A 115343-nucleotide genomic window follows, 5' to 3' on the forward strand; every position below is an offset into this window, starting at 1 on the left:
GCAGGGGCAGGAAATGTTGGTGGAGGAAATCCCGCTACCAGGTAACCCGGGGCAATTTTAGCCGCAGCGAACCGATTTAATCCGGCCTGCTACGCTGATACTCCTTCATTCGCCTTATTACGCAGGCGTTCGTGGCGAATGCAACCCTTCAACCTTGCCCGAGCTAATGGCAGCCAGGGCGATCAACCTAATTATACACCGGTACTTTCCCAAACTATCGGGCATCCGGCAGCCTCGCATTAGGACAGCTGCCATTACGCGTGGTCGGCCATCAGCCTCGGAACCGATTCCACCGATCAGGCAGGAAGCCCCACCGCCACCCCGGACGCCAAACGCGGTTCCAGCCAGGCGAAAAGCGCATCCACGGAATGTACCACGGCATCGGGTTGCAGGGCGGAGAGTGCGGCGCCATCGGCCGTGGCCGACCAGGCGGCGGCAACCACCGGTATGCCCAGCTTCCGTGCGGCCGTCACGTCGCCGGGAGCATCGCCGACGTACACCGCTTCCGCGGGCTGGAGGTTCCACTCGGATAGGATGTGCCGGAGCGCTTCCGCTTTCCGGGGACCACGGGGAGATCCGGTTTCCATCACTTCGAAGAATGCTTCCAATCCGAATTGCCGCAGGGATAGCCGGGTACTTTCCACTCCTTTTCCGGTCACCAGCCCCAAGCGTACACCCCGGTAACGGAGGTAATGCAGTAGGGTGACCATCCCGTCGAACGGCACCGGGTACCGGTCGTGGAGTCGCTCGTAGTGCGCCAGATAGTCCGCCAGACCTTGCTCGTAGCGGTCGGGAGCCAATGCCTGGATCGTCCCCTCCTCGGAGGGACCGAAGGTCGCCATGATCTCCCGATCGGTGAGGGATCGCCCCGCGGACGGCTCCACGGCGAGGCGGAAGGCTTCGATACACAGCGGCAGGGTGTTGGCCAGCGTGCCATCCAGGTCGAATAGCACGGCCGTAAGGGCGGGGGAGGGGGTATTCGCTTGCGCGGGCCGGTCACCGTAGTTGGTCAGCTTCAGGGTCAGTAGCGACAACGCCAGGATCAGCGTCAGTCCATTCGCCACCACCACCGGTACGTCGCCGATCCACAGCCCGTACAGCAACCACAGGAAGACGCCGCTACAGAACAGGACCAGCATCGGCAGTGACAAATCCCGGGTAGATTTCGATCGCCAACTGTGCAACACCTGCGGTACGTACGCCGAGGTGGTAAGGGTAGCGGCAGCTAAGCCGAGCAGGAATGGCGACATGGAAGCGGGGCTACGGGGCTAATAATTTGCAAAATTATGCATAATATTGCAAATTATTGCAAATAACCCTCGGCTTGGCGCTATTTTTATCGCCACGCTCGACCATCACCCCCGCAAATGCTTAAGGAAGCACGGTTCCGCTACATCCTGGAGGTTTTGCATCGGGAAGGGCAAGTACGATTAAAGGCGTTGAGCGAGGAACTTCGGGTCTCGACGGATACGGTACGGCGCGACCTGACGACTTTGGCAGAAAGGGGGTCGCTTACCCCGGTGCGGGGCGGTGCGTTGCCGGTGTCAGGCGTACCCTCGGCCTACCGCGCCCGGGAGCAGCAGGCTACGGCAGCCAAGGAGCAAATTGCCCGCAAAGCCCTTACCCTGATCGAAGACGGACAGCTCATCATGCTCGACGGCGGCACCACGGCCGCTTGCCTCGCGCGGCTGCTTTACGATCGGCGGGGACTTACCGTGGTCACCAACAGCTTTCCGATCGTCACGACCCTGATGGATCACCCCGACGTTGACGTACGCTTCGCCGGCGGTAAGCTGCACCGGAATTACCGCATCGCGGTGGGGCCGGAAACCATCGATTTTTTGCGGCAGTTTCGCGCCACTTGGTCCTTTCTGGGCACCTTTGGGTTGCACCCGGGGGCGGGTTTGACCGTAGCCGACGATCGGGAGGCGGCCGTCAAGCGCGCCATGATCCAATCCGCCGATCGGGTAGCGGCCATGGTGACGAACGACAAACTGGGAAAGGCGGAACCCAACGTCGTCTGCGGTTTAGCGGATCTGGATACGCTCATCACATCGGATGATATCCTGGCGGACGACTTGCGTTCGTACCGTCAACCCCGGCTGCGCATGCTATAGGGCGCCGGAGCGCGGGAGAAAAGCCCGACGCGCCGGTTACCACGCCGGAGTCGATGGCGCCAATGCCATCTTCCAACCGAGGTTTCTTCCCCACCGACCGCAGTGCCCCGGGGTAACGAGCCGTGGCTGCCTGAAATAGCAAGGGCCCCACCCGTTGATTGGTTGGAGCCCCGCTAGTAGTTACACTTGAGTTATGTAGCCAAAAATGTGTTGTTCAAAAGTATCTAGTGTCTGAATCTAAAAACGGGCGATGCTCCCTCAACTTGTGACTTAACGTTGTTTTTACACTAAGTTTTTTTGACATCTCCTTTTTCGCGTGTTGCTAGCCGGGTAGCGGCTGTTGGAAGGGAACGAGAAGTAAGATAGGGTTAGGTGTTGGAACTTGTACCGGTGAGGCCTGAATTATTTTCGTCCGCGTACGATGATAGAATTGCTCCGTACGTGTCGGTGCCTGCTTCGTCATCGGCGGAGGGCGTGGCTTGCCGCTGCCCTATCCACCCCAGCCTTCGGGCAGCCCCCAGTCCTTCGATTTCGGCTTGGGAATTCTGCGGCGTGCCGGGTCGTCGTCTCCGGACAGCGGGGTGGGAAGAAATGCAATCAGGTCGTCCGTTAGCACGTCGAGCAGTACGAGCCGCCGTTCGGTCACCTTTACGATATCGTATACCAGGTAGAAATCCTGGCCGTCTCGGTAGCGGGGGTGGATCCTGGACTTGCCGAGAAAGTAATCGACGGAAAGGGTAAGCTGGCGGCCGGCAGCGTCCAACCGGTAGCGGCCCATGAGGTAGCGCCCCGCTTCGGTACCGGGGCCGTAGTCGAGTTGGAAGGTGGCGTCCGGAGTAAGCAGCAGCCGACGCTCCCCCCCTTCCTCCTGCCAGTGATACGCCTGCAGCAGCGTATCCGGCTGGGCCCGGAGGCCGAACAGGGGCAAAAGAAGCAAAAGGAGGGAGGCGTACATAGGGCAATGGGTCGGAAGGAAGACAGGTCCGAATCCCGTTAAGTTAGCCGGGCAACTGATCTTAACGGAATCTTTAGGGAAACGGCGGTCGGTCCGTCGCGTTCGCGGCACCCGCGCCCCGGCGCCAAAAAAGAATCGCGTCATCTAACCGGGGATCCGAGTAAAAACCAAATTTTATTCCGATGAAGCCCGCCTTTTCTTACGATTACGGTTCAAAGTAAGGTAGGCTGTCGTTTCAGCAACAGAAAATTCGACAGTACAAGTACTGTGTAGGCTGCTCGACGTGTTATTAGGCCGTACCTTTGCGACTTATTCCACCCAACGACCAACCCTATGGGCAACGAAGCTTACGACAAACTCTGGAAACTCATCGGCCTGCGGTATAAGAGCCACCCCTGGCACGGTATCGATATCGGTAGCCGCGCCCCCGACGTGGTCAGCGCCTTCATCGAGGTGATCCCCTCCGATACCGTCAAGTACGAGGTGGATAAGAAGTCCGGCTACCTCATCATCGACCGGCCGCAGAAGTTTTCCAACATCGTTCCCGCCATGTACGGCTTCATTCCCCAGACCTACTGTAAGGAACAGGTGGCGCAGTACTGTATGGAGCAGACTTGCCGCACTGATATCAAGGGCGACGACGACCCGCTCGATATCTGCGTACTCACCGAGCGGGAAGTGACCCACGGTAACATCATCGTCAAGGCCAAACCCATCGGCGGTTTCCGGATGCTCGATGGCGGCGAGGCCGATGACAAGATCATCGCCGTACTGGATAACGACGAAGTTTACGGGAGCTGGCAGGACATCAGCGACATCCCCGAACCGATCCTGAACCGCCTGCGCCACTACTTCCTTACCTACAAGCAGCTACCCGGGACGGCCCCCAAGTGCGAGATCACCCACACTTACAACCGCGAGGAGGCCCAGGAGGTGGTGCGCCGCAGCCAGGAGGACTACGCCGTGGCCTACGGCAACCTCGAGGAAGTGATGAGTGCCACCCTGATGGAAGCCCTGAACTTCGGACAGCGGCAGCGGGGAATCCTGGACAGCCTCTAGGTTCGGCTCCAACGTTTGGCGGGGCCACTGCGTCTGGCGGGGTACGATAACCGCTTTTCCTATGCGCCGCTTACCATCCACTTTACCGCTCCTGATCGCGCTAACCGGCTGTAGCCAGCTGGCCGACGACGAGCTCCAGTTCCGCCCTGAGTGCGGACAGCCCATACAGATCGTGGACGCCCTCGTCGAGTTACAAACCGACGATTATACCCTGCTGGAACTGACCGTCGAGGATCGCTGCCTCACGGTACGCATTGCCGCCACCGGCTGCAGCGGTGACCAATTTGGAATGGATTTGCTCACCCGCGGGCAAATAGCGGAGAGCACCCCCACGCAAACGTCGGCCCGCCTGATCTTTGACGATAACGTTACCAGCGGAGACGTTACCTGCCAGGCGGAATTCGAAAGGCAGTTTTCCTTCGACCTCCTGCCATACCTGAACGACGGTGCCCTGCCGACCCGTTTTTCCCTGATCGGCCTGGATACTACGCTCTCGATCGAGTAAGCTTTTACCGGGCACGATGTGTCGCGGGCCGTTCGTTTAGGAGCGGTACACCTACCGCTACTACCGCACTTGCCCCACTCGTTGCGCTTCATTCTCCTGCTCTGCTGGTCGCTGCTCCCGTTGTTGGGTTCGGTGCGAGCCCAAGATCTGTACTTCCCGCCCGTGGTCGGCAATGAATGGGAGCAACTCGATCCGGGGACACTCGACTACGATCCCGAGCGGATCGAGGCGCTGTACGGTTTTTTGGATCGGACCAATACCAAGGCCTTCGTACTGCTGTACAAAGGCCGGATCGTGCTCGATCATTACATGAACGGTTTCGGAGCCGATAGTCTACACTACTGGGCCAGCGCCGGCAAAACCCTCCTTTCCGCCGCCGTGGGCATTGCCGCGGAGGAAGGCCACCTCGAACTGGATGCCGCCAGTAGTACGTATCTCGGTACGGGTTGGACGCAGTGTTCCCCGGGGGCGGAAGCCGACATTACCGTCCTGGATCACCTCCGCATGACGACCGGGCTGGACGACACCGGCGATTTCTTCTGCACCGACGCCGCATGCCTTACCTGCCTGGCCGAACCGGGTACGCGGTGGGCGTACTACAACGCGCCATTTACCAAGCTGCACGATGTACTGGCCGCCGCCACCGGCCAGACGCCGACCCAATTTATTCGACAGCGATTCCGGGCGACAACGGGAATCGCGGGTGGGTACGTATCGCTCGGCCCCTACAACGAAGTATTTCTCAGCACCCCCCGGGTAATGGCCCGCTTCGGCCTGCTGCTGCTCAACCGGGGCGCATGGGCGGGCGAGCAAATTATCCCCGCTGCCTACCACGCCCGGATGACGACCCCGTCCCAGTCGATCAATGCGTCCTATGGCCTGCTGACCTGGCTGAACGGCCAGTCGACCCACATGCTCAACGGTTCGCGGGAAGTGTACACGGGACCGCTACTGCCCGCCGCTCCCGCCGATACCTATTTCGCAGCCGGGAAAAACGGGCAGTTCATCAACGTGGCGCCCAGTCAACAACTGGTGTGGGTACGGGTAGGAGGGAGCCCGACGGAGGCGGAGGATTACGTAGCCACCGTCTACAACGACGAGATATGGGGCTACGTCAATCGGTTGCGTAAGTCGACATCCACGGCCCTTGGACTGCAGCGGCAAGCTCCCCGACTAGCGGTCGCACCCAATCCGGCCGTCCATGAAGTGCGGCTTACGGCCGAGGAGCCCCCCTCGAGCGTGGTCATCTACGATGCTACAGGCCGGCGGGTAAGCTTCCTGGAACCGAAGCTTGCTACGGTATCCGTCAGCGTCCGTGAGCTGCCGGCGGGCCCCTACCGCCTGGTTTGCTTCTGGGCGGACGGACGGCGTGCGGACCGGACGCTCTCCGTCGTGCACTAGCTCCTTTCTTTTCCAGGCGGCGCAGGTAAAAATTTACTTTGGGTGGCCAGTGCGCACTCTCGAAAGGATGGGGTGTTTCTTATCTCAATTAAGCAGTATGCCATGGTCAAAACGCTAAGCATCACCCTCTTTGCCCTCACCCTCTTCCGCAGCGCGGGCTGTAGTGACGACGCGCGGGAAACCGTGCGGACCACCGATTGCGGACCGGTTATACAGGTGCGCGACCCCATGCCGAGGCTCACCTCCGATGCGTACACGGTCGTGGGCGCCTCCGCCGATGGGCTTTGCCTATCCGTCACCATTTCCGCTACCGGTTGTAGCAGCGAGCCCTGGCGGGTGGCCCTGCACACGGACGGCGCGGTGGCCGAAAGCTCGCCCACCCAGACAACCGCATTGCTCGTTTTCGACGACGGGGTGGGGGAGAACGAAATGACCTGCCAGGCCATCATCGAGGAAACCTACCAGTTCGACCTCGGTCCTTACCTGGCAGACGCGCTGCCTACGACCTTTTCCCTGACGGGGACGGAAACCACCGTGGAAATCAAGCCAGAGTAAAGTGTTAAGACGACGGTAGGCGGGCAACGGCAGCGTTAAGTGCACGACACCTACTTGCCCGATATGACCCACCGCTTACTCTTTCTTGCGGCCTTCCTGGCCACCAATTTGCTTACCGCCCAGAACACCAAGGGCCTGTTCGTCAATTTCAACGGCAGCGCCTCCGGGGTGAAGTACGAGGAAACCGGCTTTGCCGACGCCGTGCTCGGTTATGGCTTTGATTTCCGCCTGGGAATGGGCGTAAGTCCCGCCTCCACCTTCTTCTTAGGTACTTCCCGCACCCAGGTCACCGCCAAACCGGAGTCGCTTTTCGAGGAGGAATACGCCATCCGGGAGTACGAACTTGGCACGCGCTTTTATTTCGGTCGCGGCGGAGCGCGGGTGCAGGCATTCACGGAAATAGCCGGCCAATTCGTCAAAACCGAACCCTTCGCGGGCGCCGAAGCGCGGGGAGCCGGCGTTGCCCTGGCACCAGGACTGCTATTCTTCCTCAGCGAGCGGGCGGCGATCGACGTGCGGCTACGCGCCAGTGGCACCTACGTGTACGATGTGCGGGACACCGAGCTGGACCTTCGCATTCCCGAGGATAGCTACACCTACACCACGGCCCGACTGAACGTCGGCCTCACCTTTTACCCCTCCGTTCGGCGGGCCCGGTACCCCTTTGAGCGGGGTGGCGGACACCTGTAAGGTTCAGAGCGAGTCTTTACCCCCCCCTCCGCAACCCGGCCGTAGATCGCCAACGTGGCTCGGACGCCACAACGCCGTTGACCATTCGCGGCGACACCGCCAACCCCCGGGAAAAGTACCTATGACGGAAATTCTCCGTCTCCGCGGCGATTAGTCGATGCCGACAATCGGCTCCCTGGCACGAATGCGCGTTGCGTACGGCTCGGACCCTTATTCATGCCACCAATTTGAATGGGATAATCCACCGAAGTGCGGCCAAACCTCCTCCCTGGCGATCGGTTATTCCGCAAAAGGGCTGACATGAAACTCAATAAAGCAGCGGAGCATATGGCCGCCGACCTGATCGATAAGCGGCAGTACGTCAAGGACAGCGACTGGAGCGAGGCACAGCCCTCGGCGGACGAGGAGAACGACTTTCTTGATCGTCACGGCTGGGACGACTACGCGGACTGGCACCTGGGCATTCACGATGAGGAGAGCGAAGAAACCAAGGGGCGCTTCGGATTCCCCTTCGGAGACTTTCGGCGGGTGCACCACTCGGGGCTCATTGCCATCAAGCAACGCGCCGCCCAGCAGCATTACGACGGTATCGAACAGGCCGCCGATCGACTGCTTCAACGCTTTGAGGACACGAGGCAATAAGATAAACAATGTGATTATCCTTCCCGTTGGTCAGGGTAAAAGAAGATTATGCCAGACGGGAAAGTGTTGCTGTATTTACTTATCGCTACGATCATCTTTAGTGGTTGCCAGCATGAATCGGCGGTTGACGTCTCCGGTCAGGAGGTGGAATTTCGTAAAGCTTTCCCGGAGCTGATCCAATTACCCGACGGCTTTCAGCCGGAGGGTATCGTAGCGGGTACCGGCAACGAATTCTACGTGGGTTCGTTAGCCGACGGATCGATTTACCGAGGCGATTTCCGCAACGGCGCCGGGGAAGTGATCTTTACGCCCGCCGGCGGCGGTGTGGCGGTGGGGCTTGCCTTCGATCCGGCTACGAAATACCTCTACGTTGCCGGCGGCGGAACCGGTGGCGCCTACGTGCTGGACACCCGCTCCGTGGAGGTGGTCGCTACCTACGATTTTGGGGGTAGCTTCGTCAACGACGTCGCCATCACCAAGGAAGCGGCTTACTTCACCGAATCTTTCGCCCCCAATCTGTACGTAGCTGCGCTCGACCGGCGCGGGGAGCCCACCGGCGGTTCGGAATCACTCACCCTCTCCGGAGAATTTGACTTCCAGCCGGGTGGATTCAATGCCAACGGTATCGAAGCCACGCCCGACGGCAAAGAACTCATCATCGTCAACAGCAGCCTGGGGGCCCTGTACCGGGTCGAGCCCGAGACAGCGGTCTCCCGAAGGATCGACCTGGGTGGGGAAACGGTCGTGAATGGCGACGGTATCTTGTTAGTCGGACAGACACTCTACGTCGTCCAAAACTCCTTTAACCAAATCGCCGAAGTCGACCTGAGCGCTGACCTGCGGAGCGGGACGATCACGGGAATTATCACCAACGAGGCCTTCCGCGTACCCACCACCGTTGCCCGGAAAGGAGGCACCCTCTACGCGGTAAACGCCCGGTTCGGGGTCCCGGCCGGGCCCGACGTAGCCTACGAAGTGGTGGCGGTAAAACGGTAGAATCGTAGAAAAGGCCGGACAACCTGCGGCCAGCTTACGTGTTTATGGTTAAAGTATTGCACTAATCGGCAGTTCGCAGTGTTCCTTTGCATTAGCGGCCCCGCCTAGCTTATACCAATCTTGATGAATATGCACCTTAGTCCCGCGGAGCGCGAGGAATTTTTGTACCTGAACAACCGACTGTCGACCTTCGCCGGACTCGAACCCGAACGGTTGGAAGACGCCTACTCCGACCCCGAGCTGATTGAGCGATTCGTGCGGGATGCCGGAGACGACCTCACCGAACACCAGAAACAGGCCGTAAGGAACTTCGTGGGGTACAAAAAGGGGCGGTTTTATCTGGTAAAGCAATACAAAAAGTACGCCGTTCTCCTCCAGCAGAATCGCCTTTACGGCGTGGTGGGCGTGGACCAGGCCCCGGCCGAAATGGTCAAGGATACGCTTCCGGTGTATATGGAAGCGGCTCTGATCCCCTTTAACGACACGATCGTGATGACCTCCTCCGCCGTATGCGAAAATGGCAGCGTCTCCCGCTCGGACATCGAATACGAATTTAAACAGATCAAAGACGTGCGCGGCATAACCGAAACCCTCGACCCCCAGACCCTGGAAGAGCAGACCTCCCCGGCCGCCCAGGCCGCCGAACAGGAAATGCGGCAGTACCTGCGAACCGCCGCCACCCGCGATAAGCATGCGCCGGACATCAAGAAGATTCTGGATGCCTACCCGGAATTGCACGACGTTTACATGCAAATGTATTCCAAGATTAGCGCCCGGACCATTAAGAAGGACCTGAAAGCCTGTGGCGTCCGCGAACGGCACTTCGCCGTGTACAACAATTCCGTGGTCGCCGTAGCCCCCACCCGCGGAGAATTGCTGGAGCAGCTCAGCGACCTGAGCTTCGACGGCATGATGGGGCAGTGCGCGCTGTTCCGGCTGTAAAACAAAGGCCAACCTTGGGTGATTTCCTCGTCGGGCTAGTCCAATTGCGGGCGATAAGTCTGCACGGCCGGCACTAACGTGCTACGGTAGCGCGTTTGGTAAACGTGAGCGACCTTTTATGGGCCGCTGCTCCTAATTGCCCACGAATACCGTGCAATTCCTCCATCGGACGCTCCTTTTCGGGCTCACCTTGTTTACGACTTCCCTGTCGTCCCAGCATGCCTTACCGCTGGATATCAGCTCCCGCCAAGCGGGCTGTGAACTGCCGATCGTACGCAGTGACGTGACTTACCAACGGCCCTACACGTTTCGCAAGCTGAGCCGACCGAAAGCGCTTCAGTATACGGTCGATTACCGGGAGGATGGCCACCGGATGTACGGCGATACCTGCCATGCCTGGCCCGCGGAAGCGAAAGCCGCCTTTGAATACGCGGTGTCGATTTGGTCCGACGTGCTACAGAATGACCAAAGCATCGATATTCAGGCCTGCTATTCTCCGGATATGCCTACGGGCACCCTGGGCTCGGCCAATCCACAGCTATTTTATGTAGGTCCTTTCCTCGACGACATTGTTTTGCTTCCCCAGGCGCTGGCGGAAAACTTGTACGGGAGGGAGTTTTCGGACGAAGACTTTCCCGATATCCAGGTAATTGTCAATAAGAACTACGATTTCTACTACGGTACCGACGCCAATCCCCCGGCTTCAAAGGTTGACTTCGTCACCCTGGCGGTCCACGAGTTGGGTCACGGCCTGGGATTCGCAGGGAGTGCTAGGGTAGATGATGGCGACCAAACAAACGGCATTGAATGCGAAGGAGTCGCCGGAACCGGATGCGTCGGGTTTTACGATTATCTGGGGAATCTGCCGCCCCGCTATTACGCAACGGCCTTCGATCTCTTCGTCGACCGGGTCAGTGACGGAGCCCCGCTGTTTGGCCTGGCTAATCCCGGTCCCGAAATCTACAATACCCTGCTGGGGGGTAGTGGTGGGCTGTTCTTCGACGAAAGCAATCACGACGACTTTTACGGCGGAACGGAAAATTATCAACTGTATACCCCCTCCACCTGGCGGCAGGGCACCTCCTACAGTCACTTCAGCGATCGCTCGCAGGCGCTCTATTATGCCCTGACCCTCGGGTCGGCGGTACACGACGTAGGGAAAGCCCGTGAGGTGATGTATAACATCGGTTGGCCGAAAGCGATGGCCAGTTTTGCGGCAGCCTTGCCCGTGGACCTTATTGCCTTCGATGCATCGACGGATGGGGCAGTGGTTACCCTGCACTGGCAAAGCGCTACGGAACGCGACAACGATTACTTCGAAGTACAGGTGAGCCACGGAACGGGGGAGTTCCGGCCCCTTGGGCGAGTTCCCGGAGCCGCAACTACCAAAGTCCGCCAGGAATATCGCTTCACGGACGAAACGCCCGTGACCGGGGTCAACCACTACCGCCTGCGCCAGGTCGACTACGGCGGCCGGGAAACCTTCAGCTACGTCGTCAGCGTCCGGGTGGAAGTGGAGACGGTCGAAATCGGTCATCCTTTTCCCAACCCCAACGGTGGCGGGGAGCTTTTTCTCGATTATCGGAGCAGGGAATCGGGCTGGGTTTCTGCCCGGACACTCACCGCGACGGGACGCCAGTTTGGGAGTTTCCGCAGCGTGATCCGACCGGGAGACAATCGGCTCGCTTTCGATCTGAGCGGTTATCCTGCCGGGCTGTATACGCTGCTGCTGGAGGATGAAACGGGGAGTGTTGCCCGGCGATTCGTGGTTCGGTGAGGGAAGCATTTTGTGCGGTTTATTGATGACCGATCGACTGCCTTACCCCGAATAGATAGGCGGTAATATTTGATTTGGTGGAGTATTGGGGTTGAGAATACGCTAGGACGGTGTTATCATTACACACTCAATCACGCGACGATTGTGATTTTTGTAGTCAATCCTAGTAGTATGAAACCGCAGAAAATCCGGGGCGTCCTGTCCCTCCTGGTCCTTTTCCTAGCGACGAGCGTATGGGCCCAACAACTCGTAACGGGTACCGTGACCGGTGATGACGGCGAGCCGCTGATCGGGGTCAGTGTCCGCATCGAGGGCACCGGAACGGGAACGGTGACCGACGTGGACGGGACCTACAGCCTGACCACCCAGGAGGGGAATACCCTCATTTACAGTTATACCGGTTACGGCACGGTAAGCCGGGAGGTGGGTACCCAGACGATCATCGATGTGGAACTGGTGGCCGGTGCCCAACTCGACGAGGTCGTGGTCACCGCCCTCGGCATCAGTCGCGAGCGGAAGGCCCTCGGCTATGCCGTCGAAGAAATCGAAAGCGAACAGATCGAACGCACCCAGCAGAACAACCTGGTGAATAGCCTGCAGGGGCAGGTGGCCGGCGTGCAGGTAACCAGCGCCGGCGGTGGCCCGGGTCAGGGCGCCCGGATCATCATTCGCGGTATCAACTCCCTCGACCCCTCGGCCAATAATGAACCGCTCTTCGTGATCGACGGCATCCCCGTAAGTAACGAAACGCTGACGGCCGGTGGCGGCGCAGAACGTAACGTATCGAACCGCATCGCCGATATCAACCCCCAGGACGTGGAAAGCATGACCGTACTGAAGGGGGGACCCGCCACCGCCCTATACGGGCTGCGCGCGGCCAACGGAGCCATCATCATCACCACCAAGCGCGGACAGGCGGGCAAACTCAGCGTCGACTTCTCTACCACTTACGGCACCGAGGAGGTCAACAAGTTCCCGGAAACCCAACGTGTATACACCCAGGGTTACGAGGGCGTCTATGACCCGGACAGCTTCTGGCCCAGCTGGGGACCCACCGTGGAAGAAGCACGGCAGTACGCGGAGGAAAACGGACTCCCCCGGCCCAACGATCTGTTCAACAATTACGAAAATGCTTTCCAGCAGGGCAATCAGTGGCGCCATACGCTGAGCGTTTCCGGGGGCGACGAGAAGGCAACCTTCCGCACCTCCATCAGCCGGCTGGAACACGAAGGCGTGCTCCCCTTTAGCGACTACGAGAATACGAGCTTTCGCATCAACGCCAACTACGTGGCCAGCGAAAAATTTAACTTTGGTGGCGGCGTGAACTATATCCGCAGCGGCGGTAACCGCGTCAACGCCGATCGCTTCAGCACCCGCCTCACCTACTGGGCACCCCAGTACGACGTCAACGATTACATCAACGAGGACGGCTCCATGATCGGCTACCAGGCCGGACGTACGGCTGGCAACAATCCGATCTACGGGGAGGCAACGAATAAATTCATCGACGACGTAGACCGCTACATCGGAAACCTCAACTTCAGCTACGCTCCGTTTCCCTCCCTCACCTTTAACTACACCATCGGCCTGGATCAGTACAGCGACTTCCGGCAAAACTACGGGCGGGGATCCGTCTACCCCGGGGCCCCCAACTTCGAGGATAACCTCTCCAACGGCAACGGCTTCGTGGTGGAAACCCGGATGCGCAGCCGGGACGTGACCTCCAATATCAACGGCATATTTACCAGCACGGTCCTCCCCGATATCAATATGCGGTTCCTGGCCGGCTTCGATGTCTTCGATTCCAGCTACGACCGGGTGACTACCACGGGGTACGACCTGGATATTTACGACCTGTTCAGCCTGAACAACGCGGCCGATATTCAGACGGAAAGTAACCTGCGCAACCGCCGGCTGCTGGGGCTGTACGGCGACCTGTCCTTTGACTACCGGAATGCCGTCTACCTCACCGTTACCGGCCGCAACGACTGGTCGAGTACGCTGCCCGCAGCGAATCGCTCTTTCTTTTATCCCTCCGTCAGCCTGGGACTCATCATGGACGAACTGATCGAACTCCCGTCGGCGATAAGTTTTTTCAAAATTCGGACCAGCTACGCCGGCATCGGAAAGGATACCGACCCGTACCGGACCAGTATCGTGTACGCCAATCCTACGGGCTTCCCGATCGAGGGCGTTACGGGTTGGTCGCGGGGTAGCCAAAAGGGCGCCAACGACCTGAAACCGGAGCGGACCAATACCTTCGAAATTGGTACTAATCTGCGTTTCCTGCAAAACCGGTTGTCGCTGGACTTCACCTATTACGACGCCAAAAGCGTCGACCAGATCATCCCGGTGCCTACGTCACTCACCACTGGCTTTAGCTCCTTCGTGCTCAACGCCGGTTCAATGCGAAATCGCGGTGTGGAACTTATGCTGAAGGGGAGCCCGGTAGCTACCGAAAATTTCCTCTGGGACGTTACGCTCAACTACACCCGTAACCGGAACGAGGTGCTGGAGATCTACGAAGGTATCGAGGATATCTTCATCGGCGACCACTTCGGTTACGCCGGTGCTTCGGCCACCATCCGCCTCATCGAGGGGCAACCCTACGGTAATATCTACGGGAGAAGCTACGCCCGCTACGGGGCCAACGACGACGACCTGTTCATCGACTACAGCCAGCCCATGCTGATCGGCGCCGACGGATTCCCGGTCATCGAAACTACTCAGAAGATCCTCGGTAACACCCAGCCCGACTGGTTCGGAGCCATCATCAACAATTTTACTTACAAAGGGCTGACGTTCTCCTTCCAGATCGATACCCGCCAGGGCGTCCAGAAGTACAACCAGCAAGGTAACTTCTTCTCCGCCTTTGGTATCGCCCCCTACACCCTCAACCGGGAAGAAACCATTGTTTTCGAGGGCGTCACTGCGGACGGGGAACCAAATACCCAGGCCGTTTACCTCGGTCAGGGCACCGGACCCGATGGTAGAGCCTACGGAGCCGGCTATTACCGCAATACCTACCGTGGCTCCACCGAAAACTTCGTCGAAGACGCCGACTGGATCCGCCTGCGGAACGTGAGCATCAGCTACCAGCTGCCCGCTACGCTGCTCGAAAACCTCTTCATCGACAACGTGAGCCTGCGCGTCACCGGCAACAACCTGTGGTTGGATACTCCCTACAGCGGTTTCGATCCGGAAGGGAATCGGGGCAACGGCAACACGGACACGGGATTCGGTGGCTTTACCTATCCCGGCGTACGTACCGTATTCTTCACGCTGAACGTAGGATTCTAAAAGCCCACAACCATGAATAGCCTTCTTTCTACCTTCCTGACCGTGTTCGCGCTCTTACTCTTCAGTGGTTGCGGGGCGGATTACCTCGATATTAACGAAAACCCGAACGTGGCCACCCGCCCGCCACTGGATGGGTTGTTAGCTAACGCCTCCCTCGGAACGGCGAATAACCACCAGTCCATTAGTAACGGGCACTCGAGCTATTTCGTGCAGTACCTGGCCAGCCCCAATCAGGGAAGTTCCACCGATATCTACGACGAGGTCACCAACGGCGGTGCGTGGAATGGCATCTACGGCGACATGACCGATCTCTACGATCTCATCCGCTTCGGGGAAGAAGACGGCCTCCTGCGCCACGTCGCCATCGCTAAAATCCTTATGGCGGTAAATCTGGGGCTCATCGTCGATAACTGGGGAAGCGCGCCGTACTCCAACGCCTTCACGGGTGAGGAGCTACGGCCTACCTACGACACGGCCGAAGAACTCTATGCCTCCATCTTCACCCTCCTGGAAGAGGCGATCGCCCTGATGCCGGCCGCGGCGGATACGCCCGAAATCGGTGCCGGAAGCGATTTTGTCTACAATGGTAACCTGGATCTGTGGACGAAGGCCGCCTATTCCCTGCGGGCGCGCTACCTCAATCACCTGAGTGAAACCGGTGCGTATGACCCCACCGCGGTCCTCAGCGCTGCGGAAAACGGTTTCGATAGCTACGAAGAGGACGCCGCCGTCACCCGTTTTGCGATCCGGAACCCCTGGGCGCAGGTCGCCATCAGCAACGCCGGTCTCGTGCTCGGTGGCTGGCTATCCGAACAGTTCATCGATGCGGTCAACGGCACGACATACGCCACGGTCGATCCGCGCCTGCCGCTGCTCACCAACGAAAATGAAGACGGCGAATACGTCGGTACCCCCAACGGCGAAGGGCGCGCCGGTACGGGAACCGCCACCTCCGAGTCCTATCTCGTCACCGAAGGCTACTTCTCCTCCGAAAACGCCCCCCTCGACATCATCACCTACGCCGAACTCAAATTCATCGAGGCCGAAGCCGCTTTGGCCGCTAGCGACCAGAACCGGGCTAATACCGCTTTCCGGGAGGGGGTTACCGCCAGCATGCTAGAAATTGGTGTCGATTCGTCCGCCGCCGTAGCCTACCTCAACGAAGCGTACGACACCGACGCCGTAACCCTCGACGACCTCTTCCGCGAAAAGTACGTCGCCCTGTTCCTTAGCCCGGAAACCTGGGTCGATGCCCGGCGCTACGATTACGCCTACGAAGATTTCGAGCTCCCCACCGGTGCCGCCCTGAATTCCTTTCCGCTCCGGGTCATTTATCCGGATACCGAGACGAACCGCAACGCCGAGAACGTGCCGGACGTGACGATGCTCACGCCCCTGTTCTGGGATACGGAGTAACCACCGTACCGGTCCGTAAACATCCCCCCGCTTTCCGGTTTAAGCCGGAAAGCAATTTCATGAACGTTACTCTCGCACAAGCCGAAACCATTCTAGCCGCCGCCAAAAAGAAGGCCGCGGAGATCAACACTAAAATGGACATCTGCGTAGTGGATTCCGGCAGCAACCTCGTCGCCTTCGCCCGCATGGACGGCGCCTGGATCGGCTCGGTCGATATCGCCATCAAGAAAGCCCGCACCGCCGCCTGGTTCATGATGGACACCAAATCCCTCAGCCCCCTCGTACAGCCCGGCGAAAGCCTCTACCAGATCGAGCTGAGCAACGGTGGACTCATCACCTTTCCCGGTGGCGTGGTGCTGAAGCACGGCGACGAGGTGATCGGCGCCATCGGCGTTTCCGGCAGCACGGTCGAGGACGACCACGTGGTTGCCACCGCCGGCGCTCAGGCCCTGAAGTAGGCTTACTGCCATCCCCCCCCGAGGGCCTCGTAGAGATTGACCACCGACTGTAGGCGGGTATTTCGCGCGTTGACTAGGTCCAGACTGGTATTCAGGGTGTTTTCCCGTGCCCGGAGAACTTCCAGGTAGTTCGCGTAGCCGTTGACCAGTAGTTCTTCCGAATACTCCGTTGCCAGGTCGTAAGCCGCGAGCTCCTGCTCCTTAACCTCGATTTTCTCACAGGCGGCCGCGTAGGTGTAGAGGGCATCCGACACTTCCCGCGCGGCCGTCAGTACGGTTGACCGAAAGTCCAGCGTCGCCTGCTCCCGCTGCAGTTCCGACACCGCATACTGCGTACGGATACGCCTGCCGTCAATCAAGGGGCGGACGGCTCCCCCGACCAGGGTGGCAAAGAACGAACTCGGATCCAGGAACTTGCCGAGCGTAAGACTCTGCAGTCCTACCGTTGCCGAGAGCGTAAGCGAGGGATAGAAATCGGCCCGGGCTACGTTCACCAGTTCGAAGGCGTTGATCAACCCGTACTCCGCCGCGATGACGTCCGGCCGGTTCGCGAGCAACTGAGCCGGCACCCCCGTGGTCAGTTTGGAGGTCGTTCGCTGCTCCGCCAGAGTAGATCGGGGAAAATCCCGCAGATCACTGCCGAGTAACAACGACAGCGCGTTTTCCAGCAGATGAATGTTGTTATTGATATCGATCAGGATGGCACGGGCCGTGAAGATCTGCGCCTCGGTTTGCTTGACACCTACCTCCGTGACGTTCCCCGCCTCCTTGAGGGCCCGGGTCGTTTCGAGGCTGTTCTGGCGGTTCACGATGGTCTGCTCCGTGATCCGCCGCTGTTCGTCCAGCGACAGCAAATCGAAATACGTCGAGGCGATGTTGGCAATCAGCCGGCTCTTCACCGCGGTGTGGGCCGCCACGGATTGTAGGTAAAGCGCCCGCTGGGCCCGCTGGGTGCTGCTGATCCGGTCCCAGACGTCGGCTTCCCAGGCGACCGTTCCGCTCAGCTGGTACTGGTTCAGGGTGCTGAATTGAGCGCCGAACTGGCTGTTTTTCGATAGCTCGGACCGGCTGTACTGCAGGGTGCCGTCCACCGTAGGCCGGTTCAGCAACCGCGCCTGCTGCAGGTAGGTCTCGGTAATGCGAATTTGCTGGATAGCGATCCGGATGTCGATGTTATTCTCGAGCCCTTCCTCGATGTAATCCTGAAGGTAAGGATCGGTGAAAAGTTCCTTCCAGGAAACGAGGGCCAGGGAGGCACTGTCCTGGCTCAGGCTGTCCGAGCGGAAGTAGCGGGCGGTCACGATCTCCTCCTCGGGGCGCACGTATTCCCGCGCCGAGTAGCAGGATGCCAGGAACAGGGGAATACTCAACAGGAGCAGGTAGGTCGGATTGCGGGAATTGGTCATGGTCCTACTGGTCTTGAGGATGTACAATAGCGGGCGCCGGCGGCGCAGGTGCGGGGGCCGGTACGGGCGGAGTGGGCGGACCGCTGATTTTTTCCTGGATCCACTGGAAGAAAACGAATAGCACCGGGATGAAGAATACCCCGAGAATAGTGCCCACCAGCAGTCCTCCGACGGCGCCCGTACCGATGGATCGGTTACCGGCCGCCCCGACGCCGCTGGCCAGTACGAGCGGCATCAGGCCCAGGATGAAGGCGAAGGACGTCATCAGGATGGGGCGCAACCGCGACTCCGCCCCCTGGATGGCGGCGTCGATGATCGACTCCCCGTGGCGGCGGCGCTGCAGGGCGAATTCCACGATCAGGATCGCGTTCTTAGCCAGCAAACCGAGCAGCATGATGAGCGCGATCTGGAAGTAAATGTTGTTCTCCAGTCCCATCAGCTGGGTGGTACCGTAGGCCCCCAACACGCCGAGCGGGAGGGACAAGAGCACCGAGAAGGGAATCAGGTAGCTCTCGTACTGTGCGGCCAGCAGGAAGTAGACAAAGACGATCGACAGCAGGAAGATCACCGTGGTCTGACTACCGGCGTTGACTTCCTCCCGGGTCAGGCCGGAAAAGTCGGTGGAATAGTCGGCGGGCAGGGTAGCGGCCACCTCCTGTACGGCGGCGATCACGTCGCCGGAACTGTAGCCGGGGTTCGGAGCGGCCGTCACCTTGGCGGCATTGAACAGGTTGAAGCGGGAAACGAACTGGGGGCCGTACGCCCGCTCCAGACTTACGAACTGGGTGATGGGAGCCATTTCCCCGTTGCCCGTACGGACGAACATGTTACCCAGGTCGGATACCTCGGCCCGGTCTTCCGGCAGCGACTGGATGTACACCCGGTACTGCTTGCCGAAGCGGGAGAAATCCGCCGCGAACAGGCTGCCGATGTATCCCTGCAGGGTGGAGAAGATGCTGCTGATCGGTACCCCCATTTCCTTGGCCAGTGGTGCGTTGAGCTTGAGCTCGTACTGGGGGTAGGACGTATTGAAGGACGACTGGGCGTACAGAATCTCCGGCCGCTCCGTGAGGCGGGCCATGAAGTCCTGGTTCACCGCGTCCAGCTCGCTGAAGCTGCCGCCGGAACGATCCAGCAAATTCACCTCCGCCCCCGCCGCGGCGCCGAAGCCGGGTACGCTGGGCGGCGCGAAGAACACGATACTCGCCTCGGGGATGGTAGCCGCCGCGGCGAACATGCGGGCGGTGATGCTTTCCATGGACAGGGAATCCGCTTCCCGCTCGTCCCAGTCCGCTAGCCGGATGAAGCCGAGACCGAAGTTGCTGCCCGCCCCGCCCAAAAAGCTTCGCCCTTCGACGATGGAGGCCAGCTCCACCCCCGGAATTCGGCCCAGCTTGTCGGCCAGTTCCATATTCACCGCGTGGGTCCGGTCGATCGAAGACCCGGCGGGTAGCTCGATGTTCGCGAATACGATGCCGCGGTCCTCGTCCGGTACGAATCCGGTCCTGACCTGGCCGGACGTCCACCAGATACCCGCCACGGCGAGCAACAGGATAAGCACGGTCAACCACCCGTGGCGGTACAGGAAACCGACGGATCGGCCGTAGCGCCGGACCGTGGCGTCGAAGCCCCGGTTGAAAGCACGGAAGAAGCGGTTCCGCCCCTGTCCCTCCTCGTGGCCCTTGAGAAATAGGGCGCATAAGGCCGGGCTCAGCGTCAGGGCGTTCACCGCCGAAATGATGATGGCGACGATCAGCGTGACCCCGAATTGCTGGTAAAAGACGCCCGTCGGCCCCTGCACGAAGGTGACCGGGATGAACACCGCCGCCATGACCAGCGTGATCGAGATGATCGCCCCGGAGATTTCGTGCATGGCGTCCAGCGTCGCCCGCTTCGGATCGTTTTCCCCCTCGTCGATTTTGGCGTGGACGGCCTCGACCACCACGATGGCGTCGTCGACCACGATACCGATTGCCAGCACGAGGGCGAACAGGGTGAGGAGGTTAATGGAGTAGCCGAAGAGGTTCAGGAAGAAGAAAGTGCCGATGATCGACACCGGTACCGCGATGGCCGGGATCAGCGTGGAGCGGAAGTCCTGCAGGAAGATGAACACCACGATGAAAACCAGGATGAAGGCCTCGATCAGGGTGTGGACCACTTTCTCGATGGAGGCGTTCAGGAAGTTATTCGTGTTGTAGGGAATGTTGACCTCGATACCTTCCGGGAAGTTCGGCGTGAGCTCCGCCAGCCGCGCTTCGATTTCGGTGATGATGTCGCGGGCGTTGGACCCCTTGATCTGGTAGACGCCCATGTTCACGGCCGGATTGCCGCTCACGCTGGACGTACCCACGTAGGATTGGGCACCGAGCTCGATCTCGGCCACGTCGCCGAGCCGCAGGTATTCCCCTTCGCCCAGCGCCTTGATGATGATATCGCGGTACTCCTCCTCGGTCTTAAAGCGGCCGCTGTACTTGATGGTGTAGCTGAAGGCTTCGCCATTGTTGTCACCCAGGGCCCCCGCGGCGGCCTCCAGGCTCTGTTCCTGCAGGGCGGCGGTGACGTCGCTCGGGATGAGGTTGTAGGCCGCCAGCTTATCGGGTTGTAACCAGATGCGCATGGCGTAGTCCCGCGATCCGAAAACGTTGACGTCCCCCACGCCGTCGATCCGCTGGATCTCGGGAATGACGTTAATCTTGAGGTAGTTGTTAAGGAAGATGTCGTCGTAATCCGGGTTCCGACTCAGGAAGGAGATGAACATCAGCGCACTGGATTGCTGCTTCGTTACCGTGACGCCGGTCTGGACAACCGCCTGGGGCAGCAGGGGATTGGCCCGAGAGACCCGGTTCTGCACGTTGACGGCGGCGATGTCCTGGTCCACATTCTGGTCGAAAAAGACGGTGATCGAGGCCGTTCCGCTATTGGTGGCGGTGGAGGTGAGGTAGGTCATGCCCTCCACCCCGTTGATCTGCTCTTCCAGGGGGATGATGACGCTTTCCAGAATGGTTTCGGCGCTGGCTCCGGGGTAGCTGGCACTGACCGTGATGGTCGGCGGAGCGATGTCGGGATACTGGGTGATCGGCAACTGGCTGAGCCCCAGTAATCCGAGGATCACGATAATGATGGAGATCACCGTCGACAGTACCGGACGGTTGATGAAGGTTTCTAACATGGCTGGGGGTTGAAAGTCCGCCTAGCGGAAAACGGTAGGTAAAGGCTGGGCGATCGTATCAAAAGCTACCGGAACGGGCTGAATGCGGGCGCCTCCCCGCAGTTTGTTGACGCCGGTGGCAACGATCCGGTCGCCGGCGCTCAGGCCCGAGGCCACCACGTAGAGGTTGTCTACCTGCGTCAAAATTTCCAGGGGCGCGGCCAGGGTGGTGCTGTCGGGTTGGACGCGTAATACGTAGGTCGTACCCTGCTGGTCGAAGGTGGCCGTCTGGGGGACCACTATGGCGTCCGTATAGGTTTGGGGAATGCGGATGGTACCGCTGTTGCCGTCGTTGAGCAGTCGGGCGGGGTTGTCGAAGACGGCGCGCACCTGGATGGTGCCGGTCTGTGCATTCACGCGGGAGATGACGGCTTCCACGCGGCCCTCCTGCTCGTACAGGGTGCCGTTGCTGAGTTCCAGTTGCACCTTCGGTAGGTCCTTGATCTTTTCCTCGATCGTTTCTCCCTCGGCGGCCTGCATGAAATCGAGGTATTGCCGCTCCGTAACGGAGAAGTAGGCGTATACCCGGCTGATGTCGGAAACGGTGGTCAGGGGCTCCGTACCGCTGGGGCTTACCAGGGCGCCGGTGCGCAGGCCGATGCGGCCCAGGAAGCCGTCGATCGGGCTGGTGATGCGGCCGTAGTTAATATTGGCGGCTACGCCGTCCAACCCGCTCTGGGCCTGCTGAAGGCGGGCCCGGGCGGTTTCGAGTTGTACCTCGCTGATGATGTTCTTCGCTACCAGTGGCTCCAACTTACTCACCTCCACCTGGGCGGCGTTGACGTTGGCTTTGGCGGCGGCTTCCTCCTGGTTTAGGGCCTGGGTTTCCAGCCGGAAGAGCAACTGGCCCTTGCGGACGTGGTCGCCTTCGTCAACGAGCACGTCGGTGATGTAACCGGGAATCTTGGCACGTACCTCGCTGGTGACGACGCCGGTAATGCGGGCGGGATAGCTGTTGTAAGCGACTACGGTCCGCGTCGGGACGGTGGTCACCGAAACCCGGGCCGCTTCGGTCGCGCCGGCCGCCTGCGGTTCCGAGCCCTCGGCGCAGGAACCGATCGAGAGACCCAGCCAAACAAGGATGGAGAACAGAAATACAGTTTTCATAGGCTATGGAGTACGCCCGTTCGGAAGAAAGCGAAAACCGACAGGCGATGGGGGGTATGGGGCACACGGCAGAAGCCGTTCGAAATGGCAATGAGCGCTAACAAGAAGCACCCCCGATAGTTGGGGAGAAGATCGGTGAAATCACTTTTTTCCCAATCTTAGTTCCTTTTTTACACTATCCTATTAGCGATTCGGTCGTCGGTAGGTACGCCGGACTTAGATAGGGGGGGAGATTACGACTGGGCGACGTAAGTTGTACCATGCTTCGAACGACGATCTATTTTCTCCTTGGCATTAGCCTGTGCACCTGCGCTCCGGCGCAACGAAACGCCCAGGCCGAAGTTGCACTCTACGACTACGACGTAGAGGAACGGCTCCGGGAACTGGACATCGATCCGCCCGCCCCCTCCGCACCGATCGCTAATTACGTAAACGCCGTACGCGCCGGCAACCTGCTTTTCCTGGCGGGGAAGGGGCCGCAAACGGAGGCCGGTTACGTGACCGGAAAAGTGGGGGCGGACCTGAGCGTCGAGGAAGGCTACGCCGCCGCACGGCTCGTCGGCATCACCCAGCTCGGCGTCCTGCGGCAGGAATTGGGCGACCTGAACCGGGTCGTACGGATCGTCAAGGTGACCGGCATGGTGAACGCCACCGGCGATTTCACCCAGCACCCGGAAGTGATCAATGGCTTCAGCGACCTGATGGTGGAAGTCTTCGGCGAGCGGGGGAAACACGCCCGTGCGGCCGTTGGGATGGGCTCCTTGCCCCGGAATATGGCCTGCGAGATCGAGTTGGTAGTGGAAGTCCGCTAGCTGAAATCCCAGCGCCTGCGGTGAGATGGCTGTCGTTGTACTTCCCGGTTGTTCTTCTGGATTACAGCCGACGGGTATCCTTTGGCACTCGGAGGGTCGGGCGGTGCATAAGACAGCGTCAACCGCCGTTGCACGCTAAAAACGGCTACTCGGTAACGATGAGTATGCGGGCCGGCAGGATCTGGCGGGCGGAGTGGACGCGGACCAGGTAACTACCGGCGGCTAACCGATTGGGAAAGTCGATCCGGGCGGGGCCGGCTTCCGGATGGATCGTTTGGCGGAATAGCAGTTGCCTTCCCGTAGCATCGATTATTTCCACATTGAATCCCTGGCCGGCATATGCACCGGGCAACGCCAGGTGGAGGCTGCTGCCCGCGTTCGGATTGGGGTAAATGTCCACCGTGGCGGAGGTTGCCGAAAGCTGTACCGTAACCACGTCCGAATACCGAAAACGGCCGTCGGTATCTTCCATCAGCAAGCGGTAGTATGATTTGGCTTCGGGCGACCGGGAGTCACGGAAGGTATAGTGCAGTTCACGGTCCACTGAGTTACCGGCCGCTGCTACCGTCCCAATGGGGGTGAACGAGCGTCCATCGGGCGATCGCTCCACGGTGAACTGCCTGGTTTGCCGTTCGTTGGCGGTTCGCCAATTCAGCCGGACGAAGGCGCCTTCCGGCCGGGCCGAGAAATCCAGGAGGTCCAGGGGAGCAACGGCGCTCGATGCGCTGGCTACGATGGCCCCGTCACCGCCGCCGCCGCGGTACTGCGCTGACAGCAGGAAAGAAGCACAAAGGCCGGCCATAAGGAAAGGAACCCGTAAAAATGGGAAAAGACGGGGAATACGTTGCATGGGAGGGTTGCTTTAGGCTATAAGGTTACAGGCCACGGACGCCGCGCCACTGTAGCCAGTAGTACCGGGAGGCATTGTTCGAGGTGACGACTTTGGAGTAGGAGCGATCGGATATGCGCATGAGGCCCTGGGCGTTGTCACTACGTCCGCCCCGGATGCCGACCCCGTCAACGTCCGTCGGCCAGGTTGGTACGTTAGCAAAACCATCCGCGCTGAGGCTACCGTCGCCGTGGGTATTCGTGAAGGCGCGGCCGGTGTCGTCCACGATGGTGACGACCCCTTCCCACTGGTTGCCGGAAAGTTCCATGTTGCCGTAGTAGCCCGCACCGGCCGACACGCGGTCGGAAGCGGAAATCTCGGACACACTGCCGGCGTACACCCCGCAGCGGAGCGGACCCTTTTCTGCCCGGTCGGAGGGGTTGGTATCCAGGTACGTTGCATTGCCGTTAACCCCGAGCTTGGTTAGTGTATAAGCGGCCACCTTCTCATTTGGCAAACCGAAGTTCAGGATGGCGTAGCGCGCGTTCGCTACGTTGGGATTGCCCCAGGCGAATTCATCCCCCATCGGATAGAGGGGCCCGCGGGCGGCCTTTTCGAACTCCAGTTCCGTAAGCGGCCGCAGGCCCGACCAGTCGAAGTAGGCCATCATATCCAGCATGGAGGTGTAACCGGCCGCGGTTTCGGGCAGGGTCGTGTAGGCGTCGGCGCCTGAGGCCGGATCGTACACCACGCCGTTGTGGAAGTGTTCGGTGTCCGAATCCTTGCCATCAGCGGCAGTCACGTCGTGAAGCAGGCGATGGGCCGGCGAGAGCGTATTAAAGAAGTCGACCCACTGCTGCTGGGAGGTTTCGTACTTCATCAGGTAGAAGGCATCGTAGCCGTTGGGGTAGTCCGCCGGTATCGGGCCGCCGAAATCCGCCCCGCGATTCCCCACATCCGTGTACCATAACCGGTTGCCTTTGCTGCTCACGATGATTTCACCCGCGTTCCTGACGTGGTAGGGTTTGCCGTTGTTGGCTTGGTAGAATTCATCTACCTCGCTGCCGTTTGTCAGGCCGGTGCCCAGGTAAAAGGCGCCGGCGGGAACGTAGGTCATTTCGATGGCAAATACCCTGATCTCTATGTCCGTACTCCACGCGATGGCATCTACGCCAAGGTCCCACCCCAGTTCGATTCCGGGATAGTCGGCCGGTCCGGTCATCTCCCCGGAGGCGTACACCATGACACCTACGTCGTCGAATACGTCCACGCTGGCACCGCTGGGGATAGCCGTCGCGGCGGAGAAACGAACGTGCCGCCACTCGCCTCCTCCCACCCGGTATTTGGCGAAAACCCAGGCCGCATCGTAGTTGCCGGGAGCGGTAGTGACCCGCCAGGAATTTTCCCACCGGAGGTCGAATTTTACCGTAGCGAACCCGGGATCGCCGAGATTGTCATAGACGGCCAGGTTATCCACGAAGATGTTGTTGGCGGAAAGCGTAATGGTGTACCACCAAAGGACGAAGAGGCAAAACGGGCGTTTCATGAATGCGTGGGTTTTGGCGTTTGGCATGACGTAGGCTACCCGAACGAGGTACGTTCGAGGGCCGGGAGCAGCAGTAAAGGAGATCATTACGGATAGTCAAGTGCGTCAAATGACACCCTTGAGTTACCAAAAGCGCTGAAAGTCAGACACACTAGGCGTGCCGCAGGATCAGGTAGATTAAAAAATCAATAATGCGTTCCTAGAACCGCATCGGCGGAGTAAATATTATTACCCCCTGCATATTTGGAAATTAATAATCTATTACTGACCCGTTAGTTGCCGTACTTCGCTGTTTTCCACCGGCACGCCGAGCGATTCCAGGAGGCTACGGTAGCGCAAGGCCGCCGCATCCGCCAGTTCGGGGGAGGCAAAGTCCTCGCCCGTAGTAATGACGGAGGCTTCCGGGTCACCCCGTTCCAGGCAGGCGGCGGGTAGGACGTCGTGACCGCGCAGGCCGGCGGCCAGCAATTGGGTGAGCCGGACCTGCACCTCATCGGGAGTAAACTCACCGTCCACGACCACGAAGGTGGGCCGGTTCGGGTGAACCGGGGGGCAAATGTCAAGTGCGGCGGGCGCGGGAGCAACGGGGTCACGGTCCGAAACACGATCGAAGTCGGCAGTCTCTCCGTCGATATCGACCCCTTCCGGCGTGGAGGCGGCGGGAGGGGGTGCCGGCTCGGTCGTTTTACCAGGCTCCCCTTCGTAGACGAGCAGGATGAGGCCGGCGGTGATGACCAGCAACACCAGGAAGTAGAGCAATCGCCGCCGGTTCTGCCGGCGTTCGGGTGGGGTAGGACCGTAATTGGGATGATGATCGATGGTGGCCAGTATTTCGGACCTGCGGCCGTAGCGGCTCAGGTAATCATTAAAGGTATGGCGGGGCCGCGGTATTTCCGGAAAGGTGAGCCGGCCCCGGTCGTCAACCAGGATCAGTCCTACGCCGTTTTTCCGGCATTGTTTGCGCAACACGGTAAGGCTGCCGGCATCCGGAAACGTCTGCTTTCCCATCGCGAGCCAGCTTTCGTTGGCCGGATATTGGGCTAACTGACGGATAGCGGGTACGGCGCGCAGCAGTCGGACGCTTACCCGCCCGATCGCCCAAAACAGCAGAGCCCCGGCTCCGGCAAAGAGCGCCAACAGGTAGGGGCCGTCCAGCTGACGCCGGTAGCCCGCGTAGGCGATACCTGCCGCCAGCGTTACCGTTACCAGCAGCCGGAGCAACCGGCCCGCGCCGCCACCCTGCGGTTTACGCAGTCGCAGCTGCCGTATCGTCGACCGGCTCTTGGCTTCCACGACCACTACGTACGGGCGTTTAGGCGCGCGCATGAAGGCCAACAGCACATCGGCCCGCTTCAGGTTGGTGTAGGCTTCGGTGCTGACGTAAGCGGTGCGACGGCGGTAATATTCCTTGTTCAACTTCTCAGCCACGGACTGCTGAATGAAGCGTTCCGTTAACGGCTTCCCCATGCACGAAATTAAATAAATTGTGGGTTATTTATAATTAACGATAAAATTTGTGTTATAATTGTAGCCGGATGGTAGGCGCTGCAACACGTAGCGCATGCTGATTAAAACTTTTGCAAGTGCGGTCCAGGGAGTGGATGCACAGTCGATTATCGTGGAGGTGAACGCCGGAGGCCCCGTACCGGAAAACAAGCCCTGGTACAACGTGATCGGCTTGCCCGACAACGCGATACGGGAGGGTAGTTACCGGGTGGAAACGGCCCTGCGTAACAGTGGCTACCGAAATCTTCGGCTGCGTACCGTGATCAACCTCGCCCCGGCGGACGTACGCAAAGAAGGAGCGGCTTACGACCTGCCCATCGCGGTGGCCTACCTGCGGGCTACTTCCCAGATCACCACCGCCAATGTTACCGACTACCTGATGATGGGGGAGCTCTCGCTGGGCGGTCAGGTACGGCCCATCAAGGGTGCCCTGCCCATCGCCATCAAGGCCCGCCAGCTCGGCTACAAAGGCATGCTGCTGCCCCAGGAAAATGCCCGGGAGGCGGCTATCGTCGACGGTATCGAGGTCTACGGCGTGACCACCTTGCGGGAAGCGGCGGAATTCATTTCCGGTCAGCAGCCACTGGAGCCAACCCAGGTAGATACCCGGGCGGAGTTTTTCCGCGATCGGATGTCCTTCGACGTCGACTTCAGCGACGTTCGCGGCCAGGAGAATATCAAGCGGGCCCTCACCATTGCCGCCGCCGGGGGGCACAACGTCATCCTGGTCGGTCCGCCCGGCGCGGGGAAGACCATGTTGGCCCGCCGGTTGCCGACCATCCTGCCGCCCATCAGTTTGCGGGAAGCACTCGAAACCACGAAAATCCATTCGGTTGCCGGGATCCTCCCGAAGCAGGCCGCGTTGATCACCAACCGGCCGTTTCGGGCCCCGCACCATACCATTAGCGACGTAGCACTGGTGGGTGGAGGGAGCTTTCCCTGCCCGGGCGAAATTAGCTTGTCGCACAATGGCGTGCTGTTCCTCGACGAATTACCCGAATTCAAACGAAGCGCGCTGGAAGTCATGCGGCAGCCCATGGAGGAACGGCGCATCGTCATCAGCCGGGCCCGGATCACGGTTGAATTTCCCTCCAGTTTCATGCTGATTGCCAGTATGAATCCCTGCCCCTGTGGGTACTTCAACCACCCCGACAAGGAATGCAACTGCGGCCCCGGCGTAGTCAAACGGTACCTGAACCGCATCAGTGGGCCGCTGCTGGACCGGATCGACCTACACGTGGAGGTGACCCCCGTCCCCCTCAAGGAGCTGACCTCCAGGCCGACCCGTCCAACGGAAAAGAGCGAAGCCATCGCTCGGCGCGTACAGGCCGCCCGGAGTATTCAGGAGCAGCGGTTCGCCGACCACCGGGGCGTGTACTGCAACGCCCAGATGCCGAGCCGGTTGGTACGGGAACACTGTCGGCCCGGAACCGCGGGCGGCAAACTGCTACAGACGGCCATGGAAAAATTACAACTCAGCGCGAGGGCCTACGATCGCATTCTGAAGGTGGCCCGTACCGTGGCCGATCTGGAGGGGGAGGCGGACATTAGTCCGGCCCACCTGGCCGAGGCCATTAATTTCCGTAGCCTGGATCGCGGCTCGTGGGGGGAATAGTCGTAACCGGGCGTACCGCTACCGGCTTTCCCGCATCCGGACGATCTTCACCTCGACGCGCTGGTTGCGCTCGTTGCATTCCGGCGTATCCTCGATACACACCGGTCGGTTGCGGCCGTAACCGCGGGGGGTCATGCGTGTGCCCCCCACGTTCAGGTCGCTCAGGTACTCGATCACCGTGACCGCCCGGGCCTCGCTGATGCGTTCGGCGAAGACGGGGCCGGCCCGGTAGCTGGCGTGCCCGCCGATTTCAACGACAACATCGGCGTTGGCCCGCAGGAAATTGGCGATCTCGGCGAGGGCTTCCTCGCTTTCCCGTTCCAGCTCGGCGCTGTTGGCCTTGAACTTGATGTCTTCGATGGCGAAAACCTGGCCCACGCGAAGCTGACCTTCGGTTTGACCGAGCTTCACGGTGGGGCCGGCCGGTTTTGACGGTGCCGCGGAAGGCCGACTAGAAGGCTTTCGGGCGGCGCGCGTCAGTGATGGTTCGGTGGTTTTCTCCGGTTGCGTTCCCGTGATTATCTCGGGGGTAGGGGCTTCGTCGGTAAGGTCGCAGGCTACGGGGGTAAGGGGCTGAATGTTATCGACCAGTACGTTTCCATTGTAGGGAAACAGAATGGGCGTATTGTAGTATGCTTCCAGCACGATGTGGGTATAATCCTCCTCGGGCTCCAGTTTAAAGGTGTACTCCTGCCAGTCGACGTTATCGATGAGGGGGCTCTTACCGATAATGGCGCCCAGGTCGCAGTTGCCGAATCCGCCCCGGATCTGCAATTTGGCGGGTGTATCGTAGTTCACCTGGGCATCCGTGAGCCGGCTCTGCGACCGGTACACGTCGGATTTGGCCAGGTGAACCCGCAATTCGTAGCACTGGCCGGCCACCATGGGGTTGCTCATCTGCTGGCTTACCCTTTCGTAGGTATCGTTGTCGCGGACGACCATGCCGAGGTAGGTATTCTGGTGGAAGGCGGTTTTGAAAACGTCGAATTCGCGGTGGGGCTCCGGCTGCACGTCCACGGCGGATTCTCCCGGAAAACCGCAATCCGTCCAGCCGCGGGGAGGCTCGCTTACGCGGGGAATGTCTTCGAAGGAAGGATTGGTCAGATATATCGCCACGTCATCCTGCGCGGAAAGTGTCGTACAGAGCAGCAATAACAGGGGCAATAAGGAATAGTGCATCGCGTGTCGATTGTGTCGACCGGGTGAACATCCGGCAACCCGGCCCGGCTTATTCATAGTACCCTACTAACGCCCGAGGCGGCAAATTGGTGCAAAGAGAATGTTACCGTCGGTCCTTGACCAGTAAGGGGCAGAAAGGACGAAAATATGCGAAAATTCGACTATTCCCTGGACTACGCGAACCTCGATCTGCGCAAGCGGCCCGACCTCTACGCAATTGGTCGCGGCGAACAGGGTGTACTGCTCGTCGAACCCTATAAGTCGGAAATCCTCCCCCACTGGCGCTTCAAGGATCCCGCCACTGCCCGGGAATCGTCCGACAAGATTTTCACCCGCTTTATCGACTACCTGGCCGCCAATGACTTCGTGGGCGCGGACATGGCCCGCAAATTTCTCCAGATGGGTTACACCCGCTCGCGACGCTACGCCAACTACCCCGGCGGGAAGAAATATCGCGGCCCCGTACCGGAAGACAAAAAGGGACAGAGCGGCGCCCACGGGAGAGCGCAGCACGAGCGCGGCCCCGAGGATCCCGTTAAAGCCGAATCCGCCCGCATCTTCAAAGCCAAATGGGAAGAGGCCAAAGCGCACCCCGATTATCAAGCACAAAAGCAGGCCTTTGTCGAACGATACGGATAGCCAGCAGGTGACGACCGCCGTCCCCAACTGACCCCAGGCCAGTCCGCTTACAGTACCTATCTCCCTCATTTAGGCGATACCCGCTCGCGGCACAACACGAACCTTCCGGCAGAATAAGGGCCAGATCCCCTCGTGCCGCAAATCCGGTAGATGCCAACTCCGAAATGCAGACCGCGGAACACCACAGCCAAAACCCCAAGTCATTCCAAGGCAGCCCGCTGGACATAATTGCGGACCCGGCTTCCTCCCCCTCCTGCGGTAGCTGGGGGAGGGGCCCAAGCTACTTAGCCCGGGGCCCAAAAACGGATAATTAGAAATGTCCAGCAAACTGACGCGAAGACCTAAAACCGCCAGCACCTCCAAGGCTAAACGGAAGTAGGCTAACACTCCTCACGACGACCGCTGGCCGAGCAGGCCTTTACCCAACACAGGAGCGAATTAATGGGGGGCTTTGTAGCTGGTTTTCGGCATGTCAAGACGGCCAACCTATACGTTGCCATCTATCATGGGTTGTCTAAGTCCAAGGCTGTTGAAAGGCGATCCTTGCCGACGAGACCAACGACCGACTACCCGGCGAAGCCGACTAAAAGACTAAAAGACTAACGAACTAAAAGACTAACCAACCCCTCCAACATCCGCTCACACCCCTCCAACTGCTCAACCGCGACGAACTCATTCGCCCGGTGTGCCTGCGCGATATCCCCCGGACCACAAAGGACGCTAGCGAAGCCCGCGTTAGAAAACTGCCCGGCCTCGGCGGCGTAGGCGACCGTACCGGTTCGATCGTTGCCACTGATGCGTTTGACGAGATCTACGATGCCGGCCGATTCAGCGGTATCCAGCGGAGGCACGGGCGGGTGGAGCGGAAGGTGCTCGATCCGGAAATCCGGGAAGATCTTGCGGCAAATGCGTTCCCGCTCGTGGCAATAGGTTTCGAAATCGGTGAAAATGTCGGCCGCGTCGTCGAGTGGAATATTGCGGTAGTCCCAGTCGAAGCGACATTCGTTGGCGATGATGTTGAAGGCCGATCCTCCGGCGATCTTACCCACGTGAATGCTGGTATGGTTCGGATGGAACCGGTCGTCCACGTGGCCGGCGGCGATCAGCGATTCCATCTTTTCTTCCAGCCATAGGATCAACCGGGCGGCCTCGTGTACGGCGTCCACCTCCTCCCGGATACGGCTGCTGTGGCCCTGGCTGCCGTGAACTACGGTAGTGTACACCATGATCCCCTTCTGGCCCACCATCGGCTGCAACATGGTCGGCTCGCCGATGATGGCCCCCGCCGGCGTTTCTTCGTAGTGGTCGCGGATGGCTTCGGCTACGATGTCCCCCGCCCGGCATCCGATCTCTTCGTCGTAGCTGAAGGCGAAGTAGACGGGGCACTTGAGTTCGGCGCGTTGGAACATCGGTACGGCGGCCAGGCAGCAAGCCAGGAACCCCTTCATATCGCAACTGCCGCGGGCGTAGTACTTATCGCCTTTTCGGACCAGCTCGTAAGGGCCCGTCTCCCACGGCTGGCCCTCGGTGGGCACCACGTCCATGTGGCCGCTGAGGATGATGCCGCCGTCGGCCGCGGGGCCGATCCGGCAGTGGAGGGCGGCCTTATCGCCCGTTTCGTTTGGCACGAGCTGGTACGCCACCCCGTGGGAGGTGAGGTAGGCTTCGATCCAGTGCAGAATAGAAAGGTTGCTTTGCCCACCCAGCACGGGAAAGGAGACTAGGTGAGACAGGATTTCGGGGGCGGTCATCGTGCAAAGGTACAAGCCACGGGCAGGAACCTTATGGAAGACCAGTAGTTACAGCATAACACCACAATTGCGCTGGGCAGTCCGGCCCCGGGCCCCGTGACTTTTTCCCGAATCCGCGTCTCAATCCGGCAAACCGACATCAGACACTATGCACGCTATACGCTTATTCATCCCCCTTTTTCTTTGCGCCGTAACGCTCCCCGTTTCCCTCACCGGGCAGGTGAGCTCGCAGGACATGACCATGAGCCAGGGCACCGAGCCGGCCCTGGTTTTGCGCTTGCCGACGACCGACGAAGACGACGTCGAGGACCTCTGGGAGGACTGGCTCAAGGACACCTACGACGTTAAGACCCGCAGTACCCGTAACGTGCGTACCGGGGAGCTCTCCTCGCTCAACTTCACCATTCCCGGGATCAACGAGGGCAAAAAACTCGATATGTACAGCATTGTCCGGGAAGCGGGAGAAGGCAGCCAGCTCTACGTCTGGATCGCCACCCCGAAAGGGTACGTAGGGCCCGATCTGGATCCCACCGACTACGTGGCCGCCGAGAAAATGCTCACGGATTTCGCGGACGTAGTCAGCCGCGACGCCATGCAAGAGGACGTCGACACCGAAGAGGACCTTCTCTCCGACCTCGAAGATGATCTTGAAGACCTGCAGCGCGACAAGCGCAAGGCCGAGGATGACATCGAAGACGCCCGGGAACGTATCGCCAAGCTCGAGGCCGAGATCGCCGAGAACGTCGTCGCCCAGGAGGAAAAGCAGCGCCAGATCCAGGAGCAGATCGAAACTCTGGAACGGGCTAAACTGCGCTTGCGCAAGAATTAGCCGACGCTCCCCGCGGGTATCTTGTGGTCTTCATAAGCCACCTGTATGCGTCCCTTCTACTATTTACTTTGCCTCTTTCTGCCGCTCGTTAGCCCGGCCCAGTCCGACCCAGGTGCCCTTCACTTCGACGCCGACCGGCTGGCACGGGTAGATAGCTTTCTCCAGGACCTGGTGGACCGCGGCATCGTGCCGAACGCCCAGGCCTACGTCGCCCACCGCGGCGAAGTCGTACTCCGCTCCACTATCGGGCTGGCCGACCTGGACACCCGCCGCCCGGCCCGTCCGGATGACATCTACCGCATCGCCAGCCAGACCAAGGCGCTGGTGACCGTTGGCCTCATGAAGCTCTACGAACGGGGGAAGTTCCTGCTGGAGGATCCCATCGCCCGCTATATTCCCGCCTTCGCCGACGTGCGGGTGATCGACGGCCGCGACAGCGCCACGGGGGAGTGGCGGACCGTCCCCGCCGAGCGGCCCATCACCATTCGCCACCTGCTGACCCACACCAGCGGCCTGGGGTACGAGCTGCCCGGCGACCTCGACCAACACTATCCGGTACCCCTCTTTGCCAGTCTCGAGGAGGAAACGACCGAGGAAGTGGTCGACCGGATCGCCCGCCGGCCCCTCCTCGCCCAGCCCGGCACCGAGTTCGTGTACGGACTGAGCACCGACGTGATCGGCCGGCTGGTGGAAATCCTCTCCGGACAAGCGCTGGACGACTATATGCAACAGGAAGTCTTCGGGCCCCTGGGTATGCAGGACAGCTACTTCTACCTGCCGCAGGCGAAGGCCGATCGCCTGGTCAGTCTGTATTCGAAGCCGGAGGGCGCCGGAGCGCTGGAGCCACACGCCAACGATACCTTCCGCCTTTTCCCCGTTGCCGGAGCCCAAACTTACTTCTCCGCCGGTGCCGGTAGCGTGGGCACCATCGATGACTACGCCCGCTTCTGCCAGATGTTGCTCAACGGCGGACAACTGCACGGCGTCCGTATCCTCAGCCCGACGACGGTGGCCTTCATGACCCGCAACCACATTGGCGATCTGGAGGTCTGGGACCGCCGCGACAAATTCGGACTCGGGTTTATGATCATCACCGACCAAAGCCATTACGGTGACCTGGCTAGTCCCGGCGCCTACAAATGGGGCGGCATGTACTGCTCCGAATACACCATCGACCCGGCCCGTGACCTGATCATGCTGGTCTACTTCAACGTCCATCCCATTCCGCAGTACGCGGAGGTGTTGCGTAAATTTCGCATCCTGGTGTACCAGGCGATGGTAGACTGAGCGGGGTAGGGTAGACCTTGTTGGGAACACTTTTCCCGCCGGGCCGGTTAGCCAAAGAAACGCCCCTTATGGCACGCCCCCTAAGTAAAGCACCCCACATCAGCGGGCGCGAACCGGAGAATGCCGAGGGTATCTCCCAGTCCGCCGCCCCCCCGGTAACCACCTTTGCACCCGCGCCCCGCTCGCCCGGAAAACCCGCCCGCCTCTGGAAGCCGAAGCACGTTTACGTTACGGCGGACGCCTACCGGGAGGAGCACGGCCGCCGCATCGTCGAACGCCTGGACGCCCTCGGGATCGGCTACGAAGTGATGAAGGCCAACCGCCTACCGAAGCTCGGCGGAAGTACGACGGCCGAAACCTACCGCAAAGCCAAGAATACCCTCGCCATTGTCAATGCCCCGCCTAGTGCGCTGCGGCTTACCCCGATTCCACCCTCGGCCGACTGGCAATTTCACCTGGCGAAGGGCTGCCCCGCTCACTGCCAGTACTGCTACCTGGCCGGTAGCCTGCCGGGCGCGCCAGTCACCCGGGCCTACGCCAACCTGGACGCCATCCTGGAAAACAACGCCAGCTTCATCGATCCCAACCGGACGTTGACCACCTTCGAGGCCAGTTGCTACACCGATCCCCTGGGCATCGAGCACCTGACCGGGTCGATCAGCCGGGCCATCGAGTGGTTCGGGGGGCAGCCCGAAGCGCGGCTACGCTGGGTGACGAAGTACGATGCCGTGGATCCGCTGCTCGATCTGGAGCATAACGGGCAAACGCGTTGCCGCATCAGCCTCAACGCCGAGTGGGTCACCCGCCGCATCGAGGCCGGTACCGCCGATCTGGAAGCCCGCCTGCACGCGATGCGGCGCCTCGCGAGAGCGGGGTATCGGGTAGGGGCCGTGCTGGCACCCCTCATGCCCTTCGAAAACTGGCGGGAAGGGTACGCCGACATGCTGCAGCGGCTGCGGGAGGCCCTGGACTTCGAGGTAGACCTCACCTTCGAACTGATCACCCATCGCTTTACCCCCGGCTCGAAGGACATCCTGCTGGAATGGTACCCCAAGACCCCGCTGGACTTCGACGAGGCGCGTCGCAGCAAAAAGCGGAACAAGTTCAGGAGCCACAAATTCGTATACCCCAAAGAGCAGATGACGGAGCTTAAGGAGTGGTTCGGAAAGGAAATCGAGGCCAGGTTTCCGGAAGCGGAAGTGCTTTATTTTACCTAGCGGACGTGGAGCTACCTGGTTCTATAGTCTTTTAGTTCGATCTCTTCGTCGTCCAGTAGGCGCACCAAATCGTGGGTAGTGACGATTCCAATTGCTTCCCCCGACTTGCCCATCACCGGCAAGGCATGAAAGCGGTTCATCCGAAACAGATTAGCGGCGGTCCGCACGGTATCGTCCGGCTCCAGTTTGACGAGCTTGCTGGACATTAGGTCGGCCACGGTGGTAGCGGTGGACGACTTGTCGAGCAAGCGCAGGTAATCCGAGGTGCTCAGCAGACCGACCAGCCGGCCCCCCTCCACCACCAGCAAGTGGTGAATCTGGTGCTGGCCGAAGAGGGCGCTCGCTTCTCCCAGCGGGGTGGTGGGCGCGACGGTGATCAGGTCGGTTGCCATAAGGCGACGAACGGGAAGTAGGGGATTCATAGACGGTGCGTTTATCCCGAAGGTAACGGATTACCGGAAGCGACTATTCTTCATTCACACAGGGTAGCGGCCGCGTTCTCGCTCACCTCCAGCCCCGCCCACGCGGCGAGCCCCCGGTAGACCTCCCGGCCGTCGCGTAACAGGCTTACTTCCAGTTCCGCCCGCAGGCTTTCGTTGATCTTGCCGGTCATGGCGCCGCCGATAGGACTGGCCAGGTTACCCCCCGGAGCGGGGTGGCCCACTATGGTCAGGTGGTGCCGGCGATCGGAGAATTCGAGGGTGACCTTCCGGGCCCCTTCCGTTAGGGTGACCTTCTCCCGGGCCTTCGTCCAGGTCGTGAAGGTGTGCAGCTCCCCCTCGAGGAGGAAGGTGCACAGAAAACCGCGGAAGCTCGAGCCCAGCCAGGGGATACTGGCTACGCTGAACATCAGGCTGGCCGGCGCAGCGGTACCGGACAGGTGATTGCTCTGGCCCCATATCCAGGCATCGGGGAACCCGCTTCCCCAGTCTTTTTCGGTATATCCCACGCCGGTGGTCAAATCTACTGACCGGCCGTCGTGCCGGATGGTGCCGGTTAGCCGGTGGTGCAGGCTCACCAGTCCGTGGTAGCACTGCATGCCGGGCACGAAACCATACCAGCCCATCACACCGGGGGCGAGGGTGCGGGCCGGCCAGGGATGCAGATCGGTGAGGGTAAGGTCGAGCTGGAGATCGGGCAAGTCGATGCAGAGCCGGTCGGTGGCAAAATGGTGCGGCCCCACCTGCACGCTAAAGCGATCGGCCGCGGGGCGGAAATCGTGCACCGTGTAGGTGTGGTAAGCCGTAGTGGCCCGCGTGCCGTCAAGTACCTGCAGGAAGCTGTGCCCCCGCCCCTCCGCATCGTAGCTGATACCGGGAATGAAGGCGAAGGCGAATTCCTCCGCCGGGATGACCACCTTGAAGTACCAGCCTTCGAAAAAGGCACGCCGGCGCCCCCACCCCTGAAAACGGGCGGGGTCGAGGCTAGCCCTTCGGCGGAGCAGGAAGTGGTGCATGAGGGGAGTACTTCAGTGTCGCCGCCGCATTAGCGGCTTCGGGCAATGGTCGACAGGGCGCACAAGTTAAGCCCGCGCGGAACGGAATGGTTTACTACAGGTAACGGACGGGGCAGGACGAACCCGACGCCTTAACGTTGCTACCCGACCAAGGTAGGATCAAAACGGGAAATGAGCAGTGGAGGAATGCGAGTCGATCACCGGCTCTACCCAGCTAGCTACCGCCTCCGTAGCAACCGATACCTGCGTTGGCTTGGCCGACGACAACGTCTGGTACAAATTCAAATTCACGGGAGGATTCAACTCCGTTACCGTACGCCAAACCGGTGGCACCGGCAACGGGATCGTCGTGCAGGAAATCGGCGGCCCGGTCGGGGCCAATACCTGTAACGAACAGCTCACCTCGGATAATCCGGAAATCGAGCTGTTTTTTGGGGTGGGGGAAGACAGTACCTGGCTGCGCATCTTTACCCCGGGGAAGGGAACCTACGCCGAATTTACCATCTGCGCGACCGAGCTCGATCGCCGGATCGCGGAGGGGGAGGGATATACCGAGGCTACCCCAGTTGTCTTCGACGGTTCGGGCGCTGCCGGGGAGTTCGTCGACGTAAGCGTTGCCTCGGGAATCGTAGCCAGCATCGAGAACACCCAGGCCCTGGGGGCGGTCACCGTGAGTTTTTACGACTACGACGGTCCTGCCCGGGAGGTGGACGAAACGGGAGCCGTATACCTTAACCGCAACATCACCATCGTACCCGAAAACCAACCGGAAGATTCGGTGGCCGTTCGCCTCCACCTCACCGAGGAAGACATCCGCAGCGTACTCGACACCGGCGTCATTTCCGCGGCCAATACACTGGCAATCACTAAAATGGCCTCCTCGGCGTGTTCCGGCACCTTCCCCGGTGGCGGCGAACCGGTGGCGTTTCGGGGGGTAGGCGCATACGGAGCCGGCGGGTACCTCGAGATTGCCGTGCCGTCCTTCAGTGAGTTTTTCATCCATCCCGCCGGTCAGGCCCTGAGCACTTCCGTGACGGACAATCGGTACACCACGGCCCCGTGGACGGTAGCGCCGGATCCGGTGGGTAACCGGGTGGTCCTTACCGCTCCCCCCGAATTACACGGTAAGACCGTGTGGGCGGAAGTGTTTACGGCGGATGGCCGCAAAGTGATGAACACCACTCTGGCCCCGGGCCCACTGCGGCCGCTGGACAGTTCTGCCTGGCCGTCGGGTACGTACACCGTGGTCCTTACCTCCGCCGGTACCCGTACTTCGGTGCGCATCGTTAAGTAGGGCGGCGGAGCGCGGGAGCCGGGATCCTTTCACAGATTCTTAACAGGAATCCGATGTGTAGTCCGGTTAACACCGGCATCAATGGGGTGTTATGCCAACCAAGCTTTACTCTATGCGCCACCTAATCATCGTTTTTATCGCTTTTTTTGCGGGTACCCTTATGGCCCAGAATTTTCCGGATGCCTACGCCACAATCGATTCGCTGAGCCAGCCCGGCCAGTACCGCAGTGCCCTCACCGCGGCCGAAGCGGGCTTCACCGAAGCGCGGGATGCGGGCCAGCAGGATCATATGGCCCGGCTGCTGGCCTACCGGGCCGGGTTCGTACGGCAACTCGAGGAAGACGGGGTACAAGCCGCCGTCGACCTGCTACGCCAGGCTACCCGGGCATACCCCGACCTGGAAACCTATACCGCCCTGGCCCATCTGCTGCTTGGCGAATACTACCACCGCTACGCCGAGGAGAACGGTTACCGGCTCAGCGAGCTGACCACCGTTGGTGAAGCGCCGGTACCGGACAGCCTGCCGCTGGCCGATTACGGTATGGACGAACTGCGCTTCCTCAGCCAGCGAAATATCTATCGAGCCCTCGAGCTCACCCACGACAACCGCACCCCGCTGGAAGAAATCCCTGGCCTGATCGAAGGTGGAGAAGGGCGTACGGCCGAGCTCCCCACCCTCTACGACCTGATTATCGACCGGGCCATGAACGTGCTCGGCAGTTCGTTGGGCTCCCTTACGGACGACCGGCCCGTAAATCCGGAATCCCTACTCGTACCGGCCGAAGCCTTCGCGTCCATCGACCTGACCCTTAACTACGACCTGCGCAAGGGCACCCCCCGCAAGCTGCTGGTCTACCAACAGTGGATCGCCTATCATTTAGATGCCGGCGGACCGGCCCTCCTCCACGCCGATCTGCAGCGGATGGAATTCGTACGCCAACTCGGCGTCGCCGACACTACCTATCTCACCGCCCTCGAACGGATGTACGATAGCTACACCGGCGTGGCCACCCGCGACCGCATCCTGGTCGAAATGGCCCGGGTGCTCAACGGCGATAACGAGGCCCTCGGCGAGCGGCCCCGGGTGCGTGCGCTGGCGTTGCTGGACCGGGTAGGGGAGGACGATCCCGTCGCCCGCGCCGCCGCCGCCCAGCTACGGGCAAACATCACCCAACGTAGCCTCGACGCCGAAACCCACGCCTTTTACCCACTTCGCCAACACCTGCTGGTCGGGCTCGGCTACCGCAACCTGGAGCGGGTCTATTACCGCGTCTACGCCATCGATGCGGCGGACGGCCAACAGCCCAGCTACCGCACCGACCGGATGCGGGAGGAACTGGCTTCGTTACAGGTCGTGGCCCGTGGGAGTCAGCGGCTGTCCGCAAACGACGACTACAGCGCCCACCGCACCGAGCTGGACCTGGACCCCCTGCCGGCGGGCGCCTACCGGCTGGTGGTGGCCAGTGAAGAAGACCTCGCGGCCGAGAACGTCACCTTCAGCGCGGTCGATTTCCAGGTGACGGATATCGCCGCCATGAAGATCAACGGGGAGGACGGCGACTTCATGCAGGTGACCAACCGGACGACCGGCGCGGCCCTGACCGACGTGGAAGTCACCCTCCGCCGTGAGAACCGCCGGGGCAATTATCAGGCGGCCGGTACGCGGCGGACCGACCGGAACGGCACCTTCGAGTTGCCCGGTGGCGACCGTTACGTCAATTACCAACTGATCCTTACCCGACCGGGAACGAAGGACCGCCTCGTAACGAACCAGTATGCCTACAGCCGCAACGAAGGCGAAGGGCGGAGTACCGACTACACCACGCTGCTCACCGACCGCCCGATCTACCGCCCGGGCCAGACGGTGCACCTCTACGGCTTGCGCTACCGCCAGGATCCCGATGGCATGCCCGCGATCCTCCCCAACGATCGGGTGACGGTGACCCTTCGCGACGCCAACTACCAGGTCGTCAGCAGCCAGGAAGCGACTGCCGATGCCTTCGGGCGCTTCAGCCTGGATTTCGAGCTGCCGGAAGGTGGCCTTACCGGGGAGTTCACCTTACAGACCGACAACGGCAGCGCGGGCTTCCGGGTCGAGGAATACAAACGCCCCCGCTTCGAAGTCACCCTCGACGGTCCCGATAGCGCCCCCGCCGGTGAGGAGGTGACGGTAACGGGCACCGCCCTTACCTACGCCGGTCCGCCGGTGAGCGAGTCTCAGGTCAGCTACCGCGTCTACCTGGAGGAAGTACGCTGGTTTTATTCCTACTTCCGCGGCAACGGTGGGGGCAACGAGCGCGAATTGCTCACCAGCGGCACCACCCAAACCGCCGAAGACGGCACCTTTTCGGTTCCCTTTACCCTGCCGGAAAATCTCCGAGCCCCCGGTTACGGCCGTTACCGCTTCGTTGTCGAGGCTGACGTGACCGACCCCACCGGGGAGACCCACGAAGCCACGACCTCCATCGCCCTGCGCGGGGAGCGGCCGGCGGTGGCGGTCACCCCCGAGCGGGAAACCGTAGACCGGGGCGACAGCCTGACGCTGAACCTGGTAAGCGATGGCGAGGAAGCCGTGGAGATCAACGTACGCGTGGTGCCCGTCACCAAACCCAACGCCGCCCTCCTCGAACGGCCCTGGCAGATGCCCGACCGGCCCGTTATCAATCGAAGCGCCTTCGAACGCAACTTTCCCTACTTGGCATACGCTCCGGTCCCGGAGCTCACCGAATGGCCGGTTGCCGGAGATGCGGTCTTCGAGGAAAACGTCACGATTGTCGGGGAGCAGGAGCTCCTGCGCTTCGCCGCCACCTTTCCCGTCGGCCACTACCGCATCGAATGGAGCTACCCCGACGGCACCACCGGGCAACCGGCTACCTTCAGCGTGTACGACGCGGACGAAGCCAGCTTACCCGCCGGAATGCTGTACCAACTGGATCGGCTCGAGGACTCCGTGCGGGTAGGGGAAGAACTGACCTTCCGCCTTCTTTCCGCCGTGGAGCTACCGCTCGTACTGAGTCAGTGGCAGAGCCGCCGGGGTGTTACGTTTGGCCGCACTGCCTCCGATGGCAGTCTCCGCTTCACGTATACTCCCACCGAAGCGGACCGCGGCGGCCTGACTTTCGAGTTCGCCTTTGTCCGCTTCAATCGTTCCTTCACCGAGCGCCGGCAGCTCGAACTGCCCTGGGACGACAAGAAGCTGGAAGTCACCTATACTACTTTCCGCGACCGACTGCGCCCCGGCGAGCCCGAGCAGTGGACCATCGAACTCCGCAGCCCGGACGGGGAGCCCGCCGCCGCGGCCGCTTTGGCTACGATGTACGACGCCAGTCTGGACCAACTCTACAGCGGACAGGGCTGGGCCTTCTCGCCCTACCCCCAGTTCTACGGCGGACCGTCGCTGACGGAAGGAGGGAGTTTCGGCAGTGCCTACGGGCGGGCGTACGGTACGCCGGTCGACCCGGTGACCGACACCATTCCCGATCTCCCCGAACTGCAGTTGCCCTTCGGACGCGACCTGACGTTACAATTGCGGGGAAAAGTAATGGGGGTGGAAATGCGCTCGAATGCCGTGCAACGCTTTGAAGCAGAATCGCTGGACGAGGCGGCCGTATCCGGTATGGCTGCCCCGCAATCCGCCTCACCACCCCCACCCCCGACCGCCGAAGCGGAAGACGCGCAGGGAGGTGAGCCGGTAAACATCCGCACCAACCTCCAGGAAACCGCCTTCTGGCTCCCCGAACTGACCGCCGGGGAGGATGGTGCCCTCCGCATCAGCTTCACCAGCCCCGAGGCGCTCACCGCCTGGAAATTCCGCCTCTTCAGCCACGATAAGGCGCTGCGCTACGTCATCTCCGAGCGGGAAATCATTACCCAGAAGGAACTGATGGTGCTGCCCAACGTACCGCGCTTCCTGCGGGAGGGCGACCGCATCGAGCTCACCGCCCGCGTTTCCAACACCACGGATACGGCCATGGACGCCACCGTCGAACTGGAACTCTTTGACCCGCAAACGGGAAAGGTGATTCCGCTGAGCGAATTTTCGGGCGCCGGAGCGCAGGAAGAACGGCCAATACGTCAATCGGTGAAGCTCACCGCCCAGGGTTCCGCTACCGCCCGCTTTGCTCTCTACGTGCCGGAAGGAAAGGCCCTGGACGGTCCGGTCGGGTACCGCATCATCGCCCGCAGTGAGCGCTTCAGTGACGGCGAGGAGAACGTCATTCCCGTCCTGAGCGACCGGACGCTGATCACCGCCCGGGTACCCTTCTACCTGCGTCGCGGCGACAACAAGACCGTCGAGCTGCCCCTGCTGGCCGACTACGACAGCCAGACCCTCGAGCACGTCGGCTACACCTTCGAGGCGACCACCAATCCCGCCTGGCTGGCCCTGAAGGCATTGCCCTACCTGATGGAATATCCCTACGACTGCACCGAGCAGCTCGCCAACCGCTACTTCGCCAACCAGCTGGCGTACGTCACGGTATCGACCAAGCCCGTACTGGAAGAAGTCTTCCGGAAGTGGCAGGCCGACAGCAGCGCCCTACTCAGCGAGCTCGAGCAGAACCAGGACCTAAAGGCCGCCCTGATTACCGAGACCCCCTGGGTCCGGGAAGCCCAATCCGAAAGCGAACAGCGCGCCCGCATTGCCGATCTCTTCCAACTAAAGCGATTGGCCAAGGAGCAAAAGGAATCCCTCGCCAAGCTGGCCGCCCGCCAGGAATCCGATGGCTCCTATAGCTGGTTCCCGGGTGGTCCGTCCAATCCCTACATGACCCAGTACGTGCTGGAGACCTTCGGGCGAATGCGAGCACTAGGGGTCATCGGTGCCGAGCAGGAACCCACCGTAGACCGGATCGCCGAGGCCGCGATGGCGTACCTCGACGCACAAATGCAGGAAGCCTACGGGCGGCTTTTCGATCGAACCCAGGATTCCGTGCAGCTTCGCGAAAACTACCGCCCGAGCCCGCTGCAGCTGCACTATCTCTATGCCCGGGGCCAGTTTGCCTCAACCGGAGCATCGGATACCGAAGCACTCCGTTTCTTCCGCGACCGGGCCTTCGCTACCTGGACCGATTACGGATTGTACGAGCAAGCCCTGATCGCCCTCATCGCCGCGGCGGCGGACAGGGACCTGGGCACGGCGATCCTCACGAGCCTGCGCGAACGGGCGATCCGGTCCGACGAGTTCGGGATGTACTGGAAGTACGAGCGGGGTTTCCGCTGGAACAATCTGCCCATCGAGACCCATACCCGCATCCTGGAGGCGTTCCGTACCATCGATCCCCGCCCCGCGGAACTCGAAGATATGCGGCTCTGGCTGTTGACCAACAAGCGGACCAACGCCTGGCCGACGACCAAAGCGACCGCGGCGGCCGTCTACGCCCTGCTGAACGCCGAAGGTAGCTTCTCCGTCGATCAGCCTACCGTACCGTTGAAAGTCCGCTGGCCCGAAGCCTCCCGCGAATGGAGCAAGCGGGTGGCCGATCTGCAGGAAAAGCCGGAAGCAGCCACCGGAGCCTTTACCTTACGCTTGCCCGCTTCGGAAGTCAGCCGCGATCTGGCGCGCGTCCGCCTCAGCAATACCGGCAATGACTTGGTGTGGGGTGGCATCTACTGGCAGTACACCGAGGTGGCGGATCAGGTAACGGAAAGCAACAACGGCCCCCTGACCCTGCAACGGGAGTTATTTCTGCGTACCGGCGATCGCCTGGAACCCCTCACCGAAGCCGCTAGCCTGCAGCCGGGCGATCGCGTTACTGTACGCCTCACCGTCACGAGCGACCGGGACATGGACTTCGTTCACGTTAAGGACCGCCGCGCCGCCACCTTCGAGCCCGTGGAAGTACTTTCCAGCTATACCTACCAAAACGGACTGGGCTACTACTTCTCCCCGGGCGACCTGGCCACCAACTTCTTCATCAGCGACCTGCCGAAGGGCACCTTCACCCTCGAGTACGACCTCTTCACGACCTACGCCGGCAGTTTCAGCAATGGTCTGGGGCGGGTGGAGTGTATGTATGCGCCTGAGTTTGGAGGAAATTCGGCTGGAGGCCGGGTTGAAGTACGGTAGTTAAGTAGTCGCCGGCTTCGCTTCCGGGGTAGTACGTTAGTTCTTTAGTCTTTTAGTCTTTTAGTCTTATAGTCTTTTAGTCGGCTTCGCCGGTAAGTGCGGGCCGACTAAAAGACTAATGAACTAAAAGACTAAACCCTACAGCTTCAGCTTCTCAATCCGGTCAGCCAACGTCTCCCGGTAGCTTTTGCCCACGGGTAGGGTAGTAACCTTTCCCTTTTCCATAACCTCGACCATATTCCCCTGCAGGGCCTCGATGCGGTTGAGGTTGACGATATAGCTGCGGTGGATGCGCTGGAAGTCGCCGGTGGGGAGCTTGTCTTCGAGGCTCTTCATGGTTTGGAGGGTGATGACCCGGTCGTTGGGCAGGCGGATGATGACGTAGTCCTTGAGGCCTTCGATGTAGACGATCTCCTCGAGGTTGACGCGGACGAGCTTCTTGTCGGCCTTGACGAAAAAGTAGCCGGGGCCGCCATCCTGTACCGGTAGGGCCTTGGCTTTTTGCTTCAGCTCGGCTTGCTTGACGGCCCGGTTGCAGGCCTGGAGGAAGCGGTCGGTACTGATGGGTTTGACCAGGTAGTCCAGGGCGTTAAGCTCGAAGCCATCCAGGGCGTAGTTCGGGTAGGCGGTCGTGAAGATGGTGACCGGCGGGTCCGACAGGCTGCGCAGGAAATCCGTACCGGTCAGCTGCGGCATATTGATGTCGAGAAACATCAGGTCCACGTCTTCCTTTTTCAGGATTTCGTTCGCTTCGAAGGCGTTGTCGCACTTCGCGATGAGTTCGATTTCGGGGATCTTCTCCAGGTAGGTTTCCAGAATGTCTTGTGCTAGGGGTTCGTCGTCGACGATGATGGCGTTGATCATAGTTGTTGATTTGCTAGGGGATGGAATAAAATTAAGGATCTTCGGATCTAGGGTGGGCCGTCGGCCGGGGCAAGCAGGCTTCTATAGCTGTAAGTTCAGGTGGATGGCATAGGTGCTGGGGGATTCCCGGATCTCGAGCTGGTGGCAATTGGGATAGAGGAGTTCCAGCCTGCGCCGCACGTTGACCAGGCCGATGCCACCGCTGGGGCGGGCGGCGTCGGGGGGGCGGGGAAGGACATTGCCCTTGGTGTTTTCGAGGGCGAAGTGGATTGACTTGGGTTCAACGTGGAGGGTGGCGTGGACGAATCCGCCCTTGATGGCCGCGTTGATGCCGTGCTTGAAACTGTTTTCCAGGAAGGGAATTAGCAGCAGGGGCGCGATCTGTTGGTCGACCACGTTGCCCTTTACCTCCAGGGAGATGTCGATGCCTTCGCGCTGCCGCAGCCGTTCCAGATCGAGGTAGTTGCGTAAATAATTGATCTCCTTGCGCAGGGGTACCATCGGTTCGTTGCACTCGTAGAGCATGTACCGCATCATCTCGGAGAGCTTGATAACGATGTCGGGAGCCTTATCGGACTTTTTCAGGGTCAGGGCGTAAAGGCTGTTTAGGGTGTTGAACAGAAAGTGCGGATTGATCTGCGATTTCAGGAAGCGCAGTTCCGACTGCATGGTCTCGTTCTCGGCCTGCTGCATTTTGCGGTTTTCGGCGATCCAGTCGGTCATGATCTTACCGATCGAGCTGACGCCACCAATGAGGAAATTTCCGAAGAAGTAGGCGCCCATATTGTTGAGTAAGTCGATTTGAATCGTCTCCCGGTAGGAGAAGAGAAAGTATTTGATCACCAGTTCGAGGGGCGTGAAGAGCACCGACAAACCGATCAGCGCCGCCGTGTACACCAGGTATTTACCCGTCTTAAGGTAGGTGGGGAACAGGAAGAGCAGGTTCGTATACACCACGATGGCGAAGACCAGCACGGTGATGAGTTCGTTGACGATCGCCAGTCCCAACCCGATTTCTCCGGTTTGCATCTGCAGGATGACCAGGATCCAGAAGAAAACAAACCAACCGATCCCGTGGTAGAAAGGCCGGCGCACGAGCGTACTGCCCAGGCGGTCGGCAAAATGACTGATCTGGGCGCCTGCGGATTCTCGGGTGGCGGTCGACATGGGCCGTAAAATAAGGTGGAGGGAGGGGTTCGGGGAAGGAATTTCTACCAATCCGGCTTCCGCGGCGATGAAAGGGGCCTCCAACAATTACCGGGGGCTAACCGTTTTCCCGCCTATGGGAACGTACCTCATCGCAGCCGTAGCCGCGGCCATCATCTACCGGATCGGACGGGAAGTCATGGGCAGTTTCCGACACCCGGACGACGAGGAGCTCCTCGACTACTGGAACGGGGTGACGCGGGATGAGGATCGCGGCGCTTACCGACAGATCAGCGAACACCTCTCTAGCTGCGATAGCTGCCGCGACCGGCTGGACGAGCTGCGCAAACGTCCCGGGGGCCCGGGAGCGCATTCCCCGCTGATCACCCGGCGCTACTAAACATCGTAGGCCCGACGCACGGTTAGGGAAGTACCAACAGTAAAGCTATTTCCATGACCATCCAGCGCTTCCACGACGAGATCAACGACCAGTATTCCTACCTCATCATTGAGCAAAAGGAAGCTATCGTAGTAGATCCCAGCCGTAATGCCCAACGCTACTTAGCATACCTCAACGAACACCAACTCAAACTCGTGGGTATCGCCCTCACCCACCGCCCCGGCTCTTTCGCCAGCGGATGGGCGGAATTGCGCGAGAAAACCCGGGCTACGGTTATCGGAGCCAGTTCCTACCGCTTTCACGGGGAAGGGCATTACCTCCACGCCGGCCGCGCTACCATGTTCCCCTTCGGTGATGGCAGTCACCTGCAGACGCAGCCGACGCCGGGCTTTACGGCAGACAGTATCTGCCTGCTGGCCATGGATAGCGACGGGAAGGTGCAGGGCATCTTTACCGGCGGCGCGCTGCTTTACGACGGCGTGGGCTACCCCCTGCCGCGCCCCGAAGACAAAAACCCGCTCCACGGCCGAAAGACCTACGTAAAGGAGATGTACGAATCCTTGACGAAGCACATCAGCGGTTTTGCCCCGAAGGCTAACATCTATGCCGGTTTCGGAGAAGCGGCCCACTTCAGTAAAATGGCCGAGAGTCGGCACGCCCAGTTTAACCTCACGGAGGCGAAGGAGGAAAGTCCCGTCCTCAACCAGAAGGACGAAAATGCCTTCGAACGGTACGTGTTAGCGGATTATCCCTTCGTACCCGCCTACGTACAGGGCTGCCTGGAGAAGAACCCGAACGGCTACCAAAGCTGGGCCAAAGCGCTTTATCCCTTCCGGGAACTGTTGACGGAAGAACACCGGGGGGAAGCCCTCAAGTTGCCGGGAGATATGGCACCTGCGTCCCCGCAAAACCTATTACTCGACGGCGAGGAAGTGCTCGTTATCGATACGCGGCATGCCGCAGACTTTACCGCCGGTCACCAACCCGGGGCCTTGAATATCCAGGCCGACGGACCCTTTGCCTTAGCGCTCGGGTCGGTGGTTAAGCCGGGGGAGGTATTCCACGTGATCATCGACGAGGAGGAGAAAACCTTCGGCATCGCGGAAAGCATCGCCAAGATCGGCTACGACGAGCAACTGCAGGGAGCGAGTAAATGGTCGGACGCCCACGACACGGTGCTGCCTAAGCCACTGAACCTCGACGACTTCAAAGCCAACCACGTGGGGCATTACACCATCGTCGACGTACGCTCACCGGAAGCAGCCGAGAAGGACACCCGCTTCTACGGGGCGATTAATATTCCCTACTGGGAACTGCGGGGCCGCGCCGGACAGGTGCCCCGCGACCGACCGGTAGTCGTGCACTGCGGTGATGGATACGCCTCGGCGATCGGCGCCAGTATCCTGCGTCGGGAAATCGGCGACCGGGTGCCCGTTTACGATCTCGGTAAACGGATCAAGAAGTTCAAGGCAGGCAGATAAACGCAAAAACCGCCGGACGCAATGGCAGCGTCCGGCGGTTTTGATTTACGGTTTGCCCGAGGGGAGGCTAGACCTTTTCCGCGAGGGTGGGGTAGGTCAGATACCCCTCCGGCCCGGGGGTGTAAAAGGTTTCCTGGTTGGGGATATTCAGTTCGGCACCTTCCTGGAAACGCTCAACGAGATCGGGGTTAGCGATGAACGGCCGGCCGAAGGCTACGAGGTCGCCCTTATCGGCGGCAAGATCCTTCTCGGCTCGGTGGGCATCGTAGCCACCGGAAAGGATGAAGGTGTTCTTGAAGGTGTCGCGCAGCGTATGCTTGATGGATTCCGGCACGGGCGGGGTACCCATAGCCTCGTGGTCTACCATGTGCAGGTAGACGATGCCGATCTCGTTCAGGATCTCGGTGAGCCGGACGTAGGTTTCGTCGACGCTATCGAAAGGACCGATTTCGTTGAAGAAGCCGTAGGGGCTGACGCGCATACCCACCCGGTCGGCGCCGATGGCGGCCACCGTGGCTTCGGTCACGTCGCGGACGAAGCGCAGGCGGTTTTCCACCGATCCGCCGAACTGGTCGGTTCGGAGGTTGGTCTGGGGATTGATGAATTGTTCCAGCAGGTACCCGTTAGCGGCGTGAAGTTCTACGCCATCGAAGCCGGCGTCGATGGCCAGTTTAGCGGAGCTGGCGTATTCCTTGACCGCGAACGTAATATCGTCCAGGGTCATTTCCTGTGCCAGGGGAATCGGCTGCAGGCCCTTACCGTCTACGTACATCTGGGTATCCGTCATCTCCACCGCGCTGGGCGCGAGTACCCGTCCGCCTTCGGGCAGGTTATCGGGGTGACTCACCCGGCCGCAGTGCATCAACTGCATATAGATCTTGCCGCCGTTCGCGTGCACGGCATCCACGACTTTCTTCCAGCCTTCCATTTGCGCGGCGGAAAAATTACCGGGAATTCTTGGATAGCCCAGACCGTTGAAACTGGGAGAGGTACCCTCGGTAATAATCAGGCCCGCGCCCGCCCGGTTCCCGTAGTAGGTCACCATCATGTCGTTCGGCACGTTGCCTTCGGCACGGGAACGGGTCATGGGGGCCATAACGACGCGGTTTTTCAGGGTAATGTTGCCGAGTTGGTACTCGGATAGTAGATGGTCTAGCATAGCTTTCTTGGTTTGTACATGCAACGGCTGCATCGCCGTAAGGTTGCCTATACATGTATATACATTAATATGCCAGGGGGTAGAAACCGGCAAAAGTAACGTATTCGCAGGTTTAGCTTATATTTAAGCATTGCTCCGAGCCGCTGGGGCGGGTTTTCCACGCGTTGCCTAAAACCCAAACTATGTTACGCACCCTTTACCTACTGCTATCCATTCCGTTGCTCCTGTTACTGAGCAGTTCCCCGGCGGTGCCAGATGACAACCCCGCCACGCCCGTTATCACGGAAACCACCCTGCCCCCCTTCAGCCACGGGACGGCTTCCGGTGACAATATGATGCAGTTCCGGGGCTATACGGTCAGCCATGTGCTAAGCGAGCTCACTTCCTTACCGGTCGATTACCGGTTGGAGGAAGATCCGCGGATAGATTTCAACTACGCTTATCCCGACTTATCCACCGAAGAGGCTACCAAAGTGGCCATCCGGGCACTGGTGGAGTTCGTGGGTGGTCGCGTAGCGGGCATGTTCACGACTACCCCCGGCTACTTGCTGGAGGCTTCTCCCACCATTGGTAAACGGAGCGCGGAGGACCTGGGCCTTTCCGGTACCGGGAAGAAAGTGGAAAACAACCGCGTAGGGGCCTCGGAGCTTTCCCTGAGCGAGTTAGCCGCATTACTTAACGCATACCGCCCCGAAGGCTTTTACGCCGAGGATGATGCCTGTTGCGTAAGTGTCCTTTTTCCGGCCGACGCCTCGCTGGAAGCGCTGGAGCAGGGGCTACTGGAAACGGCTGGGGTGAGGTTGCGGGCGGGGAAACCGATGGTTACCGGTCTGCGGGTGACCCGCTAGCTAGCGGCGGGTTTCTACCTCCAACTCCCGGTATCCCGTTTGCGGATCTTCCGTACGAATGAACCGGTGGTCAAGGCTTTCGCCGATGACGATCTCCGCGGTGGTGTACACCACATTCCCCTCGAGCAGGTGGCCGCCGATCGTTTTCCCCTCCCCGTCGGATACGCTGAGGTGAAGATGGCTACCGTGCATACTCACCGTTCCGACCAGACTGACGATTTCGAAGTGGCCCGTACCGGTAGATCCGTCGGGCTGGTTCGCGAACCGGAGTTGCCAGTCCGTCAGGCTACCCACGCAGGTAACGATATAGCCCGCCTCGATCCGGTGGTCTTCGACGTACCGCTGGATCTCCTCCCGCAGATCTTCGCCGGGTGCCAAACGGAAGGCATGGATACGGGGAGCAGCGTGGGGCATAGGGCTAGATGATGGCTGGCAGCCAGTGACGAAGAGGAAGACTGCCAACGCCAGGAATTTTTGGATCATACGGTAATTTCCGCAGGGTAGGCGGGATTCAGCCCCAAGGTAAGACTACCACCGTTCGTTGACGTGGTAGGGGGGGGACTGCTCCCAGGAGATCGTCTTTCCGTGCCCCTACCCAGCATCGCCGGCCAAAGTAGGTCAGACCGTCCATCCACCCCGTAGGTAAACCGCAGGTTAAATTTCTGATGGTCGCTGGGGAATGAACTGGTCGGACGAGTAGTCGTCCGACGACTACTCGCGCGACCACTACCCGCCTAAAGCGCGATCGGCGCCCCCAATAACTCATCCGGAATCCCGAAGCCATCGACCAGCACCCCCGCCTCCGGACGCAACTCGGCACAGAGCACGTCCACCAACTTACGGATCGCCTTGCTCTTTTGTCCGCTGATGTAGTCGCTCTCCATATACCAGCCGGCGTGGTGCTCGATGGTGTGTACGGCGTAGAGGAGGATCGTCTTTTCGAGTAGGTCTACGGCCTCCGTCGAAGGCTTGTCATTGGAGGACACATCCGATGTGTTTCCGGATGCCGCCGGTCGGGCCCCGCGCAGATCGTCTATCCGTGCCAGGCTTTCGTCCAGCACCAGTTGCTCCACGTAAGCTTCGGCCGCGGCGATCATGTGGGTCTGGCAGAGCAGGCCGGCTTCGTAGGCGCTTTTCCCGTCCTTGATGTACGCCCGCAGCCGCTGGGCCAGGGTGCTCACCAGGCGGCGGGTACGAAAGTGGAAAGCGGACTGATAGAAGGACCGGCTCTCGAGGTGCTCGCGGTCCGTCTGCCGCACCACATAGGGGTTCTGCTCGGTGACGATGGTGCCCACCCGCCGGCCGATGAATTTCAGTACCGCAAAGTTGCCGTCCTCCTGGAACGACTTTTTGAACTCCGTCAGCAAGCTCTTGGCCAGTAGCTGCATGAGCACGGTGTTGTCTCCCTCGAAGGTGGTGAAGATGTCCGTATCCGCCTTCAGGTCGGCGATGCGGTTCTCCGCCAGGTAGCCCTTACCGCCCGTCGCTTCCCGGCACTCCTGAATGGCGGCGGTGGTGAACCAGGTGGCGTAGGATTTCAATCCCGCGGCCATCGCCTCGATTTCCCGCATCTCCGATTCGGTGCGGTTCACGAAACGGACCAGTAGGTGGTCCAGGCCGAAGTGAATGGCGTAAGCCTTGGCGACCAGCGGGATCAACCGTCGTTGCTGATTCGGATAGTCCATGATGATCGTTTCCGACCGCATCGACTCCGACGGGAATTGCCGGCGCCGCAAGCCGTACCGCACGGCAATAGCCAACGCCGATTTTGCCGCGCTTAGTCCCGCCCGTGGCACGAATACCCGCCCGCCGACCAACGTACCCAGCATGGTGAAGAAGCGGCGGCCCGGACTCTCGATCGGGCTCTCGTATTCACCGGCTTCGTTGATGCCCCCGTATTTGTTGAGCAGGTTGGCTACCGGCACCCGCACGTGATCGAACCAGAGGCGACCGTTATCCACTCCGTTCAGCCCCATTTTGTAGCCGTTGTCCTCCACCCGGATGCCGGGCAGTACCAATCCCTGTTCGTCGCGTATCGGTACGACAACGGCGTGGACGCCATGGCTCTTTCCGTCAACGATCAGTTGGCAGAAGACGGCCGCCATGCGGGCGTGCATCGCGTTACCGATGTATTCCTTGCCCGCCGCGACGCTCGGGGAGTGGACGATCAGCTCTTCGGTTTCCGAATCGTACACCGCCGTGGTTTCCAGTCCCCGTACGTTGCTCCCGTGACCGGTCTCCGTCATCGCGAAGCAGCCGGGCAGTTCCAGTTGGCCGGTAGCCTGCAAGTATTTATCGTGGTGGTATTTCGTGCCCAGGTTGTACACGGCACCCCCCCACAGCCCGAACTGTACACCGAACTTGATCACCAGGCTCAGGTCGTGGTAAGCGATGGTCTCGAAGGCCGCCGCGTAGTCCGACATGCTGTCCTGCCCGCCGTATTCCTCCGGGTAGGACAAAGCGCCGATGCCCTCCTGCGCCAGTTCTTTGCACCACCGCAGCACTTGTTCCCGGTAATCCTCCTTGATGCGCAGGGTAGGCCGCTCGAAGGAAGGCCGCAGTAAAATGGCTTTGGTGCGTTCGATCACGTCGGTATGCCCGTCTTCCAAAATTGCCTGCAGCACCTTGGGATCAATCCGTGACCCGGTAATGGCTTCCGCCAGTTTTTCCCGTTCGTCGTAGAGGGGGAAGAGCGACCGGTAGGTGTCTTCCTCGATCCCCCAGAGCATTTGCTCGATCCGGGTGAGGGCGGGCAGTTGCTCGCCCCAGAATTCCCGGCGCCCATCGGCGTCTTCTTCCGCGGCCAGACCAAGCCAGGCACCCAACTCGGCCAGACTGGCGGGGCGGTCAGTCGGTAAGGCTCCCGCCGCCTCCCGACCGCTGCTCAGCCACTGCTGGTACCGCTCCCGGGCGGGGGGGCGTGCCGGATCGCTCCATTCGAGCAGCAGAATCTTGTCCTCCCGCGATAGAAAAGGTAAACCCGCGGCCTCCTCACGGATCGATTCGATCTCGTGCACGCTCAAGTGGCGGTCCGACCAGGCTGCGTACAAAAACGGAACCATTGCCTGGATACCGGGGGAAAGGGAAGTGTTACTTTGGAGGTCTGCGCCCATGCCTGATCGATGTTTGGTTTTCAAACGCCGGTCGGCCTCGCGTGGTTGGTCCGGCTTGGTCGTTAACGGTACCGGACGCCACTTCGTCTCCAGAATTTTGGGCGCCGGGGCGCAGGATAGGGCATGGGCTCAGCCGTTGCGCAAGCTGTACGGGCGGTTTGGCCGAGTGATAGGAAATTAAGGCGAGTACGGGAACGAAAAGCAATAAGAGAATCATCATTTCACCGGTCAGTATTCCTCTCCAGGCGGGACTTGCGTAAATCATGTAGGGCAAAACTATCCCCACTGTAGCTAGTAGGAATAGCTCTAAATACCCCATGATTTCCGTCCCCCCGGTCAAATAATTGTCCGTAGGGTTGTCTGGGTTGAACACCACGTTGTACCGACGACTTTGCCCTAACTCCCGTAGAAAAAGCGAGGCATCAGACTCCGTTATATACCGCATCCCCGGTGCCAGCCGATTGCCGGTGTAGCGCGCTCCTCTGGCGTAGAAAACGTACGGCTGTTCGAGTTCGGCCCGGTAGTAATTTACATAACGGAAGGCATCGCGGTAGCCGGTGCACAGTCGGTCCGGCCCCTCCGCCAACGTGGCCGGTGCCTGCGGCCAGCCGAGGGTTCGCTGATGCCGGCTCTCCCGCCTGAAGATCCAAACGAGGTACAGCACACTCAGTACAAAAAGTAGCATCGACAAGCCGTCAAAGAGGATCACGGGAGCGGTTTTTCTTTTGCAGGAGTTTTTCCGGATCAGTCAGCCGCAGCGGCCGGTCCTCCAGGCGATTAAGCAATTTGTCTTCCGTAGTCGTATTCCCTTCATTGCGTACCCGATCCGTGGAGGTCACCGGAAGCAGCAATTTCCCGAGATCAAAGACCGGCTGGGCGAGAAAGTAGACGACCAATAAGAGCAGAACCACTACCACGGCGACCACGAACAGCACGACCAGCTTCTGCGTATCGGGGCCCTCAGTACCAAACCACAGCAAAACTCCCGGTAGCAGCAGGCCGTAAACCAAGAACAACCACAGTTTGCCGTATCCCAGGATCGGCTTCCCAATGGTCAGGTAATTCTCTTCCGGGCGGTCGGGATTGAAATACACCTCGTATTTCCGGCACTGGGACAACCCTTTCAGGAAGACTTTCGCCTCGTCGACATTGAGTAAGTCGAGCTTCGGAGCCAATCGCTTACCCGAATATTTTTCCCCCCGGGCGTAAAAGACATAGGACCTTTCGAGCTCCGCCTTGTAAAAGGTGGTTTCCCCAAGGTGGTTGGCTTCCGCGGTGCCAAGTCTGTCTTCGCCTTCCGGTAGCACCGCCACCGCCCGGGGCCAGGTAAGTACTCGTTGCCGGTTGGCTTCCTGCCGGGCGCGACGCACGAAGCGCACCGACGAAAGGACCAATATAAGGAGGGCGAGTCCGATCCAGATCATCTAGCGCCAGCGTTGTTCGCGCCGCGCCCCTTCGGAAGCGACCTTGCTGCTGGCCTGTAGCCGGGCCGTGAGCAGATGCAGTCTTCCGGCCGGCTCGCGGGTGTAGATGGCCTCGAATTCCTGTTCCACGACGCCGCTCAGCAACTCGGCGAGTCGATCGGCATCCTTCCGGTTCCCCAGGGCGGCGGGGACGCCGAGGTAATATTCCCCTCTGGTCCAGTCGTCCGGAAGCTTCATCCGGAGCAGGTAGCGTGGGTTGTCCACCGGTGACATCAATTCACCCAGCGCACCGGCGAAAAGCTGCCCGTCGTGATGCTCGGCTTCGGAAAGGAATACGATCTCCTCCCCGGCTTCCTCTTCGAGCCGTAAGCGGTCGGGAGTGGCCGAGTGGAAGTGGCTGCCCCGGTGCAGGCTCTCCGCCAGGGCGCGTCCGTAGGCAAAAAGCCGGGATCGGGTATCCGCGAGGAGGGTGTGCCGACGGGCCGCCTCGTTCCGCTTCAGTTCGGGGCGGAAAGCGGTCTGCGCAACCATCCAGCTGAAGTAAACACCAACAAACACCAGGGGAGGTTGCCAGCCAACGCTCACCAGCAACAGTAGAACAAATATCAGGGGATGTCCGAGGTGCGGACTTAGGTCCACCTCGTTGGCAAATACCGGGTTGCGGTCGCTCCGTTCCAGTCGGGGGCGGGCCGCTTCCCGCAGGCGCAGCAGCCTCGGCACGTAGTACAGGGCCCCCACTCCGCCAATCACCGCGGCTATCCAGGGTAGTAGCGGTAAGGCTACCATGCTGCCCGCAAGGGCGCCGACCAGGGCGACGAGGCACGCTACCTTCATCTGCAGCAGCACCATCCGGTAGCGCTCCTCGATGTGGCGATCGACGGACTCCCGGTAGTGCAGGGTAAGGGGGTCCTTCCTTTCGTAGTACCGCTCAGCGGGTGGGCGGATCGTTTCGACCAATTGGGTTCCCGCCCCGAGGGCTTCGCTCCAGCGCCGGGCCAGATCGTCCCGGTTCGTGGCCCGTTCCTCGGTGAGTTCCCGAAGTTCCAGCATAGACTCCGCATCGGTGGTACGGAAGGACGCCGCGGCCGGTAGGGCGGGTACGGCAGATGCGGCTGATCCGCCTCCGTTTTTAGAGAACTGTAGGTTGTAGCGCTCCAGGCCATTCTGTATTGCCGGCTTACCGACCAGCCGCGGCCCGGCGAATCCCCGGAACCGCCGGCGCATCCGGTCGACCTCCGGTCCGCCGCGGTCGACGTCGGGATGCACGACTACGGGGTGCCAGATGTTGGCCGTCTTATCGGGGTTGCCACGGACCGTACGGATAGCCCGCCCCCGCATTTGGTTGCTGAGCACGAAGCTGCCCACCCGGTTCGCCAGAATCAGGCTGTTCACGATGGGGGCGTCCCAGCCCTCACCGAGTAACGATTTGGTGCCCACGATCACGTGGATCCCCCCTTCGGCAAACAATTGGTTAATCCAGCCTACGATGTGCTTGTTGGCTACGGTGGCCGTGTCCAGTACCAGGTATTCGGAGTCGGGGAAGAGGGGCCGGGAGGTGATGACCGTTTCGAGGGGCAATTGCTCGTAGGCGATTTCCCGTAGCCGAATTAGTACCGGCTGGGGGATAATGACCAATGATCCCGACAATAGACAAAGGTTCCTGGCGTAGTAAGCACCTGCGCGCCGGCGCAACACTTCAAAAACGGGCACGGTGCCGACCTTGAGCAGGGGCCGGCGGTCGTATTCCGTGGTGGGCAGGTACTCGTCGTGGATATTGTCGGTCAGGATTACCAGGCGCAGTTTATCCAGCAACGCATCGCTTTCCAATTCCGTGATATGCACCAGGGCCTCCAGTTTCGCCTGCGGGCTTTCCAGCTCTTCCGCCGCCGCCCCGCTTGCCGGTGGTAGCGGTTCGTCGAGGCGGAGTTTGCCCCGATCCCAGGCGCCCATGGCCGATAGACCCCGTCGATAGGGTTGTAATAATGGTTTGGCGTGCTTGTCCCCGAAGTAGTCGTCGTGCCGCAGGGCCCGCTCCAGGAAAATCCGCAGCCAGTAGCCGTCCAGCACCGGAGCCAGGGTAGCTTCGCCGTGCAGCACCCCCAGGGCCGGCGCCGGCGGTTCGCTACCCTGAGCGCGCAGGACGCTAAGCAAGGAAGTGAAGTACTCGGGGTGCTCGAAAATTTCCGTGTAGTGCTCCTCCGGCTGTTGGAGCCAGGGGTGATCGCGGATGAGGTAGGCCAGTTCCGAACGGGTGTAGGCCATCTTCAGTAAATCCTCCTTGCGGCTCTGCCATTCGCGTAGCAAACGCCCGTCCCCGGGGGGCGGCAGGATGGGGTAGAGGTAATCCTGGTGCGGACAAAGGTCCCCGCTGGCCACCAGTTCGGGAATGCTGATCTCTTCGTCGATCTCCCCGCAGAAGCCGTAGTAGCGCCGCCATTCGATGCCGCTAACGTCGTAGGGTGGGGTAGCGGTCAGCGCCACCAGCTCGGGGTTGTAGCGTTCGGCGACCGCGTCCAATACCCGCCACCATTCCCTGCGTAGGTGGTGGCACTCGTCTACCACCAATGTCTCCATCCAGTCGAGCCCGTCAGTCCCGGTCTTTTCGTGGTAGGCCCACAGCGCCTGGTAAGTCACGACCGTGAGGGTAGCCGGCGCGTAGAGGTCGGTAGCAACATCCTCCGGGTCGCCACCAAAATCGGCCCGGAAGCGATCGATCCACTGTTCGCGAATCGTCAGGTTCGGGGCCAGCACGAGGGTGCGGCCGTTCAGGCGACGCATGATTTCCAGCCCCAGCACGGTCTTTCCGGCGCCGGGCGGTGCGACGATGTGAATTTTGCGGTCGTCCCGGTACTGGTCGAGCCGGTCGAGGATCCGCGCCTGGTAAACGCGCCAGGAATAGCGAAAGGAAAGGGCGCCTAGGGCCATGCGAGAAAGTACGGATATTGGCGAGGTAAGGGGTGCGTAGTTGCTCCGGCCATGTACTGGAGCTTACAGTTCGGCCGCAATTCGGTCGGCCAGATACCGTGCCTCCGCCTCGTCCAGGGCCAAGCCGAAGGAGAAGGTTTTCATGCCGTAGTCAAACCTGATGCGGCCCTCGCCAAAGCCAAAGGCCGCCATGTTACGATTTCCGCTAAAGAGGCTGGTATCTACCGCATGGTACCGTACGTTGGTGATTTGTCCGCGGTGTAATTCCTTGCGCATTCCAAATCCGAAAACGCCCCGAAAGTAAACCACCCGGGAACCCTCGATCCGGAAAGCTTCCTTGCCGAACCACAGCCAGGAAACTACGCTCAGGGCGAAAACGCCACCTGCCGTCCACAAAATCAGCCACACCGCCAAAAATAGATCCGGGATCTCTCCGCCTCCGAGCGACCCGATAACGCTGCCGCCGGCAGCTACGAAGCCGGCGGCCCAGCCCAGTAGCCAAACCGGCAGGAAAATCATCGCGAACCACTGTTTGCGGGAGGGAACCGTGATCGCTAATCCATTTGGGGTGCGCCTGATCGTGGCTGTACCGTTGTCGCTGCTTTCCATGGTGTTTTCTGGGTGTAGCACGATGGTCGTACCGTGCGGAATGGGTCAGGAATATGGCAATAACCGAATGAACGGGATTTTATTGAGCGCCTTAACGTCGGGCGGCCGCATTGTTACGGCCGGGCGCTCCCACAAGAAAATCCATTCAAGGCCCGCAAAAGCCCGGAAATTGATGAGCATTTCGTGCCCGGGAAAATCGGATTATGGTAGAATCATCCCCGCATTCTTCCTGATTTTTGGGAGATATAATCACGGGTTGAGGTAGGGTCCATAGTATCCAATAAAATTACTAACAAATAGCGGGCGGAACTGGCTGCCGGCCAGCACCACCGCGCCGGGTACGTACCCGAAAATAAGCTCGGCCTGGCCTATATTGCCTTCCTACACTCAGCTGCCGTTTGGCATTTCAAACACATTACCTTGGTACGTATTTTAATTACGGGCATGCTCGCCCTGCTAGTATGCCCCCTTACCGGCCAGCTGGCCAACACCAAAGCAGCCATCACCGAAATTCGCCGTAGTAAGATCATCCTCGGCCTGACCGGTGACGAACACATCGATCGTACCCTCCGGATCGCGGTCGATAGCTTCTGGCGGGTAGGACGGCTCACCGAGGAGATGCCCTACGAAGAAGCGCTGCAAGCCGCCAACGACGACGACCGGACGATGGTCCTCTACGTTGACAATATGAAGAGCGAGACCAGGCTCATGCAAAATCAGTTCGACAACGGGGGGGTGCCCACGATGAATTGGCTGCCCGGCCCCTCCAGCCAGAGCCTGATCCTCACCGTTAGTGACGGGAAGCGGCTGAAGCGCGATATGAAAGCCTTTCTGGCCCTGCCGACCGATGAAGACGGTCTCGTACCCGAAGCGGCCATCTATTTCGGCGTAGCGGCCCTCAACGACATGTGTATGACCGTAGCCCGCGCCCCGAAGTCCGGCGCCGCCCACCTGAAGGCGACCCTGGCCAAGCGGGGGCGCCGGCTGAAAGCCAAAACGCTCTACGTGCTCGACGAGCTGATCGACAAGAAGTTGACCCAGGACGTTTTCGCGGACATATACGGCTTCCAGGTAGAAGTAGTGGACTTCGAAACGTGGTCCGAAGTTGTTCTGAATCGCCAGGCGGGGGCTGCCTACGCCATTGTCAGCCCCGTGCCGATGGGCGGACGGCATGTCTACGCCCATTACCTGATGGATGCCGAGACGGGCCTGATCCTGGGCGTGGCCTACCCTAAGGTCGCCGTAGCACTGGGGCCCATCAACCTTTCTAAGAGCAATTCGGCGACCATCAACGAAAAGATGGCCGAACTCTACCACGAGGCCGCTGCCAGCCGCTAGTCCTTTCCCCAACCGTGGAGCGCCGGCAATGCGTTTTTCCACCCCGTAAGCGTCCGCTGAACACCGTTTCCGGACTTAGCGTATAATATATCCGCTACTTATTAGTTCTTTTGACATACTGTAGTGCGCACCCGGTCAAGAATTTAGGTGGCTGTAATACGGTGCCTAGCCCATAGCATAACACATTAACCTGCAAATCACTAACATGAAGTTAGGAAGAGCGTTGTGGTCGCTTGGGTCGCTACTGATTAACGTCACCATCATTATCCACCAAATCATGGCCCGCCGCATGCCCGCCGGTGACCCGGCCGGCCGATTTGATTACGTTATCAAGAATTGGGACATCTATGGTCTCAACTGGCGGGTCGAGTGGGTGCTTATGGCCATGATCGCCGCCGGTGCGATCTTTTTCGCCATCCGTACCCGTACGCTTAGTTGGGCGATAATCTCCGGCGGACAGGTCTTGTTACTCCTCACTTACCCGGTTTTGCTTGCCGGTTATCTGGGGGGATCACTACCCATGGCCACCCTGGTGAACCGGCTGGCAACCGAAATTTTCGTTTCCGGTAACATGCTGTTCCTGGCCGGACTGCTCCACCTCTACCTCACCGACGAACAGTTACCTCTCTGGGCCCGCTATCCCGCAGCGGCCCTGGCCCTCGTCGGTGTCCTGGCCTTCGTCGGGTGCAATTTCGGCCTGTTGACCCTGAGTGAGATCGTCGTCGCCGCCCCCGTGCTCCAATTACTTTACGTTGTCAACAGCTATTACGGGCTTATCGTCCCCCTCAGCCGGCAACGCAGCAGTCGAGACGCGCGGGTTTCCGTTAGCCGTACCGGGGCGCGCCCGCAGCGCGTTAGCAGCTGAGTACATTCCACCACTTGGCCAGTGCCGGCATACGGTGCGATCTTGCTTTCTCCGCCGTCACGGCGGACTAGCTGCTGGTACACCACGCGCGGCATTTTTGCGCCGGAGCGCAGGAGACAAGCCTCGCGAACCACTGGGTAGATACCGGGGGGGAAGAAAGCGTGTGCATGGTTGCCGGTGATGGCTTCTCTGGTCTCAGTGCAAGCTGATCACCCGGGCCATATACCATTCTCCGTCAACCTGCTGCCAGACCGTTACGAAGCGACTGGGTACCGATGGGGCCTCCGGTTCGGCGGCGTTCACGAAGCGATGGTAGCCGATCTGTACCGCCCCATATCCCGGGATGGGGTGCACCTCCACGGTTTCGGGCAGCAGGATGCGCGCTACTTTGCCGCAAATATTTTCTTCGATCGATCGCAGGATGCCGGCCTTGGAAGTGGCCAATCCGCCGCGGTCGTGATAAAACTCGATACTATCGGAGTAAATCCGGGACTGGGTCTCCATATCGCAGCTATTGTAGGCATCGAAGTACGTCCGGTCCATTTCCAGGATTTCCGCGTAGAGCGCCGTATCGACGGCTACGTAATCGGGGATCGGTTCCTGAGCCAGAAGGGAGGCGGAAACCAGGAATAGGAAGCACGGGAGGACGCCCCGCCAATCAGCCTGGTGCATGGGATGCAATTTTCAGCAGTATGTGACCGTAACTTATGGGGCAAGGTACCCATCGTCGGGGTAAGCCGGCAAACCTTTTACGGGCTACCGAATTCACCATACCATGCCGAAACTACGCTTTTACTATCCTTGGTTCGATCGCAGGGCGTTCCCCGTGCTCGCGGGGATTGTCGCCGGACTGTACCTCCTCGAAGAGGTACTCGTATTACGCGAGCAGCAGCAATCGAAAGTAAAGCGATCGGTGATCAATACCGCGGTGGCCGCTAGCGGTTTTGCCGTGGTTCGCGCCGCCCTCCTCCCGGCGATGGTCTGGGCCGGCACGCTAGCCGAGCGGAAACGCTTCGGACTGGTGCAGTGGCTGCCTCTGCCCGGCCCCGCTCGCTACGTACTCGCCTTTCTGCTGCTCGATTACACGAATTATCTCTGGCACGTATGTACCCACCGGGTACCCTTGCTTTTCCGGCTCCACCGCGTTCACCATTCCGACCTGGACATGGACGTCACCACCGGTTTCCGCTTTCATCTGGGTGAGCAAGTCTTTTCCATTCTTTTCCGCGGGGGCATGATCGCCCTGATCGGCGCGCCGCCGAAGCTGGTCCTGGAGTACGAAGCCGTGTTCGAGGGCTGTACCGCCTTTCACCACAGCAACCTGCGCCTGCCGGCCGGTTTGGAGGCGTTGCTGGCCCGGATGATGATTACGCCACGTGCCCACGGCATTCACCACAGCATCGTCGAGGAGGAGTTCAACAGCAATTTCGGCGTCGTTTTTCCTTTTTGGGACATGCTCCACGGCACCCGCCGTACCGACGTCGCCCAGGAAGCCGTGACTATCGGGATGCCAGCCTACCGGGACGCGGACGCCCTGACCGTCGGTCGACTGCACAAGATGCCCGTTGAGCCCATTCGACCGTGGGCGCTGCCCGACGGAACGGTGCCCCGTCGCAGCCCGAACGGTCAACTGGAGATGACGCGCAGCGGTCAGTCGCTGTCCGCCGGGGAATAATTGCTGGGTAGCATCCGGCTTACCTCACTCGCTCCCATGGCACCACCGAAGCCGATCGGACTGTTGCCGAGGGTGCCGTCCGCCCGGAACGTTGCTTCCGGCCCCCCGATTACCATCACCGAGGTCAGGTAGGCAGCCCGTTTCCTGCGGTCCGGTGGCAACGGAAGGCCCTTCCGGTCGTGAAAGTAGAGAATGGTGATTTGCCGGTTCTCGAGACCCTGAAAGGCCATCTCCCCGTCGGACCTGGCTTCCAGGTAGGAAAGCAGATCGATGGGGCGTGCCTTGCCGTCGATCATTTCGTAGGTAGCGAATCCATTGGCCCCGAGGTCATTAGCGTACAGAGACCGGAGAAAATGCTGGGAAGACGCATAAAATGCCCGTTGCCGGTTCCGGCGATGTTTCGGCCGAGCTTTTCCCTGCCTACCCTCGTAGGGCTCGAAGTAGTAGGTGCCGAGGCCGTAGGTGCTGCCCGCGGCGTAATTGACCACGAAGTGCTCGAGGTTTACCCGCACCCGGTAACCGAGCATGGGGACATCCGCCTCCAGCGTGCCGGTACTGCTGGCACGCAGATCTACGGCCCGATCGAAGGTCAGCGTTTTTCCGTCGATGGCCCACGCTACGTTGCGTAGGTCGTCCGGCAGGCCGTATTGTTTCACCAGCACGTCGGCGTTGCGGAGGGTGTCGGTTTCGTAGTGCCGGTCGAAGCGGAGCCGGTCGGTAAACTGAAGGCGGGCGCCCCGGCTCCATTCTTCCGTACCCAGAAACCGTTCCCGGAATTCAGCCACGTTCTTCGCGCGGTTGTTCCGATCGCCCACCTCCACGGCCGCGATCTCGTTGGCGGCCGGGGTGAGTAGCCAGTCTTCCGTTGGTCCGGCCGAAGTGGCCGTACGGCTGGCGGTACGGTAATTCAGGTGGGTAACGACTACGGTAGCGGGCAAGGTCACCGCGGAAAGGGGTAGGCGATAGCTCCCGTCGTCCGCGGTAGTGGTGCCCACGGTCGTGCCGTCGAAATAGACGGTCGCGAAGGGAACCGCCTCCCGGCTCAGGCTGTCCAGTACCCTGCCGAATAGGGTTTCCTGACCGGGAAGGGCAGCGGATAAGAGGGCGAGAATAGCGAGGGGGAACAAACGAACGATGGAGAACAAGCGGAAACGGTTTTGGTCAAGGCCGACGGGTAGGGCAAAATAAGACGGCTGGGAATTAGCCGGGCTGGTGGGTCATCCCCACGCCCAGCCCTCTGGCCACAGCCACAGCACCAGCGCCCCCGCCGCAATCGTCAGCCCGGTGGCTCCCAGAACATACTTGCTTAGGTTTCTGGACCCGAGGAAAACCGCCAGCCCCGCTTTGAACACCATGTTGGACAGGGCCGCCAGCAGGATGAGGCTCCAACCGCGTTCGGCGGTCAGCCCGCCATCCTTGATGGTGTTGCTGAGACTCAGGGTGATGGCATCCACGTCGGTGAGTCCGCTAATCAGGGATACCACGAAAAGGCCACGCTGACCGAAATAGTCCTCCACCGCGGCAACCGCGAAGATGATAATGGCATACAGCGCACCGAAGATGAGCGCTGCCTTTAGCTGGGCCGGATTTTCGGGGTCCGGAAGCTCCTCCGTTTCCTCGTCGTCGTTGATCCAGTACAGGCCACAGCACAGTAGCGCCATGAAAACCACCATGGCGGCAATGGGCGGGGCGATCACGCCGAGCCGTTCGGGAATAACCACCCCGACCTCAATCAGTACCCGGACGAAAGAAATGGTCGAAGCGATGAATATGACCAGCGCGGCCAACCGCCCCGCCCGCTCGGTCCCCGCCGTCCGCTTGGCGTAAGTGACCGTAGTTGCCGTGCTGGAAATGAGGCCGCCGAGAATGCCGCCGGCAATGGTGCCGATGCTTTTTCCGGCCCACTTGTAGACGAAGTAGGCCACTACGCTCAGCCCCACGATCAGCACGACCATGGTCCAGATCTCGCGGGGGTTCAGGGTTTCGTAGGGGCCGTAGTCCTGGTCGGGCAATAGTGGCAGGATGATGAAGGCGATGGCGGCAAACTGCATGATCGCCCGTACGTCTTCCCGCGTCATGTTACCCGTCACCCGGTGCAGGGTTCGCTTCAGGGAAAGCAGAATCGCCACGCTGGCACCGGTAGTGACGGCTACGGCGGTGGGCCCGATGGGGATGAAGGCACCTACCAGAAACATGAGGAGGATAGCGATTTCCGTGGTCTGGCCGATCCCCACGTCATCGGCCTCCTCCGCACGTAGGGTGTCGGCCCGGATGAAGTTAGCCGCCGCGATCAGGATGGTTACCGCGATCGCTCCGGCCGCGATCAGCCACCGGGAGTCCGTTGCCTCGGCGAGCAGGGCGCAGAAGGTGCCGCTCAGCGTGATCAGCCCGAAGGTGCGGATGCCGGCTATTTCGGAATTGGCCCGCTCACGCTGCAGGCCGACCAACAGCCCCAGCCCGAGACTGGTAGCCAGGTGTACAAAGGGGGTATAATCCATAGGGTAACCACTGGAAAAGCAGGGACAACCCATCTGTTCACTGGAAATGGATAAGTCGATGCACGTGGCCGGCCATCCGCCGCATCGTCACCGGGGCACCAAGGGGCAAGCTTTTCCCGGCCCCGCCTAAACTACTGGGGCCCGGGCGCCTTCTACCTAAAAACACCCCGCCATCGCCAACCGACTTCAGCACGAAACCAGCCCGTACCTACTCCAGCACGCCCACAACCCCGTGGATTGGTATCCGTGGGGGGAGGAGGCCCTGTCCCGGGCCCGCCGGGAAGACAAGCCCATACTGGTCAGTATCGGCTATTCCACCTGCCACTGGTGCCACGTGATGGAACGGGAAAGCTTCGAAGACGAGGTCACCGCGCGGCTGATGAACGAACACTTCGTTTGCATCAAGGTGGACCGGGAAGAAAGACCGGACGTCGACCAAGTGTACATGGATGCCTGCCAGGCCATCACCGGCGGGGGCGGGTGGCCGCTAAATGCCTTTTTGCTACCGGACGCCCGGCCGTTTTACGCCGGCACCTACTATCCGCCGGAGCAGAAATACAACCGGCCGTCCTGGACCGAACTCCTGACATACCTCAGCCGGACCTTCCGGGAGGAGCGCGACCAGGTGGAGGACCAGGCGGAGCAATTAGTGGATAACCTGAAAGCGGGTGGAGACCGGCTGCTCGGGATTGCTGTCGAGCCGGAAGACACCCTGATGGAGCAGGTTCGCGCCAGCTACGATGCCGCCCGCGGCGGGTTCGGGGGCGCACCCAAGTTCCCGCAGAGCCAGGCGCTGGAACTCCTGCTCGCCAACGGAATCATCACCGGCAACAACCACGATATCTACAGTGCCGGCCATGCGATGCGGGCCATGCTCGGGGGCGGCATCTACGACCAGATCGGCGGTGGCTTCAGCCGCTACACCGTAGATGCCAATTGGCGGGTACCTCACTTCGAAAAAATGCTCTACGACAACGCCCTGCTGCTACGGCTGCTGGCGAAGCTGCATCTGGTCACCCCCGACCCCCGCTACCTGCAGGCCATGGAGGAGACCACGGATTGGTTACGCCAGGAAATGGCACTCCCCGATGGCGGATACCGCGCGGCGCTGGATGCCGACAGCGAAGGGGTGGAGGGAAAGTACTACGTGTGGGACTATAAGGAACTCGAAGCGCTGTTCCCGTCGGAAACCGTCGAGCTGGTGGCCGATTTCTATGGCCTGACCGAAGCCGGAAACTGGGAGGAGGAGCATACCAATATTCCTTACCGCCCCGGCCCGCTGCCGGCGGTCACCGGCCTGCCGACCGACGTGGCGGTGGCCAAGATCGCCGAAGCCCGCCGCACGATGGCAGAAGTGCGCCGGCAACGCATCCCCCCCGGCGCAGATGATAAGCTGATCCTCCAGTGGAACGCCTTGTTGGTTTCCGGCTGGGCTTGGTGCTACCGGGCCACCGGCGAGCAAACTTACCTCCAGCTGGCGACGGACCTTTATACCAGCCTGAACGAGCAGCTTCGCCACGACGGGACCTGGTACCGCAACCGGACCGACGGGACGTTCGGCGCGCCGGCCTTTCTCGACGACCATGCCGCCATGGCCGCCGCGGCCCTCGACCTGAGTGAGGCGAGCTTCGACCTCGATTACGCGTTGCGGGATGCGCGCCATCACGTCGATACGGTACTGGAGCGGTTTTCGGACGCCGAGGAGGTCATGTTCTACCTGCGCCGGCCCGAAGGCAGCGAACTCCCGGTGGCCACGAAAGACTTTTACGACAACGCGCTGCCGAGCGGCAACTCCCAAATGGCTAACAATTTGTATCGCCTGGGAAGACTGACGGGGCACGCCGCCTACCATGACCGGGCGGAACGCATGATCGCAGCGATCCGTGGCGCGGTCCAGCGCTATCCTACCAGTTTCGCCGGATGGGCCATGACGCTGCTGCTCATGCAACAAGCGGAGCGGGAGCTGGCGATCACGGGCGTCGGGGCGGTGGCAGCGGCCCGCGAATTCTTGTCGGACTACCGACCCGACCTCATGATCGTGGCGGCGGAAAAAGATCGAGAAGACGTACCAGTGTTACAAAACCGCTACCTTTCGAAATTACGCTACTTCGTTTGTGAAAACCGGACCTGTAGGTTACCGGTTGATACGGCTGAGGCAGCCCGTAAACTGCTGAACTAAACGTCAATGACCCGCCAATTTTACCTACTTCTCTTGCTGTTGCTGGTCGGTGGGGCCGCAAGTGCGCAGCAATTGGGCCACTACAGCCTGTACTGGCTCGACCCCGTACAGTTCAATCCCGCCTACGCCGGCCTCGATAACAGCCTCAGCATAACCGGCACGTTCCGGGCCCAGTGGACCGGACTGGACGGGCAGCCCACCAGCCAGCGCCTGAGCGCTCACCTGCCCGTTTACTTCCTGAGCAGTGGCTTCGGGGTCGAGGCCGAACGCGACGAGCTCGGTGCGCGCAGCCTCAATCGCTTCGGGGCTACCTGGAGTTATCAACTGGTGACCTCTTCCGCCGTCTGGTCCGTCGGGGTCTCCGGACGCTACTACCAGATGAGCCTGGACGGATCGGCATTGCGCACTCCGGACGGCGACTACACCGAGCCCAATTTCGTCGCCCACAACGACGTATTGCTGCCCAGCGGCAACGAAGGTGCGGGCACGATGACCTTCGCGGCCGGCCTGTATTACCAGTCGGAAAGATTGGAGGGCGGCCTCTCGGTCCGTAATCTCACCGAAAGCGTGATCGAATTCCCGGGGCTGGATTACCGGTTGGGGCGCCAGTACCACGCCTATCTGCGGGCCCGCTTCGATTTTCTGCGGGCCTGGGAACTCAGTCCGCTCATCGGGGCCATGAGCGATGGCATTCAGCATCAGGTCACTACGGGGCTGATCGCCCGGTACGACGAAAATATTTTTGGCGGTATAGCTTACCGGGGCTACAATAATCAGACCACCGATGCCATTTTACTGATGGCCGGCCTGAATCTCAGCGACAAGGTATCGTTGGCTTATGCCTACGATCTCACGCTCTCTGAATTACGCACCGTTCAGGACGGTAGCCACGAGTTAACTTTGAAGTACAATCTCCGGCAACGGATCGGCGCCGGTGTGCCGCCGCCGATTATCTTTAACCCACGTACCAAACAATGATGATCTATGTCGGCTCCCCGCAGATTCAGTGCCATAAACTGTTAAATTGGCTTGCGGTTCCGCACTTGTGATACTAACTATGTTTTACCCTACGTTCCCCCCTTATACACCCCGCCCCTTGAAAACGAGGAAAATTCCGGTTTTGCGCATGAAAAATCAATTAAACACTTTTCTAGCCGTCCTGCTTCTGGGCTTGACGCTGTCCAGTTGCGGCGGTAGTCGGGAAACCGGCGAACTCGTCGGTACCCTTGACCGGCCTACCTGGAAGGGCGTGCAGCCCTACGGTATGGTCTACGTTCCCTCCGGATTCGTCCACGTCGGCAATAGCGACCAGGACATCACCGGAACCTTTATCCAACGACCGAAAGCCGTTACGATCAACGGTTTCTACATGGACGATACGGAGATCTCCAACAACGAGTATCGCCAGTTCATGGATTGGGTTCGGGATTCCATCGCCCACGTCATTCTCGGTGACGTAGACGAGAACGGCAACATCGACTGGGAGCTGCCGATCGACTACGGCGACGAAACCCTCTCGGAACTCTACCTCGAAGAGTATTTCGCCGGCAAGAAGCAGGTGAACACCAACCTCTACGAGTACACCTACAGCGAAGTCGACTGGACGGAAGCCGCCCAGGCCCGCCCCCGCGGCATCGACGGTCAGGGAATTACCGACTACGTTACCGAAAAGACCGTCAACGTCTATCCCGATACGCTGGTGTGGGTCCGTGATTTCGCCTACGCCTACAACGAGCCGATGGCCCGCGTCTACTTCAGCCACCCCGCTTACGACAATTATCCGGTTGTCGGCATCGACTGGCACATGGCCCGCGCCTTCAGCCACTGGCGTACCACCCTCTGGAATACCTACAACGAAGACGCCCTCATCGAGAGCTTCCGCCTCCCTACGGAGTACGAGTTCGAATACGCCGCCCGCGGTGGCAAGGAACACGCCCCATACCCCTGGGGTGGCCCCTACGTCCGCAACAGTAAAGGCTGTTTGCTGGCCAACTTCAAGCCCGGTCGCGGTAATTACGCCGACGATGGCGGTTCCTACACCGTGCCCGTCGACGCCTACTACCCCAACGACTACGGCCTTTACAACATGGCCGGCAACGTAGCCGAGTGGACCATCACCGCCTTCCAGGAAAACGGTACCAGCTTCATCCACGACTTCAACCCCGATATCCGCTACAACGCCAAGGACGACGACCCCGTCTCCTACAAGCGGAAGGTTATCCGCGGCGGCAGCTGGAAAGACATCAGCTTCTACCTGCAGAACGGTACCCGGACCTTCGAATACCAGGATACCACTAAGTCTTACGTCGGCTTCCGCAACGTGATGTCCTTCACGGGTCGCTCGATCAACGACTTCTAGATAATTTCAAGCGCTTAACTTTAACGGCCGCTCCGGATTTCCGGGGCGGCCGTTCCGTTTTCCATGGACCCTACCTCCTTAGCCAACCTGATCAAGCAGACCGCCTACGACCTGGGCTTCGGCTTCGTGGGCATCGCCCGCGCCGAACGGATGGAGCCCGAGGAGCGACGGCTCGAAGCCTGGCTCGATGCCGGCCACCATGGCCAGATGCATTGGATGGAAAATCACTTCGATAAGCGGGTAGATCCGACCAAACTGGTACCCGGAGCTAAGTCGGTGGTTTCCCTGCTCTACAATTATTTCCCCGCCGACGATACCCCCAGCAGGGAGGCTCCGAAGGTAGCCCGGTATGCCTACGGCGAGGATTACCACAAGGTCGTACGCGGCAAGCTTCGGGAGCTTACCGGACGCTTGGAGGAGGCTATCGGTTCCCCGATCGACGGGCGGGTGTTCGTAGACAGTGCCCCCGTACTGGAAAGGGATTGGGCGGCGCGCGCGGGTGCAGGGTGGATCGGTAAAAACACCCTCCTCCTCAACCCCAAGGCAGGATCCTACTTCTTTCTGGCGGAAATCATCAGCGATCTCCAACCGGCTACCGATTCCGCGATACGCGATCATTGCGGCACCTGTACCCGGTGTATCGATGCCTGCCCGACGGATGCAATCAGTCCGCAAGGGTACCTCGTCGACGGCAGCAAATGCATCAGCTACCTCACCATCGAGCTGAAGGAAGCCATTCCCGAAGAATTCCGGGGCCGGATGGAAGGCTGGGCGTTCGGTTGCGATATTTGCCAGGAGGTTTGCCCCTGGAATCGATTCAGCACCCCACACCGGGAACCGGCCTTCGAACCCCACGCTGATTTACCCGGCATGGGGCCGCGGGAGTGGACGGAAATGACGGAGGACGTATTCCGGCGGGTTTTTCAGAAATCAGCGGTCAAGCGGACCAAATTCACCGGCCTTCGCAGAAATATCGATTTTTTGGATAAGGGCGGATCGGACTAACGGATCGTGGATTCCTCGTCCCGCGGCTCCGGTTGGAGGCTGGTAGTTGCTTCGGGAGCCGCGACGGTTTCCCGCTTTTCCGGCCGCAACGCGAAGGGGAGCATGATAAACATACCGGCCATGATGGCCATATCCGCCACGTTAAAGATGCCGGTCTGCAGTCCGAAGGCCTTCAGGTGAAGCATATCCACTACGTGACCGTACAGCAAGCGATCCACGATATTGCTGAGTCCGCCACCCACGATCAGCGACAGGGCGATGACTTGCCAGGCGTTCAGCAGCTTTTCGCGGAAGATGTAGTACAGGAGGGCGATCAGCAGCAGGGCGGGAAACAGATTGAGCAAGACCGGCCGCCAGAAGTCATTCAGTCCCGATCCGATACTGAGAAATGCTCCGGTATTATGGACGTGGGTCAGGCGGAGGATGCCGTCCAGGTAAAACTGATCGGGTTCGCCCTGCAGGTGCTGGGTGGCGAGATATTTGGTCCATTGGTCGAGACCTACGGTGATCAATACCACTACCAGTACGGAAAGGAGCCGGGATTTAAATGTTTTCATCGGGACAAAGTTAGGGCATACACGACTGGCGATTATTTAACGCCCAAAACCTCCGCCAGCTTGCGCTCCAGTTCAGGGCCGCGGAGGTTGCGGGCCAGAATGTTGCCTTTCCGGTCGAGAAGCACCGTTTGGGGAATGCTGGTCACCCCGTAAAGCTGGCCGTATGCGCTCCGCCAACCCATGAGATCGGAAACGTGGAGCCACTCAAGCTCGTCATCGGCGATGGCTTGTTCCCACCGGGCCCGGTTGTCGTCCAGGCTTACCCCGAGAATTTCGAAGCCCGCTCCTTTGAACTTGTTGTACATCCGCACGACGTTCGGATTCTCCCGGCGGCACGGGCCGCACCAACTCGCCCAGAAATCGAGCAGCACGACCTGGCCGCGCAGGCTTTCCAGACTGAGGGAATCGCCACTTGGCGTCAAGGCCGTAAAGTCCGGAGCCTCGGCACCGATGATGTAGGTACGCAACACGTCGGTTTGCTGCTTCATGGATGCTACGGCCGCGGGGTACAGATCGGCGAACTCCGCGGCAATGCTGTCGGCCAGGGGTTGGGTAGCCGGGTGCCGTTCGGGAAGCATGGCGGCCAAGGCTCCGCTCCGGGCGAGGAAACGCGCGCGACTGCCGACGGGCCATTTTCCGGTTTTTTCCAGTAGCAACGGGGCGAGTTGGTCGGTCGGTATTACCCGAAGGATCTGGTTGCCGAAGGTGCGGTAGGCTTCGTAGGTCCAGGCCAGGTCGTTAAAACCGGGGTCGGAGTAGTCTACGAATTGAAAGTAGGTCTCCAGGTAGTGCTCCAATTGGGTAGGAAATTGGTCGAGATCCGCCGAATAGTGGCTGAGGTAGGTATTGAGACTGGCGATTCGGCCGAGAATGGGGAATTGGTTTTTTAGTTCGTTTACCAACAGTTCTTTTTCCCGGTCCATTTCCGCCATGGCGATCCGGCCTTCTTCCCGCACCCGTTCGTCCTGAATGACCTCGATATCCTGCTGGAGGGTCTGGTAGCGCTCGTCGAATTCCTCGAAGCGTTTTTTTAGCCGATCGTAGGCCTCATTGACGGGACTATCGCTTACCGATGCATTTCGGAAGTCTCCGCAGTTGCCGGTGATCCGAGCGGGTTGCTCACCACCAATAATCAGGGGGCGTAGGTCTTTCGGCTCCGTGCCCAAGTACCGAAAGACCGGTTCCTTTAGCTCCAGCGAGGCGGTGTACACGCCATCGGCCGCCCGATCAAGTTGGTGGACCGGCACAAATCCGAACCCCGTAAAGGCGTATAGCTGAGGCGGGGTTGCGCAACCGCTAACCTCGGCGGTCAGGGTAGGGGACTGTTGGGCAGTTAAGCCAAAGGACAAAAACGTCAGGAGAAATAGGAACCGCTTCATCCGGCAAATTTACGGGATATATCCACGGTAGCCTTCTGGTGATCGACCCGTTTCCGACGCGTAGCCAGCAAAGTGCCCGGATTGGGCGGGGATTCGTCCGGAGAATGTGTGCTTCCGCCGAAAAAGGTGTCCGGCCGCGCCATCCTACCCAACCGGGTCAGGGGCTGGGCCGTTTACCCCGTATGGCAACTTACCGCTCTCCCTTCGACCGTTCACCGATCGCTACCATCATTGGTATCGTCATTTCCGTGGCGGTGCTGTACGTTATGTTCTCGATCGTAGGTTGGGTCATTTCCTTGCTTTACCGCTATAGCTGGCTGATCTTGATCGCTGCGCTCGTTATCGATTACCGGGTCGTGCTGGATTACCTGAAGGGCCTCAAGCGGCTATTCGACCGAAGCCCCGTGTACGGTTTACTGGGCGCCGCCGCTACCGTAGCCTTCTACCCCCTGGTCTTCCTGTATTTTCTCGGCATCGCCCTCTTCAAAAAGAAGGTTAAAGAAGCCAAGCAGGAAGCGGACGTCCGTCGTAACGGCCAGTGGGTGGATTACGAGGAGGTGTCCGAAGAGCCGATGGATATCGATACCGAATATCGGGAATTGCCCCCACCGCCATCGCCCCAGCCCCGTCGCCGGGAAGAGGGAGACTACGACCAGTACTTTAAGTAAGGTTGGCTTGGTTTTGTTACCTGCCGCTCCTGATCGCCGCCGCGTATACCGTCTGGCAGATCGGGAACTTTCAACGCTGGGCGACGGGGCTGTCGATTTCCCCTGACGCCTTTGCCCGTTGCCCCTCCATTGCGGTCCTCGTCCCGTTCCGGAACGAAAAAGACCACCTTCCCGCCTTGGTCGAAAGCCTGTACGCCCAGCAGTATCCCGGCTACTTCGAGATCCTGCTGATCGATGACCACTCCACGGACGGGGGCGCGGCGACGGTGGCACCCCCCGGTGTACAGCTGCGTACGCTACGGCTCGCCGATTACCCCGAATACATAAACCGGGCTGCGTACAAGAAGTCGGCCCTGACCCTCGGGATCGACCAAGTCGATTGCGAGGTGATCGTTACTACGGATGCGGACTGTCAGTGGTCTCCAATGGGACTCACTTACCTGGGAGAAGCCTTCGCCCGTGGCGCGGATGTGGTGTTGGGACCCGTGCTAGTAGATCCGGTCACCGACTACAGCTCGGCCTTTCAGGCGCTTGACGTGCTGGGGTACCAGCTGCTAACCGGCGCGATGGTGCAGGCCGGGGTGCCGGGTTTGGCTAACGGGGCCAACTTTGCTTTTCGAAAACGGGCCTTTACCTCGGTGAGTGGCTATCGGGGGGTCGATCATCTCCCCTCCGGCGACGATGTCTTGCTGCTGCATAAGTTCGTGGCGGCCAAAAACCTCTCGATCCGCTACGTCGGACGAAAGGAAGCAGCGGTGACGACCCTGCCGGTGGAAGGCTGGCGGAGCGTCTGGTATCAACGCCTTCGATGGGCGGGTAAAGCCGGCAACTACGCCAGCCCCGCCCTGACCTTTGCGCAGGGACTTGCTTTCGTGACTTCCGCGTCCATTGTCGGCTGCCTTCTTCTCGGATTGGTAGATTGGCGGTTCGCGGGGGTCGGGTTGGGTGCGTGGACCCTCAAATCTGTAGTTGATGGGGTGCTACTAGGTGCCATCTGCCGGCACTACGGGCAAGCGGCGCTGATGCGGTGGTACGGATTCGTTCAGTTAATCCATCCGTTTTACTTGGTGGCCGTCGGTACGGCCGCGCTGCTGGGGGTAAAAGTGTCGTGGAAGGGGCGACGGTAGACGCGGTCAGAACCTAGCGGCCGGAGCGACCGCTTGACTGGTGAACAGTCCCTGGGCGTATTTAAACGCAGCCGTGACTCCGATCATCGCGGCGTTGTCCGTGCAATATTCAATCTTTGGGACGAAGGTTTCCCAGTCTCGTTTGCGCCCCTCCTGCGCCAGGCGCCCCCTTAGTTCACTGTTGGCGGATACGCCTCCCGCAAGCGCGACGCGGTGCAACCCCGTCTGTTCGGCGGCGGCTACCAGTTTGCGGATCAGGGTAGCCACAATGGCTTCCTGGACGGAGGCGCAGATATCGTTGAGGTTGTTTTTGACGTAGTCGGGCTCGGCTTCGACCCGTTTCTGGAGGGTATATAAAATACTCGTTTTCAGACCGCTGAAACTAAAATCCAGTCCGCCCGGATCCGGTTGAGCGAAATCGATGGTTGGCTTTCCCGCCCGGGCGAGCCGGTCCAGTTCGGGGCCGGCGGGGTAGGGGAGCCCGATCAGCTTGCCGGATTTGTCGAAGGCTTCGCCGGCTGCATCGTCGATGGTCCGCCCGATAATCTCCTGCTCTAGGGCGGAGTGAACCACTACGAGCTGGGTGTGTCCGCCGGAAACCGTCAGGCAAAGGAAGGGGAAGTCGGGTTTGGGGGCTTCGGCGAAGTGGGCCAGGACGTGGGCTTGCATGTGATCCACCTCGATGAGGGGGATGTCGAGGGCCAGGGCCAGGGCCTTGGCAAAACTGACCCCCACCATGAGGGAGCCGATGAGGCCCGGCCCGCGGGTGAAGGCGACGGCATCCAGTTCCGAGGCTGTCCGTTCCGCCCGGCGGAGTGCCACGGAGACGGTGGGCAGGATATTCCGCTGGTGCGCGCGACTGGCGTGTTCCGGAACCACGCCTCCGTACTCGACGTGGATGGCCTGGGTGGCGGTGACGTTGCTCCGTACCCGGCCGTCTTCCACTACGGCGGCGGAAGTGTCGTCGCAACTCGATTCGATGGCTAGGATGAGGGGCATGGGGGAAGATTCGGGTGTTAAATAACGCACGAATCGTTCGTCCGTTGCACCAAGCTGCCGGTGCATTGCATCTACCGGCTACAGATTTTTGCTCCGGCGGGTCAACGCCTTGGAGGAAATGTTTTATACTTGCATAAATTAACTGCTCACGATGCGCAAATTATTCAGTCTGGCCTTTTTGGTACTAGCCTTCTTTTTGGGATGGCTGCTGTACCGTAGTATTGAAGAACCGATCACCTTCGCCGACGAGCGAGCGGTGCGGCAGGATGCCGTTGCGGAACAGCTGATGGTTATCCGTACGACCCAGGAAATGTACCGTGACATTACCGGCATGTTCGCCCCTACCTTCGATACCCTGAAGCAGGTACTCCGGGAGGGTGAGTTTCTGGAGGTCCGGATCCTGGGCGACCCCGACGACGCTGATTTTGACCCCGCGACGGCTTACGATACCATTTACCGGCCGGCGATCGATAGCATCAATCGACTGGGTATCGACCTCGACCGCCTGGAGTACGTTCCCTTCACCGAAGACGTGAAGTTTGATATCGCCGCCGATACGATCGACTACCAGTCTACCAAGGTGCCGGTCGTCCAGGTCGGTATCCCCTACAAGGAATTCATGGGGCGGTTCGCCGATGCCCGGTTCCAGCGGTACGACCAACGCTACAATCCCAACGCCCCCATTAAATTCGGCGATCTCAGCAAGCCCAGCTTGGCCGGGAATTGGGAGTAAGTAACTATAATATTACTTCCGCCGCTTTCCAGCGGGAGCGCGCGCAGGATTACGAACTGTCCATCCTTACGGGGATGGACAGTTTTGCGTATACCCTTCGGGATCGTACGGAAAATCGGCTTCTTGCCTACCGGTCGTATTCCTTCGGGCGCGATGAGCGGGCGGATTGGTCCGCCGCTATCGTCCGGCTGGTGGAGGAAGACCCGCGATTGAATGGGCTGCATCACGGAAAAACCTTACTAGCGTGGGACACTCCCGTGCTCACCCTCGTGCCGGAAGCGCTATACTCCCCCGGTAACCCCAGTGCCTATCTGGAACAGTTGACCGTTATCGGACTGGAAGACGAGGTGCGCCACGAGCACTTCCACGAGTTGGGCGCCGAGCTTATCTACGCCGCCCGGCGCGATCACATCCTCGCCGCGGAGCGGGAGTTGCATTCGCTGCGCACCCAACACGTTGCCGGCGGGCTATTAACGGCCTGGTCGCTTCGCTCCCGCAGACTCGCTCACCAATCCGTGTCCTGTTCGGTAAGGGAAAATCGCTTGTTTATTGCCGGACACGATAGCGGGGCACTGATCTTCTACAACACGTTCCGGTACGATACCAGCCATGATGCCGTCTACTACCTGTTGCTGGCCTACCAGCAGTGCGGGCTGACGCCGGACCGGGTGCCGCTCTACCTGAGCGGGGAAGTCACGCTGAATAACGAACTCTATAACCAGTTTTACCGCTACGTAGAGGATATTCGGTTTAGCACCTATCCCACACCGCCGGCGACGCCTCCCGAGCTGGCCGGGATACCTTCCCACCTGTATTTTGACTTGCTCTGTCTCGGTTGATCAGGGCCCTTTAGCTTCGTTGTTATGCGCATCATTTCCGGAAAATTCAAGGGGCGCCGCTTTACCCCGCCCGCCGACAACTGGCCCACGCGGCCTACGACGGATTACGCCAAGGAAGGCCTGTTTAATCTCCTGAACAACCGACTGTATTTTGAAGACCAGCGGGTGTTGGACCTCTTCGGAGGAACGGGGAGCCACGACTACGAGTGGATCAGCCGGGGCTGTTGTGACGTGACGTACGTAGACAAGCACGCGCCGGCGGTGGCTTTCGTTAAGCGTACGGTTGCGACGCTGGAGGTGGAGGAATGCATCCAGGTTTTCCGGATGGACGTATTCAAGTTTATCGAGCGACCCGCACCCCAACCCTACACCTACATCTTTGCGGGCCCGCCTTATCCCCTACCTAACATCCCCGAGCTGCCGGATCTGGTGTTTGGAGCCGGATTGCTGGCCGAAGGGGGGCTGTTTGTGTTGGAACACAACCCGCACCATGATTTTACCGCTGACGAACGCTGCACCGAAGTACGCAAGTACGGCAAAACGATTTTTAGTTTTTTTCAAACGTAGACCGCCGGTGGCCGTCGGTTGGCGGACGGCGGGGCACGAATAATTCGGCGCTCCGATAATTTGCACTCCGCGGTGGCGGTTTAAGGGAAAATGGACACTATGTATCGCTTACTTCTTGTTTGCTTACTCCTTTCGGCGGGGCTTGCGGCGCAAACGCTGGAGCGGAGCTACGGACTGGAACTGACGCCGAACTACGCCAGTAGCCGAATCACCCGTGGAAACAACATCACCTTCTCCGAACTCGAAATGCTGGATAGCCTGGAAAGTGGGGCGTACGGATACGGTGCCGGGCTGGTCTTCGAAAACCGGGTGGATCGCATCGGGTACACCACGGGGCTGCGGTATACCCGTACCGGTTTGGAACGCCTGCAGCGGCCCCTCGAAGGGGGGAACCGAACGTACAGCGAAACGGTTGCGGCGCACTATCTCGCCGTTCCCTTTGACGTCAATTTCTATCAGGACGTGACCGATGCCGACCGGGTGCTGTTCACCCTGGGTGCGGGTTTGCAATACCACTTGGGTACCCGGACGCGTCGGACGATTTACGAAGGAGACCGGGAGGTCGAGAACGTGGATCTCGATAACAGTGCGACCGACTACCGTCCGTTCGTGGTTTCCTTTTCTACCGCGGTCGGGTACGACCGGAAGCTGAGCACTGACTACGCCCTTCGCTTCCAGCCGTATTTTCAGTTTTTCCTGAATGGGAATCTGCGGGAGACCAATGACCTGCGCGCTAACCGCAACTACTACCAGGTCGGACTTCGGTTGGTAGTGCGCAGATTGTTTATCTAGCAGGCGAACGCGGCATGGACAACCGCTGTTTGGGAGGCACTACCCTTACCTCATCTCAGCCTCCCTTTATATGGCCTTTTTCGGACACGTTATTAAAGCCCTGATCCAAACCAAGCATACGCTGCTTCCCCACGAACCGACGGATCCGGAGGCGGCCCAGGAAGATCAATTGCGCCATCTCCTGGAAACGGCGAAAGACACCGCGTTCGGTAAGTACTACAACTTTGCCCGTATCCTGGAAGCGGAAGACATCCGGACAGCGTACCGGGAGGAAGTACCCCTGTTCGACTACGATGAGATGAACGAGGAGTGGTGGAGAAAGCAGCGCCACGACCCGGATATTACCTGGCCGGGCCGTCCGCGGTTTTTTGCCCTGAGCAGTGGTACGACCGGAAAGAAGAGCAAGCGGATACCGGTTACGGACGAGATGCTGGAGTGTACCCAACAAGTAGGTCGCGCCCAGGCGGAATGTCTGGCAAACTTCGATTTCGACGCCGATCTCTTTGAAAAGGATATTCTGATGCTTTCTAGCTCCGCTCAATTGCGGGAACGCGATGGCTGGCAGGAAGGCGAGATCAGCGGCATTAACGTCAGTAACATGCCGGAATTCATGGAAGGCTTTTACAAGCCCGGCCTGGAAATCGCGCAGATCGACAACTGGGACGAGCGGGTGCAGCGCATTGCCGAGGAGGCCCCCAAATGGGACGTCGGCGCCCTGGCCGGCATCCCCTCCTGGATGGTGATGATGCTCCGTAAGGTCATTGAACACAATAAGCTGAAAAACATCCACGAGATATGGCCCAATCTGGCCATCTACACCACCGGTGGCGTTGCCTTCGAACCCTACCGACAAACCTTCGAATCCTTGCTGGCGCATCCGATTACGATCATGGATACGTACCTGGCCAGTGAGGGCTTCTTTGCCTTCAACGCCCGGCCGGACACCATGGCCATGGAACTGGCCCTGGACCACGGGATGTATTTCGAGTTCGTTCCCCACGATGAGCGGGGTTTTGACGAAACGGGTACGATTCTCAAGAAACCGATGGTCATTGACTACCGGGATGTCGAGGAAGGCGTCGATTACGCCCTGATCGTTTCGACGCCCGCGGGTGCCTGGCGGTACATGATCGGCGATACCGTTAAGTTTACCGACCTGGAACGGATGGAGATGGTGATCTCCGGGCGCACGAAGTACTTTCTGAACGTGGTGGGCAGCCAGCTCTCGGAGGAGAAACTAAATACCGCCATCGCGGATCTAAACGAGAAAACCGGGGCGACGGTAAAGGAATTTACCGTCGGTGCCCTGAAGCGGGAAGAAGACGGCGAATACGTCCACCAGTGGGTATTGGGGTTAGAGAACGGAGAGCTGGATGCGGAGGAAGCCAAGTCCGTCCTCGACTCCCACCTCCAGGAAGCCAACAAGAACTACAAAGTAGCCCGCCAGAAAGCCCTCAAGGACCTACGCGTCCGGGTAGAGCCTGCCGACCGGCTATACGCCTTCCTGGAACAAACCAAGAAAAAGGGCGGTCAGATCAAGTTTCCCAAGGTCATGCCGGAGGAGAAACTGCAGGAGCTGCTCAGCTTTCTCAATAACTCGTAAACTTCCCGGGTAACTGGTGGCGGGTCGTCGGACCAAGGTTCGTCCGACCATTACTCGTCCGACGAAAACTCGTCGGACGAGTAATGGTCCGACCTACACGAAGCCAAGGATCAGGTAAAGCGCCGCGGCAATCCCCCCCGCCAATCCGGCGTAGGGAAGTTGGGTTTTGACGTGGTCGATATGGTCGGTAGCACTGGCCAGGCTGGAAAGGATGGTGGTGTCGGAGATCGGGGAACAGTGGTCGCCAAAGACCCCGCCGCCGAGTACCGCCGCGATCGCCATGAGGACGTTGGCATCCATCTCCCGCGCCATGGGTACCGCAATCGGGATCATGATGGCAAAGGTACCCCAGCTCGTACCCGTGCTGAAGGCGATGAAGCAAGTAACCACGAAAACCAGGAAGGGGACCAAACCGGGCGATAACCACCCGCGGGCCAGCTCGGAAACGTAGATGCCGGTTTCCAATTGCTTGCACAGCGCGCCGATAGCGAAAGCCAGTAACATCAATAGGGCGAGCGGAATGAGTCCGGCGATGCCCTTCAGCACCAGGTCGACACTTTCGCGGATACCAAAAATGCCCTGGGCTTTGTAAATGGCAATCGATACCAGGATGGAAATCGAGACCGCGGTGAGGACGGCCGTCGATCCGCTTCCGCTGCCGATCGACTGGAACAGCATGGCACCCGCGCCGGCGTCGCCCCCCAACAGCTCCCGTGCGTCGGCCCATCCCGTATAGGCCAGCATGAAGGGCATGCACACGACCATGACCACGATGGGTACGATCATGTTGATGGCTTTCGGCTGCACGCCTTCTTTCGCCTCCACGCTGGTGAGTGACTCGTCCACCACCGGCGTGGCCCCTTCGTTTAAGACCTTCCCTTCCCGCGCCCGCCGCTCGGCCTTTTTCATGGGGCCCCACTCGATGCCCGTGAGTACCACCACCGGTACCAGGAAGAGCGCCGCGAAGGCATAGAAGTTATATCCCAACGCCCGCAGCATGGTTCCGAAGGGATTGGCGAAACCCTCGGTAGCCAGTAGCGTCATGATGAAGGCTCCCCAACCATTGAAGGGAATGAGGATAGAACTGGGGGCGGAAGAGGAATCCGCGATGTAGGCCAGCTTCTCCCGACTGAGCCCCAGCTTGTCGAAAATCGGCCGGTACAGCGTGCCTACGGTCAGTACGCTAATGCTGGATTCGACGAATACGACGGTGCCGGTCGCCCATGCCAGTAGCTGGACGACGGTGCGGCTGGAACCGTCCTTTCTGCGCTCGTACTTAACCAGGCGGCGATCGATGGCCTCGATAAATCCGTTAACCCCGCCGCTCCGCTGCATGAATACGATGAGTGCCCCCACCAGCGCGCAGAACATAATGGTGCGGGTATTGCCGGCGTCGGCGAATACATCCACCAGTCCCTGGAGGGTATCGAGAAAGCCGATCCACACATTGCCACCGGAAAGGATCACGTATCCCAGGAAAATGCCGACGAAGAGGGAAATGAACACCTGCCGGGTGGCAATGGCCAGGACGATGGCGATGACGGGAGGGAGAAGGGTAAGGAAGCCGAGCTGTTCTGCCATGTTACAAACCTAAACATTCAGCGGGCAATCCACGCTTAGCATATAACAAAACGAAAATTATGGCTACCACGATCAAGACCGTCGACCAAAACCTTATCAAAGCCTTCGCTAACGCCCGGAATGGCTTACCCGCCATGATCGATCAGAACATGGACGGCTACAACAGCCAGCCGCTGCGCATCCACTTTGACGATGTCGACAACGACGACGATTTCGATATCAACCCCGTAAGTTGGGAAGTCTTCTTTACCGAAATGCGTAACCGGGAGCTCGCTTTCGCCTACGAAGAGGACGGAGACGATCCCTATTTCTACGAACTCGTACCCGCCAACGCCTAACCAATGGACATCGTATTGATTGGCGGGGGAAGCGGATTCATCGGTATGCACCTATCGCGCCGGCTACGGCGCGATGGCTACGAGGTCCGCCACCTCAGCAGAACGGTGAACCCGAAGGCGACCTTCGCTACCTACCACTGGGACGTCGAAGCCCAAACCATCGACGATCGGGCACTGGATGGCGTGGACTACGTCATCAACCTCGCCGGTGCCGGTATCGCCGATGCGCGTTGGACGGAAGAACGGAAAGCCCTGATCATCAAAAGTCGGGTCGAAAGCACGCGGCTGCTGGCCCGCCGTTTTGCCGAGGGCAACCGGCGCCCCAAGTTGTATCTGTCTGCCAGCGCCGTCGGCTACTACGGCGACCGGGGCGCGGAGTGGCTGACCGAAACGGCGGAACCCGGTTCGGGCTTTCTCAGCAAATCCTGCGTGTTGTGGGAAGAGGCCGTGGCGGAGATCGACCGACTCGGCATTCCCACCTTCGTCAACCGCACTGGTATCGTGCTACACCCGGAAGAAGGGGCGCTGGAAAAAATGCTGTTGCCGCTCAAGGTATGGACCTCAACCTACTTCGGGAACGGAGAACAGTACTACAGCTGGATCCACGTCGAGGACCTGGTAGGCATCTACGCCTACGCCCTCGAGCACCAACTTACCGGCGTGTATAACGGATGCGCACCTAACCCCGTCCGAAGCAAGCAACTCGCGCAGTCGCTGGGCCCCGCCCTCGGCAAAAAGGCGGTAGTCTTGCCCGCACCCGAGCCGGCCTTGCGGGCGGCCATGGGAGAAATGAGCCATACGGTGCTGGATAGCGCCCGTTGCTCGGCGGAGAAGATCGAGCAAGCGGGCTACCGATTCGCTTACCCCGAGTTGAGTCAGGCCCTCGAACAGTTGCTGGGGTGATCCTTACGTACGATGGGACCTTTGCCGGACTACTCTCCGCCATCTTCGAAAGCTACCGGCTAAAGGCGGATGTCGTGGATATCATCCCCGAAGACCGGTACCAAGAGCAGCTTTTCTCTTCGGCCTCCTACGTGCCGACCAATACGGCGCATGCATCGCGCGTGTTGAAAGGACTCCAAAAACATAGTGGCAACCAGAAGATCGGCGACTTCCTCCGGCGAACGTACCTGACCGAGCAGCCCGAGGTGGAACGGCTGATTTTATATTTCGTCCACCGACAGATGGAGGTACGCGCCCTTGACATTAGCAAGGATGCGGGCGACGACCGGGTACGGCAACTCCTGCGTTTGTCGCAGCAGATGGGGCGGGAAATCCACCGGATGCACGCCTTCGTGCGATTTCAGCAGACGCCGGACGGGATGTACGTCGGCCTCATCAACCCCGATTTCAATTGCCTGCCCCTCATCGGCGATCACTTCGCCGCCCGCTACCCGGCCATGGAGTGGCTCATTTACGATACCCGGCGGCATTATGGCCTGCACTGGAATCAGGAGGACAAAAAAGCGGCCTTTATCACGTTGGATTCCGGCCAGGACGGGCGGTTGCGCCGGCTGTCCGAGGAAATGCTCGACACCCGCGAGACGGACTACCAGGAGCTTTGGCAGACGTACTTCCGTGCGGTGGACATCCCGGAGCGGAAAAACCTGAAGCTGCACCTGCAGCATGTACCCAAACGCTACTGGAAGTACCTGACGGAAAAAATCTAGGGTGCCGAAGGGGTAAGGTCCCTGATCATATAGCGGTCACAAGCCGAGTGGCCGGTGTGGCCGAGGGGTGCATCCAGGGGGGTGAAACCGTACTTGGCGTATAGTTTTGCGGCCGTCGTCATGCCGGCCACCGTCTCCAGGTACATCTTGGAGAAACCGTCCCGGCCGGCTTCGGCCAGGCAATGCTCCAGGAGCTGCTTACCACCCCCGTGACCCCGTACGTCGGGTAGTAAATACATCTTTCGCAACTCACAGACCTCCGGTCCGGAAGCATGGAGTGGCGCATATCCACCCGCGCCGACGATCTGTTGGTGGCTATCGACTAGCACGAAAAATGCCGAACGGGCTTCGGTGTAGGCCGAGAACATATCCGCTAGTTCGGGATCGTTGATGGAGTACCCGTCTCCGGTACAGTGGAATTCCGTCATCACCGTTTTGATGAGTCGGGCAACGGCGGCATTATCCTCCGGTTGGATCGGGCGCAAGTGGAGCATCAGTAACGTTCGTCGAGTTGGTAAATGGCGGGTAGCTGTCGACCGAATCCGTCGTAATCGAGGCCATAACCTACTACGAATTTAGTGGGAATGGAAAAGCCGATCAAGTCGACCGGTACGTCCACCCGCTGGGCCTCGGGTTTGTGCAGTAGGGTGACCAGGAGAATGCTGCGAGCGCCCATCTCCCGGAGGACCGGCAGGAAAGCCTGCATGGTGAGTCCGCTATCGACAATATCCTCGATGAGTACCACGTCCCGGTCGCGGATCAGCTCCGGTTCCGGGGCGAGCAACAATTGCACCTGCCCGGCCGACTCGGTGCCGCTGTAGCTGCTGGTGCGCACGAACGACACCTCCCCGGCTAAACCGCTGGCACGCACCAGGTCGGCGGCAAACACGTAGGCCCCCTTCAGCATCACGACAAAGGTCACGTTGCCCTGCGGATAGCGGGCGGCCACCTCCCGGCCCAGCTCCGTCACCCGCTGGCGGATCGCTGCTTCGGACAAGAAAGGGCGGAACGGAAGGCCGTGAATGAGGATGGTGTCAGCGCCGGACAAGGACATATTAGCTTCGGTTTTACGATGCGAAAGGTGGCGATATTTTAGGACCCGCCCTGGCGGGCGGACCGTGTTAATAAATCACCGCAGGCAAAATCAGAATGTAGCACGGAATAGGAAGGGGTTGAGAAATTATAATTTTACAATTGTCATATTGACAGATAATTCTCCGGAATGACGATGGTTATCTTTTGTGAAAAGACTGTTGCACCAACAATTTAATCGGCTGAATTTGGCAAAACCAAATTATAATATTACGATACCGAAGATTGCCGAAATAACGGAATTGCATCCTTTTTGCCGTTTGGCTATGAAATTCCCGATGATTCCCCCTTATATTTGAATGAGCACGCGGTTAAGCTCGCTTTACCACCGCGAAAATTAATTTGGTTTTATTTGGTTAGGGCTGAGGTGGTGCTGTGGTGGCACTGCCTCTTTTTTTTACCAGGAAACCGCGATATCGGCGTCCAGGTCTTTCCCGAAGCGGTTCGTTTGCTCGGTCCGCATTCGGTAACCCCGGGCGGGCTCGTAGATCAGTCGGTGCTGCCCTTTGGACAACACCGTTCCCGTCCGCCGGATAATTTCAATATGAACGGGAACATTGTCCTGGCTCACCACCCGCAGCCGGCGGGTCTGCATGCTGCTATCGAGGGCGGTATAGGTGCGGATCAGGGAGTCGCCCCGCGCTTCCCGCTCGCTGTGGTACTTATCCAGCCAGGCGGGTTTGTTGATGTCCGCCTCCCGAAAGACGCGGAGGTCGGTGGCGAAGTTCAGGTCGGTCATTCGCTTGGTTTCCGTGGTTCCGTTGAGGGTGATCGTCTTGGTCACCTCCCCACCGGCCGCCTGGAGGCTGTCCACCTGTCGGTTGATGTAAGCGGTCAGGTCGAAGTAGGGGTCGCGCGCTAGGTCCTCCTCGACTTCATCGGCAAAGCAGGCAGTAAGCAAAAGTAGGAAGGGCAAATAGCGAAGCATGGGGAGGGAGCCTTTCCCTAAATAACGCACCAATACCGGAATAGTCGACCGCCTCAGTCGGGAAGGGCGAAGGCCACGTAGCGGTCACCGGAATCGGTGCCCAGTTTGCCACCCCCGCAGGCGATGACCACGAACTGCTTTTCGCCCGCTTGGTACACCGCCGGAGTAGCGTAGCCCGCGGCCGGTAAAGGAGCCTCCCAGAGCAGCGCGCCGTCACGGGTGCGAAAGGCCCGTATCTTTTCGTCCAGCGTCGCCGCGATGAAGACCACCCCGCCGGCCGTAGCTGCCGGTCCGCCGTAGTTTTCGCTACCCGTATTGCGGATTCCCCGGTCTACGAGGTCGGGGTATTCTCCCAGCGGTACCTGCCAGGCGATCGTGCCCCGGTCCAGGTCCAGCGCAGTCAGCGTACCCCAGGGCGGGGCCGTGATCGGGTGGCCATCGCTGGTTTTTAGCCGGGTGTATCCGTCCATAATGTAGGGGTAGGGCCAAACACCTTCCCCGCTGGCTTCTTTTTTGTCGCTATCCGTCGGTGCCGGGCGGGCGCCGGTAGCTTTCGCCTCATCGAGCTGCAATAGCCAATCGGTTACGGCCCTTACCTGATCGTCGTTCAGCCAGCTGACCGCCGGCATCGCGCCCCGGCCATTACGGATCACGTGGCTTACCGCGGGTCCGTCGAGTCGTTGAGATAACCCGCGCAGGGAAGGACTTTCAAAAACGCCGCCCCCCGCCCGGTCCGCCCCGTGGCATGCCTGACAAGCGATCGCGTAGATCTCCTGTCCGGCATCCGCTCCGGCCAATCCCGCTACCGGGTTCATCTTCAGCATCCAGGGCATTTCGTTGGCGTTGACGATAAACAGGCGCTCGGTGGGGGAGTAGGCGCCGCCACCCCATTCCGCCCCGCCATCGAAACCGGGAAAAAGGATGGTGCCGGCCTCGCTCGGTGGGAGAAACGGACCGCCGAACCGACTTTTAGCCAGCAATGCCCGCGCCTCCGTGTTCCTGGCCGTATCGTAGGGGTAGAGGTCTTCCGCGGAAAGGTGTTGCCGGGTGAAGGGCGGCGGCGCGGTCGGCATCGGTTGGGTCGGACTGGTGTATTCGCCCTGCAGCTCCGAAGCCGGGAAGGGCCGCTCCTCCACCGGAAACAGCGGCTCGCCGGTTTCCCGGTCCAGCAGGAATAGGTATCCCCCCTTGGTGGCCTGGGCTACGGCGTCGACTTCCGCGCCATCGTGCTCCACGGTGATCAGGACGGGCGGGGCGGGCAGGTCGCGGTCCCAGATGTCGTGGTGAACGGTCTGAAAGTGCCAGCGGTAGGCGCCGGTGCGGGCATCCAGGGCCAGCACGCAGTTTGCGTAGAGGTTGTCGCCCGGTCGGTTCCCCCCGTAGAAATCGTAGGACGCGGAGCCGGTGGGTACGAACACGATTCCCCGCTCGGTATCCAGGCTCAGTCCCGCCCAGGAGTTGGCCCCGCCGGTCAGGGGCGATAGGGGTTCGGGCCACGTATCGGCTCCCGCCTCGCCGGGGTCGGGCAGCGTACGGAACGTCCAACGCAGGGCGCCGGAGCGCAGGTCAAACGCGCGGATGTAACCCGGAGCCGCCCCCAGATCTTCACTCACCCGCCCCCCGATGATGAGCAGATCTTCGAAGATGATGCCCGGGCTGGTGGCGATGACGAATTGCTCCCGCGCCCCGGCGCCCAGGCCCGTATGCAGGTCCACCCGGCCACCTTCTCCGAAGGTGGTTACCGGCGTTCCGTCCTGGGCGTCGATGGCATAGAGAAAGGAGCCGGCGGGGTAATAGATCTGGCGGTCGTCTCCGTCGGTCCAGTAGCTCAGCCCCCGGTTCGTACCCATCCCGAAGAGATCGTCGTGAAAGACGGCCGGGTCGAAGGTCCATAATTCAGCCCCCGTAGCCGCATCCACGGCGAAAGCCTTCAGTTTCGGGTTGGTACCGTACAGTATCCCGTCGATCACCAGCGGATTGCACTGGATTTGGCTGCGGTTCAGGGAGTCCGCATCCCCGGAGGCGTACGTCCAGGCTACCGCCAGCCGGTCCACGTTGGTTGTGTCGATCTGCGCCAACCCGCTGAACTGGGTCGTGCCCGGGTCGCCGAGGTAGTGGCCCCAGTCGGCAACCGGCAATTCTCCGGTTTCCGGCGACGTACAGCCCGCCATCACCAGGGTGGCGACGGCGAATAACAGTTTCGGTACGCTTTTCATGGAACCAAGATGGGGAATATTCCGCTACCCCCACCGCACCCGCGCCCCGGCGCCCCAACCTTAACTCCGTCGATCTGTTTGAATGCCCAAATAAGTACTATGAAAGCCGCCCCAGATGCCAACTTCGCGACTCAGTGTATTCACGGAGGATTAGAGCCCGACCCCCAGACCGGATCGGTGATGACCCCCATTTACCAGACCTCCACCTACGCCCAGTCCGCCCCCGGCGAGCACAAGGGCTACGAGTACGCCCGCACGGGAAACCCCACCCGCACCGCCCTCCAGAATAACCTGGCGGCGCTGGAAAAGGGCAAATTCGGCATCTGTTTCAGTAGCGGTTTGTCCGCCATGGACGCCATACTCCGCACCCTGCGTCCGGGCGACGAAGTACTCGCCAGCGACGATCTCTACGGCGGTAGCTACCGGCTCCTCACCGCGGTGCTCGGCAACTTCGGCCTGAAGAGCCGCTTCGTGGACATGCGCGACACCGATCAACTCGCCGGGCACATCACCGAGGCCACCAAGCTGCTGTGGATCGAGACGCCCACCAACCCCATGCTGAACATCGTGGATATCCAAGCGCTGACCGATTTGGCCCGCGACCGGGGCATCCTGACCTGCGTCGACAACACCTTTGCCAGCCCCTACCTCCAGCAGCCGCTCGAACTGGGAGCCGATATGGTGCTGCACAGTGCCACGAAGTACCTCGGCGGCCACAGCGACGTGGTGATGGGTGCCGTTATTACCCGTAACGAGGAACTGGCCAAAAAGCTCTACTACCTGCAGAATGCCGTCGGCGCCGTGCCGGGTCCTCAGGATTGCTTCCTCGTTCTCCGGGGCATCAAGACCCTCCACCTGCGGGTGCAGCGGGCCTGCGAAAATGCCAGGCACATCGTCGAGGTGCTACGGCAAAACGACCTAGTCGCTAACGTGTACTACCCCGGACTGGCCAGTCACCCCCGCCATGAGATCGCCGCCAAGCAGATGCGTGATTTCGGTGGTATGGTGAGCTTCGACCTCAAGGAAGATACCCAGGAAGCCGCTACCCAGGTGATGCAGAATACCCACTACTTCACCCTCGCCGAGAGCCTCGGTGGCGTTGAAAGCCTCATCGGCCACCCCGCCTCGATGACCCACGCCAGCATCCCCCGGGAACAACGACTTAGCGTCGGCCTCACCGATAGCCTGATCCGCCTCAGCGTCGGGGTAGAAGATGGCGAAGATCTGGTGAAGGACCTGGAAGGGGCCCTCACCAAAGCCATGGCGCTGGCGTAGACCGCCGGGTTACGTACGGTCCGAGAAGAAAGCTTGCAGGCGATCCATCGCTTCCCGCAGAGCCTCCGGGGAGACGCCGCTGTACACGATGCGGAACCAGCCGGCGTCCGGTTGGCCGAGTCCGCCCGGCGCCGTGAGGAGGACGCCCGTTTCCTCGAAGAGTTGCTGCCAGAGGCTCTGTGCGGCGTCCATGTTGGGCTCGGACAGAAAGCCGGAGAAGTCGGCCCACACGAACAAACTCCCCCGGGCGGGAGTGTAGGCTACGTCGATGGCGTCGAGGGATTCCGTGACGGTGCGGTAGGCATCGGTCAGTAGCCGTTTGTTGCGCCTTTGAAAATCGGCGATCCATTCGCCATCATTCAACAGTTCGGCCAGCAGCCACTGGGTGATGTTACTTACCTGGTGGGGGGCGTTGAAATTCTTATACGCCCGGCGCATTTCCTCGTTTCGAGTGTACAGCAGCCCGACGCGGAAGCCGGAAATGCCGAAGTCCTTGGAGAAAGAATACCACCAGTGGAGGTAGGGGCTGTTCATTTCTTCCAGCAGCGGCAGGAAGGAAGTGTAGGCGGATTCGTTGGGAATTCCGTCCACCCCACGTTCGAACTGACTGAGGGCATAGATTTCGTTCACGACAAGGTGGATTTCCTTTTCCGTACACCATTTGGCCATGGATCGCAGCTGATCGTCGGAGTAGATCGCACCGGTTGGATTATCGGGCTGGGTGAGGATCAACAGCCGGAATTTATCGCCCAGGTGATCCAGCGCCGCTTCCAGTTCCTTGATGGAAAGGGGGTGAAAGGCGGGTCCAAAATCTTGCTCGTAGTGGCGGATATCGTAGCGCCGCAGTCTGGCCTTGTTGTGCAGGTCGGGGGCGTAAGCCTGGTAGGCCGGAGCCGGAAAGACGGCGTAATCTTCCGGTCCACCCAGCACCATGGCACTTACTTCCACGACGGCCGTTGCTCCCGCGCTCACGCAAAAATGATCGGCCGAGAGTTGCTGCCCGGCGATGTGGCGACCTACGAAGGCAGCTACGGCCTCGCGGAAGTCGGGCGCGCCGGCCAGCTCCGTATAGGCCGCTACCCAGTCCGGCCAGTCTCTCTCGGCCGCGATGGACTGGAGCTTGTCCCGTAGCGTAGGCCACTGCAACAGGTTTTCGGCGATGCAGAGGGGAATGGCACCGTCGGTGTTATCGGGCGCGTAGGGGTTGGCCTGGGCTTTTTCAAAGAGTTCGAAATCGGGCCGGAGGGGTTCCTGTGCCTTTTGGGCGCCTCGTTTGGATAGCATACGCGGGTTTTTGTGGTCTGACGTATCGTTCTACCAGTGGGCGGCCCAAAAGTTCGGCGGTTCAAAGCTCAAAGTCCAGGGCGCGGCGCAGGACGGCCGAGTCGCGTTCGTCCACGAGCTTGCGGTAGCGCGCTTCGTTGAAGCGGTAAAGTAGGGCCGGTCGGTGGGCCACGTTCTCCTGCTTGCCCACTTCCTCGAGGATGCCGGTTTTCAAAATGCGGGTGCGAAAGTTGCGCTTATTGAATTCCGGGACGCCCAGTACCGTCTCGTAGAGCCGTTGCAATTCGCCCAGGGTAAACGCTTCCGGCAGCAGTTCGAAACCGATGGGCTGGTAACGCACCTTGGCGCGGAGGCGGGCGGTGGCCAGGTCGATGATGCCGGCGTGGTCGAAGGCCAGTTCGGGAAGTTCATCCAGGGAGAACCAATCGGCGCGGGTGGCGTCCGATGCCGCGTTGGTCGGGTGGTTGCCGAGGTTGACGAGGGCGTAATGGGCTACGCTGATCACCCGACCGCGGGGGTCACGCCCCGGCTGGCCGAAGGTGTAGAGTTGCTCCACGTAGATATCCTTCACGCCGGTTTCTTCCTCCAGCTCCCGTAGCGCGCTGACTTCCAGATCTTCATCCATGTCCACGAAGCCGCCCGGTAGGGCCCACTGTCCCTTGAAGGGCTCGCCGCCACGTTGAATCAGCAGTAACTTGAGGGTCTGGCCACCGTCGTAGCCGAATACCACGACGTCAACGGTGACGGAGGGGCGGGGGTGTTTGTAGGTGGGCACGGGTAGAAGGTTTACGCGTTACGGTGTTGGGTTTATGCTTTTTGCCGGAGCAGCTCCGCTTTCTCGGCCTCCAATTCGGGGCTTAGGCCGTACCGGAACCGGTTCCAGTCGATTCGCTCCCAGTCAGACCAGTTTTTTTGCGCCAGGGCGCGGGAGCGGTGTAAGTCGGGAAGGTCGCTAACCCGGGATCCATTTCTGTATACCGGCTGGAGTGCCGGCTGGCAGGTTCCGGAGAGGGAATGGACCTTGCCGTTCGCAATGACCGAATTGCCGGGCTCGCCGGATAATTCGTTGAAAAGCTGGCTGCCGACGGGCTGCTCGTCCCGGTAATAGCGGCGAATGGCCAGTTTGCCCGGGTTGCTGGATTTTTCGGCGGTTTCGGAGCGTTTGATTTTTGATTGCCAGTTACCGGTGGTGTCCTGGATCGCGGAGAGCTTGTATACGCCTCCGAGTGCCGCCTGGTCGTGGCCGGTCACCAGCCGGGTACCGATGCCCCAGATGCTGATCTTGGCTCCTTCCGCCTTCAGCTCCCGAATGGCGTATTCGTCCAGGCTGTCGCTGGCAACGATCCGGGCGTCGGGAAAGCCGGCTTCGTCCAGCAGTTTACGGGCTTCGATGGAGAGCTGACCGAGGTCGCCGCTATCCAGCCGGATGCCGTTCATCTCGTGGCCGCGTTCCCGCAGCTTGTTGCCTACCCGGATGGCGTTACGCGTTCCCTCCAGGGTGTCGTAGGTGTCGACGAGGAAAATGCAGTTTGCGGGCAGGGCCTCGGCGTAGGCGTCGAAGGCGGTGAGTTCGTCCGGGAAAACCATTACCCAGCTGTGGGCGTGGGTGCCCCTCACCGGGATATTGTAATACCTCCCGGCCCAGACGTTACTGGTGGCGTCGCATCCTCCGAGGTAGGCCGAACGGGAAGCGGTCAGCCCCCCGTCCAGTCCCTGCGCCCGCCGGAGCCCGAACTCGAGTACGGTATCGTTGCCCGCCGCGGCCTTGATGCGGGCGGCCTTGGTGGCGACGAGGGTGGAGAAGTTCATAACGGTTAGCAGGGCGGTCTCCAGCAGCTGGACCATAATCAGCGGCCCTTCGATGCGCAGCAGCGGCTCGTTGGGGAGCACGATTTCCCCTTCCGGGATGGCGTCGAGATCGCCGGTCCACCGCATCCGTTGCAAATAATTTAAAAAGGGCTCCTTGAACAGGGCCGAACCGTCGCTGCTCTTCAGCCGGCCGAGGTACTGGATATCGTCGGCGTCGAAGCGGTAGTTTTCGATCAGGTCGATGGCCAGCGGCAACCCGGCGGCCAGCGCGATGCGACCGTCGAAGGGAGCCGTGCGGTAAAACAGGTGGAAAATGGCCCGGCGCTCGTGGATGCCCTGGTCGTAGTACCCCGCGGCCATGGTCAGCTCGTAGAGGTCGGTGAGCAGACCGAACTGGGGTCGGTAGATCCGCGAGAGGTGGGAGAGGGCCATGGCTTAGTTTATGTGCTAAACTAAGTCGGGGGGGCTAAATATGTTCAATCCGCTGCTTCGATGCGACGCGTGCCTTTTGGAGGACAGGAAGATTTTTCCTAAATTTCTGGAGTACGGTGCCCCGTTTGGACGCCACTAATTATCCACCTATGCCCACCGATTATACCGTCTCTAAGGGGATCTTTTACTGGGCCGGGACGTTTTGCGTAATCGCCGCCCTGTCCCTGTCCTTTTCCGCGGATGCCCTATCTGCGACCTTTACAGGCTACGACCTTGCCATCGGAACCATCGGCCTGGCCATCGTTGGCTGCCTGCTTCTATGGCGTAACCAGGCCGGGGCACCGCTGGAAAAACACCTTGCGTTCGGAGTACAGGTTACCCTGTTTTGGGGGGTGGTCCTGCTTCCCGTTGCCCGGGTTCCGGACTGGTTGCAAGCCTTCGCGGTGGTTTGCTGCTTGGCTGCCCTGGCCGGTCTGGGATATGCGCGTTACCGTGACGACCTGGTTAGTTGAGCGCGGGCGCAATGGCGGTTGCCGGCCGAAGGCCACTGAAGCATACACTATTCACCACTAAAATCTTCGAAATGACCCGTAACAAGCCGCTTCATCGCGCCCACCAAGCGAAGTGGATTCCGATCGGACTGTGGGGTATTGCCGCGGTCATATTGCATTTCCCGGGCGTGGCCCCCGCCATGGAAATACCGCTTTTCACGGCTGCCTGTTTGCTTGTCGCCCTGGCCGGTTACGTAAGGTGGCGGAGCGTTTTCGGTACGGACGGCCAAACGCGCTTTAAAAGCCTGGCGGGTAGTTGTATCCTTCTGCTCACCGTGTTCCTGTTTTCCGACCTTCAGCTATTCGGCGAACGGGCCGTTATGCTGGCCGGTATACTGCTCCTGCTTTTGCTCGCTGCCTATTTCGGATGGCGTGGCCGCCCCGTTTTGTCGGAACAGCATGCGTAAATACGGGCAGGGCTCCATCTGGTAGGTGAATTCGACCGTTTCCGGCGTACCTTCCTCGTCGGGAAATCGCCCGATGATTTCCGGATTGGTGAGCCCGCTTTCGTAATCTTCGAGCCGGTAACCCCCGAAAATCTGAATGCCGGTCCGGATGGCAAAGAGCCCCCCCGCCGGCGGCAGCGGCAGCGTTACGGTGGGAAAATCGGAGGATTTCGTATTCCGGACGTAAGAGCGCAGCGTGTGCCGGTCGATCACTAGCAGCTCGCCGAGGTCTTCCACCAGCGGTTCTCCTTCGGTTTCCGCTAGCCGGCCGAGCCGCAGGGTGATCCGTTCCGGGATGAGGACGGTAGTAGCGGGCAACTGGCGAAGCAGGTTCAGCGTGATCGGCACCTGCATCTCATCCACCAGACTGAACTGCATCGTTTCCGATAGCAGGATGTCTACCGTACGATCCGGTAGCTGATAAGTGGAGGCATCCGTCAGCACCACATCCCGCACGTACGCCCCGATACCCAGCGCATCGATCAGTCGCTCGACGGCCGCCAGGCTTACCGCGTTGATTTCGAGAAAAGTAAATTGGAGTTGCTCCGCCGGAAACCGCGTCATCAGCGGCAGGGCGAGGGTGGCGAAGGGACCGGTACCAGCGTACACGACGTGGACGGGGGTAGTGGACCCGGCGGCGATCGCTTCGTTTACCGCCGCGTGTAGTCCGGCGATGAAGCGTTGCGTCCGCAGCTCGTCATCGATACACAGGGCCGCCCAGGTGGCGCCAATGGCAATGCCCCGCCCGGTATCGAAGGGCTTAAGGCTGCTGTCGTCACCCAGGTCTAGCCCGGAGGCGGTGAGGAGCAGGTCGCGGTATTGCTCGAGGGTGTCGTGGAGAAGGGAGGGGGAAGTGGCATCGTCGAGTAAGACGTCGGCCACGGCAGCCAGGGTGGCTAGTCGGGTCATTCCGGGAGATTGCGACCGTCAACGGTGACGGAGGCGCTGGGGCAAAGGTACGCTGTTTCGGCACCATGCTGCGGAAAGGATCGCGGGAGGTTAATGGTCGCGCGAAAACTCGCGCGACGACTACTCGTTGGGCGACTACTCGCGCGACCACTACTCGTTGGGCGACTACTCGCGCGACCACTACTCGTTGGGCGACTACTCGCGCGACCACTACTCGTCGGACGAATAGTCGTCCGACCACTTCACCTCCCGGCGACCTGGCCAAAATTAACCTGGAGTTAACATACGGGCAATACACTAACTACCCTCCCGTCGACCTGGCGGTTCCACGGAGCATCTCATCTCGACCATGAGCGGGCAGCGCCAGGGAGTACCGCTAACGCCAGTTCACCTCAGGGATACAGCAGGTACCGATCCCGCATCGCCCGGTAAGCAGCCAGTTCGTCGGCCCAACTGGCGCGAATAGCCTCCTCCGATTCGCCGGCCGCGATCATTTTCCGGAGGCGATCCGTACCGGCCAGAAGGTCGAAAAAGTCCGGTCGGGTGAAAAAAGAGACCCCGGCATCGGTCAACGCCCCGTGGGTGGAGAGCAAGGGCTGCAGGTTCAGTTGATTCTCCCGGTAGGTCACGGCCGGCGTGTTGGTAAGGTCGTAGCCGTGGCATACCTCTCCGTTTAACTTCGGATCGGCCGCTCCGGGGCCGGGGCGCGGCGTGAACGTGAAGGGCGCTTCCAGCTGTGGGTGACCGTATACCTGGAATTGCTTGTCCGTACCCCGCCCCACGCTGAGCGCGGTTCCCTCGAAGAAGCACAGGCTCGGGTAGAGGTAGATACTCCGTTGGTTGGGTAGGTTGGGGGAGGGGGCCACGGGCAGTTCGTAGGGGCTGTCGTGGGTGTAGTCCCGGCAGGGTACGACCGTCAGGTCACAGGTCAGTCCCTCGCCGAGCCAGCCTTCCCCGTTCACCATTTTTCCATATTCTCCTACCGTCAGGCCGTGCACCACGGGGATAGGATCGAGGCCCACGAAACTCTCGAAACCCGGCCTGCGGACGGGCCCGTCCACGTAATGGCCGTTCGGATTGGGGCGGTCCAGGATCACCACGGGCTTCCCGTAGCGCGCGGCCGATTCCATTACGTAGTGGAGCGTGGAGATGTAGGTGTAGAAGCGGGCGCCTACGTCTTGGATGTCGAAGACGATGAGGTCGACATTTTCCAAATCTTCCGCCGAAGGTTTCTTATTGCTGCCATAGAGCGATCGGATGGGGAGTCCCGTGCGGGCATCCAATCCGTCGGCGATCGTCGCACCGGCGTCGGCCTCTCCCCGGAAACCATGTTCGGGAGCGAAGATGACGGCCACCTGCTGCCCGAGGGCCAGCAGGGTATCGACGAGGTGGGTTTGGCCCACGGTGGATGTCTGATTAACGACTAAGCCGAGCCTTTTCCCCTGGAGCAGCCAGCGGTAATCTTCGGGGTTCTGGGCGGCGGGCGCAGGTGCCAGGTCAACCGGGAACGCTTGGCCTGGCTTGGTTTCGGCCCCGACGTCGGCCGGGCGGTTGGTGATTTGCGTTGCTCCTGCGTCCCCGCCCGAGTTAAAACAATTTGCGGTAAGCAGGAAGGTAAAACAAATTATTAGATATACCTTGGCCATTCCAGTGCATTGAAGACCGCCGGAGGGAGCGGACCTGAACTATGAGTAAGAGAGAATACGCGATCGTCGACATCGAGACCACGGGCGGGCGTGCCTCCCGGTCCCGCATCACCGAAATCGGAATCGTGGTGTACGACGGCGAAAAGGTAACGGAAACGTTCGAGACGCTGCTCGACCCCGAACAGTACATTCCCGCCGGTATCGTAGAGTTAACGGGCATTACCCAGGAAATGGTGAGCGGCCAACCCAAGTTTTATGAGGTCGCTAAGCAAATCGTCGAGCTCACCGAAGGCCGCATCTTCGTAGCCCACAACGCGAAGTTCGACTACGGCTTCCTCCGGGAGGAATTCAGCCGCCTCGGCTACACCTTCTCCCGCCGCAAGCTCTGTACCGTTCGCCTCACGCGGAAGTGCTTTCCCGGACTGAAAAGCTACAGTCTCGGCAACCTGATCCAACACTTCGGATTCCAGGTCGAAGCCCGCCACCGCGCGCTGGCCGATGCCGTCGCGACCACGGAATTGCTCCAGCTGTGCCTAGCCGGGGAGGATTGCGCCCAGGAAGCTACCCGACTCATCAACCACGGCATCAAGGAAACCCGCCTGCCCAAGCAGATCAAGCTGGAACAGATCATGGAGATCCCGGATGAAACGGGGGTCTACTATTTCCACGACGATCGCGGCGACGTCATCTACGTCGGAAAGAGCACGAATATCCGGAAGCGCATCGCCCAGCACTTCAACGATCACACCACCAAGGGAAGCCGTATTGCCGAGAAAGTAGCGGACATCACCTACGAAATCACCGGTAGCGAGCTGGTCGCCCTCCTCCTGGAAAGCGAGGAAATCAAACGCCTTCAACCCCGGATCAACCGTGCCCAGCGGGGTAAACGCTTTAGCCACGCTATTCATAGCTACCTGAATGAGCGGGGTTTCCGCTGCTTCGACGTGGTCCGCAATACCGCCCAGGCCCGCAAGGAACTCGACATCATCAGCGAATACCCTTCGATCAGCCGCGCGAAAGGCCGCCTGAATTTCGTCCGTAAGCACCTGGAACTCTGCAGCGCCTTTACCAACATTTACCCGAGTAAATCGGCCTGCTTTCACTACCACCTAAAGCAGTGCCGCGGCGGCTGCGCCGGAGAGGAGGATCCCGATACCTATAACCTCCGCGCCGAGGACGCCCGCCTCCACCTGCGCAACGTCTTCGACGAGGATTTTCTACTCTTCGATCGCGGCCGGAGTCACGACGAGGCCTCCGTCATCCTGGTCGAGGAGGGCAAATACCAGGGCTTCGGTTACATCGACAAGGAGCGATCCAGCGACCTGGCCATGGCCATCGACAGCGTAAAGCGGTCCGTCACTTACCCGGATACGGCGCGCATCATCCAGCGTTACGTGAGTGAGAAGGGGGGAAAGATGGTGAATTTGCGTTCCGGGAAGGTGGTTAGGTAGTCTTTTAGTCGGGTAGTCTTTTAGTCGCGTCCCTTTCGCCGCTTGCTGCGCTCGCGATCGTGGTGCGGTAGTAGGTTAGTCTTTTAATTCTTTAGTCTTTTAGTCGCGTCCCTTTCGCCGCTTGCTGCGCCTGCGTGGGGGTAGTATGGTAGTATTTTAGTCGGGTAATCCGTTGGATTTGTCCCTTCCTGCACTCGCGATAGGGGGTATGGCCGCCCTTCGATAAGGGACATGAGACAACCGACAACCGACAACCGAAAGCCGAAAACCGACAACAGGCTTCGACAACCAACAACCGACAATCCCCCCCCTTACTTCCTACGCTCAAAGGGTATCCCCAGCATACGCCACAGATTCTGGTGGTCTGGCTCGTCCATATGGGTGTCTACGCCGTAGCGGAGTTGCCGGTTGTCCATCACTTGATAGGTGCCGAACAGCCGATCCCATACGCTGAAGATGTTGCCGTAGTTGCTGTCGGTGTAGGGGAGGACGTAGTGGTGGTGCACCCGGTGCATGTCGGGGGTGACGAAGACCGTACGGAGCCCGCGGTCGAGCCATTCGGGAAGGCTGATATTGGCGTGGTTGAACTGGCTCGATACCACGCTCATGCTTTGGTAGAGAAAGACGAGCCAGATCGGCGCGCCCAGCAGCATGACGGCCACCGTGGTAAAGGCGAAGCGGATCACGCTTTCCCCGGGGTGGTGACGGTTGGCGGTGGTCGTATCCACGTTCTGGTCGGTATGATGGATCAAGTGAAAGCGCCAAAGTAGGGGTACCCGGTGCTCGGTCCAGTGAGCGAGGTAGGCGCCCAGCAGGTCTAGCAGGAGTAGACCGGCGATCGCCATGGCCCAGGTGGGCATGGCGATCCACTGGAGTAGTCCGAATTCACTCGCCACCGCCCACTGGCTGCCCCGCACGAGCAGGAAGGCCAGCACGAAGTTAACGACAACGGTGGTCAGGGTGAAGAAAACGTTGATACCGGCGTGGCGCCACCGTTTGTATTCCGCCGTAAAGAGGGGGACGGCGCTTTCGAGCAGCCAGAAAAGCGTGAGGCCGCCTACTAGGATCAGGGTCCGGTGACTGCTTGGTATGGTTTCAAAGTACGTTGCGATCGACTCCATTCCTCCAAGATACGGCGAGCTCCAGGCGGAAGACGGTAATTTAGCAGACAAGAACCCCGTACCGTGAACCGATTATTCCTTAACGAGCGTGCCATACTCTTGGCCGTTATCCTGAATTCGCTGGTCATCTTCGCGCTGTACTTTCCCAGCCAGCGGGACGATCCCTGGTTGCTGGGGCTCGACTATTTTTTCATCCTCTTTTTTCTGATGGAGGTAGTAGTGAAGCTTGCGGTGCTGAAACCGCGCCCTTACTTTTCAAACCCCTGGAACCGCTTCGATTTTTTCATCATCGTCGGTTCGCTACCGGTGCTGTTCCTGGCATTTTTTGATGTTCCCGATACCACTATTCTGATCCTGTTGCGGCTGTTCCGGTTGGTTCGCCTGGTACGGTTTCTGCGGTTCATTCCCAACGTCGAGCAGGTGATGCAGGGGCTTGGCCGGGCCCTGAAGTCTTCCGTATTGGTGTTGGCCGCGCTGTTCTTTCTGAACTTGTTGCTAGCCATGGTTACCTGCCACTTTTACGCGGATACCGCCCCCCGCTATTTCGGCGATCCGCTGGTGAGCTTCTACAGCATTTTTCAGATGTTCACCCTCGAGGGTTGGAACGAGATCCCGGATGCGATCACGCCGAACAGTGCCAGTCCGTGGCGGGTGGGTATGACCCGGCTCTATTTCGGCAGCGTGGTGCTGCTCGGCGGCATTTTCGGTATTGGATTGGCTAATGCCATCTTCGTGGATGAAATGACGATGGATAACAACCGGGAATTGGAGCGGAAAGTCGATGCGCTGACGGAGGAGATCCGTGCCTTGCGCCGGGGGCTGAATGCCTAACCGCCAACCATTAATCGGCGGGTGGTTAGAATTCTTCCCCGTTCGTTCGTCAGGCTGTAGAGGTACGTTCCGCGGGGAAGCCTTTCCAAGTTGAGGGGAACCTTCGCCTGACCGGAAACGGGGGCGAATCGCGCCTCACCGACTTTCCTGCCAAGTACATTCAGTACGCGAATGGTGTAGTTGCCGGCATCCAGTCCGTTAACCTCGAAGGTGGTCAGGCCGTGGGTAGGATTGGGATAAACGTTGATATCCGCCTGCCGAAGGTAGGGCCCGCCGGTGGAGTTGGTGGCGTCGCCCTGTATATACGTCAGTCGGGTGAGGCTTCCGTCCGGTGCCTCCGTAACGGTCGCGATCGCTTCCTTCACGCCGGGCGACCAAAACAAGTAGGTCGTCATAGGTGGCTGTTGCCCCAGAAACTCGGCAATGTCGGGAATGGCGGCGCCTAAATTGTTGGTCACGTCCACGTAGCCCAGTATGGGTACCTTGATTTCCACCGTAGTCTGGATAAATTCGACCCGTTTTTCCCGTAGCACGTCGTAGGTTCGGTTGTCGATCGTCAGGGTACCGGTAGCATCTATTTCGTCTTGGCGGACGCTCGAGGTGGTAAGCCGGATACTGTCCACCGCCTCGGTAACCACGGCGTTCAGCTGATCGAGGGCTTCCTGCGGCAGATCGTCCGGCGCAACTACCAAGCCGGTACTGGCGGCGGCTTCAAACTCATCGCCGTACGACAGTGGGGCCCGGCGTTCGGGGCGGGTGGGATTGAGGGCGACCTCCAGGGGAAATCCTTCGAGTAGGGGCGTGTTACCACGTATGCCGACGAGGTTTATCTCCGTTTCGGTGACACGAAAGTAGCCTACGGTACCCGATTCGATGTTCATGGCGATCTGGGCATCGGTGAACACCGAATCACTCACCGCCGAAGTCACGGGGAACAGGAGTTCGCTTGCCGCGGTGAGCTCGCCGAAGTTCCAGTTGACGCCCTCACCCGGGCCGAGGAGGTCGACCGTGAAACCATCGTCCGCGACGTAATACTTAAGCGTATCTCCCGCTTCCGGAAAGTAATTGCTGTTGAGAATGATTTGTTGCCCACGGAGCGTGGATCCCAGCAGCATAAGCAGCGTAAACAGGAAGGTTTCTGACATCAGGTCGATCTTCAAAGCCTCCCTAAGGTAAGTCCTTTCCGGTGCTTATTGTGCGATTCCCGTACAATTAACCGAGGCTTAACCCCGGATGGGGGCCAACCACTTTTGGGCCGTCACCGGATCCCATCCTTTTCGCCGAGCGTAATCGGCCTCCTGGTCCGCCTGAATACCCCGTACCGTAAAGTACTTCGCTTCGGGATGGCTGTAGTACCAGCCGCTGACGCTCGAGGTCGGGTACATGGCGAAGCTCTCCGTGAGCCGGATGCCGGTCGCTTCCTCCGCGTCCATCATTTCCCACAGCTTGGCCTTTTCGGTGTGTTCCGGACAGGCCGGGTACCCCGGAGCCGGACGAATACCCCGGTACCGCTCGGAGATCAGGTCATCGTTGTCCAGTCCTTCGTCGGGGGCATAGCCCCAGTATTCCCGCCGTACCCGCTGGTGCAGCGCCTCGGCGAAGGCCTCCGCCAGCCGGTCGGCCAGGGCCTTGAGCATGATGGCGCTGTAGTCGTCGTGGGCTTCCTCGAAGCGCTTCACGTACTCCTCGATACCGATCCCCGCGGTGACGGCAAAACCACCGATGTAGTCCTGTTTGCCGCTGTCTTTCGGCGCGATGTAATCGGTCAGGGATTGATTCGCCAGCCGGGCCGATTTCTTGCTCTGCTGCCGTAGCTGGTAGAGCTCGTAAGACTTCTTATCGGTTTGGACGTGAACGGTATCCGTGGATACGTCCGCCACCGCGGGCCAGAACCCTACCACGCCCCGGGCGATCAACCATTTTTCCGCAACGATTTTGTCCAGCATTTGCCGGGCTTCCCGGTACAATTGGGTAGCCTGTTCGCCGACCACTTCGTCCTTAAGTATCTCCGGAAATTTACCGGCCAGTCCCCAGCTGCTGAAGAAGGGCGTCCAGTCGATGAAGTCGACCAGCTCCTCCAGCGGGAAATTATCGAGGGTTTTGGTACCGGTAAAGGTCGGCACGGGCGGGGTGTAGGTTTCCCAGTCGAGCTGGAGGCCGTTTGCTCGTGCCGCTTCGATCGTCAGGGTCTTTTTGTTGGACTGTTTATTGGCCCGTTGCACGCGAACGCGCTCGTAGTCTTCGGTGATGCTGTTCCGGTAGCGCTCCCGCTCGGATTCCTCGGAATTCAGCAGTTCGCTCACCACGGTGACGGCCCGGCTGGCATCGAGGACGTGTACCGTCGGGCCGCTGTAGGCCGGGGCCACCTTGAGGGCGGTGTGGGTCTTGCTGGTCGTAGCGCCACCGATCAGCAGGGGGGTCTGCAAGCCGCGGCGTTCCATTTCGGAGGCCACGTTGACCATCTCGTCCAGGGAGGGGGTGATCAGACCGGAGAGACCGATCACGTCGACGCCCAGGCGCTCCGCCTCATCCAGGATTTTGGCGGCCGGCACCATAACGCCCAGGTCGTGGATCCGGTAGTTGTTGCAGGCGAGCACCACGCCGACGATGTTCTTGCCGATGTCGTGAACGTCGCCCTTGACGGTGGCTAATAGGATGGAACCTTTATGCGTCTCCTCTTCATCGGCCGCGCCTCCCAGTTCCAGGCGCTCCGCCTCGATGAAGGGTTGCAGATACGCCACCGCCTGCTTCATCACCCGGGCGCTCTTCACGACCTGGGGGAGGAACATCTTCCCCGACCCGAAGAGGTCGCCCACGACGTTCATGCCGTCCATCAAAGGACCTTCGATCACGTGCAGGGGGCGGGGGTACTGCTGCCGGGCTTCCTCGGTATCGGATTCGATGTATTCCGTAATACCCTTCACGAGGCTATGCCGCAAGCGCTCCTGGACTGTACTCTCCCGCCATCCCAAATCGCGCTGGACGGTACGCCCCCCCACGTTCTTCAGCCCCTCGGCAAATTCCATGAGGCGGTCGGTGGCGTCGTCGCGGCGGTTGAGGATAACGTCTTCCACCAAATCCAGGAGCTCCTTGGGGATGTCTTCGTACACCTCGATCAATCCGGCGTTTACGATACCCATGTCCATACCCGCCCGGATAGCGTGGTAGAGAAAGGCGGAGTGCATGGCTTCCCGCACCAGGTTGTTTCCCCGGAAGGAGAAGCTCACGTTCGATACCCCGCCACTGATCTTAACCCCCGGGCAGAGCTCTTTGATGCGCCGCGTGGCTTCGATGAAGTCTACCCCATAGTTGTTGTGTTCGTCGATGCCGGTGGCGATGGCAAAGATATTGGGGTCGAAAATGATGTCTTCCGCTTCGAAGCCGGCCTGCTGCGTCAGCAGTTTATAGGCGCGCTCACAGATCTCCACCTTGCGATCCATCGAATCGGCCTGTCCCTTTTCGTCGAAGGCCATGACCACGGCGGCCGCCCCGTAGCGCTTTACCAGCCGCGCCTGCCGCAGAAATTCGGCCTCGCCCTCCTTCATGCTGATGGAGTTGACCACGCACTTTCCCTGTACGCAGCGCAGACCGGCCTCGATGACGTCCCACTTCGAGGAGTCGATCATGATGGGCAGTTTAGCGATGTCGGGTTCGGCCATCACGAGGTTCAGGAAGGTCTTCATGGCCTCCTCGCTGTCAAGCAGCCCCTCGTCCATGTTGATGTCAATCACCTGGGCGCCGCCTTCCACCTGGTCGCGGGCTACGTCGAGGGCGGTAGGGTAGTCGCCGTCCTTAATCAGGCGGGCGAATTTCTTGGAGCCGGTCACGTTCGTCCGCTCGCCTACGTTCACGAAGTTGGTTTCTTCCCGGATGACCAGGGGCTCCAGACCGCTCAGCCGGGTATGGGGCGCCCGCTCCGGTACGGGCCGTATCGGGAGACCGGCCACAGCCTTAGCCATCGCCGCGATGTGCGCCGGGGTGGTACCGCAGCAACCACCGATCATATTGACTAGGCCGCTGGCCGCGAAGTCGCGGATGTACTCCTGCATCTCCTCGGCATCCTGGTCGTACTCGCCCATTTCGTTGGGTAGACCGGCATTGGGGTAGGCGTGGACGTAGCATTCCGCGATCTTCGACAGTGAAGCCAGGTGGGCCCGCATTTCCTTTGCTCCGAGGGCGCAGTTCAATCCGATGCAGAGCGGTTTGGCGTGGGCCACGGAAATGTAGAAAGCTTCCGTCGTTTGTCCCGACAGCGTGCGGCCACTGGCATCCGTGATGGTGCCGGAGATGATTACCGGTAACTCGATGCCGCGTTCGTCCCGCACCTCCTGCAGGGCAAACAGGGCGGCCTTGGCGTTCAGCGTATCGAAAATCGTTTCGATGAGGATGCAGTCGACCCCGCCGTCGACCAGTCCTTCGATTTGGGTCTTGTAAGCCTCGCTGAGTTGCTCGAAGGTAATGGCCCGGTAGCCGGGGTCGTTTACGTCCGGACTGATACTCAGGGTCCGGTTGGTAGGTCCGACGGCGCCGGCCACGTAGCGGGGCTTGTCTGCCGTAGTATAGTCATCAGCCGCGCGGCGCGCCACTTCGGCCGCGGCCTTATTCAACTCGTAGACGATGTGCTGGGTTCCGTAATCCGCCTGGGCGATCGTGGTGCCGCTGAAGGTGTTCGTCTCGATCAGGTCGGCGCCGGCTTCGAGGTACTGGCGGTGGATCTCCTCGATCACGTCCGGCCGGGTGAGCACGAGGAGGTCGTGGTTGCCTTTGAGGTCGCTGGGGTGATCTTCCAGGTGGCCGTGGCGGTAGTCGGCCTCGGTGAGCCCGTAGCCCTGGATCAGGCTTCCCATGGCGCCGTCAAGGACGAGGATGCGTTCGGCAAAAATTTTGGACAGCGGGGGGCGAGACATCGGACGTAGTTGGGAGCAGCTAGCACTCCGGTTTCTGAGGTAGTAAGCGGGGCGCAAAGATACGAAGAACGTTATCCCTCACGGCTTAATGGGGCGGTGGTTTTGATGCTTTGCGCTGTTTGCTCCCGCGCTCCGGCGCAATGATTGGCGATCAGCGGCGAGCATGTTGGCTACGAGGGAATCGCCCGACCCCTACCTACCACCTACTCCCCCCCCTACTATTCCTCCTCCAACGTATCCCGCGTCTCCGGAGCCGTCAGATCCCGGTGCACCGCAATGGCCGCGTTCATTTCGAAGCCGATGATCAGGATGAGGGCGTTCAGCTGAAACCACAGCATCACGATGATGATGGTGGCGATGGAGCCGTAGAACTTCGTGTAGGTATCGTAGCGATTGAAGCCGTCGATGTAGAAGCTGAAGGCTACGGAAGTAAGCAAACTCAGGATGGTGGCCAGGGTCACCCCCGGACTGAAGTAGCTAAAGCGGGTGATCGTAGCGGCCCCGTAGCGGTAGAGCGAGCCGATGATGATGTAGTAGAGGGCCAGCATGGTGACCCAGCGAACGCTGTTGACCAGGAAACGGGCAAAGCCGCCCAGCCCGAGCCAGTAGTTGATCCAGCCGATGATGCTGTCGCCCATAATGACGAGTACCACGCTGGCGATGATGAAGAGCCCGATGAGGAAGGTGAGCCCCACGGCCACCATCCGCTTGCGCAGGAAGCCCCGCTGCCGAAACACCTTCACGTAGCTCTTTTCGAAGGCCTGCATGAGCGACATCATCCCGTTGCTGGAAAAGAAAACCGCCAGCAGGAAACCGAAGCTCAGCAACCCGATCTTGGGGGAATTGGTGATCTCCTGCACGAAGCCGAAGACGATATCCCCCGCCTGACCGGGCATCACGCGCTTGATCTCTTCGTACAGCGTCATGTTGAAGTTCTCCAGGGCGGGAAACCAGATGCTGAGGAAGTTCAGGGCGAAGGGGACCAGCGTGAAGATGGTCAGAATGGAGGGGAAAAGCGACAGAAAAAAACTGAAGGCTACGCTGTTGGCCCGGGTGAAGAGGTCGTCGCGGGTCGCTTCGTTGATGACGAAGACCACCACCTCGTAGATCGGTACGCCGTGAAATCCGATGAGGCTATTCTCCTTGCTGTACTTCAGTAACCCGATCACCACGGGGTGCTCGGTGAAGTACCGCTTGAAGGCCGTCATGCTGAATTTCTTCACGCTCAAAAATTCGGACGTATGACCTGGAGGAGATATTCGGGTACCGACACCGTGCGCTCCGTCTTGACGTCGACAAAGCAGAGTTTGACCGAGCCGCCGTTGACCAATTTACCGTTTTCGTTGTGGATCTCGATGTGAAAAGTGATGGTCCGGTCGGGTACGTGGCGCAGCTGAGTGGTAATGGTCAGCACCTCGTCGTAACGGGCCGGCCGTACGAAGCGTTGGTTCAGGCTCATCACCGGCATCATGACGCCGACCTTCTTTTCCATTTCGGCGTAGCTCAGACCGAGGCCCCGCAGCATTTCCGCCCGGCCCACCTCGTAGAGCAGCGCGTAGTGGCCGTGGTAGAGGTAGCCCATCTGGTCGGTTTCTCCGTAGCGTACGCGGTGGGTGGTTTGGGCAGTCAGCATAGGGCAGGTAAGAATTAATGCGCTCGCGATTACAATCGGGGTGGGTGAAGGTAACGGTCGGTACGCCAACGGGGTTTGCTGCGTAGCCGTTGAGCCGCTCGTAGAAAAGTATCCCGGTTCGAGGGCGATTATCGGCCTGCGGGTCGAATAGTCCGTCGCGGCGTTGGGCGTATCTTCGGTACTTCCGACCTTTGCCTTATGAAAAACAAAACCACCGCCGGTATCTTCGCCCTGGTCTTTGGCGGACTGGGCGTACACCGGTTTTATCTGGGGCAGAAGGGGTTGGGAATCCTGTACCTGCTCTTCGTTTGGACCTTCATCCCCACGATCATCGCCATGATCGACGGCATCGTCTTCCTGACCCAGGACGACCAGAAGTTTAACCGCAAGTACAATCCGGAGTTCTGGGCGGCCCAGCAACACCAGCAGTACCAGCACCAGTACGAGTATGCCGGCCCGCCACCGCCCCAGCCGCCCCGCCAGGAGTACGTGGCCCCGCCCCCGGCCGGCCCCCGTAAAGATCCCTTTCAGCTTACGGCCGACCAGTATTACGCCAACTATCAATTCGACGAAGCGATCCGTGACTACCGCCGCTCGCTGAACGTCGATCCCCGCCAACCAGAAGTCCACTTCAAACTGGCCTGCCTGTACTCCATCCACGAAGAAACCGACACCGCCCTCTACCACCTCAGTCAGGCGCTGGAGCATGGCTACTACGACTTCGACGAGATGGAGCGGCACGATCACCTGGCTTTCCTGCGGTCCACTCCGGATTACGCCGCCTTCAAATCAAACGGTTACCGGAAACCTGCCACCCGCCCCCGGTCGGACGCCGACATCGTTTCCGAGCCCGGTGCCGCTCCGGATACGCTCGAGCTTTCCGACGACCTCATCACCCAGATCGAGCGATTGGCCAAGCTAAAGGAGGAAGGAATCCTCTCCGATGCCGCCTTCCAGAGGGAAAAAGAAAAGCTGTTGCGATCTTAGCCGGACCCTTCGTCGGCCGAACCCAGCCCAGCGAAGTTCGTCCGCCAAAGGGTACGCTCACGAATATCGCTTCCCATGATGTCCTCCCCCCTGCTACTCCTGGCCATCTTATGCGGAAGCGTGGTCCTCTCGGAATGGTTGGTGCGGAGGACCTTTCTACGCCACTTCGGAACGGCCCTGGTGGTCATCGTCGTCGTGGCCGTCTGGGCCAACTTGGGCCTGATCCCCTCCGCCAGCCAGGGATCGGTAGTTTACGACGGCATCTTCCGCTACCTGGCGCCGTTGTCCATCTTCTACCTGCTGCTCGACGTAAACCTGGCGAGTATCCGCCGGGCCGGCGCACCGATGTTAGGGCTGTTCGTGCTCGGCAGTGCGGCTACGGCCCTGGGCGTCTTCGCCGGGATGTTCGTAGTGGACGGGCCGACTCACTTTGGCGAATTCTACCCCGCGATCAGCGGCATGTTTACCGGTACGTATACCGGCGGCAGCGTGAATTATAATGCCATTGCGATCCACTACGACATGATGCGGGAGGGCATCCTCTACGCCGGGATGACCGCGGTGGATAACATCATCACCGCCGTCTGGATGGTGGTCACGCTGGCCGTACCGCTATTGTTCCGGCGGCGTGATGTGATCAACCCCGGTCCGGCGGAGGCCACCGAAGACGTCGAACGGGCAACCGAATCGGTAAGCGTCCTCTCCATCGGGGTGCTACTGGGTATCGGTTTCCTCAGCCTGGCTGCTGCCGATGGGCTAGCCACTGCTCTGGAAAACGGGGGCCTGAACGTGCCGTCCATCCTGGTACTCACCACCATCGCCTTGCTGCTGGCCCAGGTTCCGGCGCTGCACCGACTAGCCGGTGGACAGGTAGTCGGGCTGTTCTTCGTTTACCTTTTCCTGGCGGTCATCGGGGCCTTCTGCGAACTGGCCGCGCTGGGGCAGATCGGCGACCTGGCCTGGCGGCTTCTCTTTATGGTCTGTGTCACCGTGGTGGTTCACGGTACGATCGTTTTCGGCGGAGCCAGGTTAATGAAACTGGACATGGACGTAGCCGCCGTAGCCTCCCAGGCAAATATCGGAGGCTCCTCTTCCTCCCTCGCCCTGGCTAAAAGCCTGAACCGGATGGACCTGTACCTGCCGGGTATTCTGGTCGGATCACTCGGAAACGGGCTGGGAACCTACCTGGGCTTTTTAGTGGCCGGGTTGGTGGCACCGTAGGGATCTTTAGCGAATACTAACCCGCACGGTGACCATGCTTCTACTCAGAAAAACGTCCAGATCTTAGCCAGGAGCAGGAGGGCTATCCCGATCGGGATCACGTAGCGCAACTGCCAGGTCAACCGCTTGCGATCTGCGGCCGTGACGCGGTGGCCACCGAAGGCCAGTTCCTCGAAGAAGGCCGGTAGTCCCCACACCTTCAGCAAAAACCAACACAGGAGCAATTCCCCGATAAGCAACGAGATACTCCCGAACCATTCCAGCAAGAAATTGAAGTAGCCGAGACCGGGGTCGCCCATTCCGGCGAAATTGGTTAGCCAGGCTGGCCCGTCAGCGGAACAGGAGATCACCACTGGCACCGCCAGCGCGAAGACGAGGAGACCCACCACCGGTCCTCCCGAACGACGTCGCCAGCCGTAGCGCTCGGTCATGGTCCGCAGCGCGGGCTCGAAGAGCGACACGGCCGAGGTCAAAATGGCTACCCCCAGGAGGAAGAAAAATAACAGGCCGACCCACTGGGCGGCCATACCGTAGGTTTTGAAAATTTCGACCAGGTTGATGAAGACCAGCGGCGGACCGGCGTAGATGTCCCCTTCCGCCCCGCCAATGAGGGGCAGCACCAGCACCGCGCCAAGAATGGCTACGGCGGTATCCAGGTGGACGATCTGCGGGGCCGCGCGGAGCACGTTCGTTTCCCGGTCGGCGTGGGTGGCGAAGGTCATCATGGAAACCGCGCCAAGCCCGAGACTGAAAAAGGCTTGTCCGAGCGCGTGCAGTAGTCCCAGTTCCCGGTTGTCCGTCGGGATGAGCAGCCCGCGCCAGTCAAACTTCAGCAGGTTCGGATAATCCAGTGCGCCGGGGCGCAGGAGCGGCAGAGACACGATCAAAAAGATCAATAACAACCCGAGGACCGGCATGGCGAATTTGCCCAATCGCTCGATCCCGGCGTACAATTCCCGGGAACAGACGAAGGCCACCATAGCGGTAAACAGTCCCGTGAAGAGCAACGCCCGCGGGATGGTGCCGATGGCTGCTCCAAAGGCCGGTCCGGCCGGGGTAGTGGCCACCGCGGCGTAATCCGTCAGGTAGGTCCAGACGTAGTCAAGCGTCCACCCCGCTAGGACGAGATAAAACGACGCGACCATGATGGAGGTCAGAATTCCCAGCCAGGCTACCGCCTGCCAATTTTTCGAGGTGCCCGGCCAGGTGAAGGCTTCGGTAGCGTCGGTGCCACGCCGTTTGCCCATGGCATTCTCCAGTACCATCAGCGGTATGCCCATCAACAGGGTGAAGACGACGAAAGCCAGGATGTAGGCACTCCCCCCGAAGTAGTGCACCCGGTAGGGAAAGATCACCAGGTTGGCTACCCCGATGGCGGCGCCGGCGGAGGCCAGGACGTGACCTACGCGAGAGAATCTTACGGACATGGGGTGAAGATAGGGGCCCGCTGCCGACCTTCCGCTGAGGAAAATTACCGGGGAATACCTTTTCACCGGGTGTGGGAGGGGGGCAGGGTCCTATGTGCCAATGTTAACTGCAGGTTAAGAAATCGATGGTCGTCGGTAGCGAAAGTGGTCCGACGAGTTATCGTCGCGCGAGTAGCCGTCCGACGAGTAACCGTCGCGCGAGTAGCCGTCCGACGAGTAACCGTCGCGCGAGTAGTCGTCCGACGAGTAACCGTCGCACGAGTAGCCGTCCGACGAGGAACCGTCGCGCGAGCCAGCCCGCCAAGCTCGCCCTGCCATCTTTTCGAGCGGTAAGCAACCCTTAGGTGGAGGTGGCAACCGTCATGCGACGGCTCCCCACTGTCAGCAGGGTAAGCGCTATTCCCCCACATACGGCCATCACCCCGACCATCGGCAGGGCCGTTTCGTTCTGGAGCACGCCGACGAGTCCGGAAGCCAGGGCTCCCACCGCCATCTGTAGCGACCCCATCAGCGCCGAAGCACTCCCCGCCGTATGTTGCATCGTATCGAGCGACAGGGCGCTGGAGTTGGGGAAAATGAACCCAAGACAGAAGAGGTAAGCGAAGATGAGGGCGGTGGTCGCAATCAGGTTGGTGTAGCCAAAGTAGACGTCAGCGAAAAGCAGACCCGCGGTCACGCACTGCCCAATCAGCGCCAGGAAGACGATGCGTTCGCTCGACCGGTTCCGCAGGCTCCGATTATTCAGCTGGGTAGCCGTCACCAAACCCGCGGCAATAATGGCGAATACGATCCCGTACTGCTGCTCATTCAGTCCGAACAACTCCAGGTAGAGATGGGGAGATCCACTCAGGTAGGCGTAGAGGCCGGCCGAGGAAAACGCTCCGGTAAGGGCATACACGATGAAATGCCGATCGGTGATGATGGACCAATAGTTCCGGGCAATGGCGTTCGGTCTTAGGGAATAGTAGGGGTTGATCCGGTCGTAACTTCTTAGTAGCAAATAGCCCCCCGTGAGGATCAGTAAAGACATCCCCGCCAGAATACCGAAGACGTACCGCCACCCGAAAGCCGTGGTGATGAAGCCGCCCAACGTGGGGGCGATGATCGGGGAAACGGCGATCACCATCATCAGCAGCGAAAAGACCTTGGCCATCTCCTTGGTTTCGAAGAGGTCGCGCACGATGGCGCGGGAAGCGACCAATCCCCCGCAGGCACCCAGCGCCTGAAAGAACCGAAAAACGATCAGCATCTCAATCGTAGTGGAAAACGCGCAGGCTACCGAGCTAAGGGCGTAGATCGTAAGCCCGATGTACATGGGTCGCTTCCGGCCAAAGCGCTCCAGCAGAGGGCCGTAAATCAACTGACCGATGGCCAGGCCCACGAAAAAGCTCGACAGCGAAAGCGAGACCCGGCTGATATCGGTGCCGAGATTTTCGGCAATGCCCCCGAAGGCGGGTAGGTACATGTCAATGGAGAGCGGTCCGATGGTGGTCAGGGAGCCGAGCACCAGGATGAGGAGGAACCGGTTTTCTGTTGGATCTGGCATGGGGGATTGGAAATGCTGGGTATTCGTTAGCCCGCTTTGACGCGGGGCGCTACTTCTTTTCCGATAAGCTCGATTGCCCGCAAGCGTTGCTCGTGGGTAAGTTCGGCACTGTCCATCTGGAAGGTCAGGCGGTCGATGCCACCGAGGGCTTCGGAGTGCCGCAGGATCTTGGCGGCTACTTCCTCCGGTCCACCGACCAATAAGGCGCCCTGGGGACCCCGTTGGGCGTCGAAGTGGGGCCGGCTTTGTGGTCTCCAACCCCTTTCCTTGCCGATCTTGTTCATCGTGCGGGTATGGCCGGGGTAAAAATCTTCCACAGCCTGCTCGGTGGTTTCAGCCACGTAACCCAGAGAATGCAGGCCGACCTTCATCCCCGTCGGGTCGTGACCGGCCTCCCGCCAGGCATTCCGGTAAAGATCGACGAGCGGACGAAAGCGGTGGGTCTCCCCGCCGATCACGGCTACCATGAGTGGCATACCAAGGGTGCCTGCACGGGCGAAGGAAGCGGGCGTACCACCGACGCCCAGCCAGATCGGTATGGGATCCCGGGCGGGGCGCGGATATACGGGTTGGTCGTTGAGCGCCGGCCGGAATTTTCCCGACCAGGTGACCCGCTTATTATCGCGAATTTGTAGCAGCAGCCCCAGCTTTTCCGTAAACAACTCATCGTAGGTCGACAGGTCGTAGCCGAACAGGGGAAAGGCATCGATGAAGGAACCCCGGCCCACCACCAGCTCGGTGCGCCCTCTAGAGATCAGGTCGAGGGTGGCAAAACTCTGGAATACCCGCACCGGATCGGCCGCGCTGAGTACGGTGACCGCGCTGGTGAGCTTGATTTGCTCGGTGCGTGCCGCTGCGGCCGCTAAAATGGTTACGGGGGAGGAGTCGAAGTAGTCGGGGCGGTGGTGTTCCCCCATTCCGAATACGTCGATGCCCATTTTATCGGCGTGCACGATCCGGTCCAGCAAGTCCTGCATTGATTTTTCGGCGTGTAGCACGTCACCGGTGTTCTCGTCGATCACTGCGGAACCGAAGCTGTCAAATCCTATCTCCATGGTCTGATAATTTCGTGTAGGAACAATGGATACGTGGGTAGAGTTCCCTGCAAAAGAAAAAGCCCGGATCGCGTACGCAACCCGGGCTTTTAACGGAAGGGGAAGGGCTTATTCTTCCTCGTTTCCTTCCTTGGTTTCGCTGGTAGCGGCAGTAGCTGCGGCGGCGGTAGCTGCGGCGGCCGTTTCGGTATTTTGGTTGTTGGTAGCGGTAGCGGCGTCGTTGCTGCCCCCTTTACCGCGGCGGCGGCTACGGCGGGTGCGTCCTTTCGACTTGGCTTCATCCTTGTTGTAGACCTCGTTGAAGTCGACGAACTCGATCATGGCGGTCTCGGCACCGTCACCCAGGCGGGAGCCAGTTTTGATGACGCGGAGGTACCCCCCCGGGCGATCCCCGATCTTATCGGCCACCGTGCTGAACAGCTCCATTACGGCCTCTTTATTCTGCAGGTAGCTAAATACGGTACGCCGGTTGTGGGTATCGTTGGTCTTGGCGCGCGTTATGATGGGCTCGGCGTAAGTACGCAGGGCTTTGGCCTTGGCCAACGTCGTATTGATCCGCTTATGCGTGATCAGCGCGATCGTGAGGTTACGCAGCAGAGCCTTCCGGTGGGCGGTCTTGCGACCCAAGTGGTTAAATTTCTTACCGTGACGCATGTCAGGAAAATTTGCCGGCAACACACACCTCACGCTCGTATGCGGATCGGGCAACCGCGAGGGGGAGGGGTAATTTGCCGAGGTTGTTTTGGATAAAAACTACATCCTTGCGGATGACCCGGGCCGCGCGGAGCGCGGAGGTAGTCTGTTAGTCTGTTAGTCTGTTAGTTGGCTTCACCGGTTAGCGGGGCCAACTAAAAGACTAAAGAACTAACAGACTAATAAAAGCGCTTCGCGCTACTCTTCGTCCAGCTTGTACTTGCTAAGGTCCATACCGAAGGTCAGGCCTTTCTCCACGAGGAGCTCTTCGATCTCGACGAGCGACTTCTTACCGAAGTTGCGGAACTTGAGCAGTTCGTGGGTGTCGTAGCGAACGAGTTCGCCGAGGCTGTTGATCTTGGCGGCCTTGAGGCAGTTGTAGGCACGTACCGACAGGTCGAGGTCTTCGAGGCTTGTCTTGAGCAGCTTGCGCATGTGCAGGATGTGCTCGTCGACGATGGTTTCTTCGCGGGCACCGGTGCTCTGGAACTCGATCGGCTCGTCGGTGATCAGCATCAGGTGCTGAATCAGGATACGGGCGGCTTCGCGAACGGCATCCTCCGGGTGGATGGTACCGTCGGTCTTGACTTCGAGAATCAGGTTCTCATAGTCGGTACGCTGACCAACGCGGGTAGATTCCACGCGGTAGGCAACGTTCTTGATCGGGGTATAGATGGCATCGACGGGAATGACGCCGATCGGAGCGTTCTTCGGCAGGTTGTCGTCTGCGGGAATGTAGCCGTAGCCCTTGGTCACGGTCAGTTCGACTTCCAGGTTGACGAAGGGTTCCATGGTACACAGCACCAGGTCGGGGTTCATCACCTTGAAAACATTGGTATGCTCGTCGATATCCGCAGCGGTAAATTGCTCCTTGCCACTGATGGTGAGGTAGATCTTCTCCTCCTCCATGTCGTCGTTCTCGATGGTTTGCTTGAGACGGACCTGCTTGAGGTTGAGAATAATTTCCACCACGTCTTCCACAACCCCACGGATGGTTCCGAATTCGTGATCGACACCGGCGATACGTACGGCGGAAATGGCAAAACCCTCAAGGCTGCTCAGGAGCACGCGACGCAGGGAGTTGCCGATGGTTTGGCCGAACCCGGGTTCCAGGGGTTTAAATTCAAAGTTGCCGTGGAAGTCGTCCGACTTCTGCATCGTGATCTTATCCGGCTTCTGGAAATTTAGGATACTGCTCATACTTTATTTACTGACTTGGAGTGCTTTATGTCCGCGAATGACCGGGGCAACAACACCAGGGATATAAAATTAGTTGGCCCTAACCGGCGGTGGGCCGAATCAGGGCTAAGAAAAGGGGTGACCGACGGTCCGCGGTGGCGTCCGGCCACCCCTCATCCAAATTACTTCGAGTAAAGCTCGACGATCAACTGGGTGTTGATCTTCTCGGGGATATTCTCGCGCTCGGGGTAATCGATGAAGGTTCCTTCCATCTTTTCCTGATTGAACGAAAGCCATCCGTAGTTGCGGACGTCATTGCGACCGCTCATCGTTTCGCGAATCACCTCCAGCCCCTGAGATTTACCGCGTACGGAGATCACGTCGCCGGGACGAAGTTGGGTGGAGGGAATATTATTGAGGCGGCCGTTGAGCATGATGTGGCGGTGCGACACCAGCTGACGGGCAGCGCGACGAGTAGGAGCCAGTCCGAGACGGAACACGACATTGTCCAGGCGGGCCTCCAGGTATTGCAGTAACAATTCACCGGTAATACCCCGCGAAGCGGCGGCACTCTTGAACAGGTTGAGGAACTGCCGTTCCAATACACCGTAGGTGTACTTGGCTTTCTGCTTTTCGGTGAGCTGGAGCTTATAGTCAGAGGGCTGACGGCGGCGGCCACGGCTGTTACCGTGTTGGCCGGGCTTGTATTTTTTACGCTCGAACGCGCGGCTGTAGCCAAAAATGGGCTCGCCCAATGCGCGGGCTTTTTTAGCCTTGGGGCCAGTATATCTAGCCATAGTGACGGGGATGTTGAAAGGTTACTGAATCGTCTCCTCCGGAACGGGAAACAGAGTAGTATCTTGGTGAAGTCCGCAACGCGGTGGCTCACCAAGCCCGGAAAAAGCAAGGTCGCTTAGACGCGACGACGCTTGGGCGGACGGCAGCCGTTGTGCGGCATGGGGGTTACGTCCTTGATCTTAGCTACACGGATACCGGCACCGTCGATGGCGCGGATAGCTGCCTCACGACCGCTACCCGGGCCCTTAACGTATACCTCGACGACGCGTAGACCGGCTTCGTAAGCTACGCGGGCGGCGTTGCCGGAAGCGACCTGGGCGGCATAGGGAGTGCTTTTCTTGCTGCCGCGGAATTTCTCCTTACCGGCGCTACCCCAGCTGATGACGTCACCGGCCTTGTTGGTGATCGAAATAATGATGTTATTAAACGAAGCCTGGATGTATACCAGCCCTTCGTTGTCTACTTTTACTTTGCGCTTCTTAACTACGCGGCTGCCTGCCTGTCTTTTGGCCATTACTTAGTCGCTTTTTTCTTGTTCGCTACGGTCTTACGCTTACCCTTACGGGTACGGGCGTTGGTTTGGGTACGCTGTCCGCGGAGGGGA

General features: G+C 60.0%; 98 protein-coding genes (2 of these 98 running past the window's edge). 48 read left to right on the plus strand and 50 right to left on the minus strand.

Annotated elements, in window-relative coordinates; genetic code table 11:
• Positions 1–61, plus strand: partial view of a DUF1398 domain-containing protein gene (locus CLV84_RS05645; protein WP_104418752.1) — the 3' portion only. Its footprint begins 374 nt before the window's first position; only the last 61 of its 435 coding nucleotides appear in the window; the start codon falls outside the window, past its left edge; it ends in the stop codon at positions 59–61.
• 235 nt (positions 62–296) lie between these two features.
• On the opposite strand, the gene CLV84_RS05650 is transcribed toward CLV84_RS05645, so the two are convergent.
• A complete protein-coding gene (locus CLV84_RS05650) occupies positions 297–1250 on the minus strand; it encodes a SemiSWEET transporter (protein WP_211295176.1) in 954 nt (317 codons plus the stop codon).
• A gap of 117 nt (positions 1251–1367) precedes the next feature.
• Here CLV84_RS05650 and CLV84_RS05655 point away from each other — a divergent pair, with 117 nt between their 5' ends.
• Positions 1368–2117, plus strand: a complete 750-nt coding sequence (locus tag CLV84_RS05655; protein ID WP_104418753.1) for a DeoR/GlpR family DNA-binding transcription regulator — start codon at positions 1368–1370, stop codon at positions 2115–2117.
• Between the two features lie 490 nt (positions 2118–2607).
• On the opposite strand, the gene CLV84_RS05660 is transcribed toward CLV84_RS05655, so the two are convergent.
• Positions 2608–3072 carry a hypothetical protein gene (locus tag CLV84_RS05660; RefSeq protein ID WP_104418754.1) on the minus strand — a complete coding sequence of 155 codons (465 nt, stop codon included), beginning with the start codon at positions 3070–3072 and terminating at the stop codon, positions 2608–2610.
• A gap of 333 nt (positions 3073–3405) precedes the next feature.
• On the opposite strand from CLV84_RS05660, the gene CLV84_RS05665 reads away from it, so the two are divergent.
• The 12 genes from CLV84_RS05665 (at position 3406) to CLV84_RS05720 (ending at position 16813) form a co-directional block, all read left to right on the plus strand.
• Entirely contained in the window at positions 3406–4131 is a 726-nt protein-coding gene (locus CLV84_RS05665; protein ID WP_104418755.1) for an inorganic pyrophosphatase, read from the plus strand.
• A gap of 61 nt (positions 4132–4192) precedes the next feature.
• A complete protein-coding gene (locus tag CLV84_RS05670) occupies positions 4193–4636 on the plus strand; it encodes a hypothetical protein (RefSeq protein ID WP_104418756.1) in 444 nt (147 codons plus the stop codon).
• Positions 4637–4705: 69 nt separating this feature from the next.
• Complete coding sequence (locus tag CLV84_RS05675) at positions 4706–6037, plus strand: serine hydrolase (RefSeq protein WP_146088727.1); 1332 nt, start codon at positions 4706–4708, stop codon at positions 6035–6037.
• Positions 6038–6139: 102 nt separating this feature from the next.
• On the plus strand, positions 6140–6592 hold the full coding sequence (locus CLV84_RS05680) for a hypothetical protein (protein WP_104418758.1): 453 nt from the start codon (positions 6140–6142) through the stop codon (positions 6590–6592).
• 63 nt (positions 6593–6655) lie between these two features.
• Positions 6656–7282, plus strand: a complete 627-nt coding sequence (locus CLV84_RS05685) for a hypothetical protein (protein WP_104418759.1) — start codon at positions 6656–6658, stop codon at positions 7280–7282.
• A gap of 300 nt (positions 7283–7582) precedes the next feature.
• Entirely contained in the window at positions 7583–7924 is a 342-nt protein-coding gene (locus tag CLV84_RS05690; protein ID WP_104418760.1) for a hypothetical protein, read from the plus strand.
• A gap of 48 nt (positions 7925–7972) precedes the next feature.
• A complete protein-coding gene (locus CLV84_RS05695; protein WP_104418761.1) occupies positions 7973–8920 on the plus strand; it encodes an SMP-30/gluconolactonase/LRE family protein in 948 nt (315 codons plus the stop codon).
• A 129-nt stretch (positions 8921–9049) separates the two neighbouring features.
• A complete protein-coding gene (locus CLV84_RS05700) occupies positions 9050–9862 on the plus strand; it encodes a hypothetical protein (RefSeq protein WP_104418762.1) in 813 nt (270 codons plus the stop codon).
• A gap of 151 nt (positions 9863–10013) precedes the next feature.
• Positions 10014–11639, plus strand: coding sequence for a hypothetical protein (locus tag CLV84_RS05705; RefSeq protein ID WP_146088728.1), 1626 nt, complete (start codon positions 10014–10016; stop codon positions 11637–11639).
• 171 nt (positions 11640–11810) lie between these two features.
• On the plus strand, positions 11811–14939 hold the full coding sequence (locus CLV84_RS05710) for a SusC/RagA family TonB-linked outer membrane protein (RefSeq protein ID WP_104418764.1): 3129 nt from the start codon (positions 11811–11813) through the stop codon (positions 14937–14939).
• Between the two features lie 12 nt (positions 14940–14951).
• Positions 14952–16355, plus strand: coding sequence for a SusD/RagB family nutrient-binding outer membrane lipoprotein (locus CLV84_RS05715; RefSeq protein WP_104418765.1), 1404 nt, complete (start codon positions 14952–14954; stop codon positions 16353–16355).
• Positions 16356–16414: 59 nt separating this feature from the next.
• Positions 16415–16813, plus strand: coding sequence for a GlcG/HbpS family heme-binding protein (locus tag CLV84_RS05720; protein ID WP_104418766.1), 399 nt, complete (start codon positions 16415–16417; stop codon positions 16811–16813).
• A gap of 2 nt (positions 16814–16815) precedes the next feature.
• Here CLV84_RS05720 and CLV84_RS05725 read toward each other — a convergent pair whose 3' ends face one another.
• Genes CLV84_RS05725 through CLV84_RS05735 form a run of 3 tightly spaced genes read right to left on the minus strand, consistent with a single transcriptional unit; the run spans position 16816 to position 22534 of the window.
• A complete protein-coding gene (locus CLV84_RS05725; RefSeq protein ID WP_104418767.1) occupies positions 16816–18219 on the minus strand; it encodes an efflux transporter outer membrane subunit in 1404 nt (467 codons plus the stop codon).
• A gap of 4 nt (positions 18220–18223) precedes the next feature.
• Positions 18224–21388, minus strand: coding sequence for an efflux RND transporter permease subunit (locus tag CLV84_RS05730; RefSeq protein WP_104418768.1), 3165 nt, complete (start codon positions 21386–21388; stop codon positions 18224–18226).
• A gap of 21 nt (positions 21389–21409) precedes the next feature.
• A complete protein-coding gene (locus tag CLV84_RS05735) occupies positions 21410–22534 on the minus strand; it encodes an efflux RND transporter periplasmic adaptor subunit (protein ID WP_104418769.1) in 1125 nt (374 codons plus the stop codon).
• Between the two features lie 260 nt (positions 22535–22794).
• Here CLV84_RS05735 and CLV84_RS05740 point away from each other — a divergent pair, with 260 nt between their 5' ends.
• On the plus strand, positions 22795–23346 hold the full coding sequence (locus CLV84_RS05740; protein ID WP_104418770.1) for a RidA family protein: 552 nt from the start codon (positions 22795–22797) through the stop codon (positions 23344–23346).
• Between the two features lie 145 nt (positions 23347–23491).
• On the opposite strand, the gene CLV84_RS05745 is transcribed toward CLV84_RS05740, so the two are convergent.
• The 3 genes from CLV84_RS05745 to CLV84_RS05755 form a co-directional block, all read right to left on the minus strand.
• Positions 23492–24196 carry a T9SS type A sorting domain-containing protein gene (locus tag CLV84_RS05745; protein WP_104418771.1) on the minus strand — a complete coding sequence of 235 codons (705 nt, stop codon included), beginning with the start codon at positions 24194–24196 and terminating at the stop codon, positions 23492–23494.
• Positions 24197–24221: 25 nt separating this feature from the next.
• On the minus strand, positions 24222–25721 hold the full coding sequence (locus CLV84_RS05750; RefSeq protein ID WP_170067586.1) for an SUMF1/EgtB/PvdO family nonheme iron enzyme: 1500 nt from the start codon (positions 25719–25721) through the stop codon (positions 24222–24224).
• A 261-nt stretch (positions 25722–25982) separates the two neighbouring features.
• Positions 25983–27188 (minus strand): nucleotidyl cyclase domain-containing protein, encoded by a 1206-nt coding sequence (locus tag CLV84_RS05755; RefSeq protein ID WP_104418773.1) that lies wholly within the window; start codon positions 27186–27188, stop codon positions 25983–25985.
• A gap of 94 nt (positions 27189–27282) precedes the next feature.
• Between CLV84_RS05755 and CLV84_RS05760 the strand changes: the two genes are divergently transcribed.
• On the plus strand, positions 27283–28842 hold the full coding sequence (locus tag CLV84_RS05760; RefSeq protein WP_104418774.1) for a YifB family Mg chelatase-like AAA ATPase: 1560 nt from the start codon (positions 27283–27285) through the stop codon (positions 28840–28842).
• 18 nt (positions 28843–28860) lie between these two features.
• Here CLV84_RS05760 and CLV84_RS05765 read toward each other — a convergent pair whose 3' ends face one another.
• On the minus strand, positions 28861–30021 hold the full coding sequence (locus CLV84_RS05765; protein ID WP_170067587.1) for an OmpA family protein: 1161 nt from the start codon (positions 30019–30021) through the stop codon (positions 28861–28863).
• A gap of 147 nt (positions 30022–30168) precedes the next feature.
• Between CLV84_RS05765 and CLV84_RS05770 the strand changes: the two genes are divergently transcribed.
• Positions 30169–30660 (plus strand): DUF4385 domain-containing protein, encoded by a 492-nt coding sequence (locus tag CLV84_RS05770; protein ID WP_104418776.1) that lies wholly within the window; start codon positions 30169–30171, stop codon positions 30658–30660.
• A 599-nt stretch (positions 30661–31259) separates the two neighbouring features.
• On the opposite strand, the gene argE is transcribed toward CLV84_RS05770, so the two are convergent.
• Positions 31260–32411 (minus strand): acetylornithine deacetylase, encoded by a 1152-nt coding sequence (argE, locus tag CLV84_RS05775; RefSeq protein ID WP_104418777.1) that lies wholly within the window; start codon positions 32409–32411, stop codon positions 31260–31262.
• A gap of 148 nt (positions 32412–32559) precedes the next feature.
• Between argE and CLV84_RS05780 the strand changes: the two genes are divergently transcribed.
• From CLV84_RS05780 to CLV84_RS05790, 3 genes are all read left to right on the plus strand, one after another.
• Positions 32560–33240 carry a hypothetical protein gene (locus tag CLV84_RS05780; protein WP_104418778.1) on the plus strand — a complete coding sequence of 227 codons (681 nt, stop codon included), beginning with the start codon at positions 32560–32562 and terminating at the stop codon, positions 33238–33240.
• A 45-nt stretch (positions 33241–33285) separates the two neighbouring features.
• The gene (locus CLV84_RS05785; RefSeq protein ID WP_104418779.1) at positions 33286–34527 is read left to right on the plus strand and encodes a serine hydrolase domain-containing protein; all 1242 of its coding nucleotides are present in this window, start codon (positions 33286–33288) and stop codon (positions 34525–34527) included.
• 68 nt (positions 34528–34595) lie between these two features.
• Positions 34596–35744 (plus strand): SPL family radical SAM protein, encoded by a 1149-nt coding sequence (locus CLV84_RS05790; protein ID WP_211295177.1) that lies wholly within the window; start codon positions 34596–34598, stop codon positions 35742–35744.
• An 11-nt stretch (positions 35745–35755) separates the two neighbouring features.
• Here CLV84_RS05790 and CLV84_RS05795 read toward each other — a convergent pair whose 3' ends face one another.
• Positions 35756–36166 carry a CBS domain-containing protein gene (locus CLV84_RS05795; RefSeq protein WP_104418780.1) on the minus strand — a complete coding sequence of 137 codons (411 nt, stop codon included), beginning with the start codon at positions 36164–36166 and terminating at the stop codon, positions 35756–35758.
• 50 nt (positions 36167–36216) lie between these two features.
• On the minus strand, positions 36217–37200 hold the full coding sequence (locus CLV84_RS05800; RefSeq protein WP_104418781.1) for a tocopherol cyclase family protein: 984 nt from the start codon (positions 37198–37200) through the stop codon (positions 36217–36219).
• A gap of 253 nt (positions 37201–37453) precedes the next feature.
• On the opposite strand from CLV84_RS05800, the gene CLV84_RS05805 reads away from it, so the two are divergent.
• Both CLV84_RS05805 and CLV84_RS05810 read left to right on the plus strand, forming a co-directional pair.
• Positions 37454–38494 carry a T9SS type A sorting domain-containing protein gene (locus CLV84_RS05805; RefSeq protein WP_146088730.1) on the plus strand — a complete coding sequence of 347 codons (1041 nt, stop codon included), beginning with the start codon at positions 37454–37456 and terminating at the stop codon, positions 38492–38494.
• Between the two features lie 112 nt (positions 38495–38606).
• Positions 38607–44561: an alpha-2-macroglobulin family protein gene (locus CLV84_RS05810; RefSeq protein WP_170067588.1), complete on the plus strand. Its 5955-nt coding sequence runs from the start codon at positions 38607–38609 to the stop codon at positions 44559–44561.
• A 138-nt stretch (positions 44562–44699) separates the two neighbouring features.
• Here the strand turns inward: CLV84_RS05810 and CLV84_RS05815 are convergent, their stop codons facing one another.
• Together CLV84_RS05815 and CLV84_RS05820 are read right to left on the minus strand one after the other, a co-directional pair.
• Entirely contained in the window at positions 44700–45425 is a 726-nt protein-coding gene (locus CLV84_RS05815; RefSeq protein WP_104418784.1) for a LytR/AlgR family response regulator transcription factor, read from the minus strand.
• A gap of 81 nt (positions 45426–45506) precedes the next feature.
• The gene (locus CLV84_RS05820) at positions 45507–46592 is read right to left on the minus strand and encodes a sensor histidine kinase (RefSeq protein WP_104418785.1); all 1086 of its coding nucleotides are present in this window, start codon (positions 46590–46592) and stop codon (positions 45507–45509) included.
• Between the two features lie 115 nt (positions 46593–46707).
• Here CLV84_RS05820 and CLV84_RS05825 point away from each other — a divergent pair, with 115 nt between their 5' ends.
• Together CLV84_RS05825 and CLV84_RS05830 are read left to right on the plus strand one after the other, a co-directional pair.
• Entirely contained in the window at positions 46708–46971 is a 264-nt protein-coding gene (locus tag CLV84_RS05825; RefSeq protein ID WP_146088731.1) for an anti-sigma factor, read from the plus strand.
• Positions 46972–47024: 53 nt separating this feature from the next.
• A complete protein-coding gene (locus CLV84_RS05830) occupies positions 47025–48452 on the plus strand; it encodes a rhodanese-like domain-containing protein (protein WP_104418787.1) in 1428 nt (475 codons plus the stop codon).
• A 67-nt stretch (positions 48453–48519) separates the two neighbouring features.
• On the opposite strand, the gene CLV84_RS05835 is transcribed toward CLV84_RS05830, so the two are convergent.
• The gene (locus tag CLV84_RS05835) at positions 48520–49611 is read right to left on the minus strand and encodes an alkene reductase (RefSeq protein WP_104419517.1); all 1092 of its coding nucleotides are present in this window, start codon (positions 49609–49611) and stop codon (positions 48520–48522) included.
• A gap of 182 nt (positions 49612–49793) precedes the next feature.
• Between CLV84_RS05835 and CLV84_RS05840 the strand changes: the two genes are divergently transcribed.
• Positions 49794–50459, plus strand: coding sequence for a hypothetical protein (locus CLV84_RS05840; protein ID WP_104418788.1), 666 nt, complete (start codon positions 49794–49796; stop codon positions 50457–50459).
• Here the strand turns inward: CLV84_RS05840 and CLV84_RS05845 are convergent, their stop codons facing one another.
• From CLV84_RS05845 to CLV84_RS05870, 6 genes are all read right to left on the minus strand, one after another.
• Entirely contained in the window at positions 50460–50942 is a 483-nt protein-coding gene (locus CLV84_RS05845) for a PPC domain-containing DNA-binding protein (RefSeq protein ID WP_170067589.1), read from the minus strand. It abuts the gene before it with no gap.
• Between the two features lie 251 nt (positions 50943–51193).
• Positions 51194–53572, minus strand: coding sequence for an acyl-CoA dehydrogenase family protein (locus tag CLV84_RS05850; protein ID WP_104418790.1), 2379 nt, complete (start codon positions 53570–53572; stop codon positions 51194–51196).
• Entirely contained in the window at positions 53550–54281 is a 732-nt protein-coding gene (locus CLV84_RS05855; RefSeq protein ID WP_146088732.1) for a hypothetical protein, read from the minus strand. Before CLV84_RS05855 ends, CLV84_RS05850 begins: the two co-directional genes overlap by 23 nt.
• Complete coding sequence (locus CLV84_RS05860) at positions 54268–54996, minus strand: hypothetical protein (protein WP_104418792.1); 729 nt, start codon at positions 54994–54996, stop codon at positions 54268–54270. Before CLV84_RS05860 ends, CLV84_RS05855 begins: the two co-directional genes overlap by 14 nt.
• Positions 54997–57921 carry a DEAD/DEAH box helicase family protein gene (locus CLV84_RS05865; protein ID WP_104418793.1) on the minus strand — a complete coding sequence of 975 codons (2925 nt, stop codon included), beginning with the start codon at positions 57919–57921 and terminating at the stop codon, positions 54997–54999. It lies immediately after the preceding gene.
• Between the two features lie 63 nt (positions 57922–57984).
• Positions 57985–58551: a hypothetical protein gene (locus CLV84_RS05870; RefSeq protein WP_146088733.1), complete on the minus strand. Its 567-nt coding sequence runs from the start codon at positions 58549–58551 to the stop codon at positions 57985–57987.
• A gap of 423 nt (positions 58552–58974) precedes the next feature.
• Between CLV84_RS05870 and CLV84_RS05875 the strand changes: the two genes are divergently transcribed.
• Both CLV84_RS05875 and CLV84_RS05880 read left to right on the plus strand, forming a co-directional pair.
• Positions 58975–59868: a hypothetical protein gene (locus tag CLV84_RS05875; protein ID WP_104418795.1), complete on the plus strand. Its 894-nt coding sequence runs from the start codon at positions 58975–58977 to the stop codon at positions 59866–59868.
• Between the two features lie 205 nt (positions 59869–60073).
• Entirely contained in the window at positions 60074–60733 is a 660-nt protein-coding gene (locus CLV84_RS05880; protein WP_146088734.1) for a hypothetical protein, read from the plus strand.
• 195 nt (positions 60734–60928) lie between these two features.
• Here the strand turns inward: CLV84_RS05880 and CLV84_RS05885 are convergent, their stop codons facing one another.
• On the minus strand, positions 60929–61405 hold the full coding sequence (locus CLV84_RS05885) for a nuclear transport factor 2 family protein (protein ID WP_211295178.1): 477 nt from the start codon (positions 61403–61405) through the stop codon (positions 60929–60931).
• Between the two features lie 103 nt (positions 61406–61508).
• On the opposite strand from CLV84_RS05885, the gene CLV84_RS05890 reads away from it, so the two are divergent.
• Positions 61509–62408 (plus strand): sterol desaturase family protein, encoded by a 900-nt coding sequence (locus CLV84_RS05890; protein WP_104418797.1) that lies wholly within the window; start codon positions 61509–61511, stop codon positions 62406–62408.
• Here CLV84_RS05890 and CLV84_RS05895 read toward each other — a convergent pair.
• Together CLV84_RS05895 and CLV84_RS05900 are read right to left on the minus strand one after the other, a co-directional pair.
• A complete protein-coding gene (locus CLV84_RS05895) occupies positions 62384–63553 on the minus strand; it encodes a carboxypeptidase-like regulatory domain-containing protein (RefSeq protein ID WP_104418798.1) in 1170 nt (389 codons plus the stop codon). The genes CLV84_RS05890 and CLV84_RS05895 overlap by 25 nt on opposite strands.
• A gap of 72 nt (positions 63554–63625) precedes the next feature.
• A complete protein-coding gene (locus tag CLV84_RS05900) occupies positions 63626–64906 on the minus strand; it encodes an MgtC/SapB family protein (RefSeq protein WP_104418799.1) in 1281 nt (426 codons plus the stop codon).
• Between the two features lie 172 nt (positions 64907–65078).
• Here CLV84_RS05900 and CLV84_RS21960 point away from each other — a divergent pair, with 172 nt between their 5' ends.
• The 4 genes from CLV84_RS21960 (at position 65079) to queG (ending at position 70449) form a co-directional block, all read left to right on the plus strand.
• The gene (locus tag CLV84_RS21960) at positions 65079–67085 is read left to right on the plus strand and encodes a thioredoxin domain-containing protein (protein WP_211295224.1); all 2007 of its coding nucleotides are present in this window, start codon (positions 65079–65081) and stop codon (positions 67083–67085) included.
• Between the two features lie 6 nt (positions 67086–67091).
• Positions 67092–68063: a PorP/SprF family type IX secretion system membrane protein gene (locus tag CLV84_RS05910; RefSeq protein ID WP_104418801.1), complete on the plus strand. Its 972-nt coding sequence runs from the start codon at positions 67092–67094 to the stop codon at positions 68061–68063.
• 148 nt (positions 68064–68211) lie between these two features.
• Positions 68212–69444, plus strand: a complete 1233-nt coding sequence (gene porK, locus CLV84_RS05915) for a T9SS ring complex lipoprotein PorK/GldK (protein ID WP_104418802.1) — start codon at positions 68212–68214, stop codon at positions 69442–69444.
• A 63-nt stretch (positions 69445–69507) separates the two neighbouring features.
• Positions 69508–70449 (plus strand): tRNA epoxyqueuosine(34) reductase QueG, encoded by a 942-nt coding sequence (gene queG / locus CLV84_RS05920; RefSeq protein WP_104418803.1) that lies wholly within the window; start codon positions 69508–69510, stop codon positions 70447–70449.
• On the opposite strand, the gene lspA is transcribed toward queG, so the two are convergent.
• Positions 70446–71006, minus strand: a complete 561-nt coding sequence (lspA, locus tag CLV84_RS05925; RefSeq protein WP_104418804.1) for a signal peptidase II — start codon at positions 71004–71006, stop codon at positions 70446–70448. The two genes, queG and lspA, sit on opposite strands and share 4 nt — an antisense overlap.
• Positions 71007–71038: 32 nt before the next feature.
• Positions 71039–72385 carry a thioredoxin-like domain-containing protein gene (locus CLV84_RS05930; protein ID WP_211295180.1) on the minus strand — a complete coding sequence of 449 codons (1347 nt, stop codon included), beginning with the start codon at positions 72383–72385 and terminating at the stop codon, positions 71039–71041.
• Positions 72386–72567: 182 nt separating this feature from the next.
• Here CLV84_RS05930 and CLV84_RS05935 point away from each other — a divergent pair, with 182 nt between their 5' ends.
• Together CLV84_RS05935 and CLV84_RS05940 are read left to right on the plus strand one after the other, a co-directional pair.
• A complete protein-coding gene (locus tag CLV84_RS05935; RefSeq protein ID WP_104418805.1) occupies positions 72568–73053 on the plus strand; it encodes a hypothetical protein in 486 nt (161 codons plus the stop codon).
• A 2-nt stretch (positions 73054–73055) separates the two neighbouring features.
• Entirely contained in the window at positions 73056–74180 is a 1125-nt protein-coding gene (locus tag CLV84_RS05940) for a glycosyltransferase (RefSeq protein ID WP_104418806.1), read from the plus strand.
• Between the two features lie 6 nt (positions 74181–74186).
• Here CLV84_RS05940 and tsaD read toward each other — a convergent pair whose 3' ends face one another.
• Entirely contained in the window at positions 74187–75179 is a 993-nt protein-coding gene (gene tsaD, locus CLV84_RS05945) for a tRNA (adenosine(37)-N6)-threonylcarbamoyltransferase complex transferase subunit TsaD (RefSeq protein WP_104418807.1), read from the minus strand.
• A gap of 151 nt (positions 75180–75330) precedes the next feature.
• Between tsaD and CLV84_RS05950 the strand changes: the two genes are divergently transcribed.
• The 5 genes from CLV84_RS05950 (at position 75331) to CLV84_RS05970 (ending at position 79713) form a co-directional block, all read left to right on the plus strand.
• Positions 75331–75912, plus strand: coding sequence for a hypothetical protein (locus CLV84_RS05950; protein WP_104418808.1), 582 nt, complete (start codon positions 75331–75333; stop codon positions 75910–75912).
• Positions 75903–76751, plus strand: coding sequence for a DUF3822 family protein (locus tag CLV84_RS05955; RefSeq protein WP_170067590.1), 849 nt, complete (start codon positions 75903–75905; stop codon positions 76749–76751). Before CLV84_RS05950 ends, CLV84_RS05955 begins: the two co-directional genes overlap by 10 nt.
• Before the next feature lie 24 nt (positions 76752–76775).
• Positions 76776–77318, plus strand: a complete 543-nt coding sequence (locus CLV84_RS05960; protein ID WP_104418810.1) for an RsmD family RNA methyltransferase — start codon at positions 76776–76778, stop codon at positions 77316–77318.
• 99 nt (positions 77319–77417) lie between these two features.
• Entirely contained in the window at positions 77418–78110 is a 693-nt protein-coding gene (locus CLV84_RS05965; RefSeq protein ID WP_170067591.1) for an outer membrane beta-barrel protein, read from the plus strand.
• Positions 78111–78180: 70 nt separating this feature from the next.
• Positions 78181–79713: a GH3 family domain-containing protein gene (locus CLV84_RS05970; protein WP_104418812.1), complete on the plus strand. Its 1533-nt coding sequence runs from the start codon at positions 78181–78183 to the stop codon at positions 79711–79713.
• A gap of 93 nt (positions 79714–79806) precedes the next feature.
• Here CLV84_RS05970 and CLV84_RS05975 read toward each other — a convergent pair whose 3' ends face one another.
• Positions 79807–81294, minus strand: coding sequence for a Na+/H+ antiporter NhaC family protein (locus CLV84_RS05975; RefSeq protein WP_104418813.1), 1488 nt, complete (start codon positions 81292–81294; stop codon positions 79807–79809).
• A gap of 59 nt (positions 81295–81353) precedes the next feature.
• On the opposite strand from CLV84_RS05975, the gene CLV84_RS05980 reads away from it, so the two are divergent.
• Genes CLV84_RS05980 through CLV84_RS05990 form a run of 3 tightly spaced genes read left to right on the plus strand, consistent with a single transcriptional unit; the run spans position 81354 to position 83302 of the window.
• Complete coding sequence (locus tag CLV84_RS05980; RefSeq protein ID WP_104418814.1) at positions 81354–81632, plus strand: hypothetical protein; 279 nt, start codon at positions 81354–81356, stop codon at positions 81630–81632.
• Positions 81633–81635: 3 nt separating this feature from the next.
• Positions 81636–82535, plus strand: coding sequence for a TIGR01777 family oxidoreductase (locus CLV84_RS05985; protein ID WP_104418815.1), 900 nt, complete (start codon positions 81636–81638; stop codon positions 82533–82535).
• Entirely contained in the window at positions 82532–83302 is a 771-nt protein-coding gene (locus tag CLV84_RS05990; RefSeq protein WP_104418816.1) for a TIGR03915 family putative DNA repair protein, read from the plus strand. The genes CLV84_RS05985 and CLV84_RS05990 overlap by 4 nt, the downstream gene beginning before the upstream one ends.
• On the opposite strand, the gene CLV84_RS05995 is transcribed toward CLV84_RS05990, so the two are convergent.
• The 4 genes from CLV84_RS05995 to CLV84_RS06010 all read right to left on the minus strand — a co-directional run bounded on the left by CLV84_RS05995 (position 83299) and on the right by CLV84_RS06010 (position 87538).
• Complete coding sequence (locus tag CLV84_RS05995) at positions 83299–83796, minus strand: GNAT family N-acetyltransferase (RefSeq protein ID WP_104418817.1); 498 nt, start codon at positions 83794–83796, stop codon at positions 83299–83301. The genes CLV84_RS05990 and CLV84_RS05995 overlap by 4 nt on opposite strands.
• Positions 83796–84356, minus strand: a complete 561-nt coding sequence (gene hpt / locus CLV84_RS06000; RefSeq protein ID WP_104418818.1) for a hypoxanthine phosphoribosyltransferase — start codon at positions 84354–84356, stop codon at positions 83796–83798. The genes CLV84_RS05995 and hpt overlap by 1 nt, the downstream gene beginning before the upstream one ends.
• A 435-nt stretch (positions 84357–84791) precedes the next feature.
• Positions 84792–85322 (minus strand): hypothetical protein, encoded by a 531-nt coding sequence (locus tag CLV84_RS06005; RefSeq protein ID WP_104418819.1) that lies wholly within the window; start codon positions 85320–85322, stop codon positions 84792–84794.
• Between the two features lie 53 nt (positions 85323–85375).
• Positions 85376–87538 carry an outer membrane protein assembly factor BamB family protein gene (locus CLV84_RS06010; RefSeq protein ID WP_104418820.1) on the minus strand — a complete coding sequence of 721 codons (2163 nt, stop codon included), beginning with the start codon at positions 87536–87538 and terminating at the stop codon, positions 85376–85378.
• Positions 87539–87637: 99 nt separating this feature from the next.
• On the opposite strand from CLV84_RS06010, the gene CLV84_RS06015 reads away from it, so the two are divergent.
• Positions 87638–88813 carry a cystathionine gamma-synthase gene (locus CLV84_RS06015; RefSeq protein WP_104418821.1) on the plus strand — a complete coding sequence of 392 codons (1176 nt, stop codon included), beginning with the start codon at positions 87638–87640 and terminating at the stop codon, positions 88811–88813.
• A gap of 9 nt (positions 88814–88822) precedes the next feature.
• On the opposite strand, the gene CLV84_RS06020 is transcribed toward CLV84_RS06015, so the two are convergent.
• From CLV84_RS06020 to CLV84_RS06030, 3 genes are all read right to left on the minus strand, one after another.
• On the minus strand, positions 88823–90097 hold the full coding sequence (locus tag CLV84_RS06020) for an aminotransferase class I/II-fold pyridoxal phosphate-dependent enzyme (protein WP_104418822.1): 1275 nt from the start codon (positions 90095–90097) through the stop codon (positions 88823–88825).
• A gap of 61 nt (positions 90098–90158) precedes the next feature.
• Positions 90159–90872, minus strand: a complete 714-nt coding sequence (locus CLV84_RS06025; protein WP_104418823.1) for an NUDIX hydrolase — start codon at positions 90870–90872, stop codon at positions 90159–90161.
• A gap of 32 nt (positions 90873–90904) precedes the next feature.
• Positions 90905–92338 (minus strand): nicotinate phosphoribosyltransferase, encoded by a 1434-nt coding sequence (locus CLV84_RS06030; RefSeq protein ID WP_245911389.1) that lies wholly within the window; start codon positions 92336–92338, stop codon positions 90905–90907.
• Positions 92339–92487: 149 nt separating this feature from the next.
• On the opposite strand from CLV84_RS06030, the gene CLV84_RS06035 reads away from it, so the two are divergent.
• Positions 92488–92850, plus strand: coding sequence for a hypothetical protein (locus tag CLV84_RS06035; protein ID WP_104418824.1), 363 nt, complete (start codon positions 92488–92490; stop codon positions 92848–92850).
• Positions 92851–93188: 338 nt separating this feature from the next.
• Here CLV84_RS06035 and CLV84_RS06040 read toward each other — a convergent pair whose 3' ends face one another.
• Both CLV84_RS06040 and CLV84_RS06045 read right to left on the minus strand, forming a co-directional pair.
• Positions 93189–94244 carry an SAM-dependent methyltransferase gene (locus CLV84_RS06040; protein WP_104418825.1) on the minus strand — a complete coding sequence of 352 codons (1056 nt, stop codon included), beginning with the start codon at positions 94242–94244 and terminating at the stop codon, positions 93189–93191.
• Between the two features lie 392 nt (positions 94245–94636).
• The gene (locus CLV84_RS06045; RefSeq protein WP_104418826.1) at positions 94637–95890 is read right to left on the minus strand and encodes an exo-beta-N-acetylmuramidase NamZ family protein; all 1254 of its coding nucleotides are present in this window, start codon (positions 95888–95890) and stop codon (positions 94637–94639) included.
• A 41-nt stretch (positions 95891–95931) separates the two neighbouring features.
• Here CLV84_RS06045 and CLV84_RS06050 point away from each other — a divergent pair, with 41 nt between their 5' ends.
• Positions 95932–97341: an exonuclease domain-containing protein gene (locus CLV84_RS06050; RefSeq protein WP_104418827.1), complete on the plus strand. Its 1410-nt coding sequence runs from the start codon at positions 95932–95934 to the stop codon at positions 97339–97341.
• A 311-nt stretch (positions 97342–97652) separates the two neighbouring features.
• Here CLV84_RS06050 and CLV84_RS06055 read toward each other — a convergent pair whose 3' ends face one another.
• Positions 97653–98462 (minus strand): sterol desaturase family protein, encoded by an 810-nt coding sequence (locus CLV84_RS06055; protein ID WP_104418828.1) that lies wholly within the window; start codon positions 98460–98462, stop codon positions 97653–97655.
• Positions 98463–98525: 63 nt separating this feature from the next.
• On the opposite strand from CLV84_RS06055, the gene CLV84_RS06060 reads away from it, so the two are divergent.
• Positions 98526–99293, plus strand: a complete 768-nt coding sequence (locus tag CLV84_RS06060) for an ion transporter (RefSeq protein WP_245911391.1) — start codon at positions 98526–98528, stop codon at positions 99291–99293.
• Here the strand turns inward: CLV84_RS06060 and CLV84_RS06065 are convergent.
• From CLV84_RS06065 to CLV84_RS06080, 4 genes are all read right to left on the minus strand, one after another.
• Positions 99290–100453, minus strand: coding sequence for a T9SS type A sorting domain-containing protein (locus CLV84_RS06065; protein ID WP_104418829.1), 1164 nt, complete (start codon positions 100451–100453; stop codon positions 99290–99292). The genes CLV84_RS06060 and CLV84_RS06065 overlap by 4 nt on opposite strands.
• 63 nt (positions 100454–100516) lie before the next feature.
• On the minus strand, positions 100517–104200 hold the full coding sequence (metH, locus tag CLV84_RS06070) for a methionine synthase (RefSeq protein ID WP_104418830.1): 3684 nt from the start codon (positions 104198–104200) through the stop codon (positions 100517–100519).
• Positions 104201–104418: 218 nt separating this feature from the next.
• Positions 104419–105423: a YihY/virulence factor BrkB family protein gene (locus tag CLV84_RS06075; RefSeq protein ID WP_245911450.1), complete on the minus strand. Its 1005-nt coding sequence runs from the start codon at positions 105421–105423 to the stop codon at positions 104419–104421.
• A gap of 2 nt (positions 105424–105425) precedes the next feature.
• Positions 105426–105833, minus strand: coding sequence for an acyl-CoA thioesterase (locus tag CLV84_RS06080; protein WP_104418831.1), 408 nt, complete (start codon positions 105831–105833; stop codon positions 105426–105428).
• Positions 105834–106031: 198 nt separating this feature from the next.
• Between CLV84_RS06080 and CLV84_RS21755 the strand changes: the two genes are divergently transcribed.
• Together CLV84_RS21755 and CLV84_RS06090 are read left to right on the plus strand one after the other, a co-directional pair.
• The gene (locus CLV84_RS21755) at positions 106032–106820 is read left to right on the plus strand and encodes an NINE protein (protein WP_104418832.1); all 789 of its coding nucleotides are present in this window, start codon (positions 106032–106034) and stop codon (positions 106818–106820) included.
• Between the two features lie 75 nt (positions 106821–106895).
• The gene (locus CLV84_RS06090) at positions 106896–108041 is read left to right on the plus strand and encodes a DUF819 family protein (protein WP_104418833.1); all 1146 of its coding nucleotides are present in this window, start codon (positions 106896–106898) and stop codon (positions 108039–108041) included.
• A gap of 44 nt (positions 108042–108085) precedes the next feature.
• On the opposite strand, the gene CLV84_RS06095 is transcribed toward CLV84_RS06090, so the two are convergent.
• The 8 genes from CLV84_RS06095 to rpsM all read right to left on the minus strand — a co-directional run.
• Positions 108086–109468, minus strand: coding sequence for a sodium-dependent transporter (locus tag CLV84_RS06095; RefSeq protein ID WP_104418834.1), 1383 nt, complete (start codon positions 109466–109468; stop codon positions 108086–108088).
• A 340-nt stretch (positions 109469–109808) separates the two neighbouring features.
• Positions 109809–111014 (minus strand): multidrug effflux MFS transporter, encoded by a 1206-nt coding sequence (locus tag CLV84_RS06100; RefSeq protein WP_104418835.1) that lies wholly within the window; start codon positions 111012–111014, stop codon positions 109809–109811.
• A 26-nt stretch (positions 111015–111040) separates the two neighbouring features.
• On the minus strand, positions 111041–112069 hold the full coding sequence (locus CLV84_RS06105) for an LLM class flavin-dependent oxidoreductase (protein ID WP_104418836.1): 1029 nt from the start codon (positions 112067–112069) through the stop codon (positions 111041–111043).
• 108 nt (positions 112070–112177) lie between these two features.
• Entirely contained in the window at positions 112178–112723 is a 546-nt protein-coding gene (gene rplQ / locus CLV84_RS22290) for a 50S ribosomal protein L17 (RefSeq protein WP_104418837.1), read from the minus strand.
• Positions 112724–112960: 237 nt separating this feature from the next.
• Entirely contained in the window at positions 112961–113962 is a 1002-nt protein-coding gene (locus CLV84_RS06115) for a DNA-directed RNA polymerase subunit alpha (RefSeq protein WP_104418838.1), read from the minus strand.
• A gap of 161 nt (positions 113963–114123) precedes the next feature.
• Complete coding sequence (rpsD, locus tag CLV84_RS06120; protein ID WP_104418839.1) at positions 114124–114738, minus strand: 30S ribosomal protein S4; 615 nt, start codon at positions 114736–114738, stop codon at positions 114124–114126.
• Positions 114739–114854: 116 nt separating this feature from the next.
• Positions 114855–115253: a 30S ribosomal protein S11 gene (gene rpsK / locus CLV84_RS06125; protein WP_104418840.1), complete on the minus strand. Its 399-nt coding sequence runs from the start codon at positions 115251–115253 to the stop codon at positions 114855–114857.
• Positions 115253–115343: the end of a 30S ribosomal protein S13 gene (gene rpsM / locus CLV84_RS06130; RefSeq protein ID WP_104418841.1), read on the minus strand. 287 nt of this gene lie beyond the right edge of the window; the window shows 91 of its 378 coding nt (coding positions 288–378); its start codon lies off the right edge, out of view — the gene reads right to left on this strand; the stop codon is at positions 115253–115255. The genes rpsK and rpsM overlap by 1 nt, the downstream gene beginning before the upstream one ends.

It is taken from the genome of Neolewinella xylanilytica, from assembly GCF_002934605.1.
Lineage (GTDB): Bacteria > Bacteroidota > Bacteroidia > Chitinophagales > Saprospiraceae > Neolewinella > Neolewinella xylanilytica.

Coding starts and splice junctions, on each gene's coding strand:
- CLV84_RS05650 (WP_211295176.1), bottom strand. CDS start 1,250: ATGTCGCCATTCCTGCTCGGCTTAGCTGCCGCTACCCTTACCACCTCG.
- CLV84_RS05655 (WP_104418753.1), top strand. CDS start 1,368: ATGCTTAAGGAAGCACGGTTCCGCTACATCCTGGAGGTTTTGCATCGG.
- CLV84_RS05660 (WP_104418754.1), bottom strand. CDS start 3,072: ATGTACGCCTCCCTCCTTTTGCTTCTTTTGCCCCTGTTCGGCCTCCGG.
- CLV84_RS05665 (WP_104418755.1), top strand. CDS start 3,406: ATGGGCAACGAAGCTTACGACAAACTCTGGAAACTCATCGGCCTGCGG.
- CLV84_RS05670 (WP_104418756.1), top strand. CDS start 4,193: ATGCGCCGCTTACCATCCACTTTACCGCTCCTGATCGCGCTAACCGGC.
- CLV84_RS05680 (WP_104418758.1), top strand. CDS start 6,140: ATGGTCAAAACGCTAAGCATCACCCTCTTTGCCCTCACCCTCTTCCGC.
- CLV84_RS05685 (WP_104418759.1), top strand. CDS start 6,656: ATGACCCACCGCTTACTCTTTCTTGCGGCCTTCCTGGCCACCAATTTG.
- CLV84_RS05690 (WP_104418760.1), top strand. CDS start 7,583: ATGAAACTCAATAAAGCAGCGGAGCATATGGCCGCCGACCTGATCGAT.
- CLV84_RS05695 (WP_104418761.1), top strand. CDS start 7,973: ATGCCAGACGGGAAAGTGTTGCTGTATTTACTTATCGCTACGATCATC.
- CLV84_RS05700 (WP_104418762.1), top strand. CDS start 9,050: ATGCACCTTAGTCCCGCGGAGCGCGAGGAATTTTTGTACCTGAACAAC.
- CLV84_RS05710 (WP_104418764.1), top strand. CDS start 11,811: ATGAAACCGCAGAAAATCCGGGGCGTCCTGTCCCTCCTGGTCCTTTTC.
- CLV84_RS05715 (WP_104418765.1), top strand. CDS start 14,952: ATGAATAGCCTTCTTTCTACCTTCCTGACCGTGTTCGCGCTCTTACTC.
- CLV84_RS05720 (WP_104418766.1), top strand. CDS start 16,415: ATGAACGTTACTCTCGCACAAGCCGAAACCATTCTAGCCGCCGCCAAA.
- CLV84_RS05725 (WP_104418767.1), bottom strand. CDS start 18,219: ATGACCAATTCCCGCAATCCGACCTACCTGCTCCTGTTGAGTATTCCC.
- CLV84_RS05730 (WP_104418768.1), bottom strand. CDS start 21,388: ATGTTAGAAACCTTCATCAACCGTCCGGTACTGTCGACGGTGATCTCC.
- CLV84_RS05735 (WP_104418769.1), bottom strand. CDS start 22,534: ATGAAAACTGTATTTCTGTTCTCCATCCTTGTTTGGCTGGGTCTCTCG.
- CLV84_RS05740 (WP_104418770.1), top strand. CDS start 22,795: ATGCTTCGAACGACGATCTATTTTCTCCTTGGCATTAGCCTGTGCACC.
- CLV84_RS05745 (WP_104418771.1), bottom strand. CDS start 24,196: ATGCAACGTATTCCCCGTCTTTTCCCATTTTTACGGGTTCCTTTCCTT.
- CLV84_RS05750 (WP_170067586.1), bottom strand. CDS start 25,721: ATGAAACGCCCGTTTTGCCTCTTCGTCCTTTGGTGGTACACCATTACG.
- CLV84_RS05755 (WP_104418773.1), bottom strand. CDS start 27,188: ATGGGGAAGCCGTTAACGGAACGCTTCATTCAGCAGTCCGTGGCTGAG.
- CLV84_RS05760 (WP_104418774.1), top strand. CDS start 27,283: ATGCTGATTAAAACTTTTGCAAGTGCGGTCCAGGGAGTGGATGCACAG.
- CLV84_RS05765 (WP_170067587.1), bottom strand. CDS start 30,021: ATGCACTATTCCTTATTGCCCCTGTTATTGCTGCTCTGTACGACACTT.
- CLV84_RS05770 (WP_104418776.1), top strand. CDS start 30,169: ATGCGAAAATTCGACTATTCCCTGGACTACGCGAACCTCGATCTGCGC.
- argE (WP_104418777.1), bottom strand. CDS start 32,411: ATGACCGCCCCCGAAATCCTGTCTCACCTAGTCTCCTTTCCCGTGCTG.
- CLV84_RS05780 (WP_104418778.1), top strand. CDS start 32,560: ATGCACGCTATACGCTTATTCATCCCCCTTTTTCTTTGCGCCGTAACG.
- CLV84_RS05785 (WP_104418779.1), top strand. CDS start 33,286: ATGCGTCCCTTCTACTATTTACTTTGCCTCTTTCTGCCGCTCGTTAGC.
- CLV84_RS05790 (WP_211295177.1), top strand. CDS start 34,596: ATGGCACGCCCCCTAAGTAAAGCACCCCACATCAGCGGGCGCGAACCG.
- CLV84_RS05795 (WP_104418780.1), bottom strand. CDS start 36,166: ATGAATCCCCTACTTCCCGTTCGTCGCCTTATGGCAACCGACCTGATC.
- CLV84_RS05800 (WP_104418781.1), bottom strand. CDS start 37,200: ATGCACCACTTCCTGCTCCGCCGAAGGGCTAGCCTCGACCCCGCCCGT.
- CLV84_RS05810 (WP_170067588.1), top strand. CDS start 38,607: ATGCGCCACCTAATCATCGTTTTTATCGCTTTTTTTGCGGGTACCCTT.
- CLV84_RS05815 (WP_104418784.1), bottom strand. CDS start 45,425: ATGATCAACGCCATCATCGTCGACGACGAACCCCTAGCACAAGACATT.
- CLV84_RS05820 (WP_104418785.1), bottom strand. CDS start 46,592: ATGTCGACCGCCACCCGAGAATCCGCAGGCGCCCAGATCAGTCATTTT.
- CLV84_RS05825 (WP_146088731.1), top strand. CDS start 46,708: ATGGGAACGTACCTCATCGCAGCCGTAGCCGCGGCCATCATCTACCGG.
- CLV84_RS05830 (WP_104418787.1), top strand. CDS start 47,025: ATGACCATCCAGCGCTTCCACGACGAGATCAACGACCAGTATTCCTAC.
- CLV84_RS05835 (WP_104419517.1), bottom strand. CDS start 49,611: ATGCTAGACCATCTACTATCCGAGTACCAACTCGGCAACATTACCCTG.
- CLV84_RS05840 (WP_104418788.1), top strand. CDS start 49,794: ATGTTACGCACCCTTTACCTACTGCTATCCATTCCGTTGCTCCTGTTA.
- CLV84_RS05845 (WP_170067589.1), bottom strand. CDS start 50,942: ATGATCCAAAAATTCCTGGCGTTGGCAGTCTTCCTCTTCGTCACTGGC.
- CLV84_RS05850 (WP_104418790.1), bottom strand. CDS start 53,572: ATGGGCGCAGACCTCCAAAGTAACACTTCCCTTTCCCCCGGTATCCAG.
- CLV84_RS05860 (WP_104418792.1), bottom strand. CDS start 54,996: ATGATCTGGATCGGACTCGCCCTCCTTATATTGGTCCTTTCGTCGGTG.
- CLV84_RS05865 (WP_104418793.1), bottom strand. CDS start 57,921: ATGGCCCTAGGCGCCCTTTCCTTTCGCTATTCCTGGCGCGTTTACCAG.
- CLV84_RS05875 (WP_104418795.1), top strand. CDS start 58,975: ATGCTCGCCCTGCTAGTATGCCCCCTTACCGGCCAGCTGGCCAACACC.
- CLV84_RS05880 (WP_146088734.1), top strand. CDS start 60,074: ATGAAGTTAGGAAGAGCGTTGTGGTCGCTTGGGTCGCTACTGATTAAC.
- CLV84_RS05885 (WP_211295178.1), bottom strand. CDS start 61,405: ATGCACCAGGCTGATTGGCGGGGCGTCCTCCCGTGCTTCCTATTCCTG.
- CLV84_RS05890 (WP_104418797.1), top strand. CDS start 61,509: ATGCCGAAACTACGCTTTTACTATCCTTGGTTCGATCGCAGGGCGTTC.
- CLV84_RS05900 (WP_104418799.1), bottom strand. CDS start 64,906: ATGGATTATACCCCCTTTGTACACCTGGCTACCAGTCTCGGGCTGGGG.
- CLV84_RS05910 (WP_104418801.1), top strand. CDS start 67,092: ATGACCCGCCAATTTTACCTACTTCTCTTGCTGTTGCTGGTCGGTGGG.
- porK (WP_104418802.1), top strand. CDS start 68,212: ATGAAAAATCAATTAAACACTTTTCTAGCCGTCCTGCTTCTGGGCTTG.
- queG (WP_104418803.1), top strand. CDS start 69,508: ATGGACCCTACCTCCTTAGCCAACCTGATCAAGCAGACCGCCTACGAC.
- lspA (WP_104418804.1), bottom strand. CDS start 71,006: ATGAAAACATTTAAATCCCGGCTCCTTTCCGTACTGGTAGTGGTATTG.
- CLV84_RS05930 (WP_211295180.1), bottom strand. CDS start 72,385: ATGAAGCGGTTCCTATTTCTCCTGACGTTTTTGTCCTTTGGCTTAACT.
- CLV84_RS05935 (WP_104418805.1), top strand. CDS start 72,568: ATGGCAACTTACCGCTCTCCCTTCGACCGTTCACCGATCGCTACCATC.
- tsaD (WP_104418807.1), bottom strand. CDS start 75,179: ATGCCCCTCATCCTAGCCATCGAATCGAGTTGCGACGACACTTCCGCC.
- CLV84_RS05950 (WP_104418808.1), top strand. CDS start 75,331: ATGCGCAAATTATTCAGTCTGGCCTTTTTGGTACTAGCCTTCTTTTTG.
- CLV84_RS05960 (WP_104418810.1), top strand. CDS start 76,776: ATGCGCATCATTTCCGGAAAATTCAAGGGGCGCCGCTTTACCCCGCCC.
- CLV84_RS05965 (WP_170067591.1), top strand. CDS start 77,418: ATGTATCGCTTACTTCTTGTTTGCTTACTCCTTTCGGCGGGGCTTGCG.
- CLV84_RS05970 (WP_104418812.1), top strand. CDS start 78,181: ATGGCCTTTTTCGGACACGTTATTAAAGCCCTGATCCAAACCAAGCAT.
- CLV84_RS05975 (WP_104418813.1), bottom strand. CDS start 81,294: ATGGCAGAACAGCTCGGCTTCCTTACCCTTCTCCCTCCCGTCATCGCC.
- CLV84_RS05980 (WP_104418814.1), top strand. CDS start 81,354: ATGGCTACCACGATCAAGACCGTCGACCAAAACCTTATCAAAGCCTTC.
- CLV84_RS05985 (WP_104418815.1), top strand. CDS start 81,636: ATGGACATCGTATTGATTGGCGGGGGAAGCGGATTCATCGGTATGCAC.
- CLV84_RS05995 (WP_104418817.1), bottom strand. CDS start 83,796: ATGCTCCACTTGCGCCCGATCCAACCGGAGGATAATGCCGCCGTTGCC.
- hpt (WP_104418818.1), bottom strand. CDS start 84,356: ATGTCCTTGTCCGGCGCTGACACCATCCTCATTCACGGCCTTCCGTTC.
- CLV84_RS06005 (WP_104418819.1), bottom strand. CDS start 85,322: ATGCTTCGCTATTTGCCCTTCCTACTTTTGCTTACTGCCTGCTTTGCC.
- CLV84_RS06010 (WP_104418820.1), bottom strand. CDS start 87,538: ATGAAAAGCGTACCGAAACTGTTATTCGCCGTCGCCACCCTGGTGATG.
- CLV84_RS06015 (WP_104418821.1), top strand. CDS start 87,638: ATGAAAGCCGCCCCAGATGCCAACTTCGCGACTCAGTGTATTCACGGA.
- CLV84_RS06020 (WP_104418822.1), bottom strand. CDS start 90,097: ATGCTATCCAAACGAGGCGCCCAAAAGGCACAGGAACCCCTCCGGCCC.
- CLV84_RS06030 (WP_245911389.1), bottom strand. CDS start 92,338: ATGGCCCTCTCCCACCTCTCGCGGATCTACCGACCCCAGTTCGGTCTG.
- CLV84_RS06035 (WP_104418824.1), top strand. CDS start 92,488: ATGCCCACCGATTATACCGTCTCTAAGGGGATCTTTTACTGGGCCGGG.
- CLV84_RS06040 (WP_104418825.1), bottom strand. CDS start 94,244: ATGACCCGACTAGCCACCCTGGCTGCCGTGGCCGACGTCTTACTCGAC.
- CLV84_RS06045 (WP_104418826.1), bottom strand. CDS start 95,890: ATGGCCAAGGTATATCTAATAATTTGTTTTACCTTCCTGCTTACCGCA.
- CLV84_RS06050 (WP_104418827.1), top strand. CDS start 95,932: ATGAGTAAGAGAGAATACGCGATCGTCGACATCGAGACCACGGGCGGG.
- CLV84_RS06055 (WP_104418828.1), bottom strand. CDS start 98,462: ATGGAGTCGATCGCAACGTACTTTGAAACCATACCAAGCAGTCACCGG.
- metH (WP_104418830.1), bottom strand. CDS start 104,200: ATGTCTCGCCCCCCGCTGTCCAAAATTTTTGCCGAACGCATCCTCGTC.
- CLV84_RS06080 (WP_104418831.1), bottom strand. CDS start 105,833: ATGCTGACTGCCCAAACCACCCACCGCGTACGCTACGGAGAAACCGAC.
- CLV84_RS21755 (WP_104418832.1), top strand. CDS start 106,032: ATGAAAAACAAAACCACCGCCGGTATCTTCGCCCTGGTCTTTGGCGGA.
- CLV84_RS06090 (WP_104418833.1), top strand. CDS start 106,896: ATGATGTCCTCCCCCCTGCTACTCCTGGCCATCTTATGCGGAAGCGTG.
- CLV84_RS06095 (WP_104418834.1), bottom strand. CDS start 109,468: ATGTCCGTAAGATTCTCTCGCGTAGGTCACGTCCTGGCCTCCGCCGGC.
- CLV84_RS06100 (WP_104418835.1), bottom strand. CDS start 111,014: ATGCCAGATCCAACAGAAAACCGGTTCCTCCTCATCCTGGTGCTCGGC.
- CLV84_RS06105 (WP_104418836.1), bottom strand. CDS start 112,069: ATGGAGATAGGATTTGACAGCTTCGGTTCCGCAGTGATCGACGAGAAC.
- rplQ (WP_104418837.1), bottom strand. CDS start 112,723: ATGCGTCACGGTAAGAAATTTAACCACTTGGGTCGCAAGACCGCCCAC.
- CLV84_RS06115 (WP_104418838.1), bottom strand. CDS start 113,962: ATGAGCAGTATCCTAAATTTCCAGAAGCCGGATAAGATCACGATGCAG.
- rpsD (WP_104418839.1), bottom strand. CDS start 114,738: ATGGCTAGATATACTGGCCCCAAGGCTAAAAAAGCCCGCGCATTGGGC.
- rpsK (WP_104418840.1), bottom strand. CDS start 115,253: ATGGCCAAAAGACAGGCAGGCAGCCGCGTAGTTAAGAAGCGCAAAGTA.